Consider the following 115343-nt stretch of genomic DNA (forward strand, 5'->3'; position numbering starts at 1 on the left):
TTTCTCAGATGCTTTGGCATCTATTAAGAAAACAATCGCTGACTCCACTAAGAAAATTCTCAAATATTTCACAGACACTCCGGCAGAAGCTGCTTTGCAGGACATCCAGAACCGCCTCAAAGAAATAAAACACCACGATCAACTAGAAGAATTACAAGTATGCATCCATGATTATTATAACGTAGTAAAACAGAAAGAAATTAACGACAAGCTGACGTTGAATTATTTCAAGAGCGTTATCTTATCTCCGTTCTTTGGACAGCCCTCTTTTCTTAATGTAGCCAAAAATAGCCTCGATTTATCAGGGCATATTGATTTGTTTTATAAAGACTATGTGTTACCTGTACAAAATGATATTCAGCTATTAGAAGTTATTAACAAGACGGAAACAGGGGAGGATGTGCTGGCATTTCTTGATGAACATGCGGATTACTCGCCGTTTCGTACATTGAAAAAGGCATGGAAGAAAAAAGACATTATATTTATACGCAATTATATGAAAGAAGAAGTGCCGGAATGTACATTAGCCGCGGGACAGCCTGCTTTTCAAAATTTTGAAGAGATGATGTTTTCGCCGCTGGGGGTATCTAGTAAGAATGCAGCTAACTTCTTCTGGGATTTAGAGAAGAACCGTGCTTTGCCTATTTCTTCGCTGGCAAAATTGGTGCTTTTTTGTGTGCCGCTAGGGGCAACGATGTATTACCGAAAAGACGGGTTTGATGATCAGGGCGAGGTGCGATTGTATGCGGGATTTGTGCATACAGATGAAAAGTTTAAAGAAATTTTTCAGAAAAATGAACATTTTAAACAGTTGAAAAAACAGTCACAGTCATTTGAAAAGATTGTGAGCCGCCTAGTTCGAGGTATTAGAAAAGAAAGTGAATATATTATGCAACATCTGTTTTTTCTTGAAATGTCGGCTAATTATCAAAGTAAACGAACGTTGCTTGATTACTATCATATTCCACACTATTTGGCGAAATATTTTCAAGAGTACGGGGAGAAATTGGAGCATATTTCGCCATACGAATATCGGGAACATTTTATCCGAAATGCTTTGCAGGGAATGGATACGAAGCATGTTATCTTTAAGTACTTGCGGCATGTTATCAAAAAAGGTGGTTCCGGGCTTGGGGTATATATTGCGGTAAGAGAACGGCATAGAATTGAATGCTATAAGAGAGGAGAGAAGGATATGAAAAAGCAGGATAATCGGGTTGCGGCATTTTTTAATAGTGGACGTGACATTCGCAAAGCATTTGAGCAAGCGGGAAAAGCCCGAGAAAGCGAAGATACATACAGTGCCAGTGCAGGAAAGAAAGTGGCCGGAATTGCGTATCGTCTGTTGAATGCAACGAAAGCGAACAATAAAGATAGTTTTATGGACACGCTGTTGCGTGTGTATATGTCAGTAGATAAGCCGGTGCCGACTGTATTCTTACATGCGATACATGAACGAGAAATGGATTTTACGACAGCGGCTAACGCATTTATTGCCGGAATGTTGTCAAGTGAAAATGAAAAACAAAAAGATAGGGAGGAAGCAAGCGTATGACACAGGCTTTAACGATGACCATTGTGTTTGAGGGGAATTCATTGAATTACGGAGAAGGAATTGCTAACATTTCCGAATTGAAAAAGCTTCATCGTTCCAATGGGGAGGTATATTCGTTCGCTTCGCGCCAGAGTCTTCGCTATGATATAGTACGACTTGGTAACCAGTGGTATGGCTGGAATCTTGATACGGTAGCGAAAGAAAAAGGCGGTGTTGTTCAGTTTCGCAAAGATGTTACAATTAACGATTCAGTTGAAATGGATTTATTTGGTTACTTGAAAACATCACAAAAGTCAGAAAAGCGTCCGGCAGTCGTGCGCTTGAGTCACGCAATCTCGCTTGAACCGTACAGAGGGGATTTAGAGTTCCTGAATAATATGGGACTTGCGAGCCGAATTGATCAAATGCCGAATCTGGCTAATATTGAGCAGCATGCTAGTCTATATACATATACGGTAACAGTCGATTTAAGCCGTGTCGGGGTTGATGGTGAAGTAGAATTACCTAATGAACAAAAAGCAGAGAGGATGCGGCAATTTTTGGAAATATTAAAATTCTTAAATCGTGATATTCGTGGTCGTCAGGAAAGCCTCTCTCCTTTGTTTGTTATTGGCGGCGTATATAAGGCGGCGAATCCATTTTTTCTTGGCAAAGTGCAGTTGAAACAGAGCAGTGAAAAGTGGGAGATTGACACGAGGCCACTGGAATCAACAATGGAGCAAACATTTGCCGGAGAACCAGTTGGCGAGCGGACACGTATTGGTATGGTATCTGGCATATTTGGTAATGAAGAGGAATACCATACAACATTTGGGGATCGAGTCGTGTCCATTGAGGCGTTCTTTCAGCATATTCAAAAAGAAGTTGCAGCGTTTTATGGGGGATAACCAATGAAGGCGTTGCGGTTGAAACTATATCAAGAAACGGCATGTTATAAAAAGCCGCTGGCGTTTAAAGTAGGAGAAACATATCCTTTGCCGCCATATGCAACAGTAAAGGGTATGTTGCATGCAATGTTGGGAGCAAATGAGTTTATCCCGATGCGTCTCAGCATCCAGGGAACATACGAAGCAAAGATGGTCGACTATCAAGCACACTATTTTTTTAAGAAAACAGATGTAGCCGAGTTTCCGCTTGTACTGGATGGATTAGCGTCGAAACCGTATGAATATGAGCACATGACCAAAATGCCACTCTATATGCATCTTCTGTATGGTGTGCAGTTATTAATTCATGTGGAAGCAGTACCGGAAGTATTGGAGGCTATTGTTGCGGCTATCGAAAACGGAAATACTCACTGGAGTCTGGGACGCTGGGAAGACCTAGTACGGATTGATGAGTATGAACTAGTGGAAGTAAAGGAAATAGAGGAACGTATTCGTTTAAAATATAATGCCTATATTTTGCGGGATGTGCTCAACTCATTGGAGACGGAACTAAATGCTGTACCGTATCAACTGAACTGGAAGTATGAGATCAAAAACGGGATTCGCCGCTGGGAGAAAATTGATGTTGGTTATGTATTAGCGGTTTCAGGTCTTGAATTTGATGCCGATGATGATGTGTTACAGGATCAGGATGGCAACCTCGTTTTCTATAATTTGTAAGTAAGGGTGATGGGCATTGTTTTATGCCAAAACCAAGCCTGTCCAGACAATCCGTGAACATACGGATTGTCTGGTAGCTGAATTAGAACGGTTGAAAAGTACGTATGGTTCTCGTTTTGTCCACATGGATGAACGCATGTGGAAATTGTTACGTTTGGCAGTAGAGTATCATGATGTAGGAAAAGCATGGCCCGGTTTTCAAAATCGGTTGCGTAAACAGCTAGGGGAGAAGAAACTTCCAAATACTATTACATATTCTGTGCCGCATAACTATTTGTCGGTTGGTATGATTCCTATTAAGAAATATAAGTTAACCAAAGAAGAAAGTCGCTTGTTAATTCATGCTGTAGGGTACCATCATGAGCGAAGTGAACTACCAGATAAAGAGAAAATTGAAGAAATTCTAGAGAATGAGATGCGCCCATATCTACCACAATTAATTGATCATATGAAATTGGACATTCCAGAAACGTTTTCATATAAGTCTATTGCCCGATTGTCCAAGCGATACAGTCAGTTCGACGATGATTTTTATAAATATGTGCTGCTTAAAGGGCTTGTGCATCGCATAGATCATGCGGCTTCAGCGGGTGTTGATATCGAGTTACATGCGGATAAGCATATCGGAGCACAGGTAACCGCGTATATGGAGCACAAAGGATATGCGAAAAACGAGTTGCAGCAATTTGCAGAAGCAAATACAGATAAAAGTATTATTGTTATTGCACAGACCGGAATGGGGAAAACAGAAGCTGCATTGTTGTGGATTAATGAAGATAAAGGGTTTTTTACCCTTCCGTTGCGCGTTAGCATTAATGCGATTTATGATCGTATCCTCAGCCCCCAAGAAATTAACTATCACCCAGAAGCGCTGGGCCTGCTTCACTCCACTAGCAATGATTACCTTCAAGAGAAAGAAGAGCTGGATGAGAAGTGGGAGGACATTTATCGCCATTCACGTCATTTATCGTCCAAGCTATTGTTGACGACAATAGATCAGATTTTGAAGTTTCCATTTGGTTATCGCGGATTTGAAAAAGAACTGGCCGCCATGGCAAATGCCAAAGTGGTAATTGACGAAATTCAAGCGTATGAGCCTAAAATTGCCGCGATGCTTATTAAAGCATTGGAAATGATTCATAAAATTGGTGGCAAATTTATGGTGATGACCGCAACGTTGCCTACTATTTATCTGGACGAACTTAAAAAACGTAATATTATTACGGAGAGTGATGTAGGAAAGTTCATTAATCAGGATATTACCCGGCATCGAATTTGTCTGCGTCAGGAGGGAATTACAGAGGTAGGGGAAGAAATCATCGAACAGGCAAAAGATACACAAGTGCTGGTCATTGTGAATACGGTGCGCCGAGCGGTAAAGATGTATGAACAACTGAGGAAAGTCGATCCGGAAGCTAACGTATATTTGTTGCATTCACAATTTACACAGGAAGACAGAAAACTTCTGGAGGAAGAAATTAAATCGTTCAACAAGCCCAAACCGGGTGAACCACGGAGAAGTGGGGTTTGGGTTACGACGCAGTTGGTAGAAGCAAGTCTTGATATTGACTTTGATTATTTATACACAGAAATTTCAACATTGGACAGCTTTTTCCAACGGTTAGGGCGGTGCTATCGGAATGGTAAGCGCAGTCCGGTTCAACCAAATGTATATGTGTTTACAGAAGATGTGGCAGGGCTTGGATACATATATGATGCCGATCTTGTAAAAAAGGGCCTCGCCTTACTTCAGCCATATCAGGGCCGCATCCTTGATGAACAGGCGAAAGTTGAGATGGTACAGCGTTTGTACAGTCGAGAGAGTCTGGCGAATACAGCGTTTTTGCGAGAGTTTGAAGAGGCGCTTCATGAATTTGATTTTTTAGATTTTTATGAGGTAACAGGACAGGAAGCACAGAAGAAGTTACGGGATATTCAAACGGTTCAGGTAATTCCAGAGTGTTTTTTTGATGAGATATTTGATTTAGTGAAAGAGTATGAGAAATGTCAAGTTGATTGGAAGCGGCGTCAGGAGATTCGTAGAAAAATTGAAGCAAAGTCAATAGGAGTTTATCGTTTTCAGGCGGAAGATAAGCTTTCTACTTTGTCGGGATTAGACAATATTTTTATTTTGCATTGTGGATATGAATTTGACAGAGAAAGTAGGCAGGGGCGAGGTATTGTCAGTGACATAGAAATAACCATGTTCTCTTGATGGAGGGAGACCGATGGTGGAAGCAGATATCAAAGGACTTCAGGTGCACTATTATAGCGTATGTCAGCGAAAGCTATGGCTCTTTTCTAAAGGGATCACAATGGAACAGACTAACGATCGTGTTATGGAAGGGAAAATGCTGCATGAGCGTGCCTATCCACAACTCGAACAGAAAGAAATTCTTATTGATGATACGTTTAAAATTGATGCGTTTGATGGGGAATATGTTCGTGAAGTAAAAATCTCCAGCAAAATGGGCGAAGCAGATCGAATGCAGATGCTGTATTACCTGTATCAGTTAAAGCAGCGTGGTGTCGAAAAGAAAGGTCTTATTAGCTATACGAAAGAGCGAGATACGGAAGTTGTTGAACTTACAGAAGCCGAGGAAGCAAAAGTGATTGAAGCATTGGCTGGTATCAAGCGTATTTTGCAGCGGCCCAGGCCGCCCGGTTTGAAAAAGCTGCGATATTGTTCGAAATGTGCATACTATGAATTTTGTTTTGCAATGGAGCGGGATGAAGAATGTTAAAAGATCATTATATTTTTTCAACCGGGAGATTGCAGCGTAAGGATAATACATTATATTTCGTTGACGCAGAAGGAAAGAAAAAATCATTGCCCATTGAACAAATTGAAAACTTGCATATTTTTGGGCAGGTAGACGTAAATTCAGCGCTGCTCAACTTGCTGGCACAGTATGGAGTTTGTTTGCACTTTTATAATTATCATGATTACTATGTTGGGACATTTTATCCACGCGAGAAAAATGTGTCGGGTTATACAGTGGTTCAGCAGAGTGTTCATTATTTAAATAGGGAGAAGCGGCTGTATCTTGCTAGAAGTTTTTTGTATGGAGGAATTCATCATATGCTGCGCAATTTGCGGCGGCATAAGGAAAAAACAGAAGAAATTATACGAGCAATTGAAAAAGAAGCTGCCAAACTGGAGGATACAGCGAAAATTCCGGAATTAATGGGGATTGAGGGGCGTATTCGGCAAGAGTATTATCAGGCATTTAATGTGATGTTGAAGCCGGAGTTTGCATTTGAAAAGCGGACGAAGCGTCCACCGACTGATCCGTTGAATGCGTTAATTTCGTTCGGGAATAGTCGAATGTATACTGAGATTTTGTCGGAAATGTATAAGACGATGTTGGATCCTACCATTAGTTTTCTTCATGAGCCCTCCAGCAAGCGTTTCTCGTTAAGTCTAGATTTAGCTGAAATTTTTAAGCCGTTATTGGTAGACACATTGATTGCTTCGTTGGTTAATAATAGAGTAATTACGCTTAAGCACTTTGATGAGATGGAAGGCATCGTGTTCCTGAATGAAGAAGGACGGAAGAAGTTTTTGGCTGAATGGGAAAAGAAGTTAGAAACAACTGTGCAGCATCGAACATTGAAAAGGAAAGTGTCATATCGCTATTTCATCCGACTGGAGTGTTATAAACTGATTAAGCATTTTATCGGAGATACTTTGTATAAACCGCTAAAGGCATGGTGGTAGAAGATGTTTGTAATTGTGACATACGATGTGGGTGAGAAGCGGGTACATAAAGTATGCAAGAAGTTGAAACAATATTTGATGTGGACGCAGAATTCGGTGTTTGAAGGCGAAATTACAAAGGGAAAGTTAGTGAAGTGTCTGACGGAATTGGAGAAGATAATGGATAAGCGGGAAGATTCGATTTATGTATATGAGGTGCAAAATCCGAGAAATATCGTGAAGCGGGTGTATGGACAGGAGAAAAGTTTTGAGGAGATGTTTTTATAGTATGTAAGGGAAGTTTTAGAAGGGTTTGCAGTAAACCGGGTTTTTAGATAGAGTGAGTATGAAAACGTATATCGCAATGGTTTTGGCCTTTTTTTCTGTGAGGTTAAAAATAGAATTGCTGGCTTACTGCAAAAAAGCTGATTTTTGATTGTTTTTTAGGTGATAAAGACCCCGGCAAATTAATGATTTTCGCTGTTTTATTTTTAGGGTTTTATATGAACGTAGTGGGATATAAACGAAAAATACCGGCAGTGCGGTGCTCAACGGATTCACGCTCGTTTTATATGAACGTAGTGGGATATAAACTTTTAAGTGGACTATATGGGAGGACAGGTTCTCTTGTTTTATATGAACGTAGTGGGATATAAACCCACAAATTTCTTCCGGGCATCTTCCTCTGCACGTGTTTTATATGAACGTAGTGGGATATAAACGGGGCGTTTCTAGGATTTTCAAGATGATGTGAAAGGAGTTTTATATGAACGTAGTGGGATATAAACGGGGATACTTCTCAGGGAGAACGGAAGGCGTAGGAGTTTTATATGAACGTAGTGGGATATAAACTCTTCTTCTATTCAGATTCGTATGTACGAAAAAGATGTTTTATATGAACGTAGTGGGATATAAACTCCGTAGAAACGTACCAGGTAAAAAAAGCGGGAGTAGTTTTATATGAACGTAGTGGGATATAAACTAGGGCTAGAGCAATTGAGCAGGCGGAGATTGCGACGTTTTATATGAACGTAGTGGGATATAAACTGGGACGCATATTTCTTGCTCTCTATTATTGCATCTGAGTTTTATATGAACGTAGTGGGATATAAACTGTGATCATCGACGAAGCTGGGATTTTGTTCAATAGGTGTTTTATATGAACGTAGTGGGATATAAACACGTCACGCAAGAAATGGATTCAGTTCCTTGCACAGTCGGTTTTATATGAACGTAGTGGGATATAAACTGGGATGCGTATTTTCTTCTTTCTATCATTGCTTCTGAGTTTTATATGAACGTAGTGGGATATAAACGAGTTTGTGGTTTGGGTGAAGAGGAACGGGAGGAAGCGTTTTATATGAACGTAGTGGGATATAAACTTCATTTTTTCCTGGGGCATTTCTAGGATTTTCAGGAGTTTTATATGAACGTAGTGGGATATAAACATAATCTCCATTTCACTTCGTTACACATGCGTGTTTCAGTTTTATATGAACGTAGTGGGATATAAACTGGGACGCATATTTCTTGCTCTCTATTATTGCATCTGGTTTTATATGAACGTAGTGGGATATAAACCATAATATGCGTATAGCTGTCTCTAACATGCTTAAAGTTTTATATGAACGTAGTGGGATATAAACCCGTTTGCATCAGTACGGCCAGGATGAGCAGAAGCGTTTTATATGAACGTAGTGGGATATAAACTTTGTCCCGGCTTCCTATTCACGCCATGGCTGGCGTTTTATATGAACGTAGTGGGATATAAACTGTAATGTTGTAACTGACAAATATAAGCAGCAGGTAGTTTTATATGAACGTAGTGGGATATAAACTTTTGCTTTTTAGATAACTTTCTTTGTAGTTTTGCGTTTTATATGAACGTAGTGGGATATAAACAGAATCCGGGTCTGCCAGCATAACGAACGTCTTTCGTTTTATATGAACGTAGTGGGATATAAACTCGTTGCGGCTTCCAGCCTCGCCCGAATTTCTTTCAGTTTTATATGAACGTAGTGGGATATAAACAGTAACAGCCATGCTACCCTCCTTCTTCGACTGTTTGTGTTTTATATGAACGTAGTGGGATATAAACAGAAAATACGTTCGAATGAAGAGGCTCCACGGCGCGTTTTATATGAACGTAGTGGGATATAAACTTTCGTTTTTCGTACGATTTTTCTAGTTTGGATTCGTAGTTTTATATGAACGTAGTGGGATATAAACACTCTTCTTTCTTCTAAAGGTTGTGCACTATCTAATAGGTTTTATATGAACGTAGTGGGATATAAACTAGTTGGAAGGGAGACGAAAACCATGAATCAACCAAAGTTTTATATGAACGTAGTGGGATATAAACATGGGAGAACAGTCCGGAGGTGAGAAACTTTCCGATCGGTTTTATATGAACGTAGTGGGATATAAACGGTTAAACAAATTTATCCGGCGCAAATTGATGGTTCGTTTTATATGAACGTAGTGGGATATAAACTTTTCAATAACCGCGATATCTGTAGTCAATCCCCCGGTTTTATATGAACGTAGTGGGATATAAACGGCATCGGAGAGTATGATACTGCTGGCCAGTTTGAGTTTTATATGAACGTAGTGGGATATAAACTTTCGTCCCATCGTTCAAGCGTTCCGTCCGCTTTCTTAGTTTTATATGAACGTAGTGGGATATAAACAAGGCAGGAACGGACTGGGGAACTATTACGCACATAGGGTTTTATATGAACGTAGTGGGATATAAACTCGTGCTTTTGGCTTCGAATACGATAGACCGACCTGCATGTTTTATATGAACGTAGTGGGATATAAACAGCGTATATGGAAGGACAGGCAACGTCTGACACAGGTGTTTTATATGAACGTAGTGGGATATAAACAGCGCTTATCCAGCAGGTCACCCCACTTTCCGATATACGTTTTATATGAACGTAGTGGGATATAAACTATTTATGACATCATACGCTATCCGATCAACGCGCTAGTTTTATATGAACGTAGTGGGATATAAACCTGTCTTGTAGACTCCTTCTGTAAGTGTTGCTATATTGTTTTATATGAACGTAGTGGGATATAAACGTATCGAAGTGAAGGTTCAAGCATTGGAAGAGCAAGTGTTTTATATGAACGTAGTGGGATATAAATTTAGTTTCTCTTAATCTTTTTAAACGTTCACCAATCACGTTTTATATGAACGTAGTGGGATATAAATACCGTTCGCAACAACTATTGCCGGGTCAGGAAAATGGTTTTATATGAACGTAGTGGGATATAAATTATCATAGCACCGTCTCGGTTCCACCAAACAAGGATAGTTTTATATGAACGTAGTGGGATATAAATGAGCTTTTGATTGCGAAATCTTTTGAAAATGATTGGTTTTATATGAACGTAGTGGGATATAAATCGGATAGCATCGCTGATATCGAGCATGCAAACTGTGTTTTATATGAACGTAGTGGGATATAAATCATCCTCCCTAGCTTCATATTTCCGGCAACTATTTTCCGTTTTATATGAACGTAGTGGGATATAAATTTTAAATGTGTCTAAAAAAGATCCAATACTAATTGCTCGTTTTATATGAACGTAGTGGGATATAAATGAATCTAAACCAACAAACAAAAAAGAAAATGATAAAAAGTTTTATATGAACGTAGTGGGATATAAATTGATATGTAACAATTGAACGCAAAGGGTCATATGGGAGTTTTATATGAACGTAGTGGGATATAAATTATGTATCAAGGGTTTGTGGCACTTGGTATATATTAGTTTTATATGAACGTAGTGGGATATAAATTTGCTTCATCCTTAGCTGCATCCAGTTGTTCAAGCAGTTGTTTTATATGAACGTAGTGGGATATAAATGGGACGCATATTTTCTTTTATCTATCGTTGCTTCTGAGTTTTATATGAACGTAGTGGGATATAAATACTTCCCCATTTCAGACAGATGATTTCAAGCAAGCCGTTTTATATGAACGTAGTGGGATATAAATTTTTGCTCTTTTCATTGCCGAGCCATACATAAGCTAATGTTTTATATGAACGTAGTGGGATATAAATTCGCTTTGTTCCCGATTTTATAAACGATTGCCTCCGTTTTATATGAACGTAGTGGGATATAAATTCAAATTCTGGAGCTTCCAAGAATACTTCATCCTCGTTTTATATGAACGTAGTGGGATATAAATCTATCTTTGCTCTCTGATGATTTTTCTTCCCCTCCACCAGTTTTATATGAACGTAGTGGGATATAAATCGGGGGGGTTCCCTACCGCGTGCGCTCCGTTCCAGGGTTTTATATGAACGTAGTGGGATATAAATTATTAAAATACGGGTTTCTCCGGTATCCTTCATAAAAGTTTTATATGAACGTAGTGGGATATAAATTAGCCCGGCGCATAACGCCAAGGTGGGCGGTTCAAAAACGGTTTTATATGAACGTAGTGGGATATAAATTGATTTCTGCATCTGTTATCGTGCGGAATGTTAAGTTAGTTTTATATGAACGTAGTGGGATATAAATTCATACATTCGCACGAAACTACATCTTGAATGGCGGTTTTATATGAACGTAGTGTTAGGTAACGAAGTGCGGATGATGAAAAGAGCATGGATTCGCGGTTTTATATGAACGTAGTGTTAGGTAACGAATATGTTTCGCGCGCTTCATTTAAGTTTTATATGAACGTAGTGGGATATAAATTTGCATAGCGTGGGATTACCGCATCCGGATGCAGACGCGTTTTATATGAACGTAGTGGGATATAAATTGCTCTTCCGGCGTCTGTGCTTTCTTTTCTGACGTGTTTTATATGAACGTAGTGGGATATAAATCTATATAAGGCACGCATACGCGGCCAGTTTTAGGTAAGTTTTATATGAACGTAGTGGGATATAAAGAAGCGATGTGGAGGACTCTGTAGATTTAAAAGCAATCGTATGCTGTGTACCGGCGGAAACTCCGCAGGATGTGGTGTGGGCATTAAAGGAAAAGAAAAAAACAGCCAAAATTTTTCGGCTGAGATTATGCGGTTACTCACTGTAGCAATCCGTACAGAATCAGACCCTTATACTGTGACATTTCCAATGCCGCAAGAAATACCAGATGATGTATTGCAATGGGTAAAAGAAGATGAAAACAAGAAAATGTTAGGCCGATTCATATACGCGGCACTCACCGGGTTACAGGGACAAATGCCGGGAACATTTCAACAAACAAAGCCAGAAAAGAGTAAAGAAAAGATGGAGGCGGACGAAGCGGCCCGGAAAGCAGCGGCCATGTTTTTAAATGACGATGAATAGAAAAAATCTTACCCGGTAGAAATCTAAAAATCTACTATTCTACCGGGTTATTTCTTGTTTTACCCGGTGAATGTATGGCCGTATCTTCTATGGCGTACCAATCTTCTTTACCTTTTTGGTGGTAAGAAAAATTAAAAAGAAACAGCCTGTTTGGTTCGCGGCTGTTTCTTTTTAATTTAAGAGAATTAAATCGGGCTAACAAATATAGCACCCTCAACACTTTCAGTTGGACTTAATACAACAAAGTTCCGATCAGGTGAAAAGATATTATGCTCAGTAAAGTGAAAACGGTTATAAATATCCCATGTTATGATATCAGCTTTGTTTTTGGCTGGAACATCCGGAATCATGAATTCATGTGAATATTCTACCTTTTTATCCAATTTAACACCTGTAGTTGCCTTGAAATAGTCCGCAAATCCTGCCTCTAATGTAATGAATGTTTCCGTTGAGAATGTTCTATCTACTGTCTTTTTTAGGATTGCGGACGGGAATCCTCTGCCTCTTTAGAGAAGAGATGAGAGTCCGCTTTGCCCGAATCCCCCTTGCGGGGATTACAAGGGCAAATTTTTTGTTATTTTCACTGACTATATGTAATTGAAAACGCTCAATATAATACATGTTAAACAGCTTTTTGTGCTATACTATATGTATGAAAAAATCTACCATAAAACATGCTCGAACCTGTGTCTACAATGTTAATTATCACATCGTTTGGTCTGTAAAATACCGAAGAAAAGTACTCACTTCCGAGATAGAAGGCTACTTGAAAGACCTTTTTCAAGAAATCGCACAGGAAAAAGAGTTTGAAGTCGTCATGATGGAAGTCGGCGAACAAGACCACATTCACGTTTTTGCTTCTGCTCATCCAAAGATCCCCCCCTCGTATATTGTGAAAATGCTGAAAGGAATTTCTGCCCGTAAACTGTTTTTGAAATTTCCACAACTGAAAAAAAGATTATGGGGCGGTCATCTTTGGAACAGTAGCTTTTACATCGAAACCATTGGTTCGATCTCAGAAGATGTAATTCGCAATTATATCGAAAATCAGAAAAAAGGAGATTCGTAATGCTACGAACGTATAAGTTTCGTATTGAGCCAACCAAAGAACAGCGAGAAAGAATAAACGAAACGCTCATGTATTGCCGATGGCTCTATAACGCCTTGCTTGAACAGCGAATTACGGCGTATAAAAAGTGTGGTGTATCCCTGACGTTCTATTCCCAAAAGAAAGAGTTACCTGCGCTGAAAAAGGTGTGTGAAGAGTATAAGGATGTTCATTCGCAAGTCTTACAAAACGTAGTCGAACGTCTGGATAAAGCGTATCAAGCCTTTTTCAGACGGTTGAAGCGTGGCGAAAAAGCAGGAGTTCCTCGCTTCAAAGGGATGAATCGCTATCACAGTTTCACGTATCCGCAATCAGGATTTTCACTCGAAGGAAAGTACATCACGCTGTCCAAAGTTGGAACCGTTCGAATCAAACTACATCGTCAAGTGCAAGGTATAATCAAAACGTGCACAGTCATCGCTAAAAATGGACGATATTATGTTTGTTTGTCCTGTGAAATGGAAACAAAAACGCAATCAACAGGGAAAAAGATCGGTGTAGATTTGGGCTTACAGCATCTGGCGATCACATCGGATGGTGATTTTTATCATGTCCCCAAGTATTTGCGTAAAAGCGAGCGACAACTCAAAAAGTTACAGCGTATCGTATCAAGGCGAAAGAAAGGGTCAAACCGCCGTAAAAAGGCTGTGGCACTCCTCGCCAAGAAGCATGAGTACATTGCGAATCAGCGCAGAAATAATGCTCATCAGATTTCGCGTCAATTGGTCAATCGCTATGATTTGATCGCCTTTGAAGACTTGAAAATCACAAACATGGTGAAAAATCATCATCTTGCAAAGAGTATTGCAGACGCAGGGTGGAATCAACTTGTACAGTTCACCACTTACAAGGCTGAAAGTGCTGGTAAGCGTGTTGTTCTGGTTGATCCACGAAACACAAGTCAACAATGCTCAAGCTGTGATGAAATCGTAAAGAAAACATTGGCTGTACGGACACATCATTGCCCTTCTTGTGGATTTGAATGTGACCGTGATGTAAATGCCGCCAAAAACATTCTCAAACGGGCAGTACAACAACTACAAAACGTGTCGTAAGACACGCTAGGCTAGGAACTAGCCTTCGTGGAGAGTGCGACAATAGTCGGCTCGATGAAGCGAGAAGCTCTCCAATTTATTGGAGAGAGGTTCACTGTCACTCTCTTGTCGCTATAATTATATACCGTAGTTGTTGCATGCCCATAATTATATCGGTCTACCCCCCTGTATGTATAGCCGCTTTTTGTGCCATAGGTAGGTGTTACTACTTCTGATGAATTGGGAGCCGAGTTTAGAGCTTGCTGTTGGACCTGATTCATCAATTCTTGCTTATATGACTCAGCGCCCTCTTTACTATTGAAATAAAAAACAGGAATTTCATTTCCGTTTATGATTGCTCTTTCCACTTTGTATGGCTTATTGGTGTTTGAAATATTTTCAGTAGACTGTATTTGTGATGTACTGGAACTCGGTTGAAAGCTTTCATCAGCAAAAACCATGCTGCTTCCTAAAAGACTTATCGCAGCAACCAAAGGTATGATTTTCGATTTTTTTGCCATAAAAACATCCCCTTTTTATTGTAATATTTATATAATTAAATGGCACCATAAAAATACAATATTTAACATTATTTGGTTTAATTTGTAAAATTAAGTTATTTGATGGAATCATAGGAGGTTTATATGAGAATATTAACACTGATGCTTGTTATTTCTCTATTTCTTACGTCTTGCACTGAAGTGAGAGACAAAGAAAAAGAACAGAAGAAAAACCAAATAAAAGAGGAAGTATGGTTGAAAGGGAAGGGGGAAAACTGGAAAATAGAAAATTGTTCAGCGAGAATTTTTGGTAATTCTATAGAGTTTGAAGGAGGCAAGATTCAATATATTGGCTCTGACCTATTTAAGAACGAAAAAAATTTAAAAGATTTTTCGCTAGAGTTTTATCTAAAGGATAATACCCCTTTATACCGACATAAATTAATATATACTGATGTCAATATTCTAATAAAAAATGAAAAAATTGGTTTAATAAAAACTGATCTTCCTGAAAATAAGATATATGATACCAAAAAATACTTTGAAGAGATGTATTGTCTCATTACATGGAATCAAGAAGGAAAGGAAAAAATAGAAAAAATAAAACTAAACATTGTCGAAAGTGAAAAAAATCCTTGAAGAATCAAAAAACAACCCATACTTTTAGTTGAAAAAGACGGAGTAATACAATTTTGTATTTGCTCGGTTAGTTATTTACCCGGTAAAATCAAAATAGACAATCTGCTATGCTTGAACCAATTACAAATTGTACGGAAATACAAAAAAGCCACCGGGACTGATGGGGCTCCTACCTCCCACCAGTTCTGGAACGCCGAACAGGCCTCGGTGACCAGGCGAAACGCTCCGGCGACTTTTTATTACGTTTTATCTGAACGTAGTGGGATATAAAAATCTCCTTAATCTTGCGTCATTCATACACCATGATGTTATTCAACCATCGTTTCATTCGTCTAATATTTTACAAAACTCTTTTTCCAGAATAGAAAAAGAGCATGGGTCAATCCATTTATTTCGCTAAAAAAAGTTCTTCTTTAAAAAATAGCTCCCCTTGTCATACCAATACATTCCATTGATGTTGCTGAACGCGTGTTATTTGAGTTACACATTCCGACTACTTTATGTGCATTCAACTTTTCAAAAGCGAACTTGTAGTAAAAGCTTTGCCGCTTCGCTTCCGTAACCTCGACCCCAATATTCAGGAAGGATTGAAAATCCGATTTCCCGGCTTTTTCTATAATTGACATAGCTCCAAATTTGTGCTAAACCAATCGGCGTTTTACTTCTATCCGCTGCTAAAGTTACAACAAAATTATAATGGTTCGTTTCTTCGTTTTCTTCAATTTTACGTAACAATTCTCTCGAACAACCTTTTCATCTAACGCTACATATTCTTCAAAATACCATAAATCTTTATTATATTCTAAAATCCAAATCATTGACTGATATCTTTGACAGCAATACTTTTTGTCCCGAAATGTCCATTAAACATTCCTACCTTTTTCTATCTTGTTTTATCGTACGGAAGAAGTGTATGTTAAGGTTATTGTAAAATATTTCTTTATCTATTAGATTTTTTGGATATATTAATGTGTAACACTCTCATTTGCTTTAATTTGATTCGGCCGATGAGCTGATGAAGATGCGAACTTCCAGCGTGAAAACAAACGGGGCTGTCTCATAAATAAGTGAGACAGCCTCCCTTTTTTTCTTGGGTCAACTATTTGCGGGTCGTGTTAGCGCAGCGCCGCCAGATCCACTTTCGGCACAAGTCCTTCTTCTGCAGCCCGACTAAGTAGGGCGGTCACGGCTGCGTACCCATCTTCACCCAGATTCGCGGTGAACTTGTTTACGTACAGGTCAATATGAGCCTGTGCTACTTCAGGGGCCAGCTCCTGAGCGTGGCATAGCACGTACTCACGGGATGACTCCGGGTTCGCCCACGCGTATTCGACCGATGCGCGAATCCAGCCTGCGATCGCTTCCAGATCCAATGATCGACGGGCGATGATTGCTCCTAGCGGAATGGGTAGATGGGTGTCGGCTTCCCACCAGCTTCCTAAATCAACCAAGAGATTTAAACCATACGAAGGATATGTAAAGCGCGCCTCGTGGATTACCAGCCCGGCATCGACCAAACCATCGCGCACCGCCGGCATGATTTCATGAAACGGCATAACAATAATTTCACCCACGCCTCCTGGCACGTGCTGGGCTGCCCATAGCCGGAACAGTAGGTAGGCGGTTGATCGCTCACTAGGCACTGCGACCCGTCGGCCAGAGAGCATCGCTGGTTCCTTAGTTTTGGACGTACTGCTTTTCGTTAGCACCAATGGCCCGCAGCCTCGACCCAATGCCCCTCCGCATGGAAGTAATGCGTACTCGGACAGCACCCATGGCAGAGCTGCATACGAAATCTTGAGCACGTCCGGCCCGTTGGGGCTCGCTGCCAGACTGTTGGTGATGTCGATGTCCGCGTATAAAACGTCAAGCCGGGGTGCACCGGGCACAAGTCCGTGTACCCAGGCGTGGAAAACAAACGTGTCGTTGGGGCAGGGAGAAAAAGCGATTCTCATAGTAACACCTCCAGTAATACTGAGCTTGCTGATTCTAGTATGTTTAGAGCTTCTTCGATACGCCATGCAGCTCGGTCACGTGGCCCGACGAGGTTCGATATAGCGCGAATTTCCAGGATTGGAATGCCATGATTATGGGCTGCGGTGGCTACGCCATAACCCTCCATTGCCTCGGCGGTCGCCCCTGGTACCCGCGAGGCTCGTTCGAAGGAGGTTGCAGCGGTACCCGTCACGGTTGATACAGTAAGCACCGGGCCAGTAGTGACCGGTAGTCCAGCGGCATGTAAAGCCTCTGTGACCTGGGTCACCAGGCTAGCATCGACTGGGATGCGGGTGGAGCCAAAGCCCAGCTCGTCCAAGCTACAGAAGCCTTCTGGAGTTTCTGCTCCCAGGTCGGCGGCGACGATCTCGTTTGCCACCACTAGAGAGCCTACTTCAGCCCGATTGGCAAATCCACCGCCAATTCCGGCGTTCACTACCAGGCCGTACTTGGCAGTTGCTAACGCCGTTGCCGTGCTGGCTGCGGCAGCCGCCGGGCCGACGCCTGCCACTAGGACGTTGAACCTGCTGTTGCCGTGAAGCCCACGCAATACCGCGTCTTTCTCGGCTGGGACAGAGGTTATCACGAGTACGCGCATTTCCGTTTCCTGTTGTTTGGGGTGTGAAACAGCAGGCGTTTTTGCGCTCAAATCAAAATTCATAATTATGCTCTCCTTTATTTTCTATCTACAATGACTTTGTTCCAAGCATGATCACGCTTTACTATTTTTAAAAAATCTATATTTTATCTGCTCTGTCCTCTCTATAAAACGCAGCAAGAATTTTTACATCCACTAAAATGATATTCTTATTCAAAGTTATCTTTATCTTAACGCCGTGTAAAGAGGGGAAGTTTATTGAAAAATTTTTATGGGAATGTTTGGAGACGAACATAGATTTTCATATTCGACATAATAATAAAGAAATTCTAGTTTTTTTAAAATTCTGTTCATTTCGAGAAATATGATTCAATACGTCATTGAATCAGGGTAAGGGGCGTTTATTTTTTACTTTTGATTTCTTAATGCTTGAGAAATTTTTTGGGTAAAAAGCTTAAAAACAATGCTTTGCATTTGGTATAATAACTGTTCATACATTTTTTATATTAAGTCTATTTTGAATATATTGTATAATTTTCATTGTCTTAATAGAAAAGGAGGCACATGGAAGGGAAACGACACGATAAGTGAAAAAGGGATGCGAAGCTGTTACGATAGAGCGTTGATTGTTTCGAATTCGAAGATAGGAATATTAATTTAAGGCGGACGACTGTTTGAGTTTACATCTTGCAGTTTTAGGTGTTGGCGGTGTAGGTTAAGTATGTGCTGCGGAAGTTGTGAAAAAAGGGTATGTAAAAAAGTTAATTCTCGCAGATATCTTCACCGAAGGAGCAGAGAAATTCGTGAAAAAGTTACGTGAACAAACATCTGCAGAAATTGTTGTTCGTCAGGCAGATGCAAGCAGTACGGAAAGTGTTGTGGCGATTTTAACGGATGTTGATGTCTTGCTTTATGCGAGAATACCGGAGTATAATTTTAAAGTTATGCAAGCATGCTTAGATACAAAAACACATGATATCGACATGGCTTCCGACGGCCCAGACTCGCTGTTACAGCAGTTAGATTGGGATGGTAAATTTAAACAAGCGGGTATTGTAGGAATTATGGGATTGGGTTGTGATCTTAGATTCTCCAATGTTGCTGCTCGTTATGCCGCTGATTAAATGGACACTGTAAAAACAATTACTATTCTCGATGGGGATAACTCTGAAGTTGATTACGACGGCTTTTGTGCTTACTTTAGCCCGCAGACTGCAATTTTAGAGAGACTACGGGCGCGAGGAATGGAATGGTATGTTATTAAGAAAACAAGTCCGATTATAAAAACGGCTTAATAAATAAAGGGTTTTTGTAAGTAAAATGGAGTAGCTTCCATTACTGGAGGCTATCCTGCTATATTCACTAAAACCAAAAAAATAGAGACTCTTATGTAGAAGAAACGTCGATTGAGACCGTTTTGCCAAAAGAAGGGGGGTATTTTCATTGAAAGAACAGACTAACCTGAAGCGAATACTTACATTAGCACCTGTTGTCATGATCGGACTTGCTTATATGGACCCGCTCGTCGTATTCGACTCATTCGGTGTGGTGGCACAGCTGACGAAAGGGCATACAGCTACTTCCTATATCGTAATCGTTGTAGCTCTGTTGTTTACTGCTTATAGCTATGGAAAAATGGTACAAGCCTATCCGTTTGCCGGTTCTACGTATACATATACGCAGAGAAGCTTCAGTCCTTACGTCGGTTTTCTTGTTGGTTGGGCGGTTATGCTGGATTATTTATTTCTTCCGATGGTCAACTATGCTATTGGTGGGGTTTATCTTTCCTCTGCTTTTCCAGCGATTCCATACCCAATATGGGTCATCATTTTGGCGACCATTCTGACTACTGTCACTTTACTAGGTGTTAAATTAACGGCAAATGTTAATACTTTGTTTGTCTCCTTTCAATTACTTGTAACAATTACATTTGTTGGATTTATGGTGAAAGGGATTACAAATGGGATAGGCGCTGGAGTTTTAATATCCTCAGAACCTTTTTATTCAACAAACATTGATTTGGGGCTTATTATGTCAGGTGCCGCCATTCTTTGTTTTTCCTTTTTAGGATTTGATGCCGTTACAACACTATCGGAAGAAACGCTTGAACCGAAAAAGACAATTCCAAGAGCGATTTTTCTAGTTGCATTGATAGGCGGAGTATTGTTTACGACAACTTCATATTTTCTGCAGCTTGTGCATCCAGATTTTGCGGCGTATCAAGATGCCGATGCAGCTTCAATGGAAATTGCTGAGCTTATCGGAGGTGCATTCTTACAAACTTTCTTCCTGAGTGGCTCCATGGTGGCTGTTTGTTCGTCTTCTCTGGCATCGCAAACAAGCGCTTCACGTCTTCTGTTTGCGATGGGGAGGGAAGATTCCCTGCCAAAACGATTTTTTGGTTATATTCATCCGAAGCTTGGCACTCCGGTATTCAATATTTTATTCATCGGTGTTATTTCTCTTACCGCAATAATGGGTGAACTTGAGGTGATTTTTTCATTCATCAGCTTTGGCGCACTCATTGGATTCACATTCGTGAACTTATCTGTCATTGCTCATTATTTTGTGCGAAATAAGCAGCGTGGTGGAGTGGATACGATTCGCTATCTTGTAATACCGGCTATTGGTGCAGTGGTTAGTATGTGGTTGTTTACAAGCCTTCATATATCTGCTCTCATCCTTGGTGTGAGCTGGATTATAGTCGGGGTTGTCTATTCCTTCTTTATAAGAAAGAAAAAACTAAGATTAGATCTCGCAATTGAAGAAGCTTAGATCTTTGAAGACCATTTCATCAGCTTGATGAGGTGGTTTTTTATTCCCGATATACCCTTAATTTATTTTTATCTAAACCGTAACGTCTACATTCACTCCTGAATATTTATTCTTTTCGATAGCGAAAAAAGTGGAAGCAGGATGCCCGGTTGTTCCATAAATAATAAAGAAAATTAATCCCGATTTGACTTATATGTATTATTGTATTATAAAATAGATAAGACAAAGCAAGAAACAATCCAGAAAGATTATAAATAAGAACAAGGTGGGGTTAAATTGACAACATTTTTGGTGATTGTGAACGTTGCCTTTATGCTTTTATTTATTACAGGCTTATATATAATGCAAAAAAAGCATATCTCTTTTTCAAAGCGTGTCTTTACGGCATTAGGAGTAGGAGTAGTATTTGGGCTTGTAATGCAATTTTTTTATGGTACAAAATCTGAAGTTGTTAAAACATCTATTGATTGGTTCAACATTGTAGGAACAGGTTATGTAAAATTACTTCAAATGATTGTAATGCCACTGGTATTTATTTCAATTTTGTCCGCTTTTACAAAATTAAAATTGTCTAATAATATTGGAAAGATTAGTGGAATTATTATCGGTATATTAGTAGGTACAACTGCGATTGCTGCTGGGATTGGCATTGCAACATCGTTAACTTTTAATTTGGAAGCTGTTCAAATAGAGCAAGGAGATGCTGAAATTACTCGTGCAACACAACTTGAGCAAAAGCTGGGCGATATTCAAAACATAACATTGCCGCAAAAAATGGTAGAGTTACTGCCAGAGAATCCGTTCATGGATTTAACCGGTGCACGTCCAACTTCCACGATTGCAGTGGTTATTTTTGCTGCGATAATCGGTTTGGCTTTTCTCGGAGTCAAGCGAAAAAATCCTGAACAAGCTGATATATTCGCTAAGATTGTTGAGACTTTCTATACCATCATTATAAGGGTTGTAACTCTTGTTTTACGTCTTACACCATACGGTATTCTGGCATTGATGACCAAAGTTACGGCTACTAGCGATTATAATGCAATTTGGAAATTAGGAAAATTTGTAGTTGCTTCATATGTTGCATTAATCATTATGCTTATCATTCATTTGCTTTTGTTAGCTTTTGCGGGATTGAACCCTATGACATATGTAAAAAAGGCGCTTCCAGTTCTGATCTTTGCCTTTACATCACGTACCAGTGCAGGGGCATTACCGCTTAATGTAAAAACCCAAACCAATGAATTGGGTGTTCCTGAAGGAATTGCAAACTTTGCAGGTTCGTTCGGACTTTCCATTGGACAGAACGGATGTGCAGGGATTTATCCGGCGATGCTTGCTGTCATGATTGCGCCCACCGCGGGCATTGATCCATTTACTCCTTCTTTTATTCTAACGTTAATCTTGGTCGTAGCCATCAGTTCTTTTGGTGTAGCTGGAGTAGGTGGAGGGGCAACATTTGCGGCATTGTTAGTATTATCAACGATGAACTTACCTGTTGCTTTAGCAGGGTTGCTTATTTCGGTAGAACCGTTGATTGATATGGGGCGTACCGCTTTAAATGTTAGCGGAAGTATGACGGCAGGATTGCTTACAAGTAAAATAACGAAAGAATTGGATGCAAATGTTTTTGCTGAGACGAAGCAGCAAAAAGCAGAAGCGCTATGAAGCAGAGAATGGGGTACGATACCTTATTGCTTTGAGAAATTTTATAAAGCAAGATTAGAAGAGCAGGGTGTTCCAAAAGCGGTCGCTTTTGGAACACCCTCTAGTTTATTTTATCAGAGATTAAATACATTTCCTCAGAACTTTGGCAACGCCTCCACAGCATCAGCCAAATCACTATAACTGTCTTTTAAGTATATTACTATGACCGGCAAGCCTCCGTACTTTCTCAATATCATTGTTCGTCGCCTTGAACATCCACTTACAAAACGTATGCCGGAACATGTGTGGTGTGAGCTTTTTATTTGGCAGACTGTAGCTTTCAATCATTCGCTGAACGCCCCGTACCGAAAATTTCGATGAGCAAAAGACGTATGGCGATGCGGCCACATGCGGTTTCTTTTTTGCCATTTCTGCGCGAAATTGCAACCAGTCCCCCAGTTTCGCCAGTAACCAGTAAGATATTGGAGATCGGCACCGTCAGGACTTTCATCCTCTTCCCCATCATCCGAATTCGTTTTACATCCAAATCCAGGTCCGTTAATTTAAGATTGGACAGTTCTTCCACACGCAGTTCCGCATAGGTAAGCAGGTAAACAAACGCATAGTCCCTCTTATATTTCTCCTCGGGCTCGACTCCTCGGCTTTGAACCGGTTTTTTCCGCATACGATGCAATAAGTCCGCAAATCAACTTCAAATTTGTGTATAAAATAGAAAAATATTCTTTTTTATATGGAAAATTTTTCTGTTTAATAGTATAATTCTTATTAGAAAGTTTTAAAACAATAAATTAGAAAGGTGGTAGGTAAAATGAAGAGACTGATTTTATCAGCAGGTTTATCCACAGTAATCCTAATGGGTAGTATGGGGTCAGCTTTTGCCGCAGAGCCACCAACTAATTCTCTGGATGGTGGACTTGGTAGTATTCTCGGAGCTGTAAATCAATTAGTTGGTAGTTCTAAAGTAAATGTCCAGAGTGGCGTCAGTTTGAATGTAGATGATGTAACTGTGACAGCAAAAGCGGTGAACTCGACTGAACAATCTGGATTAACTGGATTAATTAGCGGTGGAATTTTAGGTGGAACTAGCGGAACCTCTGCTTCCGCATCCTATGCAGGGTATTCAGCTAGTACCTCGGCAAACGGTAGCTGGGGCCTCGCATCTTCGGTTCAATCTATTGGTGGGTTATTGAACAATCTGGGTCAAGCATTAAAATAACATGCTAGAAAAGGAAGGGAAGTTATAATGAATAAGTGGATCAAAACAGTTGGACTTTCAGCAATGTTAGTGGCTGGTAGTTTAATAGCTGGTAATGCGATTCCAGCCTCTGCAGCAGGTCTTGGCGATATACTGGGATCGGTTAATAGTTTAGTAGGAAGTACAAATGTATCTAGTGGTAGTTTAGTTAATGCTAGCGGCCCTAATTTTAACATTCAAGCTGGTTCCACTTATACAGTTAATCAAGATGGCGTTACGGGTCTGTTAGGAGGAGTTCTTGGTGGCACATACAACACCAGTGCGAACCTAAGTGGTCCGAATGGACTGTCTGCATCAGCTTCCACTAACGGTGGCTATGGTCTGGCTTCTTCAGTTCAGTCTCTGGTTAATGGATTAGGTGGTCTACTTGGTGGACTTTTGAAATAACTTTTTCATAAGGTCAGAGATTGATCTCTGGCCTTTTTTACAATGATCATTCTAGTATTTAGAATATTATGTATATTTATCATGGAGGCATATTGATGAAAGGATCGCTTTTGATATTACCACTTTTATCTCCTTTATTCGGATATACTGGTCATATTGCAACACCAGTAACACAAGGTCAGGTATCTGTATCCATTTCGAGCCCCACTGAATCGTATTACCAAAGCAGTATCATTCAACAACTTACTCCTCAAACTTTTGGAGCATCTGTTGAAAAGTCCGTCACGCTGCCATCAGGATTAAATATTTCTGCTAGCTCTTCTTCTACAGTCATAGTACCAGAGTTTATAAAATAATGAGGAGCAGGGAGTTAGCTAAGGGACTCGGATTGTCAGTAGGCTGGGATGGAAAAACGAGGACAGTTAACCTATCTTAAGTTTGCTAATGTAGATAATTTTCTTTTTTTAGGTTTAAAGATTAGGTTATTATTACTCGAGTTCGACAAATCACTAGGCAAATAAAACACCCATAAACCTAGGCCAGATCAGGGATTATGGGTGTTTTTTTGTGTCGTTTATGTGTGTATCCAGAGTTTAGGAAGGATTTTTAGAAACTTTAGAGGCGGCTCCACCCCTACAGCCGCAAAGATTTGACGCTGTTAAACCGTCAGTTCCGTGCATTGGTGGACACGTCATCATTAATACATTTGGAATCAATGTTGCGGGTGTTCCACTACCATATTGGATGAGTCATTTCTGAGCATCATGAGAGGCTACTGACTGTAATGTTCAACTTCACATCAAATACGCTTCCATTCCTTAAAATAATCGTTCCTCAAAATCACCTGCATATTTTTAATGTCCTTATTTTTACACAATTATACAGGCTCAACTACATACAGTATACAAAGTAGGTTCATTACCTTTCTTTTTCATTATTTTATTATATTTACTTTAAAAACATAAGTTATGTGTTGTATATTACTAATATAAAATTAGTTTTATACTTTTAATAAGTAATAGGAGGTACTCATATTATGATGGATCTTGGTTTGTTACTTATTCGTTTGGTAGTGGGTTTGACATTTGCGGGACATGGGGCACAGAAGCTCTTCGGTTGGTTTGGTGGATATGGCCTCAAAGGAACGGCGGGATGGCTGGAATCCATCGGCGTGCGTCCGGGTATACTGATGGCTCTGCTCGCTGGTCTGGGAGAATTGGTGGGAGGTTTGCTGTTTGCTGCCGGCGTATTTACTTGGCTTGGTGCGGCCTTGATTGTCATTACCATGCTTGTTGCCATCGTTACTGTTCATGGTAAAAACGGATACTGGATTACGCAAAATGGTTTCGAATACAATCTTATGCTAATCGTGGTAGCTATCGGGATTGCTCTCATTGGGCCTGGTGCATACGTACTTCTGTAAGAAATATTGCTTCTTTTTTTCTTTATGCATAGGACTCATTGCTTTTATTCTGTTATAAATTGAAGGAACAAATAAAAAAGCCGTTTCTGTTCTGAGGCTGTTAAATTGAGTAATAGCAGGGTGACGCTGTTGCTCAGTTAAACAGCTTACTGAATCGGAACGGCTTTTTTTATTCGCGTAACAAGCTAAGCACAACTAAATCGGGCTCAAACGAAAACCAGCTTTTCTTGGATAATAAAATGGCGTAGTAAAAATTAGAGACTTTTTTCTTACCTCTTTTTTAGATTATAAGCAAATTTTCTACCTTCAAAGCACCATAGATTTTTGAAATACCAAGGAAAATCATAGTTTTCAAACAATTATTCTCCCATTCAAGCGTCTTCTGTATCTAAAGAACTATTAAGTAGAAAAAAAGAAATATTTAACAAGGAATTTTTTAGCATCAGAAATATGAAGGAGTAAAAAAGAACCAAAAATTGGTTAATTAAATATATTTTCAACATATTTTCAGTAAAAAAAAAAGTTACAACTTCTGGCTTGTTTACACTTTTTTAGGGAAGGAGGTATGATGAGCATGTACAGAGTTACCTGTACACAAAGAACGTGAAGGAGGAATAAAAATTGGAAAAACCAACCATTCAAGCGGCAGGAAACCCGTGCGCAATTTGTGGAGGATGCGCGGCATGCTTAGCAGATGGTCCGATCCCGGACTTTGAAGGATTTGGTGTCAGCATTGTTGCCGGTATCTTCTAAAGAAAAAGCGAGATATAAACATCCCGCTCAAACTGCTTCTCTCTATTGAGAAAAGCGGAAAATATTCTTCACTGTTAATTGTAGCACATGTAGCAAAGAATGGATAGGGGGCTTAAGGCCCCTTATCTATTTATCACTATGGGCTTACTGAAAAAGAAAAATAAAATCCGGAAGATGAAAATCGTAAGCACGATGGAGGAATAAAATGAATTTCAATGAGCATTATTTTTCTTTGCATGACAACGTACAATTACATTTAAATCCGGTACAAAGCTCATTGCTCCGACCTTCCAGCGACCGAACTGAAATTACTGACAATCGTGTGTCCGCCATCAACAAAACCGCCGCAGAGCTGTTAATGCGGTGTGATGGTACGAAAACAGGATTGGAAATTTTAGAGGAAGTATGCAAGCAATACAAGGAAGCTCCTTCTACTCATTATGTGTGGGTACGCGATTTTTTCATTCAACTCAAAGGAATGGACATTTTGCAGGAGATGGAACAGCCATCCCATAAAAAAGTAAAAGTGTCCGGAAATTTTGATTATCCTACCCCCGTTCATGCTACCGTTGAACTGCTTGCCCGATGCAATCTTCGCTGCGCTCACTGTTATCGGGAAAGCAATCCGGAAGTTGAAGACACGATGACTTATGAAGACGTAATGCGCCTGTTTTCTATTCTAAAAGATAACGGAATCTATACGTTGGAACTAACCGGTGGAGAAATTACGATTCATCCTCACTTTTTGCCTGTACTTGAAGAAGCGCTTAACAAATTTGAATTGGTTGGATTGTTAACAAATGGAACAAGAATTACAGATGAAATGATTCATATTTTGCTTCCTTACAAAGAAAAAGTATTTTTCAGCATTTCTTTGGACGGGCCGAACGCTGAAGTACATGAAGACCTTCGCCGTGTCAAAGGAGCGTTCCGGCGGACATGCGAAGGCATAAAAAAATTAGCGGATGCTGGCATTCGCGTCCGCGCCGCGATGAGCGTCTATCCAAAAAATATGTGGCTTATTGAAGAAACTTTGCTGCTTGCGAAAGAACTAGGAGCTATATCGTTCAGCTATTCCAAAGTTGATCCCTTTGGTCGGGGAACGAACATCTTGTTCGAAAAAAAGAAGGGAAAAGAGTTTACGGAGTATTTTGAATACGAATCATCCCTGATTCAAAAACATAAAGACTTTATTGCTCTGCTTACAGACGATCAAATGCGGCTTTCAAAAGCACGGACGAACTGCGGAGCCGGCTGGCGCTCCATTACCATTAACCCGTTTGGAGATGTCCGCCCTTGCGTACTGTTTCCGCAGGGGGTGATGGATCTGGGCAATGTATTTCATCAGCCGTTTGAAGACATCTTCCGTTCGGAGAGAGCGCTACAGCTTTTTCGAATGACGGCTCCTGTAAAAAGTGAAACGTGCAACCCAAATTGTAAAAACAAAAATTATTGTAACGGGTGTGTGCTTCGTGCCATTGAGGCGAACTCGCATTACAAGAAGCCATGCGGATGGATTGAAGAAAATGGGCTCGCTTCCTACACTAAGCACCCAGTGTTTGTATAACGAACACCGGACAGGGATATCCGCCTGAGAAAAGGATATCCCCATTCTTTTCATGATATCCACGGAGAAAGGATTTATGAAATGAAAACCGAGCAACAACATAGCCATAAGGCTTCACAAATCTTATGGCGCTTATTGAAAGAAAACCGGAAATTTGTCAGTTGGTGGTTCGTCTTACTGGTTTTTACTTTGGTTACGACTTTGCTTATTTCTTCTATCCCATTGGTTGTAAAAGAAATTATCGATCAGGCCCTGCTGAAAAACAATACAGCTTTGCTCTTTCAATTACTTTGCCTTCTTTTTTCTATTTATCTTGTCCATATCCTTTTGGAAGGTGTGAAAACATATATTCAAACGCTGGTTGGACAGCGAGCTGTGGCGATTTTTCGGCTGCGACTGTTTCGGAAAATACTGTCTCTTCCGGCCGCTTTCTACGACCGTCATCCTACGGGAGATATTCTCAATCGAATGGAAGGTGACATTAATGTTGTTGATTTCCTTACATCCAGGCTTCTCTTTCTCAGCTTTTCACAAATCATGATGATGATGTATAGTCTCGGCATGATGGCGTATTTAGATTGGAGACTTTTTCTAGTAAGCGCCGTCTTGTTTCCGACTGTTTATGCGGTTCAAATGTATTTTGGAAAAAAGATTAAACAAAAAACCCTACAGTTACGCACCTTTGCCTCAGGCATTTTCACAGCTACGCAAGAGAGCATAATCGGCATTCGATTCATTCAGGAAATGGGAAGGAGATTATTTGTTGGAACCCGTTATATTAAAAGCCTGCGCAGCGTGATTCGTCAACAATTGCACCTTGCACGCTTCTCAGTCTTTGCATCTGCAGCAATGAGCGGAAATGTGATCTTTATGCTACTAATTTCTTATGGTTTAGGGGGATATTTTGTTACTCAAGATTTGCTTACTCTAGGTACGCTTATTGCATTTAATACATACATCGAAAAATTATATTCTTCGCTGACGGTTGCTTCAACCTACTGGATTGAAATGCAGCGGGCAGCAGCAAGTGTGGAGCGTTTATATTGGTTGCTTGACCAGCCTTCCTTATCACGAGATGGACAACGGCTTGAGCGTTTGCAGGGACATATTGTGTTTCGTGATGTGTCTTTTCATTATGAAGGGAAGCAACAGACGTTGGAAGACATTACGTTTGACATTCAACCTGCGACCACCACAGCTATTGTAGGTGCGAGCGGCTCCGGAAAAAGTACGCTCCTTTCCTTGATTATGGGGCATTATCCGGTGGCGAAGGGAAACATTTTCATTGATGGGATTCCGCTTTCATCGCTGTCGCTTACCAGCCTGAGGAAAAAGATCGGGGTTGTATCGCAACAGCCTTTCTTCTTTTTGGCGACTATACGCGAAAATTTACAACTGGTAAAAAGGGAAGCAACTGATGAAGAATTATATGAGGTTTTGGAAGAAGTAGGGTTGGGAGGATGGGTGAAAGAGCTTCCCAATGGTTTGGATACTATGGTAGGAGAGCGCGGTCTTCAGTTATCAGGTGGACAAAGGCAAAAACTTGCACTTTCCCGTGTTATCTTGCAGAATCCTGATATAATTATTTTAGACGAAGCTACTGCTTTCTTGGATAATTTGTCGGAGGAGCAAATCAAGCGTTTGCTTCGCTCCCGATTTTTTGGAAAAACCATTGTAATGGTAGCTCATCGCCTATCTATGGTACGTGAAGCGGATCAGGTCATTATGATTGAAAATGGGCGCATATGTGCGCAAGGAACACACGAATATTTGTTTGCTACTTCTCTTTCCTATCAAGCTTTGTGGAAAGATGAGGTTTCTGCCTTTACATAACCATACAAGGAGGAGATAACATCATGAATCAGCTTATCTTTCGGCTCGTCATTCTGGCTTTATTTATCTTTGTGGCCATCAAAAACGGGAACAAAGGCGGATGGGTCACCTATGCGATTTGGGCTGCGGCTGCCATTTGGGCCATTGATACTATAAGAAGGGTTCGGAAACGATGAAGACGGCTTTCGTACTTACTGTAAAAAATCTAAGCAAAACATACGGGGAATACAAGGCGGTTCACCCTTTGACTTTTTGTATACGACCCGGAGAAATTCACGGTTTATTAGGTCCAAATGGCGCTGGAAAAACCACTACAATTAAAATGATTATTGGTGTCTTAGAGAAAACGTCTGGAGATATTGAAATCAATGGCATTTCTTTGCAGGAGGAGCCAGTCCGAGCGAAGAGGAATGTATTTTATGTACCCGATCATCCTGTGCTTTTTGAAAAAATGACTGGAAAAGATTTTTTATCTTTTATGGCTGATCTGTATGGTGTTGATTACTGTTCGTCTCTTGTTGAAATTGAATCGGTGATAAATCGGTTTCAGCTGACTCCACATCTAGCAAAAAGCATTGGTGAGATGTCGCTTGGAACCCGGCAAAAACTGTTGCTTACCGCCGGTCTTATGGTGCGGGCTCCACTGCTTATTCTGGATGAACCGATCGTAGGTCTCGATCCTGAATCGATCCTGTATTTTAAGGAATGCTTGCGCGAGTATGCCCAGCAGGGAGGAGCCGTCCTGTTTTCCACACACCTGTTATTCATGGCTCAGGAACTATGTACTCATCTGGTCGTTATGAAACAAGGAACGATGATCGCTGCCGGGCCTGCCAGCGAACTCATATCAAAACAAAACCAAAATCTGGAGCAGGTATTTATGGAGATGATAGCACATGGGGAGTAAAGCGACCTGGCTGCTTGCGCGAACGATCTTGCGAGACTATTTTACTTTTACCAAGAAAAAGACGATTTTATTTATCGTGACGATAATATTGTTGTGGAACGTTCTTTATGAAAATGCAGGGCTTTTTTTTCACAGTGTTTCCTTCCTCTTGCCTTCAAATCTTGTGATGCTTTCGCTGATCGGAACGCAAATTATTTTTTTATATGTGACATTTAACTGGTTGATGTCAGCGCTTTATTACGGCAAGAATACAGAAACGCTGCTGGCCCTGCCCTTTACTAAAAGCCGGATCGTATGGACTTATTTTGCGGTGACCTTGTTGCGGTTTTATGCCTTCAAATTGTTATTTTTCTTGCCGCTTGTATACGCGGCGATGAGAGCAGGCGACTCTTCCTGGACGGAGTGGGGCCTTATCATGGCCAGCCTCTTTCTGTTTCCGGTTTTCACGCAAGAGCTTTCTTTGCTGCTTTTGTTAGTTCTCTTTTCATTTTCTGTAAGAAAAGGGGGGCAGCACATCGCAATAATCCTAGCGGCAGTGCTGTTCATTCTCACTGCTGCGCTCTGGCTTCGAAGTCATCCAGCGTATCTTAACGCGATAGCGGAAACGGTACATCATCCAGCATTTTGGTTCGGGCTGAGCGGGAGTATTGGGGCGTTAGCCGTTCTTCTTCAATTTTTCATTGAAAAAAGCTGGCTAAAAGGGCGTGAGCAGGCGAAGCAAACGAGCGTTGCGGCCGATTTTCTTCCCGGGATGAACAATCAATTGCTGAAAAGGGAAATCAAAAACTTTTTTCTTACGCCTACGTTTATTATTAACTATATTGCCATGGCCATGCTGGGAACAGTGTTTGTATTCTTTTTCATTAATAACTTATCGGCGCAGCTGTTTCCTTCCGTTTTTTCCGCAGATGACATATTCATGCGAGGAAGCGCTATTTTTGCGGCGATTTATTTGTTAGCCATGATGATGTCAAGTTCTACCGTAGCATTTTCGCGGGATGGAACGGAATGGACATATCTGCGTTGCCTTCCGCTTTCTTTTTCGGCACTTTTTCATATCAAGCTTTGGTTTTGTTATGCTGTAGATATATTGGCTGTCTTTCCGGCTGCAATCTTTTTATTCTGGTGGCTTCCGCTCGGCTCGGTTGTTATGATACCCGTGCTTGGGGTTGCGATCGCTGGAAGCATTTTGACGCAAACCCTTGTCAAAATGGCTGTGGATGCTATATGCCCCCAGTTTGCGTGGAACAGTCCGGCGCAAGCGCTGCGCCATCCGAAACGCTATATTGCCTATTTGGTGAATCTTATCGTTATGGGTTTATACGGAGGAATTGGCTGGGGTTCCTATCACTACGGAGTGTTTTCCTTTTTTGAAACAATTTTTCTTATTATATTAATGGAAGCTATAGTAGCCGCGTTTCTTTATTTATTTTTACGCATTGAAGGAAAAAAAGCGGATCGTCTTTCCAGCTGTATATTGAAGGTATAACAGGTTTTAGCATCATTCATTCATGCAGAGGCCGTTCTGGATGTTCAGGCGGCTTCTGCATGAAGGGTACCATAGGCTATTTTTGTTGCAAATAAGGAGTCACCTGCTCGATAACTTGTTGTAACGCTTTGGCATTCATTTCGTATTCCTGCTTGACTTTTTGATCTGTCGTTTCAAGTGCGAAACTTTCTAAATCGGCTTGGCATTTTTTCAAGGTCGCCAATACTAACGGAAGTTCCTGGGGAGTTGGCACCGTAATGTTATCGTTATACAAATCGACATATAGCTGGCCATAGCTATCCACCTGGCCCAAATATACATTATCCAAGGATACTCCTATTTTATCCAAGGCGGTGTGCAACCATCTTACAGATAAACCAGCCGCCTTAAGAGGTTCCAGCATAATCTTGCCGTCCAGAATGACGGTTTGCGCTTCTTTTACCGGGGCTGGTTTCATCTGCAAGTCGCTTGGGGTAAGCGGCTGTTTGTCTTTTTTCAACAGCACGCTAACCTCCCCGTTTTGTTCAAGGACAGCAAATTCCACATCAGCCACAGAAAACACATTTTTTAAACGCAGCTGTTCCAATAATTCCTCTCCAGCATATCTTTCCTTTTTTAGATTTTCCTCCATGATCTTTCCATCTTTTATCAGAACAGTCGCATTCCCCTCCACAATGTCATTAAACTTTTTATTTTTGAGCGCTAAATAACCGAAAAGAATAGGAATAAGCGCCCAGATAAATAAACTGGTAAAGCCATGCAGCCAATTCGCTTCAAGGTCGGATGAAATAAAGGCCGCGAGCGAACCTATGGTAATTCCTACCACATAATCAAAAAAAGTTATTTGGGAAAGTTGGCGTTTTCCCATCAATCTTGTTAAAAAGAGCAATACAACAATGGATATAATGGAACGAATAATCACTTCTAAAAAATTAGGCAATAGACTCCCTCCTTTGACAACAAAGATGCAAATTTTTTTCGTTTATAGTTTGCTTTGCAGGCGTAAATGATAAACATGGAATTTTGAAATTTGTTGCTTTAGACCTTACGTTTTCAATACGTAATCAGGTATTTCGTCAGGCCGGACATTTCGTCTAATTTAAAAATAAATCAATCAATTCAAAAATGAATAATTACTTATGTATCAAAAGTTTTTTAAATATATCAGAAATAGTAAAAATGGTTTTTATTCAAAAATGAATCAATCGGAAGTTGAGCCGATGAGAAGTCTACGTGAAGAAACATGGAACGGGTGAAAAGCGAGTTGAATGTTCTCCGGAATAAGTACCAGCTTGCGTATGGTATGATTATCAAGAGCGAGAAAATGATACAGAACGACGACGGAAATAGCAAAAGCCATCGGTATTAGTCAACCTTTCGTTTCTCGTAAAATTAAAAAATACAGAATAAAATAAAAATGGTATAGAATTTGCAAATTCTAAAGAAACGAAATTACGTGCCAGAGGAGAGAATTTGCATGACAGAGAATAGCTGGATGAAATTGTTCAAAAAGATGCCGGATTTGCTTGCGCCGACGATGGCGAAAGATCACCCGAATTTGCCGGTTGTGAAGGAAGAAGGATGTTATTACTACGGATTGGACGGCAAGAAGTATCTAGATTTCACATCAGGCATTGCGGTAGCGAACACCGGACATCGACATCCAAGAGTAGTGCAGGCGATTAAAGACGCTGCCGATCGGCTTATGCACGGACCGTCCGGGGTTATTATGTATGAATCGCTGCTTCGTTTGGCAGATGAATTGACACGCATCATGCCGAAAGGACTGGATTGTTTCTTCTTTGCGAATAGTGGCACGGAAGCGATTGAAGGAGCTATCAAGTTGGCCAAGCATGTTACCAGAAGACCGTATGTAGTTTCATTTACAGGGTGCTTCCATGGGCGTTCTCTGGGAGCATTAAGCGTCACTACTTCAAAGAGCAAGTACCGAAAATATTTGCAACCGAACGGATTGACGTATCAACTGCCGTATGCGAATCCGAAAGATTGTCCGCCAGAGGAAAATCCGGACACGTACTTCGCAAGCAAGCTGGAAAAAGACGCGGCTTCTCTGTTTGCGCATCAGGTCACTCCCGAAGAGGTGGCGTGCATGATTCTGGAGCCGGTGCTCGGAGAAGGAGGATATATCGTGCCGCCGCAAGGCTGGTTGCGCAAAGTACGGGAGATTTGTGATCGGTATGGAATTTTGCTGATCTTCGACGAGGTACAGACTGGATTTGGCCGCACGGGCGAATGGTTTGCCGCGCAAACGTTTGGTGTTACTCCTGATATTATGGCGATAGCCAAAGGGATCGCTTCCGGACTTCCGCTAAGCGCGACGGTCGCCTCCAAGGAGCTAATGAAACAATGGCCGCTGGGCAGCCATGGTACAACATTCGGCGGCAACCCGATTGCGTGTGCGGCGGCGCTCGCAACGCTGGAAGTATTTAAAGAAGAAAGGTTATTGGAAAATTGCCGGGAAGTTGGGACTTATGCCCGTGAAAAGCTGGAAGAGTTGAAAGCCATGCATTCGGTGATCGGTGACGTGCGTTCAGTCGGACTGATGATTGGTATTGAGGTTATTAATCCGCGTACCGGTGAACCGAACGGCGACGGGGTCATGCATATTTTGAACCGTTGCCTGGAGAAAGGGGTTCTTTTCTATCTGTGCGGAAATAAGGGTGAGGTTATTCGTATGATTCCTCCGTTGACCGTAACGAAAGAACAGATTTATGATGGGCTGCGAATACTGGATGAAGCACTTACTGAATATGAAGCGGACATGGGAGTAAGTTCGGTGATGTCCGGCGCTGGATGTTAAATAAGAGAGGGAACGGCCCTTCTTTAGTCCATTTTTGCAGGTAAAAATGAGAGGACGGAGGAAAATAGATGAGCGTACTTGATACAACTGTTGTTCTTCTTTATTTTATTATTTTAATCGTTGTGGGATTTGTCGGGGCGAAAAAGGCGAAGACTGCAGAAGACTACGCATTGGCAGGAAGAAATCTTGGTTTGTTTATATATCTTGGATGTCTTTCCGCCGTTATTCTTGGTGGAGCATCCACAATCGGAACCGCTAAGTTAGGATATCAGTTCGGTCTTTCCGGGATATGGTTTGTTTTCATGATTGGCCTTGGTATTACCGTGCTTGGACTCGTTTTTATTCATCATATTTACGGGGCGAATGTAACGACAATCAGCGAGTTGTTGGGGCGGCGGTACAATAAGGAAACACGCTTGCTTAGCGCGTTGGTAGCTGCTATTTATACGATGATGGTTTCTGTGACCCAGGTTATAGGGATCGGAACCATTATCAACGCAGTGCTTGGCTGGAATATGACTGCTTCCATGTTGATAGGTGGAGGGATCGTGCTGTTTTACACGATTCTAGGGGGCATGTGGAGCGTCACAATGACAGACATTATCCAGTTTATTATTATGACTGTCGGTATCTTCCTGTTTATGCTGCCAATGAGCCTGTCACATGTGGGCGGATGGGAAGCGCTTACTTCCCGTTTGCCGGCTACGTATTTTGATTTTACATCGATGGGTTGGGGCGAAATTTTCCAATACTTCTTGCTCTATACGCTGGGCATGGTAGTATCGCAGGACATTTGGCAGCGCGTGTTCACAGCACGTACGACTAAAATCGCGCGCAGCGGCGCAGTATACGCAGGGCTCTATAGTTTTATATACGCGCTGGCGCTGAGCATCATCGGTATGTGCGCGCTGGTGGCGTTGCCGTCTCTTAAGGATACACAGAATGTATTCGCGAAAATGGCGCTGGAGATTCTGCCTCCTGGTATTCTCGGGCTCATTCTTGCAAGCGTGTGTTCTGCGTTGATGTCTACGGCTTCAGGAACATTACTGGCTTCATCGACGCTTTTATCGCACGATATTCTGAAGCAATACTGGCCAAAGGATATCAGCGATAAGAAGTTTGTTTTTTTGTCGCGTCTAATTACATTAGTGATTGGAGTTATCGCCATTATGTTTGCTATCTGGATTCAGGACGTGCTTGTGGCGTTGGATGTAGCATATGCCATTCTATCAGGAGCGATTTTTGTTCCGGTGGTTCTTGGATTTTTATGGAAAAAAGCAACAGCAAAAGCTGGCCTCTATTCTATTGTTATTAGTTCACTGGTGGTGTTCGGGAGTTTGGCGGTTGAAGGACTCAGTTCCACCAATCCGATCATATATGGAATTGTGACCAGTATTGTATCAATGGTTGTTCTTTCATATGTGAGCCAGCCTTCTTCTCCGTCGCAGGAGGTGAATCGGTTTGTAGAAGAGGAAGAGGGCAGAAAGTTGATAAATGGGTAAGAACTGAATGCTTCCCTTTAAAGTAGATGCTTTTATATTACGCATTTACTTTAAAGGGGTTTTTTGTAAATGTAACGCATAACCATAGTTTCGCTTTAATGTAAGCGTTTGCGATGATTTTGGAATAGAACTTATAATTTGATTAGCCGATTATTTTCTAAGTAGACGCGCAAAAACACATAAGGAAAAAATCGTATTTTTGAAGCGGGAAAAGCTACAACACAGTCCGTCACATATACTACACAGCAGGTGTTGGTTATTTACAAAAGCATTGAAAAGGGAGGATGGTTCCGACGTGCCGCGATCACGCAGCGCTTTTAAAAGAGTGGCGTGAAAAGTGCGATCCTGTGACTTTTCTTCGTTTGTTCCTGGAAAAACAGGTATAATGGTCTTCCTCATTTCTGGATTGTGATAGTATAACACCTGGCACATTTTATATTCGAGCATTGGTTGTAGCATGCATACAGATAAGGCAAGTAGGGTACAAAGAAGTAAAGAAAGGAGGAAAACCATTTTGATAGAAACACTGGCGCTAACCGACGACTTGGAACTTGTAAAGGATTTGTCGCTCGAACATCTGTCATCCCCCCGCATTGTTTGGTATTGGGTGAACTTTTATGCTCCGACTCTGGAGGAGACACGGCTTTTGAATACATATTTTCATTTTCACCCGCTCGCGATTGAAGACTGTCTTCACGCTTTACAGCGTCCGAAGGTCGATTATTATGGTGAGTATAATTTTTTTGTGCTTCATGCGCTTAATCAGGATACGTTAGACCCGGAAGAAGTAGATATGTTTGTCGGAAAAGATTTTATTGTCACGTTTCATACGGCTTCACTGCATGAAATCCGGGAAGTGAAAGAGAAGCTGATTTCTAAGCAGGAGGCTTGGGCGGAGGGGCCAGGGTATGTTGCTTATTTGTTGATTGACAAACTGGTGGACTATTATTTTCCTGCTGTTTATGAAATTGAGGATAATTTAAATGAACTCGACATCACAATGAAAGAAAATTTCAGCCGGAAGTTAATGGATGAAGTGTTCGAGATTCGAGGCGATTTGATTAAATTGAGGCGCATCATTAGCTCTATGCGCGATTTGCTGTACCGGATTTTAAATTCGGAACGCCTTCGCGAATTTAAAGAGTCGCAAGTATATTTTACCGACGTATACGATCACTTGCTTCGCCTGTCAGAAATTGTGGATGCCAGCCGCGACATTACAGCGGATATGCGGGATAGTTATATTTCTTTTACTTCGCACCGTATGAATAATATTATGGTCACTCTTACCATTATTTCGTCTATTTTTATTCCGCTTACGTTTATTGTCGGGGTGTATGGCATGAACTTTGAGTATATGCCTGAACTTAAGTGGAAATACGGGTATTTTTTGGTATGGGGTGTTATGATTGCGGTAGCCGGTTCCCTGATTTGGTGGTTCCACCGCAAAGGTTGGTTTGATATGTGAAGGTTTCATTCCCAATTTTTTGATATAGTTTTTTTATAAAGAATATTATGATATAATTTCATTTCTAAAAACTTGTTTTCGTTATATATGTAGCAGAGAAAAAATAAGGGGAGAGTTGAGAGGGAGAATGAAGCAGTCAGAGCAATGGACATCGAAGTTGGGATTCATTTTGGCGGCTGCCGGTTCGGCGATTGGTCTTGGCGCTATTTGGAAATTTCCTTATGTCACTGGGACGAGCGGAGGTGGCGCGTTTTTTGTTTTGTTTCTTTTATTTACGGTACTCGTCGGTTTGCCACTTTTGCTTGGTGAGTTTGTCATTGGCCGCAGCACGCAGCAGGAAGCGATTACGGCCTATAAAACGATTGCACCCGGGACAGGTTGGCATTGGATTGGCCGGCTTGGCGTTGTGACGTGTTTCATTCTACTATCTTTCTACAGCGTAGTAGGCGGTTGGATTGTATTGTACTTGTTCCGCAGTGTAACAGGTCAGTTAATTGATGTAGAAGGCGGTTATGAAAAGCTGTTCGAAACCGTTATTGCCGATCCGGTCATGACGGTCGGTGCGCAGTTTGTTTTTATGCTGTTCACGATTTTTGTCGTAGCCCGGGGCGTGCAGGACGGGATTGAAAAAGCAAATAAGTATATGATGCCGGCTTTGTTTCTCTTGTTCCTCGTGCTGATTATTCGCTCTTTGACACTGGATGGCGCGATGAAAGGTATAACGTTTTTCCTGCGGCCTGACTTTTCGAAGCTGACTTCGGAAGCGGTGTTGTATGCGCTGGGGCAATCGTTCTTTTCGCTAAGTGTTGGTGTGTCGGTTATGGTTACGTACAGTTCGTATCTCGCCCAAAACGAGAGTTTGCCGCGTTCAGCAGCGTCTATCGTCGGTCTGAATCTGTTGATTTCCCTGCTTGCAGGATTGGCAATTTTTCCGGCAGTGTTCTCGTTAGGTGTAGAGCCGACGGCAGGGCCTGGATTGCTCTTTATGGTGCTTCCGTCGGTATTTTCGAAAATTCCGCTGGGTGGCTTATTTTTAACCATTTTCCTTGTACTGTTTTTGTTTGCAACACTGACATCTGCATTTTCCATGCTGGAAATTATCGTCGCTTCACTGGTAAAAGGCGATATGACAAAGCGTAAAAAGATAGCTTGGCTTACCGGTCTGCTGATTTTTGTGGCAGGTGTTCCTTCAGCGTTGTCTTACGGCGTATTAAGTGAATGGACGATATTTGGCAAGAGTATTTTTGATGCTGCTGATTTTCTTGTAAGCAACATTCTGATGCCGCTTGGCGCGTTGCTGATTGCTATTTTTGTACCGCTGAAGATGAAGAGGGATATGCTGCTCAAAGAAATCAGTATGGGTTCAACGAACGGACGGCGTTTTTTCGCCGTATGGCTTATGCTTTTGCGTTATGTGGCGCCGATTGTCATCATAATTGTCTTTATGGATGTGTTAGACGTTATATAAACGTAGAATGAAATATTCATGTTTGAGTTCGGATATTTCCGGGAAAATAATAAGGGGAACAAGATACTTTAAAATTGAAGGGGGAATATTGCTATGCCATTTCTTCCAGGCGATCGTTTGCGTAATTTTGATATGCTGAAGCGAGAGTTCATGAACATGTTTCCCGATTTATTGTCCGAATTTAATCTTTATTCGCTGCGCATCGACGTGTATGAGACGGAAACACACGTGGTGGCGTCCTGCGAGATTCCTGGTATTGCCAACAAAGAAGATATCGACATTCAGATTGACGATAACGCGTTGACGATTAGCGGTACGGTAAATAAAGGACATGAAGTGCAAGAGGAGCAACTTTACCGCAGGGAGCGCTTTTCGGGCCGGTTCGATCGAACCGTAATGTTGCCAGCGTCTGTTATCGCCGAAGAATCGAAAGCAAGCTATAAAAATGGTATCCTTGAAATTCGGATGCCGAAGGCGAATTCAAGTCGCAAGAAAAAAGTGAACATCGACTTTCTGTAAGCGTGATGATGGGGAAATATACAGAAGGAAAGGGAGTCTCACAGAGGCTCCTTTCTTACTTTTCAAGGAAAAGGAGGATGGTTTGTTGGAAGAGGTAAACGGACAACAGCTCAAGTATCGTTGCGCAGACATTAGGGCATCGTTCGCCGTTTATTTTTATACGCCGCTATGTGGCACGTGCAGGGTCGCTGAAAAAATGTTGCAGGTAGTGGAAGCGACGCTGCCTGGCTTGCCGCTTTACAAAAGCAATATTAACTTTATGTCGGAGCTGGCATTTGAATGGGAGATCAAAAGCGTGCCTTGTTTAATTCTCGTGGAACATGGAAAAGTGGCGCGCAAGCTGTATGCTATGCGTTCAGTGTCTGATTTGTATGAAGCATTAAAACCATTGCTTAATAAGGAAGCAGGAAAAGAACAAAAGGAATAATTTTTGGAAATCATCTGCTTGCATGAAAGCGTTAAACATAGTATGCTAAAACCGTTCGTTTGATAGATAACATATATAATGTTTTAGTTTTTTAGTAAAATACTTATCCGAGATAGGAGAAATATCAAAGTGATGGGTACAGTTTAGAGGAGAAGAGGAGAGAGCAGAATGAGTAAACATACGCAATGGACATCGAGACTCGGGTTTATTCTGGCGGCTGCCGGTTCGGCAATCGGTCTCGGCGCCATCTGGAAGTTTCCTTATATGACCGGAACGGGAGGAGGCGGCGCATTTTTTGTTGTATTCCTCCTGTTTACCGTATTCATTGGAATGCCGCTATTGCTTGCGGAATTTATTATCGGGCGCAGCACGCAGAAAGAAGCGGTTAGTGCGTATAAAGCGCTTGTTCCTGGAACAGCCTGGCCGTGGCTCGGCCGGCTTGGCGTTTTGACGTGCTTTATTGTACTGTCATTTTACAGCGTAGTCGGTGGTTGGATTTTGCTGTATTTATTGCGTGGCGTTAGCGGACAACTGTGGGAAAGCGGTGTAACGTATGAACGGTTATTTGAGCAAATGATCGCTAATCCGTACGAAACTGTTGGGGCTCAGTTCGTGTTTTTGCTGTATGTGATATATGTGGTGGCCCGAGGCGTGCAGGACGGGATTGAGAAAGCGAATAAGTATATGATGCCAGCGCTGTTTTTGCTGTTTATCGCATTGATTATCCGTGCGTTGACGCTGGACGGAGCATGGGAAGGCGTTGTATTTTTTCTGAAGCCTGACTTTTCGGAACTGACGTCGGAAGCTGTGCTGTATGCGATGGGGCAATCGTTTTTCTCACTAACTGTGGGCGCTTCGGTTATGGTTACGTACAGTTCATATTTATCAAAACGGGAGAGCTTGACGAAATCAGCGACATCTATTGTAAGCTTGACGGTGCTTATTTCTTTTTTAGCCGGCTTGGCGATTTTTCCGGCGGTATTCTCGCTCGGACTTGAACCGACGGAAGGTCCCGGCCTTTTATTTATTGTTCTTCCATCTGTATTTAGCAAGATACCATTTGGCGAACTATTTTTTGTAATTTTTCTTTTGTTGTTTTTGTTTGCGGCGCTGACGTCTGCTTTTTCCATGCTGGAGATCATTGTAGCCGCATGGACAGGAGGCCGGCAAGAAAAACGGAAGAAAGTTGCTGTGTTCGCCGGGCTCCTTGTATTTCTTGTAGGTATTCCATCCGCGCTGTCATTTGGTGTTATGAGCGATGTGACATGGTTTGGGAAGACGGTGTTTGACATTGCGGATTACGCAGTGAGCAATGTAATGCTTCCCCTGGGCGCGTTATTGATTGCGATTTTTACGCCGTGGAAAATGTCGAAAGAAACATTGAAGCGCGAATTGAGCATAGGCACGAGCCATGGGGAAACATGGTTCGCTGCGTGGTTCCTTTTTATTCGTTATGTGGCCCCGGTTGCAATTGTCATTGTTTTTCTTGATGTAACTGGAATTATATAAAGACAGGAAGCAAGAAGTGAGAATGTAGAGAGGAAGAGGGGCAGGGGAGTTGCCCCCGCCCTCGCTCCTTATTTTTTCGCTTATGCCCGGCGAAGGCTGCCGAGCTCATTTACGATGGCCTCCATTTCGCTGATGCTGAACGAATCTTTTTTCATTACCATTTCATAAATGTCGCGCAGTTCTTCATATTTTTCCTCATCAAAATGGGAAGAGCGAATGGCTGCTGCGTTAACAACCCGCAGTTTGTTTTTAATCCCTTCAATCATAAACTCTATATTTTCTGTTGACTTTTTCGATAAATCCACTTTTTTCATCCTTTCCATCTTCGGATTTTATTGATTGTAACACGTTTCTTTTGAAATTTGGTGATTGATTGCATATTTCGTGTCATGGGAATATTATACTTGGGTCTATTTTATTCTATTTGAGGGAACTTTCCATTATTAAAACAAGAGATATTTCTAAAAATATAAAATTTTATCTTTGCAATCGTGATGGTTATAATAAAGCTAAGATGAATTTTGAGTGAGGGAGAGGAATCTCATGGCAGACAAACATACGATTGCAGCCGAAGAATTTGCGGCGCAGTATAAAGCGGGAAAATTGGATGAAGCGTACATTATGGATGTCCGTGAGCCGTATGAATGGGAGGCCGGTCATCTTGATAAGGCGCATCATGTCCCGATGAATACGGTTCCAGAACGTCTTGCAGAACTGAATAAAACAGAAACGATGTATATTGTTTGCGCACATGGTGTGCGCAGCTGGCATGTAACGCAGTATTTGCTAGGAAATGGCTTTGAACATGTAATCAACGTCGAAGGTGGAATGGCGGAAATTGAACAGTATTTAAAATAAAAAGAAAGCCGGGCTATGGACATATTCTCCCCTTCTTCTCAGGCGATGCTGCCTTTAAAGAATTTTTCTTTCAAGTAAAAAAGGCAACCAAGCCTCAGGAAGAAGGAGAGATTTGTCAACATTACAGAGATGTTTCGTCTAAACATTTTTTGATTAATTTTATAGCAGGATTGTTATCGCTTTGTTTTTGCTATTTCAGAATGAAGAAATAAAATACGACTGCTAACGCAAAACGATAAATGGCAAATGGTGTAAGACTGACTCTTTCCAGCAGTTTGAGGAAAGAGACAATCGCTAGCATCGCCACTACCATAGCGGTAATAAATCCTGTGGCAAAGAAGCCGAAATCGCTGACGGACAGGTAGTCCCAGCTTTTGATCAAATCCAGACCAGTTGCGCCCATCATGACCGGAATAGCCAGAATGAATGTAAACTCGGCTGCCGCTTTATGGCTTGTTCCAAGCAAAATACCGCCAGCAATGGTTGCTCCGGAGCGGGAAAAGCCGGGCCATAACGCCAAGCACTGGAACAAGCCAATGCCGAAAGCCTGCCGGTAGCTAATGTCATCCACCGTTCTTGCTGTCGCGCGAGGCTGAAGCTTTTCCGCTGCGATCATTAAAATGCCTCCGATAATAAGGCTAAGCAGCACCGTCCAGGCAGAAAACAGCTTTTCTTTAATGAAATCATGCAGCAAAACCCCGGCAATTCCCGCGGGAAGAATACCGATAATGATATGTAGCAGGTTGAGCTGTGGACCTAATGCATGTCTTCTGCTGATCCCTAGCAATCCTAAAATTCTCTTCCAGAATAGAAGCAGAACGGCACAAATCGAACCAAGCTGGATAACAATCGCGAATGTTTTCCATTTTTCCTCGGTCGCTCCCAGTAGGGTTTCAGTCAAAATTAAGTGACCTGTGGAAGATACCGGCAGAAATTCTGTCAGTCCCTCCACAATGCCCAGAATGATAGCTGTTACATATTCTCCCATATGTATCCTCCAAATGTTTCTCCAATTTTTATTGAATGGTTCAACAGAGATTATTATATAATTGAAGCGGGATAGTCACCACCTTTTTTCAAAAAATAAGCGTTTCTGCGGGATGTGAAGATAAGTACATAAGAGGAGTCTTGGAAAAGAAGTGTATTATAAATCCGTCAACAGGCCCAAAGTATAACTTTGCATTTGAGGAATATACACTACAACATTTAGACTTGAATTTGCTATGCTTATTTTGGACAAATGGCTTATTTCACTCTATAGAACTAATCTTTATTTCGGCGCAGCTGAAGGAAGGTGCCGGTAGCTGTTACGATGAGTTCGCCGCGGTCATTATGCACATGGCATGCCATCTGCCAGATGTCCTGCGCTTGGTGAATGACACGTGCAGTTGCCGTTAATTTTTTGCCGGTTCCTGCCTTATGATAACGAACGTTCATTTCGAGTGTCACGAACTTGTCTTTATCGGAAATTCGTTTTTCTAACATCCATCCCATTGCCATATCTGCCAGCGTGGCAGTAATTCCGCCATAGACGATTCGGTACGGATTTAATATTTGCCGGCTAATAGGCATGGAGCAGACGAATTCGTCCGGCTGTTCACTTTTTTCTTCTGTTACACCAAGGAAATTTCCGAGAAATGGATACCTATTTTCTTTCATGATAGAAAGTGCGTTCAACGTTTGGATGATTGCTTTCAGTTCACGTTCTGACAGACCTTCGATTGCTTTGATTACTTCTTGCTTTGTCATCATCTTCCCCTATTTTCTTCAATTGACCTTTTTTATCGCAAATGTTTTCTTCCTGACACATTGTCATATCTTCGATTTGAATGGTTGTATGAGAGATATGAAACCTTTCCCTGAATATCTGATTGGCGGTACGCAGCACATCGCCGCCCTGCGCGAGATTGCGCACGACAATATGACAGCTGAGCGCTGGAAAACCAGATGTCACAGTCCAGACATGCAGATCGTGCACTTCTACTACTCCTTCCAGCGCGAGCACGGCGCACCGCATTTCTTCTACATCCATTCCTGCTGGCACACCTTCCATTAATACATTAACAGAATCGCGGATGATGCGCCAGGTGGACACTAGTATGAGCATGGCCACAATTATACTTGCAATGGGATCGGCAATTGTCCAGCCAAATAGCCAGATAAGAAGTCCAGCTATGATGGCTCCGACCGAACCGAGCATATCGCCGAGTACATGCAGAAACGCGCTGCGTACATTTAAGTTTTTAGAGGTATCGCCGCCCCGCATCAAAATCCAAGCCGCGGCAATATTGATGAGAAGACCGAATGCAGCAATCGTCATCATGCTGATGCTGGCGACTGGTTGTGGCGAGAATAGGCGATCGTACGCTTCGATAAAGATGTATAAGGAGATAATGATAAGTGTGATACCATTTAGCAAAGCGGCCAGAATTTCCGTCCGTTTATAGCCGTATGTTTTTGTCGCGGTGGTTGGCTTGGTGGCGAGACGCATAGCGAATAGACTTAAAAATAGGGAAGCAGCGTCGCTTAGCATATGCCCGGCATCGGAAATAAGTGCAAGGCTGTTGCTGAGGAGGCCGCCGAAAAACTCGACAATCATAAAGCCGGTAATTAGAATGAAAGCAAGAAACAATGACGTATGATTGGCATTTCCGTCGTGGTGGTGATGGCCGTGTCCGTGGTAGGAGTGCCCATGATCATGGTGTCCGCCCATAAAGAATCCTCCTATATTTTTGGTATTTTCAGTATATGCTTCCCAAAATTAAATTCAAGTATTCTTTTGAATATTTGCTTATTTGTGTATTTCGTTTAGTATAGAGAGGATAGTGGAAAGTAAATGGCCCGCCATTCGCAGTCTGCGAACGGCGGGCCGTTGCCCGTTATAGAGTTCCATTTTTCCGGCGCTTGCTTTTTAACATAAAGCCGAAGCCAATAATAAAGATAGCAGCTATAAAGAAAACGCCTGCCATCAGAGCGCTTCGTTCTCCGACTGAAATTCCGACTCCTATAAAGCATATGACGGCCAAAACCGCCAGCAGAAGCGACTGTTTTTGATGTTTGGTCATTCGCTTTTCACCTCAAGGAAGATTATACTACATAAGAAAGAGGAAGTCTTAATTAGATTAAGAGGTTAAGCGTTGATAATTTTTTTCCGAGCTCTTCTCCAGTTTTGGCAAGCGCCGCATAATCAGATTCATCAACCGGCTGGGAAGGGTTAGTTATGACCATAATTTTTCCCAGCACCCTTTTTTCTCCGCGAATGGGAATTTGCATGATGGATTGGTGGGCGAGCGACACAGGAGCCAATTCATTGGAAGCAGCTTTCAACATCATATTTGCTCCCTCCTGAATATAGACGCCAATCCAGCCGAAGTGCGGAACACGCTTGAAGTTGGAAACGAGTTGTTTGTAAATTTCATCGGGGTCGTCGCTCCGATGAATGGTAACAAGTGTCTCCAACGAAGCGATGGCTGTTGAAGTCGCCATATGAATTCCCCCAGATACTATTCTTTGTCCTAACCATTGTATCAGATTTATGCATGAAAAGATTGTAGTAAGTTCAGGAAGAAATCCCTGGATACGTATAACAGACATGGCGTTTTAATTTTGTCTTGGGAGTATGGAGTTTGGATTAAACCTTTTAGGCGGATATAATGTACTATACAATTGCATATATAATTGAAAAAGGATGAGTTTTTGCATGAAAACGAAAAAAAGGAAGCAAACAGACGGTGCAGAACTGGATGTTGGCCGGGAAATACTTTTAACAATAAAGCGGATTGGGATTAACGGAGAAGGTATTGGTTATTATAAGAAAAAAGCGGTATTTGTGCCCGGCGCCTTGCCTGGGGAAGTCGTGGAGGCAAGCATTACGAAAGTACAATCTTCCTACGCGGAAGGAAAAATAAAAAAAATCAAACAAACATCAGAACTTCGCCAGACGCCATTCTGTCCGGTATATGACGAATGTGGTGGTTGCCAGCTGCAGCATATGACGTATGAAGGACAATTAAAAGCAAAAGAAGATATGGTGCGTGGCGCGTTTGAGCGGTATACGGAGATGAAAGAATTGCCGCTTCGTCCGATTCTGGGCATGGACGAGCCATGGAACTACCGAAACAAGGCGCAGTTGCAGGCCGGGATGAGGGATGGAAAAGTCATTATGGGATTGTATGCGGCGGATAGCCATCGACTTGTTGATATTGGTGATTGCCCGATTCAACATCCGGAAACGAATCGTATGATTTCCGCAGCCCGTGAAGCGCTTGAAAAGTTGAATATTCCAGTATATAACGAGCGAAAGCGAACTGGAGTTGTCCGGACGATTGTGGCGCGCGTTGGCTTTGAGACTGGCGAGCAACAGCTTATTCTTGTGACGGCAGAAGATAAGTTGCCCCGCACAAAGGAACTGATTGCGGAGCTCAGGATGCGTTTGCCACGGTTGACAAGCATTAGCCAGAATATTAATAAGCGGAAGACTCCCCTAATTTTTGGCGACAAGACGATTACGCTCTGGGGAAAAGAGGCGATTGACGAGTCGCTGGGGAATGTAAAGTTCTCGCTGTCACCGCGTGCGTTCTTCCAATTGAATCCGTCCCAGACTGTGAAATTGTACAATGCTGTGAAAGAAGCAGCCGGTTTGACTGGCTCGGAGCTTGTAGTAGATGCGTACTGCGGTGTGGGCACGATTGCTCTCTGGTTGGCCCCGGATGCGCGAAAGGTGCGCGGTATTGAGGTGATTCCGGAAGCGGTGGCAGATGCGAAGCGGAACGCGGAAAAGAGCGGGATTACGAACGCGGAATTTTATGTTGGACAAGCGGAGAAATTGCTGCCACAGTGGGTCAAGCGGGGAGAACGTCCGGATGTAATTGTCGTTGATCCGCCGCGCGTTGGCTGTGACAAAGCGCTTTTAGACGCCATACTGAAAGCAAAGCCGAAGCGTTTTGTCTATGTATCGTGCAATCCGTCGACCCTGGCCAAAAACATAGCTGATTTATTAAAAGAGTACAAGCTGGAATGGGTACAGCCAGTGGATATGTTTCCACATACGGCGCATGTGGAGTGTGTCTCGAAGTTAATTCTAAAAAAAGAAGCAGGAAAAAATTAATAATTTCCTGCTTCTATTTAATTTTCGGGGCGGCAAACCGATAATGAATAATCGGCGTACCGTCCTCTTTTACCTCAATCCGATTAATAAGCCGATGCAGAATTTCTGGTGTCAATTCATCGAAGTTGAGAAAGTGAAGTAATTCTTGTTTTAGTTTTTCAATGGTTTCAATCACATCTTCACTTTCCAATAATGAAAGAAGTTGATTTTTCTTTTCCATTAATTCAGTTAGTTCTTTGTTATTTGCTTCAATACTATCTTGATATTCCTCATGGGTAATGATTCCATCAGCTAACAGGTTGATGTATTTTCTTTTTCGATTTTTTAGAACATCAATCTGTTTGTTAATCTTATCGATTTTCTTTTGATAACCAGCTTTTGAATATTTATATACATTCCAATTGACAGTTTAACAGCCAATACGACGTAGTACTTGTTCTGGACAAGATTGTGTAAAGTCTAAAAATCGCTGAACCGCCTGTTCAATCTCCGATTGATTTTTGTGAAACATGTTTGAAATGACACTATCTTTAAGCCAGCGCCAAAGCTTTTCAATTGGATTTAGATTGGGTGAATACGGCGGCAAAAACAATAAGTAGAGTCTCTGATGATGCTCTTTTAGAAAAGGACGAAGGAGTTTGGCATGATGAATACGAGCATTATCGATGATCATAATGACCTTCTTGTTGGCATGGCGCTTCATCACTTTCTTCAAGAATTCCAGAAAAGAAGCGGCATTACAAGAATCTGCCGTTGTACAGAATATGTCGCCGATTTGCGTATCTACGGTTCCGAATAAAGTCACCTGAGCGTGATGACCGTATGTTGGAATCTGCTTCTGTTCTCCTTTCGGAGACCATGTAGCCCGAAGGGCTTGATACGAGCGAACATGGGTCTCGTCTTGTGCAAGCAGTACCGTATTTTCGTCCATTACGTTTTTTTATCATCTCTACCTGGTGTACAAACGCCTGCTGTTTCTCTTTGTTTGCTTTTGCCAATACATACGTTGTACGCTTCCAACGCAATCCTAAGCGATGAAGCATATCCGCGATACCTGAACGTGACATCGTAACAGAAAACCGTTCTTCGATCCATTTTTGAAGCAGGCGGGTATCCCACGATTGAGACGGTTCAATCCCTTCCTGTTCCGGTGTGCTTTCCAATATCACTTTTTTCACCTCCATTTGTTCTTCTGGTGAGAGATACGGTTGTTTTCCCGGAGGGAAATCACGCTGAAGAAGTTCAGCTATCCCACCTCGATTAAACATCTTGACATACGTAGAGACAGACTGGCGACAAATGCCCAGTACTTCTTGCAGCTTTTACCGTAGAAAAACCTTCAAGAATCAGCCGAACAGCCGTCACACGCTGCCGAAAAAAAGCATCAGAAATCTCACGCTCTTCCTTTCGTAACGCTTCACTCGTAAATCCGTGAGTGTTTGTAATCAGTGATTTTTTCATAACATAATCCGCTCCTTATCATTGTGATGATAGGAGCCAGTATTGCCAAATAACCGTTTGTTAAACCCTTAATCGGTAGCTATATAAATTAGGATGTAAGGAAATAGACTTATTTTATGACTGATGGCTTCTGAATCATTAGGTTTTACAATGTTATATTATATAATTAGTTTTTATGTTTAAATTTAATCAAAATTGGAAGAGTAAATTTTTAAAAAAATAATTAACTGTAAATATATTAAAAAATATGGAATATTTTTCTCTTCCGATATATAATTACAATATATGTAATTGGAAATTTTAGGAGGTTATTATTATGAAAAAAATTATAAAACTTGGGCTAGCAACGGCATGTATATTGACCGTACCTTCAGCATCTTTGGCATGCGCTGTAAAAGACAGTGAAAGTTCGACAACTCCTGCCATTTCAACAAATTTGCAAGATGAAGGAAAAGAAGTAGATAACAAGCTTTTGTCAGTGACATTAATAGACGATGCTTATCATAAGGGAAGGGATTCTTTTGAGAGGACATTTACATGTTCGCCAAGTAATGGGACACTTCTAAATATACATGTAAAAAATAAAGGTTCTGGAAAAGTGAGATTAAAAATATACCATAATGGATATGAAAAGAGGAATATACTTATTGACCCAGGTACATCTACAACAGAACCGTTTTCTAATATCAATGGAGTAGGAGGGAATTGGAAAGTGTACGTAACTACTGACGATGGACACGAGATGGATATCTTTGTCCGTGCAAGACAATCTTAAAGAAACAATTAAAGTGCTCTGTATGGTCTTACCCCTGTCAAGTAGACAGTGTTAAAAAAGCCTATATTTTTATGCGTCTATTTTTTCCCGATATTCGATCGGCGACAGATAGCCGAGTTTTTTCTGGAACCGTTCACTGTTGTAAAAAGTAATATATTGCCCAATGGCTTGATGAAGTTCGTCCATTGACGTACACTTATCCATGTACAACTTTTCTGTTTTAAGATGCGAAAAGAACGATTCGATGCAGGCGTTGTCTAGACCGTTTCCTTTGCGAGAGTGGCTGCCCACCATGCCCCACTGTTCCCACTGTTCGATTCGTCTGTTGTACGAACGAGACGTGTATTGGAATCCTTGATCGGAGTGGGTCATGCTTCCAGTCACGTTTCTTTTTCTTTTTGCTTTATCCAATGTATCCAGGACAAGCTTGAGGTCATTTCGTTCGGAAATATGATAGGCAACAACTTCGTTATTATATAAATCCTGTATGGCAGATAAGTAAAGAAACTGGTTTTGGAAAGGAAGATACGTAATGTCGATTACCCATTTTTGATTTGGTGCTTCTGCCTTAAACTGGCGTGCAAGAAGGTTTGGGTACACTACGGATGGTTGTTTGCCAAAGAAACGTCTCTTCTTACGGATCACCGACCAGAAGCAATCTTACATTCAGATCAGGGTGTTCATTACATGAATCCAGCTTATCAGAAGCGGAGCATAGAACTTGGTTTGCCCTCCTCCATGTCTCGAAAGGGAAACTGTTGGGAAATGCCCCAATGGAATCCTTTTTTGGTCATATGAAGGACGAGTTAGACTACTTAGATTGCATAAGTTTTAACGAGCTCGTTGAGCTCGTGTCTGACTATATCTATGACTACAACTGCCACCGCTACCAGTGGACATTAAAAAAGATGACTCCAAATGAATATCGGAGTCACCTTCTCAGTGTATAGGTTCTTTTTTTAGTGTCTACTTTTAGGGTTACAGTTCACAAAGCCCCTTCTAGGACTTTTTGTTTTTTGTATTTTTAATGTTCTTCTTATGTTATAAAATAGAACAAAAATAACCCGGCGTGGCCGGGATGTTTTGTACATATTTTATTTTTAAGTAAAGCGTATTCCTAACCACGTAGACAGAATAATTAAAAACAACAATAAGTTTCCTACTTTTTTTGGTTTTTCAATATAACGTATAAGGAAAATAAGAGAGGCTAATAATGCAATGGTGTTAAAATGTTGATTTGTTCTTATAGCAAAAATAATAAAACCTACAAGCACAACAGTTATTGATAGTTCAAGAAATAAAAATAACGGTAAACGATTTTTATAAGGATTAATAAACATATCTATCCTCCTTCAGTCTAAAAATAAAAAACACATCTGTATATTTCAAAAATATACAGATGTAATTTAAGTTTTTTAATAATTTTACAACAAATAACTTGTCTACTAAAATATATAAATTGAATCTACTTAACTATTAGGTAAATATACCTTAAATTCAATGCTTTTATGAGGCCCGCTATATTTTTTCTTTCTGGCTGAATCTGTATAGAAAGTTGTTTCTGTATATTGATACCAATTGTCAGTCATTGGATTTTTCTCGTATAGATCATACGCATAATAAGCATCCGGAATATTGTCACGAAGCATTTTAGATAAAATATTAGTAATAACTCCAACCCCTAATTTAGTGTATAGACCTATTAAATAACTTGCATACTCTATACTATCTTTATTAACTTTTGTATGCCCTGTTAGGGTTCCAACATATTTGTAACCTGGAAGTGCTGTAAGAGCAAAGTTGCTTTTTGACTGATTGCTTTGCTGACGTTCCACTTTCAAGGGTAATATTTCTCCGTTAAATTTTACCTCTCCACTATTAAAGTTAAGTTCCATCTCACCAGTTTTTCCATCCCATTCAGTGAAAGTACGATAGATTCCTTTTTCTTCTACTGCCTTATCAAGTTTTACATACTTTGATATTGGAGCCGTTTCCTCTGCATTAGCAGCAAATGAAGAAACAGGGGAACCTAAAACCATAGTTGCAACTACCGTTCCTAAAATTGCTTTTTTGTAGTTTCTCATATTTTCTTTTAATACTTTGTAATATTTCATATACAGGATTGAAAAAATGACAATCGCTACAATCGTCGTAGGAAATAACATGTTTGCTACTCCGTTCTATCAAGAATATAAGGTCCAGACACCGCTCAAAACTCATTCCCATATCTATTGCTTCGTCAGCAATCTCGCCAAACGAGATAGTCGCCTATTCCTCGTGCCTTTCCATACAGCACTTCTTCCCTGTATCGACAGGAAAAATATGTTTTTGTTTTTGATTCTATAGTATCGTGAATATAGAATAAAAGGATAAAAAAGGGAGAGTTAGTAGTAGATATAACGGAAGATATGGAGACCTGGGAGGAGTTTTCTTTGAGAAAGTATCTACTTATCGTTCTTTTCCTTTTACTTTCTGTATTTCTCACAAGGTTTGTGTTAAATAGAGAATATTATCCACCATTGCCCATCTCTTCTATAAATAAAAGGGAGGCTGTTTCACGGCTTGAACATTCATCTGAAACCATCGTAAAAATAGCGGAGGAAGACGGTTATGAATGGTACATTACAAGAATGGAGCAAGGGAGAGGATATAAGAATGTGACGCGAATGGTAAGTAAAAATGGTTGGACATTGAAGAATAGAGATGGAAACGGATTCTTCTTTATGAAGAAGGACCGGACTATCATTGTAACGACACAAATGTGGACAGGAAATTATATTCTCTGCAAAATACCGAATGAGTGGAGAAGTAAGTAACTTATGGAGAGAATGTCTTTATGGTTAGCTTTAATGAGTAACAGATTCTTATTTTTCCTTTCATTCTCTCAATATTTCGAGAAAAATAAAGTCCTGACAGAAAAAACGGGATAAAAAAATCGAAAAAAGCGGGATTTGTAGCAAGAGTTTATTTATTCTGGACATAGTTAGGATGAAAAAAAGAGAAAAAAACGAAAACATTTTTTAGAGAAATGGAATGGTTTTCTGTTTCTCTTTTTTTCATAGGGATAAGGGAAATATGATTATTGAATGGATAGTTATTAATAAAGGCTAAAGGCTTTTTTCACAAAGATTGTTGTTTGTAACGTAAAATTTTTTACTGAGCTAACGGGCAGTATTATTCAGATAAAGGTATTTTCAAAACTACCCATTTATGCTATGTTAAGAGACAAAATTTTTATTAAATTTGGAGGTTGGTATGGGAAATTTTTATCTCTTTGTCATCACATCGATCTTACTTATTATTCTTCCTGGTCCCGATACTGGATTAGCCACGCAAAACACTATTGCTTACGGAAAAAAAGGAGGAATCAAGACGGTTTTAGGCATTTCTACAGGGCTTATCATTCATACCTTAGCAGCAGTTTTTGGTCTTTCCGCCATTATCGTTAAATCCGCACTATTGTTTTCTATTTTTAAATATGTTGGTGCAATCTATCTCATTTATCTAGGTATAACATCATTGTGGTCTTTAAAGAAGAAAAGAGAAGTTTCATCGAATGATGATATTCAAGCAAAATATCAGAATAAATCTCCATTTCGCCAAGGGTTTCTAACGAACCTCCTGAATCCGAAAATAGCTATCTTTTTTCTTACTTTTCTTCCACAATTTTTAACTTCTGGGAGTAACCCCTTTTTGCAATTTCTTATTATGGGAATCACTTATACTGTTTTAACCATTATTTGGTTTTTACTGTATGTGAATTTAATTGATTCTATTAGTGTATGGATGAAAAAAACATCTACACAGCGTGTCATTCAAGGAATCTCAGGATTGGTTCTTGTGGCTTTTGGAATCAAGCTTGCTCTAGAAAGAAGACCATAGTTAACATAATTAATCGACAACCTATTTCTAACCAATTTAATTAGTTGTTTTTTATTTACCATTAAAATCATTGGTTAACATCCAAATGATTATTCAACTAACAGGAATCAATTGCGAAATAAAAGTCTGAGAACGGTTCAGCCACTTGTAATATCCGCTTCGGGAAACCTGAAACACCCGGCACATCTTCTTCACCCGAAACGTGTAGCGATGTTGATGAATAAAGGCAAAAATTATCGCTGGTCTTTGGCGAAGATGTTTTTAAGATGGCATTCTCTTCTTCTAGATCACGAATTCGCTTTTGAAGCTCGGAGAACTGGTGATTTTCGCTTCGGAATTTCTGCTTGCGTAGACTCTTATTTCTATCATAAATGTGTGTCCACTTTTTAGTTTAACATCATGAGGGTAAAAGAACTCAGCATGACTGAGGAAAAAGGTTATAAAATTGTACAGTCCAGAAAAGGATTTGGGGGAATTTGGTGTGGGGGAAACGAGCCTTACGCTGTCTTAAACAAAGAAAAACGAATCACTAGGCACTGGGTCGGGGTATTGCATATTATTTCACGGAATAAAACCACATAACATTTTGGCGTAACTAAGAGCAATATGGTATTATGAACTAGAAATCCTGGAAGAAAGAGAGCAAACTTTAGATGAAGCCAATATTAACCATTTCAGATTTAATAGCCAAGGCAGAAGAGTTCTGTAAACTTGAGTCGCAAAAGCAGAATTCTTCATTATTTGGAATTACCGACGGAAAAGCAGTTGGTACATATGTCGAACACTCTTTCCAACAGTTTTTACAAGATTCTTTTACTATAGAAATTGGAAATTCTGCCAAGGGAATCGACCTCCCTTCAGAGTCTATAAATACTGATATAAAGGTTACTTCGATTAAACAACCTCAATCTTCTTGCCCATTTAAGTCTCCAAGAGAAAAAATCTACGGGCTTGGATATAATTTATTACTTTTCGTTTATGATAAAAAAGACAATCCTTCAACTCAAACAACTACATTAGATTTTGTAAGCTGTGCTTTCATCGATAAAACTAGAACGGGTGATTATCAAACTACTAGAGGTATTCGGCAAATTCTCGAAAACGATGGTAACGTGGATGATTTGATAGCATATTTTTATGATAGAGCATTGCCAGGTGATGAAATTATTTATCAAGGGCTTGCCGAAGAAATTCTAAGTAATCCTCCCGTACAAGGATATTTAACTATATCAAATGCTCTTCAATGGCGATTGCAGTATAAACGAATAGTTGACATACCTAAGAATAAAGTAGAAGGAATAGTGAAGATTATATGATTCAAAACAAGCGTATCTTACTGGAGTCTTCTACTCAAACTAACATGACTATTACAGACATTAAGGCTTATAACGATACAATCTATAAAGAAACGGGTATAGTTGATTGCTTTACCTCTGTTGACGATTTTATTGAGCATGATAAGTTTGCAAATGAAGAACTGCTACAGGGTGGGAGGGAGTTTGGTGATTATCAAACTCCTCCACATCTGACTCATCAAATCTGTGAATACTTGGTTAGAAATTACAACTGTAATCCTACTATTGTTATTGAACCTACTTTCGGGAAAGGTAACTTTATAAATTCTGTTTTAGATTTTTTTTCTAACATAAAAAAGATATATGGTGTTGAAATACAAAAAGGATATGTTTGGTATTGTAAGAAAACCTTACTGGAGAAACAAAAATTTTCAAACCAAAAACCAGATATTTATTTATACCACGATGACATTTTTAGTCATGACTTTGATAAGAGTATTTTTAACTCTAATGAAGAGGTTTTAATTATTGGTAACCCTCCATGGGTGACTAACTCTGAACTTGGTACTCTTGATGCAAAAAACTTACCAAATAAAAACAACTTTAAAAAACATAAGGGATTAGATGCATTAACAGGAAAAAGTAACTTCGATATTTGCGAGTATATTATCCTGCGGATGTTAGAGACGTTTTCCAATGTTAATGGCACACTTGCGATGCTTTGTAAAAACTCGGTAGCCAAAAAAATCGTTCATGATCTTCCGAAAAGAAGATTTAACATAACTGATATTAAGCTACTAAATATAGATGCCAAAAAAGATTTTAACGCTGCAACTGAAGCCTCATTGTTTGTTGTTAGACTTGGAAAGCCATTAACAGACCAAGTTTGTAAAACTTATAAGTTAGACGAGCCTGAAAAACTTATCTCTACTTTTGGGTGGTATAATCATAAATTTGTATCCAACATTGATAAGTATAAGCGTTCCTACCTTGTCGATAATCAATGCCAATTTGAATGGCGGTCTGGTATAAAGCACGATTGTTCTAGCGTTATGGAATTAGACACGAAGGGAAATAAGTTGACTAACAAATTAAAAGAGATTGTGGATATCGAACGCGACTTAGTCTATGACTTACTTAAAAGTTCTGACCTTAAAGCAGGGATTTTCTCTGATTCCGTTAGAAAAAAGGTGATTATAACTCAAAAGAATATTGGAGAAAGTACCGATTATATAGAGAAACAATATCCAAAACTATGGTCTTATTTACAATCCCACAAAGATAAACTTGACGCAAGAAAGTCAAGTATCTATAAGGGAAAACCCAGTTTTTCAATTTTTGGTATAGGTGATTACTCGTTTTTACCTTATAAGGTTGCTATCTCTGGGATGTATAAAAACTCTCATTTTACCTTTATACAGCCAATTAATAATAAACCTGTCATGCTAGATGATACATGTTATTTCCTTTCTTTTAACGATTACAATACTGCGGTCTTTACCTTCGCAGTATTGAATAGCGAAGTTGTAAAGGACTTCCTTTCAGGAGTAGTTTTTCTTGATGAAAAACGTCCTTACACCAAAGATTTATTGATGCGAATTGATTTGTATAGGGCGACAGAGCAGATAACATTTGATGATATTTTATTAACACTTAAACCTTTTTCTGACAAAATAAATTTGCATAACATATCATCAGAGGCATATCAAGATTACATTGATTTATTGAAAAATAAAGCCCTCCTTCTCTAAGGAGGGACTTTATTGTTAGAGCAAATGCATTCCTTTAAGAAGGTTTTCTGGTAATCAAAATCCTTGCAGCATGGCGATGGGGAATGCCACTGGAATTACAATCAAAAATCATTTCTTCAGTAAAAAGTGTTTCCCAATCCACATAATAATTTTGTAATTCGTTTCTTTGATAGAGGTATTCATTTTTTCCCCAGTCGGGTGCAATTTCAATGTCAGGATGTTCAATGAAGGCAAATAATACATTCAGTCCATCAGGTAACGTGTTTTCTTTAAAATGGTTAAATTGTTGCATCCTATTCCTTGGATGGATGTATTGTAATGTTCCAATGGAATAAATGATATCAACACTGTGAGGAAGAATAAAATGATTTACATCTCCCTCAACTGTCCGAATCGTTGTATTCATTTCACTCGCTAATTTCTTCGCCTTTGCTAATCCAGCAGGTGCAACATCCATAGCTAAAACATCAAAACCATGCTTAGCTAGGAACACACTATCCCTGCCTTCTCCTGCACCGATATCAATCACCTTTTTGCCATGGATTTGGTCTTTAGGTATGTAACCCAAAATGCGCTGCGCTAATGTATTCGGCTCTTTTCCCCAGTAGTATTCCTCTTGTGAATACATTTCCTGTAATTGTTCTTTGTCCATTGTAAATTCCTCCAACCCTTTATGTTCGTACACTTTGAATCATAAAGGTTTACGTAACGAGAAGGTCAAGAACAATGATTGTTAGATGGGTACCGCATAAACAATATAAAGGAAGTCATTAATTTGATGGTATTTGGTAATGTATCTATTTTTGTCGAACCATTCAAGTAAATCAGTTAGAATGGAGTAGTATTCATCCTGAATGGCTTTAACAGTATTATTCATACCTTTTTCGGACAAATCTTGCAGATACTCGACTTGTTTTTTCCTGTTTTCAAACATCAAATCCGCAATACAAATTCTCCCATGTGGTTTTAATACTCTACGCATTTCAGTTAAAGCTAATTTTTTTTGTTCGTGGGTAAGATGGTGGAAGGCAAAGCTGGTTACTACAAAATCAAAATCTTCATCAAGGTAAGGGATGGCAAGGAAATTTCCAAGTTTCGTTTCCATATTCGGGAATTTCCGCCGACATTGCTTCAACATTTCTTTTGATTGGTCTATTGCTGCCATCTTAATGTTCCTGGTTAAGAATTTACCTGCTAAGTTTCCCGTTCCAGTTCCAATGTCTAACCCCCATTCGTTTTGTTGTGGCGAGACCCATTGAACGATCATATCAAGGGCTTCTTCATAATTTTGATATTCGTCATTATTGTTCCGTACATATTCATCGTGGCTACTTGCTTTATGGTCAAAATTCCATTTATCATACCAATTCTTTCTTGATTCCCTAAGTCTTTTTGACCCTTCTGCAAGCTCGAAAATATTATGTAAGTCAAGAGATTGTTGTTGTTTCATCAATCCAATCATCTGGTCTGTTGTTTCGAGAATTTGCTTTAATTCTAACCATTGTGAAAACATGACTGAACGTTGGAGTTCAAGATAATACAGGAGTTCCTCCTTATCTTCTTTATCTACCTCTGCTAAGGCTTTTTTTATGTCTTCAATGGTCATTCCTGCTTCCCGTAATGATAGGATGGTTTGCAGTCGCCATATCTCTTTCTCGGTAAAAGTACGATATTGATTGTGCTCCTGCTTAACAGGAGAGATTAACCCTTTTTCTTCATAAAAGCGAATAGCTCTTGGGGAAATGTTTAGTTTATTAGCTATCTCTTTGATTTTCATTATGTTCATAAAAACGAATCTTCCTTTTGAGTTTGAATAGGAAAAATTTGTTTTTTTTAATTCTATAGTATCATAAATATAAAATAAAAGAATAAAAGGGCAACATCTGATGAAAAATGGATGAGTCAAATAAGAAAATTGGGTTACCTTAATAGCCCTAATGTTGAAGTAGAAATGCCGTATGGTATTAGACAAGGTTTTATGAAACAGTTAAAAGATAATGGCTATAAAACAAGGGTATACGTAACGTATGGAAAGACCTATTTTTGATTGTTTTTATCAATATACTGTTCAGCTTCAATTAACCGTTTAACAGCACGCCTAACGTTTACGTCGAATAATAAACCCGTTATCGACCTTCTCGAATCCAACCTTTGGGTAATAATCCATTGCATTGGGTGCAGATAGTAGGATAAGAGCCACCTCTTCACCGATGACTTTTCTTATCCTCTTTATCAGTTCCTTACCGATTCCATTCTTTTGATAATCTTTATCGACAGCCAAATCAGAAAGATAACAACAATAACTGAAATCTGTTAAGGCACGAGCAATCCCAACCAACTTATTGTTATCCCAGGCGGTCAAAATAATATTTGCGTGGTCTAACATTTTCTGAATCCGCTCTTTTTGTTCGATTGGACGTGTTATCCCGCTCTTTTTAAAGACCTGTACAACATCTTCGGCTTTAACTGGCTCGTTGTATTTATAAATGATTTCCATAATATAGGATACCTCCTCTTTACAATTATACCAATTATTATAATATATATCACTACTTTTGATAGAAAAGGGTTCAGTCTTACCTGGCGAAAGTTGAAAAAACGGTTCAATTTTATTCAGCGATTATACCAAGGGCAATGACATGTCTCTATTTTCTAGAAATCTTGGTCAGAAATTTTAACGTATAAGGCAACCGATTCGTCCAATAATCATTTTTGTCGGGTTACTTTTTTGAAACGTATATAGCGAGACGAAGACACATGGTATACTTATAAAATAATAATAAAAAGACACTAAATGAAAATAAGGGTTGTAACAAATGGACTTTATTATTTTTATTTTTTATTCCATTCCTGAAATGTTATTATTAATCGCCTTGGTTCTTACCTTGTGCGGACAGAGGCCGCCTACTACCCGTTACATTGTCGCTTCTGTTTTGATCGCATGTACAAATGAGTTGATTCAGTTAGCGGACACGGATATGGTATTACGGGCATTTTTACAGTTGATTTTCGCCCTGGTTATCATGATGATGTTTTTTGGTTTGCCTTTTTTTAGAGTTTTTATTTCGTTATGTTTTTCCTTGCTGGTATTACAAGCCATTGAATTAGTATCGTTCCAATTCGGTATGCTCATTACCGGAATGGACTATCAAACCCTGAGAGAACATACGGCTTTTCTGTTCGTGATCTGGGGTAATCTCGTCTTGTTATTAGCGCTCTTATTCTTTTTAGAGAAAATAAAATTTTCATTATTCGCAAAGGAATCACTCCAAAAGCCGCCCCGCTCTCAAACGATGATTTATTATTTTTTAGCTGTTCTTTTTTATGTAATAGGGATGGTTGGGGCTGAATTAAATAGCACCGGAACCATCACAAAAAGCAAGGATATTTTAATCATGCTAATCTTTCAAGTGATTTTTCTATTCCTAATGCGAGAAATCATGCGGGCGGACCGAAACGAGTTCAAATTAAAAATTCAGCAAGAGTATACAGAGAATGTAACTTCACTGTTTACCTCTATTCGCGCGCAGCGACATGACTTTGCAAATCATATTCAAGTCCTTTCTCTCTTACTGTATCAAAAACAATACGAAAAAGCCGAAGAATACTTACGCGAACTGGCTAAGCAAACTGTAACAATCAGCAAAATTTTAATTAAAGATAATGCTGGGCTTTCCGCTTTACTCCAAGCCAAAACATCTGAATTGGCCCGTGAAGGTATACAACTTGTGTTAGATTTGCAAACAAACTTAATTAATACGACAATGACAAGTATTGAAATGAACCAGCTGATCGGGAATTTGATTGATAATGCCGCCGACGCTATTCGTGAAGATGGGTACAAGAGCCCGGAAATTCATTTACATACAGCTGTCCATGCAAATATGGTGTATATTAGTGTCACAAATTTTCGTCCTATTATTCCAGCTGATTTGCAGAAGAAAATTTTTGAGTATGGATTTTCAACAAAACCTGGGCATTCCGGAATCGGCTTGGCTATTGTGAAACAGCTAGTTAAAAGTCATAAGGGGGAAATATCCTTGGCAAGTACGCCGATAGCGGGTACAACTTTTATCATTCAACTTCCGGTTATAGAAAAAACACAAGAAGCGGAAAAAGTGATATAACTTTGTAAAAACCGGAGACGATAATATAAAAAAGTCCCTCCCGATTATTCGGGAGGGAAATAAGGGATAAAGGAGCTTACATTCTTTTATACGAGAGTGATTGCAAGAAGTTACAAAAAGACATTGTGAATCGTTGCAATTAGAATGAGAAAAAGTTGGCTTCCCTTTCCTTTGTTTATAAACATTTCATACCAATGTTTTTAGTCATAGGACATACCATCCAATTTATCGATACTACATAGGTATTCGGCCTATTATTGTATAGACAACCATACTACATAATTTTTATTATCCTTACTTGTTCAATTTATGAGACATATCGTACCTAATTCCCATAACAACAAAATTCACTTTACGTCATAGAGGTCTTCATACAGGAACCTTACTTTTAGATATTATTGTAAGCATATTGCTGATTGGAATTGTGCGATGCATTTTGCGAGAAGAGGTTTCATAGATGATGAAGAAGCGGATTTAGCATCGATCGTTGCTATCAAATCAGAAAGTAACATTTTGTATGATGCGTAAAGTATTTTTTTATAGTACGTAATCAGCCAAGAGAGATTGTAAGAAAAAAGTTGGCTTCTACCATGCTAAATACCTATACTATATAAATTTTTACTAAAAGTTATATAGTCACTTAGTATTGCTAAAATTGGTTAGATTTCATGAATTTGGTTGTATTTTTATATCTTCAGGGTTTTAGTATGCTAGTATACGTGCTGTTAAGACACCAAGAGTAGTAAAACTATGAAAAAATTCAATTTTAGCAGGAGGGGATTTGAAGATTTTTGCGAAGATTTGGAATTATAAAGTTAATAATAAAAAGACCAGATAATTTAGAAAAATACAGATGGATATAGAAGGAGGAGTAATGAGATGAAAAAAATGAAATGGTTATTATTCATGATGCTAACCGTTACATTTGCTACAACTCCTGTTGCTTGGAAAGCAGAAGCTGCCACAACACAGAAAGTGGGAGTAGTTGTTAATGTAAAAACAGGCCTCAATATAAGGGCTGGCGCAGGGACGAACTATAAGATCATCGGAGTGTTGAAGAATGGAACGGCTGTGTCGGTTCTAAGCAAAGTTAACGGATGGTACCAGATTAAATACAAAGATATAACGGGCTATGTTTTGGGAAGTTATATCAAATTGTTAGATAATCAAGTTGTTAAAAAAGAAGACGTTAGAAATAAAGAGGAAGTTAAAAATGATGATAAGGTATTAAAAATAGACATTACCTTTTATAATGAAGAAGGAAAAGTAATAGGTTCGGCTAGTGGCCTTTCCCTTAATTCTTTTGGACAGAACGTTAGTTTTATTCAGCAAATACCATCTGGAGCAGACAGATATACAATAAATATTAATTAGGGCCTCTGGTTTCTGTCACCAGGTTAGATGTACATAAAACAACAAGAAAGTTATAAATTATGGTGTTATCGATGCTGAAAAAAATACGTAGGAGGATGACGCAATGGCGCATGAGACGTCATTATCAGAGAATGGACAGAATATGTCAACGTACGTATTTTTCTAAAAAGAACACGTATTGAATGGCGTGTGGATTTTTCATTTGACTTAGGTGGATTATCTATAAACAATTGGATCGCTCTTGCGGAAATACAGGACGAGTGCACCATTTGAAATTCTGTTAAGCGAAAGAGGGGAAAGAAGGTTGTATCAACGACACAGCCTTCTTTTTTGTATCTGTAGAAAAAAGCCTGGTAAGTGTGATGGCGTTTGCATAAGCAGTAGAGCGATAATATTATTATGAATATCCCGGTGCTGTGTATACTCAATATAGTTATCATAAATAAAATGGAAAATTGCGCTTGGTATGGATAGAGTGCGTGACAAGGAGGAATATGGGATGACAGACAAATTGCTTATCGGTTTTGGCGACAGTATCATGGCTGGAGCTTTTGTACAACCAGAAGATACATATCTTGTTAAACTGGGAGAAATGTTCGGTTTTAAAACGAAAAATGCCGGTGTACCAGGAAATACATCTACCCAGGGATTGGCGCGTATGGAAGAAGATGTTTTGCGTTTTCGACCGGATATTTGTATTGTAGCGTTTGGTATGAATGATCACTATGCGGTAGCCTCAGACGTTCGAAATGTAGAGAAGCCGGTATATCGAAAAAATCTTAGAATTATGATTACAAAGCTCCAAGAAATTGGATGCAAACCGGTTCTTTGTACCATTAATCCTGTTATTGCCGGAGATAAACACGCTTATTATTATCGTCGCCATCCAGAGGAATGGTACTTGCATCCGAAAGGAGTAATGGCCTGGATTGAGGAATATAATGAGATAATCCGCCAGATAGCGAAAAGCATGAAGATTTCTTTAGCTGATATTGCTATGTATTGGAAAAAATATGTACACAATGGCGGAAGTCTCGCAGAGGTGTTGCGTACTATTGAGAATAGCGGAGATGATGATGGTGTCCATCCTACGCCAGCTGGACATGCGCTTTATGCGGAATGCATAGCCGAAGAAATCAGTCAATGGTTATAAGGGGGATATGTCAGCCGCCAAAGTAGGAACTTACTAGGAACAGCGGACTGTTGTGCCTTGCTCCGGAAAAGCTACCGTTTGAAGAAGAATAAACAAAAAAGACATGTTTTTTACACAGAATTTGTTAGCTGAAAATATAAAATATATAGTATAATTGTATTATAATGAATATTTAAAATATTAGACTGTTTATGTCTGTCCTCTTTCCTACCAGAAATGAGTTCACAGGCAAACCAGCCAGTCGCGCCCCTTACGTGAATGCTTTTTGCCATGGGGATTGCACTGGCTTTTTTTGCTCATCCATGACATAAAAAGGAGGGAAAGCATGATTACATCGTCGTCAAATCGGGAAGATGTGGCCGATTCTTTTGAGCCTTACAGCCGAGGAGCACTAGATGGTATTAAAGTGATTGATTTAACCCGTGTTCTGGCAGGGCCTTATTGCACAATGATTCTTGGCGACTTGGGAGCTGATGTCATTAAAATTGAAGCGCCCGGTGGAAGCGATGAGACGCGCGGGTGGGGTCCACCAAATATCGGGGGAGAAAGCGCTTATTATTTGTGTACTAACCGCAATAAGCGGGCGCTGACGCTAGACCTGAAGAATTTGAAAGCGCGCGACATTCTGCGTGAACTACTTAAAGATGCGGACGTAGTCATCAATAATTTCAAGACAGGCACGATGGAAAAATGGGGACTTGGCTACGAGACGATGGCAGAACTTAATCCGCGCCTGATTTATGTGTCTATCAGCGGGTTTGGACAAACCGGTCCGTACAAACATGTGCCGGGATATGATTACATTGTGCAGGCGATGGGCGGTATGATGAGCATTACTGGGAGCGAAGAAACCGGGCCGATGAAGGTTGGTGTCGCTATCGCGGATGTCGCTACAGGGTTGTATGCGGCTATCGGTATTCTCGCTGCACTGCGTGAACGCGATCATTCTGGTATGGGACAGATGATTGATCTTGCGCTATTTGATTCGCAGATTTCCCTACTTGTTAATGTGGCGAGCAATTACCTTGTATCGGGACAGATTCCAAAAAGATATGGAAACCAGCATCCGAATATTGTACCGTACCAGACTTTTGCAGCATCCGATATGGAGATGGTAGTGGCGGTAGGTAATGATCAGCAATTTCGCAGACTGTGCGTGCTACTTGGCAAAGAAGAATGGAGCCGTGATCCCAAGTTTGCGACCAATTCCGCTCGGCTTGTACACCGAGAGGAAATCTGTGAACTGTTGCAGGAAGAGTTTAAAAAACGTCCTGCTTCGGAATGGCTGGTACGTTTGACAGATGTTGGTGTACCGAATGCCCCAATTTATAATCTGGCGCAGCTGTTTGAAGATCCACAGGTACAGGCAAGGAAGATGAAAGTGGAAATATCGCATCCAACAGCAGGAAAAGTTTCGATGGTGGGAAGTCCGTTGAAATTGTCGCGGACTCCTGTGTCTATTCGGCGCCATCCGCCTCTTGTGGGTGAGCATACAAAGGAAATTTTACTTGCGCACGGATTTACGGAAGAACAAATTGATGAGTGGTTTCAGGACAAAATTATTTAAAATGTAAATAAAGGAGCGAATAAGAAGATGATGAATTTTGCCTTAACAGAAGAACAAGAAGCTGTACGTAAAATGGTACGTAGCTTCGTGGATAAGGAAATTAAGCCCTATATTCAAGAATGGGATGCGAAAGGCCATTTCGAGCGTAGCATTATGACGCGGCTGGCTGATCTCGACCTGATGGGAGTTTGCATTCCGGAAGAATATGGTGGAAGCGGGATGGATTACAATACACTGGCAATCGTATGCGAGGAGCTGGAACGGGGCGATACTGCGTTTCGGACGGCCGTATCCGTTCATACGGGGCTGAATAGCATGACCTTATTGCAGTGGGGAAGCGAGGAACAGAAACAAAAATATTTGGTTCCACAGGCGAAAGGTGAAAAGATCGGGGCCTTTGGATTGACAGAGCCGAATGCAGGCTCCGATGTGGCGGCAATGCAGACAACAGCAGTGCGTGACGGCGATTATTATATTCTGAACGGGCAGAAGACATGGATTTCCCTATGCGATATCGCTGATCATTTTCTCGTATTTGCATACACGGATAAGTCGAAAAAGCATAGAGGCATTAGCTGCTTTATTGTTGAGCGTACGTTTGAGGGTTTTGCATCGAAAGCGATCAAAGGAAAACTTGGCATTCGTGCAGGGAATACGGGCGAGATTTTCTTCGATAATATGCGCGTCCCGGCGGAGAATTTGCTGGGAGAAGAAGGGGAAGGATTCAAGATTGCCATGTCTGCGCTGGACAACGGACGTTTTACAGTGGCTGCGGGTGCGTGCGGCCTGATTCAGGCGTGCCTTGAAGAAAGCTTGAAATATTGCCATGAACGTGGCACGTTTGGCAAAGAAATCGGAAAACACCAACTGGTGCAGCAGATGATTGCAAAAATGGTAGATGGTCTTGAGACGTCGCGTTTGCTTGTGTACCGTGCCGGGTGGCTGAAAAATCAGGGCAAGCGCAATACGCGGGAGACGTCGCTTGCCAAGTGGCATGCATGTGATGCGGCGTTTGAGGCGGCGTGCGACGCAGTGCAAATTCATGGCGCATATGGCTATTCAAACGAATATCCGGTCGAGCGTTTTATGCGTAACGCGAAAGCGCCGGTGATCTATGAGGGGACGCGCGAGATTCATACGATTATGCAAGCGGAATATGCGCTTGGCTACCGTCAGGATAAACCGCTGCGTAAAATGCTGCCAGCGTGGCCGTTTACGGAAGAAGCGGTAGAAGTATAATCGCTAAAAGCGAGAGTAAAAAAGCGGCTTGTCCGTTGTACAGGCAAGCCGCGCATATTTTTATCGTTGATAAGACGGTTTCACGCTTTGTTTATGATTTTCTTCTTCTTTTGCTTGTTTGGTTATTTTCCGCTTGTGCAGACCTTTTGCGAAATAGAAAATAATAAGAATCAAGTACCAGGCAGGTCCCACGATTAGAGCAATGCGAGTATCAGGGAAATAGGCCATCAATCCGACAACACTGATAAGAAACGCTAGCGTTACATAGGAACTGAACGGGAACAGGGGCATTTTGTACTTCAGATTTTGCACTTGTTCCACGCTTAGGCTTTTGCGGTAGCGGATTTGCGCCAGCAGAATGATAGCCCACGTCCAAATTGCCCCGAATGTGCCGATGCTTGTCACCCACTGGAATACTTTTTCTGGTACGATATAGTTTAGTGTGACGCCAATGAGCAACGCTCCCGCGGAAGCGAGAATCGCGATGTTCGGCACACCGCTGCGGCTGATGTTCTTGAATTTCTGTGGCGCTTCACCTTGCTGTGCTAAGTTGAAAAGCATGCGGCCCGTGCTGAAAATCCCGCTGTTGCAGGATGAGAGCGCAGCAGTTAATACAACAAAGTTGATAATGCCCGCTGCGTAAGGGATACCGAGCTTGTCAAATGTCATGACGAACGGGCTACCTTTTGTGCCAATTTCATCCCATGGATAAATGGACAAGATGACAAACAATGCTCCGACATAGAAGAGCAAAATGCGCCAGAACACAGAATCAATAGCACGGGCGAGCGACTTTTCCGGGTTTTTGACCTCTCCCGCAGTTACACCGATCATTTCAATTCCAAGGAATGCGAACAGCACCATTTGCATGGACATGAGCACACCATTGATCCCGTTTGGCAGGAAGCCGCCGTGTGACCAGAGATTGCTAATGCCGGTTGCAACACCGCCATTCCCGATTCCAAAGATAACCATACCGAGGCCGACAATAATCATGAGAATAATGGTGACGATCTTAATAAGCGCAAACCAAAATTCAAGCTCACCGTAAGCTTTTACGGCGATCAGGTTGACTGCGGCCATAATGACAAGCGCAGCAAGCGCCCATACCCATTGATCAGTATTCGGGAACCAAAACTGCATGTATACGCCGACAGCCGTAATCTCAGCCATACAAGTTACGACCCAGAGGAACCAATAGTTCCAACCGGTTAGATACCCTGCTATGGGCCCGAGATAATCGCGCGCGTAGCGGCTGAACGAACCGGCTACCGGGTTTTGGATAGCCATCTCACCAAGCGCCCGCATAATGATAAACATTCCGGCTCCGGCCAAAGCGTACGCGAGCAGAATTGCAGGGCCTGCCAATTTAATGGCAGAAGAAGAACCGAGAAATAGGCCAACCCCGATGGCTGCGCCCAAGGACATTAACGCAATATGACGTTCTTCAAGGCCACGATGGAGTTCATGATGTTGTTTTTGCTTCATAGAACCTCCCAGAAAATTTTATATATAATAAAAATCATATTAAGGAAACGCTTTCATAATTCGATTATATAGTATATTTTCTCAAATTGACAGGTTTTTATACGAAGTAATTATTTTCTGATTATTTTTCGATAAAATTTATTATATAATTTTAATTTATAGAAAAATAAAAAAACCCCGTGAACGGGGGGAGGTTATAGTTTTGGAATACGGATGGGGCTCACCATTAAAACGGCGAGGATAAGCATAAGCAGGGGACTGGAAAAAGAAAAAAGCGCCAATACAGCAAGAATGAGTCCGGCCAATGTAATGGGTACACCCATATAATAGCCGACAGTAGGTTTAATGTTGAAACGACCGAGCCGCCAGGCGCCAGCAATCGGAAATGCGATAAAAGCGATGGTTAGCAGGGGAGAAGGTGTATGCATGGTATGAATCAAAATTGCGGGCGCTACTCCGAAGCTAACAATATCAGCTAGGGAATCCAGTTCGACTCCCATAGGGCTGTCCACTTTCAGCATACGCGCCAGTTTGCCGTCAAATACGTCGCATAGTGCAGCCAATAAAATTAAGAGGGCAGCCATTTTATAATATCCATTCATAGAAAAAGTAAGCGAAAAAATTCCACATACAAGATTACTTAACGTAAAACTGTTTGGGATCGATCGACGAATAGAACTCATTATACACCTCAGTATGTATTGTTTGTTTGCATTTTATCATATGAAGAGATAAAGAAAAATAGCCCATCAGCAAAACGCTGAAGGGCTTTCATCGTTATCAGAATAATCTTCATTTTGTACGGTCATTTCATTTATGATGCAAAGGGAAGGGGGACTGGAACAAAGCTGTGGGTCTTCCTCGATGGTTGAAAGATCAGAGGAGCAGGTTTCACAAATGTTCATGTCTACACGATGTGAGTCGCCATGTTTGACCTGCAGGCACGATAAACAAACATACATCCTCATGCTTTGTCCTCCTTCTTAAATTAGTATGTTTTTTATTATACCCTATTTGTTAGAAAATTTAAACGATAAAAATGGTGGATTTTATGGAAAATTACAGAAAAAGGTTTAGAAGAGGATACGAATCGTTTTCCCCTTAATTATAATTATATATATGAATGACAATTTTTTTGCAAAGGGGATAGAAATTTAAGAAATTTATTCATATTCTATTATGATAAGCAAAGAAGCGTGATACAAGAGGAAATAAAAACAGGCCGAATTTCCTTTTCGGCCTGAGAATATGGCGAAGTGGGCTTAGCTCCATTCCAAAGTATGGATAATCTTGTTTTTGAATAGGGCAAGCAGGAAATCAATGTAGTAGTCTTGTCGGACAATGATCTGGTACTCATGGTTAGGATGCGGGTAGAAAATAACATCCGTGTACACTTTGTCTTGGTCAAAAAATGCGCGCACTTTGCGTAACGAAGGGATAATTCCATCTACGTCCTTTACCTTAAGAATAAATTCGGTGTCAAGTTCATTCTTCTGCTCTTCAATTGTCAGGGCATTTGTATCATACTGGTAACTGATCATAGCGCTTTCTCCTTTTTACATAAGATAGCGTACGTAAATATATACAGTTGAAATAATGATGGATAAAATCATCAGCGGAAAGCCAATCCACAGGAATTTAAGGAAAGAAATGTGGTATCCCTCTTTAGAAGCCATCCCCGCTACAATCAAATTGGCACTGGCACCGATAAGTGAACCGTTCCCACCTAGGCACGCACCGAGGGCGAGACTCCACCAGAGCGGCTCCAGATCGCTAACACCCATTCTTCCCATCTCCTGAATCATCGGAATCATGGTGGCAACGAACGGAATGTTATCCACGAATGCGGAAGCGATCGCGCTCATCCAGAGAATGAGTAAGGACGTTGCTACCAGATCTCCTTTTGTAAGTTCGATCGCTTTATTTGCTAATTGGGCAATAACTCCCGTCTCTACCAGTCCAGAAACGAGCACAAACAGGCCAACAAAGAAGAAGATGGTTGTCCATTCGACCTTTGTTAATGCGTCTTCGAGATAATGTTCGCCTGTCAGCAGTAACAGAATAAATGCACCAAGCAGCGCAATAGTAGCGGATTCGATATGAACAATCTGATGCACGAAAAATCCTGCGATTGTCAAAGTGAGAATAGCCAGACATTTTTTTAAAAGGGCCGGATCTGTGATCTCGTCCTGTTCTCGCATATCCATCAGGCCGGCTTTTAATTCTTCGGTTGTCTGGATTTGTTTGCGGTACAGCAAAGCGAGAATCGCAACAGTTACAATAAGAATGAATGCGGAAATAAGAGCCAAATTATTGATAAATGCGACAAATGTCAATTCTTTTACCGCGCTTCCGATCATAATGTTTGGCGGATCGCCGATCATTGTCGCCGTTCCACCGATATTGGCGGTAAAAATTTCCGCGATTAAGTAAGGAATAGGCGAGATTCTAAGCTGTCGAGTAATACTGAATGTAACAGGTACCATAAGCAATACCGTCGTCACATTATCAAGAAACGCCGCACCAACGGCCGTAATAATACTTAATGCGATAAGAATTTTTATCGGGTCGCCGTTTACTTTTTTCGCCGCCCAGATCGCGATAAATTTAAACAGTCCGGTTTGCGCTGTAATAGCGACGATAATCATCATTCCGGTCAACAGACCAAGCGTATTGAAATCAATGTGGTGAATGGCGGTTTCCTGATTGACAATGCCTAGGGCGACCATGAGAGCACCGCCCAGCATGGCTACGATCGTCCGATGGATTTTTTCAGAAATAATAAGACCATATGTAACAAGGAAAATCCCGATAGCTATGAGTGCTTGTTGCTCCATTGTGCTTCTTTGAACCCCCCTATACTGAAATGTTTTGAACAAGTACTTACATACGGAAAACAGGAAAAAAGGTTTCAAAAACTTTTTAAATAGGAAGCCATCATAGAGGAAAAGAACAAGTGGGACGCGAAGGAATAGACGGAGAAAAAATAGGGAGAGGAAAGTACAATGAAATTTTTGCTGGCACCGGATTCATTTAAAGGAAGTGTTTCAGCAAAAGAAGCGGCTGAAGCGATGAGAAGGGGCGTACTTAAAGCAAGGCCTTCGGCTCGCACTTTTACACTTCCGCTATCGGATGGTGGAGAAGGCACGCTCGAACATTTGGTGAAAGCAACCAAAGGGACAATATACGAGACGATGATCGAAGATCCGTTAGGTAGGCCAATATGCGGATATTATGGTGTAACGGGAGATGGAAAAACGGCGATTGTAGAATTGGCGACCGCATCTGGCCTCACGCTCCTCAAAAAGGAAGAATTAAATCCGAGGCTTGCGTCTACGTTTGGCACCGGACAATTAATCATGCGAGCAATGGAACGAGGGATCGCTTCATTTATTATTTGCCTTGGTGGAAGCGCTACTGTAGATGGAGGGGCTGGAATTCTCCAAGCATTGGGGTTTCGGTTGCTTGACCATTGCGGAGAGGAGTTGCCGCGCGGAGGCGTCTATTTGCGGGAATTAGCGCACATTGACGATTCACGGGTCGATGAGGGCATAAAGCAGGCAAAATTCCGTCTCGCGTGCGATGTGACGAACCCACTGCTTGGACCGCAGGGAGCGGCCTATGTATTTGGCCCGCAAAAAGGAGCGGACAAAGAAGCGATACGTGAACTGGGGGAAGCGCTGACTGTCTGGGCGGATCAGATAAGGCACAAGACGGGTGTCGCTGTACACGATATGCCGGGAGCTGGGGCGGCGGGCGGAACGGCGGCCGGGCTGTGCGGTTTGCTTGGCGCGGAAATTCGTCCGGGATTTGCTATTGTTAGCGAGATGCTTGGACTGGAACGCTTGCTGGACGAGCATTCAATAACTGCCGTTCTGACTGGCGAGGGGCGCCTGGATGCCCAGACAGCGGGCGGAAAAGTAGTGGCGGGCGTATGTGCGGTTTGCGCCGGGCGCGGCATTCCGGTGATTGCTGTTGTTGGCGGCATCGACGGGGATATTTCGCCCCTTTACGGACGCGGGCTTACCGCCGCTTTCAGTTTGGTTGATGGCCCGCTTTCCGTGGAAGAAGCGATGGGGCGGGCCACGGTATTGCTTGAAAAACAAACAGAGCAAATTGTACGTGTATTTGTAAAAGCGAAAGGCATGTAAAAAACGTCTCAGCCTGTAGCTCCTGTTCCTTGCGGAACTTTGTCTACAGGCTGGCTCGTAGGCAATACCCGCGAGTTTTTCTTTTTTACGCATAAAAAAGATGGTGCGCAAGGACGCACCAACAAAGGGAGTCAACTGAAGACTAGCCAGAGGTATGTTGCGAGGTTCTTACTATTAATTTTACCTGTTTAAAATTAGCAATGAAACAAAAATCGTTCGTCAAATTCCACTTTTTATCTTCAAGAAATGACAAAATACTTTATATTTCAGGTATACTCCTGTTGAGAAAGACTGATCTCCTGATTTTTGTGTCAGGGTTGCGGCTGAAAAGCCATGTACGTTCATTTCTTCAACTTATAATGAGGAGTCTTGAGTGAATCTCCAATGTTGCGGATTTTTAAGTCTACATTTACGTCGATAGTCAATTGCTCAAAAAATGTTTTCGGCTGTTTACGTATCTGTTTATACATATCAGGGTGGTTTTTGAGCCTTGTAGTCAACCGAAACACATCGGCTTTGTACTTCTTTTTGAGTGTTTCTATAGTCTTGTGCAATCGTTTTTCCAGAATATCTGAATAAATACGCTCAGCCCGTTCAAGCTGGTTCGGTTTATCGAAGGAGGCGCCAAGACATTGATATTCCATTAGCTCGGTGTCCAACTCAATCTGAAACGTAATGTGGGGTCTATTGTTTTTCATGGTAGGACGGATGTTATTTTTTCCCTTGAGAATTTGCAATCCTACTTTTTTTCCAGCGTAGCAAGGAAAGTTCAATACCCCTCTTTCGATCTCGCCGTGTAGTATGGAAAGGTTTTGGATGTCGTTTTTGGACAATATGCCCATCTTCTTGAAGTTCTGAAAGACAGTCGCTTGATTAATGACAATTTGCTTTCTTTTGTTTATAGAGGCTGTAAGTAAAAAGAAAGGTGTGTTGCTCCGAACGCTCTTGCTCACGGTACCCAAATTGGATTCAGGCATGATCAATGTTTTTTGAACGCTGTCTGTGATCTCTGCAATATGCAGAGAGGGAGTTGGTTCCGACACGCTCGGTATTGTGAAGTACTCAGTAATCGGGCCTGTTGTCATAATTATCTCGGTGTGACGACGCATTTGGGGAAAGCGGGAGAAAAAGTCAAATAGTTCATTGAGCCCTTTCTCGGATACTTTTTCTCCTACAGCAATCATTTGCAGATGAGATAAAATGGGGAAGCGATCGCTTTGCGTGGTGATTTGCTCAATTCCGTTCGCAATGGACGGAGTTTTAAAGATAAAGTTGGTATAGCCTTTTGGTTGTTGTCCTGTCTGCGTCCCCATTCCCATCTGACCACTTGCACTGGCCGCTTCTACTACCTGCACGATAACTTGATACATACGCATTTCCTTTCCTGCAAAGCGTTCCGGGGGGAGTTCCTCAATACCAAGTCCTACGATGATCGCTCGCCTTTCCAATTCCCTATAATCCCAACATCCTGTTAGAAGAATGGCAGCAAAACTTATGAGTGTAATTGCTGATATAAAACTTCTCTTCCATTTTTTCATACGCTATCACCTTTTTGTTCGGGAGAGGGAAGGAGCCCCAGTTTTCGTCGTACAAATACACAGGTGAGGAGAAGTAGTGGATAGCCGATGAGAAGGAACAAACCGATAGCCCCTACCACATTCAGCCAACCCTCCATTTCGATCAAATTTTCCGGAACGAGGGACAAGACGAAGATTAACGGAAGCGATAACACCATCCACCATCGCAACGAAATACGCGGAAACGTGCGGTTCAATGCAAAAGCTGTTGAGAAAAAAGTGACTAGATGGGTGGTATACGCTAAAGGGAGCCATAAGATAATCAGCAATAGTTCGGCTCGTTCTATAAATTGTCTGACAATTTCAATAGTTTTTGCCATCGTAATGACAGGGTATGTTTGAGCTATGGTCACATCCGGTCCAAGCGTAACTAATGCACCCAACACGACGAAGATATAAAAGATGCCGGACACTCCAATGCCGATAGCGGTGTGCAGATACGCTTTCTCTTTCTTGGCAATAAACGGGTAATACAGAAATAAAATTTCATAGCCCAGAAAGGAGTACACCGTATTCGGTAACGATTGAATGACAGAGGTCATTCCGTCCAAAAAAGGTACCCGTAGTTCATACCAATCAGCTTCCAAATAAGCTAACATCAAAAAGAACACCAACATAAAGATAGAACTGGGGATTCCTGATTCATGTATCCGGACGATTGGCATGAGGCCGTCCCATGAGGAATAAAGAAGGATGAGTAGCATGCTGCCAATGATGACTTCAATGGGGGTAAATGGCAGCATTTCTGATCTCACTACTTCCGCCATGACTCGGATTCCGGTAATAGTGAAAAATAAGTAGTACCCTGCAAGCGATAGGTTAAACAACAGTCCGACCGTACGGCCGAAAAGTTTTACATTGTATTCAATTACCGTGTCCCCTGGAAAGACGCGAGCGATCCGTAAAATTAACCATAGCGAGAAAAAGCAGAAGCCTATCGCTAATATGATAGTCAGCCATGCGTCTTCTCGCGCTTTTTCCATCACCCCTCGAGGTAGCGTGATAAAACCGGTACCGATAATGACGCCGAATATGAGGAACACAAGTTGAACAGGGGTTAAGCTTGGACGAACTTCATTTCCACTCATCATAATTAATATCACCCTTCTTTATGGAAATTGCTTCTTTTACTCAGCTTTTGCGTACATTTTCCTTCCTTCTCGAATGAGTGATAATTCCTTGGAAAAGTAAACATGGTTCATTGACAGCGGTGATTCTTCAAGACGCTGCTTGATTATCGTTTGTTCTCCTTTTTGTGTTGTTTTCTAGATATCATTGGCAAAGGCTTACTTTTACTTCTTTGCAACGGGTTAAGAAATGAGGGGCGTTTTGTAAGCTTTTTAAACGGAAAACGTACCAGTGTATCTTTCCAATCCGCTATGCGAAGAGGAGAGAGAGGGGCCAGATAGGGCACTCCAAACGAGACAAGTCGGGCCGTATGAGCGTGAATGAAAAACAACCCCAATATCAAGCCGTAGAGTCCTAGAATGCTGCTACAAAAAAGCACGAAGAAGCGTAAAATTCGATATGTGATGCCCAGTAAGTAGACAGGGGCTGTAAAGGACGAGATCGTGGTGAGCGCGATAATCACGATGGTAACGGGGCTCACCAGATTGGCGTTGACGGCCGCTTCTCCGATGACCAAGCCCCCGATGATACTGACGGCCTGTCCAATTGGTTTGGGCAGTTTTACTCCGGCTTCCCGAAGAATTTCAATCATGATTTCCATTACAAATATTTCCATTAAAATCGGTAGAGCTACCTTTGTTCGAGCAGCGTCCATAGAGATAACCAGTCGTGTGGGAATCAGCTCAGGGTTAAAGGCGGTTAACGAAAGGTACAATCCTGGAATTACGATACTGAACAGGAGGGCAAGCATTCGAACAAAGCGGATTAGGGTCGCGTACTGCCAACTGCTGTAGTAATCATCAACCGTGTCCAGCAGCTGGAAAAATGTGATAGGAAGAATGAGTGCGTGAGACGAGTTCCCCGTCATGACCACCACGTTCCCTTCCAACAAGTAGGAGCAGACGACGTCTGGCCGTTCTGTCGGACGCAGCTCGGGAAATAAAGAAAACGAATTGTCTTCGATTAATTCCTGTAGATGCATTTGTCCTTGTATGATATCTGTGTCGATAGCAAACAGGCGCCTTTTCACTTCTTCTATGATACTCGGATTAGCCACATCTTCTAGATAGAATATACAAACCTTGTGTTTTCCCCGCTTTGTTATATTAATGACTTCGATAGTTAATTTGGGATCACGCAGACGTTGGCGGATTAGCGTAATATTGGTATCCAAATCCTCTATAAAGCTTTCTTTCGGTCCGATCACGCTTTGTTCTGTATCGGGATTTGCAATATTCCGCTTTTCTACCCTTTCTACTCCAACCGCGAGCCCCGTGGCTTCCCCGTCAACAATTAACAGTGCTTTTCCATCCAGCATTTGTTGAATAGCAGCTTGCCAGTCCATGATCCGTTGTGTTTCTGTGGTGGCCACGATTTGTCGCTGGATTATTTGCAGAAGCTCATGTTTCGCTTTTTCTTCGGATAAAAGCAGTCCCTTTTCGCTTGCATCTTTGTCCCAACGCTCCTGTAAGGGAAGGATGACGTATTCACTTAGATGTTGGATATCTACAAGACTTTGAAAGAAAAATAAAGCGACGCGCCTTCCTGCGCAAATCAGGTGGTGCGAAGTGAAATCCGTATTTTGGCCCAATTGTTCCGTAATGTCCTGAACGTTTTTTTCTAGCGAAGTGTGCAAGGGTTGCAAGGGGATAGAGGATATCGCTGCCTTCTCCTGTGAAAGCCATTGCTTTGATTTACGGGCTTTCTTCCGCCAGAGCTGACTCATTTTCATCGTTATGAATCTTCCCCCTTTATCATTTTTTTTAGGATTTTTTTTATTATTAACGAATACATGATGAACAATACAAAGGGTAGCGCTAACGTTTTGACAATGAAACTCATGCTGATCTCATCTATGTGGATGGGGACGCGAAGCTAAGTCAGCGAAAAATTCGTGTGTTTTCTTATTACCTTAAGCTACCAGTATAGTGCATATATAATTATGACCTGTTTATCTGGGCTGCCCTTTGCATTTAGACATTCTACCAGTATAGTGCATATATAATTATGACCTCTATTCGCTACGCTGGCAGAGTAAGATTTTGTTTGCAGTAATGCGATGGCACGTCGTGTGGAAGACTTGATGTTGGCGATGCAAGTGATTTCCACACCAGAGTCATTGAAGAGGGCTCCAATTTAGACGAGAGATTCTCAATGTGTGAAGGGGTTGCGAATTGGAGTTTATACCACTGATGGCATCCTAGCTCCGTCCGCGTTGTTTAGCGGTCACTGATTTTTGTTTCGAAGCAAAAATACTCTATATAAAGCAGGGGATAAGGTATAATAAATAAGGCGAACGTACGCGCCTTAGGCGTTGATATAGTTTTTCGTCATTAGGAGAGGAGTGGTTACTTTTGGCTATGTTCTCTAGCCCCAGTATGATTATGATGTTTATTACAGGTGTCATCATTCTGGTTGTTTTCTTTGGGGCGATTATTACTGCCATTGTCCAAACAGCGCGCGGGAAGTGGAAGGTGGATTACGATGCTCTCGCCGCCAAAAATGCTGTGGAAGACGAAGCGCGGCGCAAAGCGAGAAAGCTTAGACAGAAGCAAGTATAGGGGAGAATGAGGGTTTGATCCGACTATATACGAAAACATAAAAGTAGCGCTTGAGGGCGCGATATACGATTTCGATTTTGCGGGCGAAATTCTGGTTACTTCCCGCAGCGATACCGTGGAGTTGGCCTCCATGTCCCGCACGTACACAATTGGCTTCAGTGAGCGACATAAGAAGGCAGAAAAAGGAACGACAGCGCTTCTGATCTTGTCTGCTGATGCGGCGGATCTGGTGGGGGAGATTCTTGAGCTTCCCGAAAGCGAAGGCCGGAAGTTTGGCTGTACGCTGCGCGTCCAATTCGTTATGGAAATAACAGATATAGCGCGGTGCAGAAGAATTGAGGAAGAACTCAACGCTATATGGTCGCATCGTCCGCTTATCATGCAGGAACTAGCTTTTCGGTACGAGCCTTTAGAGCTCGATGAACCTGCCTTGTACCGCAACACCGTTACGCTTGATTTTGGACGCAAAATTAACGAAGATAACATTGGCGATATATATAATATCGTTGAACATACCGTGCATTCTTTGCGTCGGTTGGATTGATTCGGTGAATTTCTATATCTAAAAACCCCTGTTTTACGCAAAACAGGGGTCCCTCAGCATTATATCGTATTATGAAACTGGATTTCAAGTTTGGTATCATTTGTAACGATATCGTCGACGGTAAGAGCGGTATTGTCCGCATCCCTAATTAACAATGCTTCTGCCAGCGTTGATTTGTCTCTTCCAGGCGGTAGCGCTTGGAAGAACCAGGGATGAATCGTAAGCAAGATTTCAAGGATGGCGCCGACGGTATGCGGGTGATCGAGATGAATATCCATTGTCTCCGAAGTTTGCGTCCCGTATAACGTTACCAGCATGTCACAGTTCCTTTACATATTTGTTGACTTTGCGCATGGCGCTCGATTGGCTGATGCCGAGTTTTTCCGCCAGCTTGTAAGTGCTGCCGCACTCTTCGTACATACGTCGGATAATTTGCCCTTCGTACAATTCCAGCCTTTTTTTGAGCGAGAGGTTTTCATGTTCTTGCTCTGTCATTGTTTCATCTTCATCTCGAAGCGCAGTTGCAATATGTTTGGTTGTAATGGTATCTTCGTCGATCGTGACTACGAGCCGTTCGAGAAAATTGTGCAATTCCCGGATATTACCCGGCCAATTGGCGCGCCGTAACTCTTCTGCGGCTGCATGGCTGAGTTTTTTTTCAATGCCGTACATATCTTTAAATTCTTCGAGAAACTGTATGGCTAGCGGCACGATGTCTTCTTTTCGCTCCCTGAGAGGAGGGATCGTGATGGGAATGACATTAAGCCGATAGTATAAATCGTTGCGAAACGTTTTTTCTTCCACCTTCTTTTTCAAGTCCTGGTTCGTGGCTGCGATAATACGTACGTCCACTTGAATTGGGGTGGTGCCACCGATGCGGAAAAATTGCTTTTCTTGCAGGACATTGAGCAGTTTGGCTTGCATTGGCAGTGGAAGTTCCCCGATTTCATCCAGAAATAGCGTCCCGCCGTTCGCCGCTTCGAACAGCCCTTTTTTCCCTTTTTCATGTGCGCCGGAAAATGCGCCACGCTCATAGCCGAATAGTTCTGATTCAATCAGTGCTTCGGGAAATGCGCTACAGTTCACAGAAAGAAAAGGAGCGTGTTTGCGCGGGCTCATATTGTGCAAATAACGGGCAAGGTGCGTCTTACCGACTCCAGACTCCCCGAGAAAAAGCACGGTGCTGTCCACTTTTGCCACTTTTTCGATTTTGGACAGTACCTTAAGCATCGCCGGGCTGCGCACGGACAATATCATACCTGATGCTTCTTCATGCTGTTTTAGCGTTTCTTCGTATGTTTCCACACGTTCTTGCAGCTGGTCAAGCTGTTCACGCAGGTGCAAAAGTTCGGTAATATCGCGCGAGTTGCTTACTACGCGGATGAGCTTTCCATCTTGCGTAAAAACAGGGGTAGCTGTCACGAGCAGCTTGCGTCCGTTCAGTGTTTGTTGCACGAGATTGATTTGTTTGCGCTGCGCGATCACATCGAGTGTCGCAGAAGGGGAGAAAATGCCTCCCGCGACTAGCTCCGTCACGTGTTTTCCTACCATTTGCTCAGCTTTAAGCCCGTAGTTACGTTCACAGGCACCGTTCACCCGGACGGTATATCCTTCCCCGTCCGTGACGAAAATTTCGTCATATGCTGCGGCGAAGACGCTTTTCAGTTCAGCGTATAGATTCTCGTATTCGGTGGCAATATGGCTTTCCGCGTTTTCCCACGGAAAGACGAGCCAGGTGAAGCCGCCGGTTTCGGCAAGTATTTTTCCTTTCCAAAGAAACCCATCTGTGCGTTGGAAAAATTCACCGTCCGCTGCCCACTTACGCAAACACTCGGACAGGCGGACGGGAGTCCAATCTTTTTGGAAAAACCATTTTTCAATCAGCTTGTTGTATTCGAAATATTCTTCACGTACATAACAGAAGCCGATTGAAAACGTATCAAGAAACGGTGCGATGTGGATATTCGAATCCATAAGGGCGCCTCCTTATTATAGGGCGCCGGAATATACGGCGTTCTTATTTGTTTCGGTTGAAGCAAACGAGCTTCATTTCTGTCATTTCTTCGGTTGCATACTTGATGCCTTCGCGTCCTACGCCGCTTTCCTTTACGCCGCCATACGGCATATGGTCGACGCGGAATGTCGGGAAATCGTTAATCATCACACCGCCTACTTCCAAGCGTTCCGCCGCTTCAAAGGCGTGTTCCATGTTGTTCGTGTATATGCCAGCCTGCAAACCATAGCGGGAGTCATTCACCGCTTCAATCGCTTCATCAAACGTATCGAATGGGCTGATAACGACGACCGGTGCGAACGTCTCCTGACAGCTTACTTTCGCGTGCGGTGGCACATCGACGATAACTGTCGGCTTGACAATATTGCCTTCCGTGCCTCCGGTTAGCACTTTCGCGCCGAGCGTTTCTGCTTCTTCGATCCAGGAAGCGATTCGTTCTACATCCTTTTGTGAAATAAGCGCGGCGATGTCGGTTGTCTCATCCAGCGGATCGCCAATGCGGAGTTTCTTCGTTTCCGCTACAAATTTCTCCACGAAGCTATCATACAGAGAGCGGTGCACATAGATGCGCTGAAGTGAAATGCATACTTGGCCCATGAACGTAAATGCCCCGGTTACGGTACGCTTGATAATGGGCTCAATATCGAACCCTTCGTCGATAATTAGGCCGGAGTTGGAGCCGAGTTCAAGCACAACTCGCTTCAGGCCCGCTTTGGCGCGGATCGTCTTGCCTACTTCTGGACTTCCGGTGAAAGTAATGATTTTTACGCGGTCATCGCATACAAGCTCGTCCCCGACTTCGCTGCCCGGCCCTGGAATGACTTGCAGGGCGCCCGCAGGTAGTCCTGCTTCCGCGAATAAATCGGCAATAAAGTAAGCGGAAAGCGGCGTTTGATCCGCAGGCTTTAAGATAACAGCATTCCCTGCGGCAAATGCCGGGCCGAGTTTATGCGCCACAAGGTTGAACGGGAAGTTGAACGGCGTAATTGCTCCGACGATGCCAAGCGGTTGGCGTACCGTGTAAGCAATGCGGTTTTCACCCATAGCTGACGCGTCCATAGGAATCGTTTCACCGTGGATGCGGCGCGCCTCATCAGCGGAAAATTGGTATGTCTCAATTGTACGTGCGATTTCCCCACGTGCGACCGCAATCGGTTTTGCTGCCTCCAACGCTAAAATACGGGCCGCTTCTTCTTTGCGTTCTTTTAGAAGCAAGGAGACGTTTTGCAGAATAGCGGCACGCTTATGGGCCGGCATTTTGGCCATCACTTTTGCCGCTTCTTCCGCATGGTCAATCGCCGCTTTCATATCTTCCCGCGTTCCGATAGCTACTTCTGCAATTACTTCTCCGGTATGCGGGGATCGAAGCTGTTTATAAGAAGAAGCTTCTTTTGCCCCTCCGGCAATATAAAGCGGTTTCTTCGGTATGGTTTGATTCATTTTCGAAAACCCCTTTCAACGTAAACACTAAAATTAGTGAACTTGCAGAGCGGATGTAGCGGCTGCGATGGATTCCTCGAGAATATCGAGACCTTCCTCAAGCTGTTCGTCTGTAATGACAAGCGGCATCAATACGCGAAGTACGTTGCCGTATAAGCCGGCGCTGAGAGTGATTAAACCACGTTTATTGGCTTCATTTACAATTGTACCTACAACTTCTTTATTTGGTTCTTTCGTTTGTTTGTCTTTGACAAACTCCATAGCGCACATTGCACCTAAGCCCCGTACATCTCCAATTATATCGTATTTTTCCGCAAGCTTGGCAAACCGCTCCATCACTTTTTCGCCGATAACGCGCCCGCGTTCGTTCAGGTTGTATTTCTCGATCACATCAAGCACTGCAAGCGCCGCACGGCATCCGAGCGGGCTTCCCGAATATGTGCCGCCTAATTCTCCCGGATTGGACATTTCCATAATTTCTTTGCGTCCGATTACGCCGCTAATTGGCAGACCTGCACCCATAGATTTAGAAATGGTTATTAAGTCTGGAACGACATCAAAATGTTCAACTGCGAAATATTTACCTGTACGGCTGAAGCCGGTTTGAATTTCATCCGCAACGAATACGATACCGTACTGTTTACAAAGTTCCGCCACACCTTGCACGAATTTTTTGGATGGAACGATGAATCCGCCTTCGCCCTGCACTGGTTCCATGACGACTGCGGCGATCGTTTCCGGAGCTACGTCACCAAGCAGGAAGTTTTTAAATTCGTTTAGCACGTGTTCATCATATTGTTCGACGCTCATGCCTTCTGGACGACGGTATGCGTAATGATACGGCGCCTTGTAGATTTCGGGCGCGAACGGACCGAACTCAAATTTGTACGGTTTTACTTTGCTTGTCATGGACATCGTCAACAGTGTGCGTCCATGAAAACCACGAGAGAAGACGACAACGCCCTGACGTTTTGTGTATTTGCGCGCGATTTTCACCGCGTTTTCCACCGCTTCTGCGCCGCTGTTCAAAAACATCACTTGCTTTTCATGATCTCCTGGCGCTAACTTCGCAAGACGCTCCGCAAGTTCAATATACGGTTCATACATCATGACATTAAAGCCGGTATGGATATACTTATCAACTTGATCGTGGAGCGCTTCTACAACTTCCGGTGTGCAGTGACCGACGTTAATCGTACCGATGGCACCTGCAAAGTCAATGTATGTGTTGCCATCAACATCTGTCAGGATCGCTCCCTGCGCTTTTTCTACAAAAGTAGGGATGCCGTTACTGATACCTTTAGGAACGTATTGTTTCCGGCGTTCCAGAATTTCTTTAGCCTTCGGACCTGGCAGTTCTGTTTTTACATGAGCGAATTTGTATCCCATTTGTGTACCTCCCTGGCAGATAGAATATATGAAAAATGATTCATGTACGTTCTGTATATTTCATTAAAGCAAGAGGCGTGCCAAGCTAAAAAAAGATATAATTATTGGGAAACGAAGGAAGTCGGCAGTAAAGTTGAGTCATTTTTGACTTTTATATAAGTCTTTTTTGACTTAAATCTGAGTTTATCATGTATCGATATGAAAGCGAATGGTTTTATTGCTAAAAAGTTTGTGTTGGTTTTGCAGGGATGGAAATTTTTTGCAAGTATTAGTCGTTATATGGTCGATAGATTATGGAATGTGTCACAAAATTGCGTGCCATGGGTTCTATAAATTGTACGTAGTCTTTGATATTTCGACTTTCATATTTCAATATAAATGTCGAAGCATCGAAGATGATAGCATAGAAAGGGAGAAGGAGAAGTGCGAAAGAAAATATGGATTGGTGTTATTACAGGGGTCATAGCAATAGGGGGATATATCGTCTATTCGGCGTACGTACCACGCAGCGTGGAAGGAACGCCGGTGTCGCTTGCTACCGTTGTGCAAAAAGATATGGAAAGTCGTATCATGACTACCGGTAAAGTAAAGATGGAACAAGAAATGACGGTATACGCAGGGGCGAGCGGAAAAATTGTTGCTTTGCATGCAGCGGAGGGAGCGCCGGTGAAAAAAGGTCAGATATTAGGTGAGATTTATACGGAGGATATAAAAAACCAATTAATTGATATAGACAGTCAATTGATAGATATGGATGAGCAGGCGAGGGATGTCGATAACCAGGTTGCCGATACTTCAGCGCAAATCGCCGAAAAAAAGGCGGAGTTAGCGAAATTGCAAGCTGCGAATGATGCCATTGAAATTGCGAAAGCGGAAAACGGGATTCGTCAAGCCGAGCAAGAGCTTGAACAAGCGAAGCGAGAATACGCCCGCATCAAAACGCTTGTGGAGAGCGGAGCTGAAAAGAAGCAGGAATTGGATAAAGCGAGCGACCAGATAAAACAGGCTGAATTTAAGCTGAAAACGTCGCAATATGAACTGGCAGAGAAGAAAAAAGGGCCGAAGCGGGAAGAGGTCACCGCTTTGCTGGTATCGATTGCACAGCTTGAAGAGAAGAAGAAGCGGACGGCGACGAAAAAAGAGAGCATTGCGAGCAAAAAACAAAAAATCGAAGAGAAAAGGCAGCAGTTGCTTGCCCAGAGAAATGACGCGCTTATCGTGGCTCCTATCGACGGAACCGTATTGACGCAAAAAGCGAAGGCGGGCGAATATACGACAAAAGGCAATGAACTATTGAAAGTGGGAACGACACAAAATATATACGTGGAAGCGGAAATTGCGGAAGCTGATATCGGCAAAGTGCGCGTCGGTCAGAAAGCTAAGCTGGAAGGAGGCGCGTTAGGCAAACAGGTGGCCGAAGCTCATGTGGTAAGCATCTCACCGGTAGCGATAGAAGCCGCCACACAGAAAAGCGGACAGCAGAGCGAACGGGCCAAAGTGGCGGTGAAGCTGGCATTGGACAAACCAAATGAGCTTTTGCGCCCCGGCTTTCGGATAGATGTAACGATTGTGCACCAAAGCGCGAAACAGGCGCTGCAAGTACCGATCGAAGCGGTGCAGAAGAACGGCGGGAAAGCGTTCGTCTGGATAAATGAGAACGGTCTGGCGAAGAAGAAGGCGGTTGTCACCGGAATGGAAAACGAATTGTTTGCCGAAGTTAAACAAGGTTTGAAAGCGGGCACGAAAGTTATCACCAATCCGGGGCCGCAATTAAAGGAAAATGAGCCGGTTATGGAAGCGAATGTTCCCGGAGAAGCGAGATAAAAGGGGCGGTACAGCATGGTAAAAGTAGAGAATATGTCCAAAGTGTACCGCACAGGCGGTGGCGATATTTATGCGATGAAGAATGTTTTCGTAACGGTTGAAAAAGGGGAATTTGTCGCTATTATGGGACCATCCGGTTCGGGAAAATCGACATTTATGAACATGATTGGCTGCCTGGATCGACCGACGAGCGGGCTGTATCATTTAGACGGAATGGAAGTAACGAATTTGTCGGATAAGCAGCTTGCCCATGTACGTAACCAAAAAATCGGTTTTGTTTTTCAAACCTTTCATCTTTTGCCGCGTTCAACCGCACTGCGCAATGTTGAATTGCCGCTGATTTATGCCGGGGTCGGAAGAAAGGAACGGACGGAACGGGCGCGTGCGGCTCTTGCGCGTGTCGGGCTCGACGAACGTATGAATCATATTCCGAATCAGTTATCAGGCGGACAGCGGCAGCGGGTAGCGATTGCGCGCGCGCTCGTAAATGAGCCGGCGATTGTGCTGGCTGATGAGCCAACCGGGGCGCTTGATTCGCGGACAAGCATTGAAATTATGGACATTTTCCAACAGTTAAATGAACAAGGAACGACTATTATTCTTGTTACGCATGAACCGGATATCGCATGCTATGCGAAGCGGTTAATCCGCTTCCGCGACGGCCAGGTAGTCGCCGATGACCCCGTGAGGGATCGATTATTCGCGTCGCAACAACTGGCGTCGGAGCGCCAACAGGAGGTGTAATCTATGCGTTTGCTGGAAAGCTTAAGCATGGCTTTGGACGGTTTGCGCGCCAATAAGCTGCGTTCTTTTCTAACGATGCTGGGGATTATTATTGGTATCGCGTCTGTCATTGCGGTTATGACGCTTGGGAAAGGGGGCGAAAGTGCGGTCGTGCAGCAGGTAAGCAAGTTCGGCCAAAATAAATTTATGGTATATACCCGCTACGATACGGAGGAGCCTGAAGATCCGAACGCGCTTACTTTGGAAGATGCGGAATATTTGCCGCAGGTGAGTCCGTACATTTCCGCTGCCGTAGCCAACTCTTACGTAGGCAATACGGAGCTTTACTGGCTCAATAAGAAGAAAACCGTCGAAGTAAGGGCGACGACGGCCCAGCTTCCGGCTGTACAACCCACGCTCCACATGGTGCAAGGCCGCTTTTTTACCGACGAGGATGATAAAAACCGCCGACCGGTTATCGTATTGGAAGACGGAGCAGCTCAGGAATTGTTCGGGACGGAAAACCCGATCGGTCAGCGCGTGCGTTTTAACGATCGGAGCGTAGTGGTGATCGGCGTATTTAAGCAGGAGAAAGTAAGCTTTGATTTTTCCAAAGCAAAGAGCGCGTTTGTTCCGTTTCGTTTTGCGAATGAGCTGTCTGAAAACCAAACGGTAAGCAACATTGAAATGACCGCCATTTCCAAAGAAGCATTGCGGCCTGCGATGAAGCAGGTCAAGGATTATTTGAACCGCAAGCATAACCATAAAGATTACTATGAAGTTTTAAGTATGGAAGACAATATTAAAGAGTTTTCGCAAATGACTGGAATGATTACCCTGATTTTTAGCATTGTAGCTGGCATTTCCCTCGTGGTGGGCGGCATTGGCGTGATGAATATTATGCTTGTGTCCGTGACGGAACGGACAAGAGAAATCGGAATCCGCAAAGCGCTTGGAGCGCAGCGGAAAGATATTTTGCTTCAGTTCCTACTGGAGTCGATGATTTTGTCGTTAATCGGCGGCTTAATCGGAGCATTGCTTGGTATTGGTATATCAGCTATCGGCTTTTCCTATGCTAATATACCGCTTTTGATTTCATGGGAGACCGTTTTGCTTGCATTTTCCGTGTCCAGTTCCATCGGGATTTTCTTCGGATTGTATCCTGCTAACAAAGCGGCAAAGCTAAATCCGATTGAGGCGTTGCGTTATGAATAAGAAGCGGGCTGCTCTTTAACTCTGAAGCCTCTTTGCATAATGAATGAGAGGATTTTTTTGAAAAGTATTGTCTTTTTAGAAAAAGCCGAGTATAATCAAATTTAATAAATCCGATCAATATAATATGAATTCTCTTTCTTATCCAGAGAGATGGAGGGACTGGCCCAATGAAATCTCGGCAACCTAATTCGGTTAGGTGCCAATTCCAGAAAGCACACGCTTGAAGATGAGGAAGAGGGGATCGTAGAATATAAGCCCTTCTTCTTTAATGAAGCAGGGCTTTTTTAATTAAATTAAACATATAAAACAAATTTTATTAATATTATTTTTGGAAAAAAAGGGGATGGTTATATGGTGGCAGGTAAAGTGTATCTTGTGGGTGCCGGGCCAGGCGATCCAAAGTTGATTACAGTGCGTGGGCTTGAGCTTCTACAACGGGCGGATGTGATTGTATATGACCGTCTGGCCAGTCCAAAGCTGCTTGATTATGCAAAAAAGGAGGCTGAATGCATTTATTGCGGAAAAGAGACAAATCACCATTCGTTATCCCAGACGGAAATTAACGAGATCATTGTGGCGAAGGCTGTGCAAGGGAAAGAGGTTGTTCGTTTAAAAGGGGGTGATCCATTTGTTTTCGGGCGCGGTGGGGAAGAAGCGGAAGCCTGTATCGCGGCCGGCATCGACTATGAAGTTGTGCCGGGCATTACATCGGGTATCGCTGCTCCGGCTTATGCAGGAATACCTATCACGCACCGTGATTATTCATCCTCCGTCGCGTTTGTGACTGGCCACAAAGCTGTAGAGAAGGAGCAAAGTGGTATTCAGTGGGAGAAGTTGGCCACTGCGGTAGATACGCTGGTATTTTACATGGGGGTCGGCAATTTGCCGGAAATTGTGAAAAATCTTCATAAGTACGGCCGGGCCAAAGAGACACCTGTGGCACTTATCCGCTGGGGTACATGCGAAAATCAGGAGACGCTTATAGGTACATTGGAGACGATTGTAGAGCAGGTACAACAGGCACGCTTTCGTTCTCCGGCAGTGATTGTCGTAGGCGAGGTTGTCCGCCTGCGGGAGCAGTTAGCTTGGTATGAACAACAGCTGCGTCAAGTCATTATTGCATAATATTCGCTGAGATGAGAGGAGAGAGTATGAATGAGTTATACACCAATATGGGCACAAAATAAGGAGAAATTGAATAAAACAGAATTAATAAAACTGGAGAAAGATGGACTGGATGTTATTGAGGACATTTATCGTTATGCGAAAACTGGTTTTGAATCCATTACGCCGGATGATATGGATCGTTTTAAGTGGGCAGGTGTATATCAGCAGCGCCCGAAAGACGGGTGCTTTATGATGCGTGTCCGGGTTCCGTCCGGAAATCTTACGTCCGAGCAGGCGCGCACGCTTGCGAGTATCGCGCATGATTATGGCAGGGATTTAATCGATATTACGACACGTCAGGCGATTCAGTTTCACTGGTTGCGGATCGAAAATTTACCGGACATTTTTGAACGGTTGGCTGCCGTCGGATTGTCCTCATTTGAGGCGTGCGGCGATTGCCCGCGTACGATTGTTGGCAATCCGCTTGCGGGGCTCGATCCGTACGAATTAATAGATACGACCCCGCTTGTGAAACAGTTGTCCGATACGTTTTTAATGAACCGGGATTTTTCCAACCTGCCGCGCAAATATAAAATTTCGATTTCTAGCAATATTTATAATGCCGGTCATGCCGAAATTAACGATCTGGCGTTTACCCCGGCCACGAAAGTAATCGCTGGCAAGGAAATCATCGGTTTTCATGTCTGGGTTGGCGGCGGACTATCGTCCCGTCCGTATTTGGCTCAACAGCTCGATGTATTTGTGCGACCGGAAGAAGTCGTGAAGGTAGCGGTCGGCGTTACAACGATTTTCCGTGACTATGGATACCGGGAGAAGCGTCATCACGCACGCTTGAAATTTCTTGTCGCTGATTGGGGAGCGGAGAAGTTTCTTGCCAAGTTAAAAGAGCTTGTCGGCGAGCTGGAGACGCGGGGCGAAGATAAGATTAAGGGATGGAATGCAGGATATTTTACCGGTATTCATAAACAGCGCCAGGAAGGGTTGAGTTATGTTGGTCTGTCCGTTCCGGTAGGACGTATGTCGGCACAGGAATTGGAAGAACTGGCGCATCTCGCCGATGAATATGGTAATGGCTCACTGCGTACATGCAATTCGCAAAATATCATAATTACCGGCATACCGGATGAAAGAGTGGAAGAACTGTTGCAAGAAAAAGTGTTGGAACGTTTGACACCGTATCCGAAGAATTTTACTGCTTTCGCCGTTTCTTGCACCGGCAATGAATTCTGTAATCTTGCGATCGTTGAAACGAAAGAAAGAATGCGCCAATTGGCGGAATATCTAGATGAACATGTGGAGTTGGATGAACCAATTCGCATGCATATGGTCGGTTGTCCGAACTCATGCGGTCAGCGGCAAATTGCTGACATTGGCTTTCAGGGAGCGCTTGTTAAAACGGAAGACGGCATGAAAGATGCGTTCGATATTTTCCTTGGCGGTACGCTGGGCCCGAACGCGAAATTTAACGAAAAGCTGAAAGGACGCGTGCTTGGCGAGCAACTGCACCGGGTCGTGTTGCCGTTGCTTGCCTATTATAAGGAAGAAAAGCGGAACAAGGAAAGCTTCTTTGATTTCGTACAGCGTGTTGGAATTACACCGTTCCAAGAGAGGCTGGATGCGGCTCTGAAACAGTTGGTATAAAGGATGCCTGGGCATAGGAGAGGTGAGGCGATGTTTATCTATAGATTTGAGATATTGTTTAGGGATGGGGGAACAGCTGCCGTTGTAGTCATACATGAAAATGAAGAAAAAGCGTTCCGCAGCGCCCAGAATCAAATTGAACGCTATTTTTTGCCGCCGAGGCCGGTTGCGGAGATAGCCATTGTAGAAAAAAAGCCGGCTGGAACGGGCCGGGGGTATGTGATCGAGCCATGATTCTGACGTGCGCGGCCATTGCCATTGCCCTGTTTTTCGCGATGAATATCGGCGCCAGCGGTACAGCCGCTGCGATGGGCGCGGCGTATGGCGGGGGAGCTATTCAAAATAAGAAGCTCGCAATGCTGATTGTAGGTGCAGCTGCTTTGCTCGGTGCTGTGTTAGGTGGAGGCGAAGTAGTGAAAACAATCGGGGGAGGTATCATCTCTTCCTCTATTCTCACTGTGGAGATTGTAATAATTATTCTGGCCTCAGCGACACTCACGCTGTTTATAGCAAATCTGATGGGGGTTCCCCTGTCAACGAGTGAAGTGACGGTTGGTTCGATTGTCGGCATCGGGCTCGCGTACAAATCCTTATTCGTCAGCAAACTTGCAGTCATTATTTCCTTCTGGATCGCGGTTCCTCTGGTCTCGTTTAGTGTGGCGTATGTGCTGGGGCGACTAATTAAGATAGCGGAAGTGAAGTGGCCGCATCTTAGCAGACAGGGAAAATGGCAGCGCTGGCTGGGAAGATTGCTTGTGATCGGCGGTGCGCTTGAGGCATTTTCGGCCGGTATGAACAATGTGGCGAACGCGGTTGGGCCGCTTGTTGGCGCCGGGTTAATGTCTGTTTCCGCTGGCGTTTGGATGGGTGGAATATTCGTGGCGCTTGGTGCGGTTTTGTTGGGCGGTAAAGTGTTGGAGACAAACGGGAAAAAAATTACCCGTCTTTCGCTTTTGCAGGGCAGCGCGGTTTCTTTCACCAGCGGAGGATTGGTCATTATCGCCTCTTTGTTGGGCATCCCTGTTCCGCTTGTACAGGCGACTACCTGTGCTATTATGGGCGTTGGTACTGCGGACAACGGTTTTAAGCTTTGGCAGAAAAGAGTTATTCACCAAATCGCAAAGGTGTGGATTGTTTCTCCGGTATCTTCACTTGTCGTGGCTTACGCGATGGTTCATCTCTGGTTGCAGCCGAATCCGTATGTGTTAATCGTTATTATAAGCGTATTTATCACTACGCTAGGATTAATGAACCTTTCCCAGACGATCCGTAAAGAAAAAAGCGCCATTCATGATCAGAGAGGAGGAATCTAGGTGCCGGATATGACATTTTCATATGAAACGCTGACATCTGAACGCTGCGAAGAAATAAATAAAACATTGGAAAATAAGGATGCGCTGGATGTATTAAAGTGGGCATATGGCCTATTCGGTGACAATCTAATCTATGCTTGCAGCTTTGGTGCTGAAGGTATGGTTTTAACCGACTTAATTAGCCGGGTGCGTCCGGATGCCCGTATCGTTTTCCTGGATACACATTTACACTTTAAAGAAACGTATGAAGTTATTGAGCGCGTGAAAGTCAAATATCCGAAATTGCGCATTCAGATGAAGGAGCCGGCGCTGTCCGTACAAGAGCAGGCAGAGCAGTATGGTTCAGAATTATGGAAGATAGATCCGGATTTATGCTGTAAATTACGGAAAATTCAGCCTTTAGAAGAAGTGATGGCGGGCACGGTGGCTTGGTTATCTGGTTTAAGACGGGAGCAGTCGCCGACGCGGGCGAACACACAGTTTGTCAATATTGATCGCAGGTTCCGATCCATTAAAATCTGCCCGTTAATTTATTGGAAATGGGAAGAAGTATGGAGTTATATCAAGCTTTATCAACTTCCATATAATGAATTGCATGACAAAGGTTATCCGAGCATTGGCTGTAAACATTGCACGTTACCGGTGGAAGACGGGAGCGACTCACGTGCCGGACGTTGGAGCGGTACGGGCAAGACGGAATGCGGTCTGCATCAATAAGAATGAAAGAGTTGAGGAAAAGGAGTAGAAAGCATGAGTACAAATCAGCCTCATGGCGGTGTATTAATCAACCGCATTAACTTTTCTTATGACATTACAAAAGTAAGCAAAAAAATCGAACTGGACGCGTTCGCCCTTTCCGATTTGGAACTGTTGGCGATCGGCGCCTACAGTCCACTCACCGGTTTCTTGGGTAAAGCTGACTATGAAAGCGTCGTGTATAACATGCGCCTTGCTGACGGAACCGTATGGAGTCTTCCGATTACTTTGCCGGTAACGGAAGCCGTAGCCGCGCAGCTTGCACCAGGGGATATGGCACAGCTTGTGTACGAAGGAACGGTGTATGGTGTTATCGAAGTACAGGAACTGTACACACCGAACAAGGAAATAGAGGCGGAAAACGTATATGGTACGACAGAAATCAAGCACCCGGGCGTTAAAAAGCTATGGGAGCGACCGGGAGTGTATGTTGCAGGCCCGATTACGCTGATAAAGCGTCCGAAAAAGAACAGGTTTAAAGAGTTCTATCTTGACCCGGCTGAGACGAGAGCCGTGTTTGCTGAGCGCGGTTGGTATACGGTTGTGGGATTTCAGACGCGCAATCCGGTTCACCGCGCCCACGAGTACATCCAGAAAACGGCGCTGGAAATTGTGGACGGCCTGTTTTTAAACCCGCTGGTTGGCGAGACGAAAGCGGACGATATTCCGGCTGACATCCGGATGGAAAGTTATCAGGTACTTCTTCAAAACTATTATCCGCTTGATCGTGTGTTCTTGGCCGTGTTCCCGGCGGCCATGCGTTATGCGGGACCGCGCGAAGCCATTTTCCACGCGATCGTGCGAAAAAATTACGGTTGTACGCATTTCATTGTCGGACGCGACCACGCCGGCGTTGGCAATTATTACGGCACGTACGATGCGCAGCGGATTTTCTTGAATTTTTCGCCGGAAGAGCTGGGTATTACACCGCTTTTCTTTGAACATAGTTTTTATTGCAAAAAGTGCGGCAACATGGCTTCAACGAAAACATGTCCGCATAGTGCGGAAGATCACCTTCATTTATCGGGCACGAAAGTGAGGGAGATGTTGAGCCGCGGTGAGGCACCGCCGCCGGAGTTCAGCCGTCCTGAAGTAGTAGAAGTGCTGATTCGTGGCATGAAGGTCGCGATCGGCAATTAGGACCGGGAGGAGGCAGAAGTATGGCAGGACACAACGCCAATATTGTTTGGCACAGGACAACGGTAACGAAGCAGGATCGGCAGAAAACGAAGGGGCATAAAAGCGCGGTTCTTTGGTTTACCGGTCTGTCCGGTGCGGGCAAGTCGACGCTCGCTAACGAAGTGGAACGCAGATTGCATGAGAGAGGGATGCATACGTATTTGCTGGATGGAGATAACATCCGACACGGCATTAATAAAGACCTGGGATTCAGCCCGGAAGACCGTGCGGAAAATATTCGCCGTATCGGCGAGGTAGCGAAGCTGTTCGTGGATGCGGGTGTGCTTGTATTAACCGCGTTTATCTCGCCGTATCGCGCCGATCGTGCTCTCGCTCGCGGATTGGTAGAAGATGGTGAGTTTATTGAGATTTATGTGAATTGCGCGCTGGAAGAGTGTGAGAAGCGTGATCCGAAAGGGCTGTACAAAAAAGCGCGGACGGGAGAGATTCCAGAGTTTACCGGCATTTCCTCGCCGTATGAGGAGCCGGAAGCACCGGAATTAATCGTGAAGACGGATAAAAAAACGCTGGATGAATCCGCAGAGCAAGTGATCGCATTTTTGCGGAAGAAAGGCATTATTTAGTATAAAGGGCACGGCCTTTTTCTGGCCGCGCCTTTTTACTTTTGCATAAACTTGCTCAAATCTGGAGTTTTCTATATTAGATAGCATGACTTACCGTTGTGAAATAAGGACAAATGGGGTAAGATAAGTTTTCCGTTATCATTTTGCATATGTTTCACCTATTTGGCTCGTCTGAAAAGATGAGAAAACAAATATAAGGAAGGGGTGAAGCTTTATGAAAAAACGCACGGTAAGAACATTTATGGCCGGTGTGATTGCCGGGGCAGCGCTGATGTGTGCAGCCGGTTTTTCATATGCCGCCTTGACAAAAATCGATGTAAGAGTGACGCCTGTCAGCTTTGTGATGGAAGGACAGAAAATACAGCCCAGCGATAAAGAACAGCAATACTTTAATGGTAAAAGTTATATTCCTGTTTCTTTTGTATATAAAGATACTACGTATGTGCCGCTTCGCTTTGTTTCGGAAAAGCTTGGACACAAAGTTGGATATGACCCGGCGACCCATACGATTTATCTAGGGAAAGAAAAAGGAGATGGAAAAGAATTGAAATTTAAAACGATTTATCCTTCGGGCGGCGAACAACCACAATTATCTTCCCGGATTCAGCGGTGGTTTGACGACCATAAGAAGCAGGAATTTATGGGTACGATGTGTGATGAGGATGGAATGTACGCGATGGTGGCAAGAGGCGAGCAGCCAAATGGGGGATACGGAATTGAAATTGTAGGCGTGACCGAATACGTCGATGAGATTGTGGTAAAGGTAAGGCATAAGAATCCGGAGCCGGGCAAAATGTATACGCAGGTGATTACGTATCCGACCACCCTAGTGAAAATGCCATGTACCGACAAAAAAATTCGATTTGAGATCGTGAATGACATACATGGCAAATAAGCACTATCTTTTGTGCGCTTACACAGAGCGAGAGCGGGATAGAATTCCTGCTCTTTTTTTATTTTATTACATAATTTTCTATACGCTCATCGCACATTGTCTTCCTTCTTATTTTGAAAACAAATGATATCATGTAGTACAGGGACAAAGAGAAAGAGGGAGAGCTTGTGGCTGCGCGAAGTTTCGATTTTACGAAAGGGAATATTATGCGACAGATGATCGCCTTTTCCCTCCCAATATTTTTCACGAATGTGTTACAGACGTCATATCAGTTTATTGACAGTTTATGGGTCGGCAACCTGCTTGGGTCAGACGCGCTCGCTTCTGTGTCTGTATCAGCGACGGTTGTGTTTACGATGCTGTCATTTATTATCGGGATGAACGGAGCAACATTGACGATTCTTGCCCAGCGTAGGGGCGCAGGTGATGAAGAAGGGTTAAAAGAATCGCTGAATGCGTTTGTCGTTGTATTTACTCTACTATCCATTGGTATTGGAATTATCGGCTATATTTTTTCGCCTCACATTCTAACGCTGATTCAAACACCGTCAGCTATTCATGAGCTGGCCACTCAGTATTTGCAGGTGAATTTTATCGGAATTGTATTTTTGTTCGGCTATAATTTTATCGGCACAGTGCTTAGGGCGCTTGGAGACAGTCGCACGCCCATACGGTTTGTGCTGATGGCCGTAATTTTGAATACGGTGCTTGATCCTCTGTTCATTATGTACTTTGATCTTGGAGTGGTAGGAGCGGCGCTTGCGACCATCGTGGCACAAGGTTTTTCGTTTGTATATGCGCTTATATACACGAGGAAATCGGGAAAAATTCCATTCATAAAGCCTCATATCCCCGATCGTACATATGCATTGGCGATTTTTAAATTAGGCATTCCTGCCGGTTTGCAAATGATGGTGATTTCTGGCGGAATGATGGCGATTATGAGCGTAGTGAATATGTTTGGCGAGAATGTGGTCGCTGGGTTTGGCGCTTCACAGCGTATGGATAATTTGATTATGTTGCCTATTGTTACACTTGGCTCGGCGGTGAACAGTATGTCCGGCCAGAATATCGGAGCTGGAAAGTGGGAACGTGTCAGCGGTATCGCGCGCAGTGGCATATTGTTAATTGTCAGCGTGTCGTTTGCTATTGGGGTATTAGTGTATGCAACGGCAGCAAAACTGCTTGAATGGTTCGTGGACAATCCGGAGTCGATAGCATTTGGCACGCTGTACCTTCGCACGATTTGTTTTTTCTACCCGTTCCTTGGGATTAACTTTGTGCTGAACGGTATTATCCGCGGTGCAGGCGGCATGGTACAGATTCTGGTGCTGAATTTTATCTCTTTCTGGGTATTGCGTTATCCGCTGACTGCAGTATTTTCCAAGTGGCTGGGCGAGCAGGGGATTGCCTATGGCATGGGTACAAGCTTTGTGATTAGCGCGGTTTGTGCAAGTGCGTATTACCGATTCGGGCGCTGGCGCGAAATTCGTTTATTGCAGGGTAAATAAGGATTTCCGGAAATTTACTATTTGAAAAAGCAAGAGGCAGGTAATGATAAAGGTTAAGAATCTTATTTTCTTGATAGAAAAACACTTTACTTATTAAAGATAATAAATTATAATTAGTTTGTAGTTGTAATGCTTAGAAAATGAATAGAATATGAGTAAAAGGAGAGAGTACGATGGCAAAAGTTCTTTATATTACCGCGAATCCGAAGCCGGTTGAGGCGTCTTATGGCCTGAGACTGGGTGAAACGTTCTTGAAAGCATATCAGCAGCACAATCCCACAGATACGATCGAGCGCCTTGACCTTTACAAAGAAGAAATTCCATTCATTGATGCGCTTGTCTTGAACGCATGGGATAAAGTCGCAAAGAATGAAGCGCTGAACGACGAAGAAAAGCGTGTGCTTGGCCGCATGACAGAACTGCTTGACCAGTTTATCGCGGCGGACAAAGTAATTTTCGTAACACCGCTTTGGAATTTAAGTTATCCTCCGCTACTGAAAGCGTATATTGATAACGTTGTAATTGCGGGCAAGACATTTAAATATACGGAACAAGGCCCGCAGGGCTTAATGGCCGGCAAGCGCGTGATGCATATCCAGGCGCGCGGAGGCGTGTATTCTGAAGGGCCAGCCGTAGATTTTGAGTTCACAGATAAATATCTGCGCGGCATTATGGGTTTTATTGGGATTACTGATTATACCCACATTTTCGTGGAGGGAATGGCGGCCACGCCGGATAAAGCGGAAGAGATCTTTGCTAAGGCGGAGCACAAAGCACGCGAAGCGGCGGTCGAGTTTGCGAAGAATTATCAGCGTACATAAGTTGTACTATTTGCGCTGAATGGGGTATAGACAATAGAAAAAACAGGTGCTACCATTTAATTTGAAGAAGCGTTCACTAACCAAAAGAACATAGGTTGGGAACGCTTTTTTATCATGTTTCGCGAGGAGTTGTTGCCATGTGAGAGCAGCGGGCAAATTGATGGTTTCTGTGCTGGCGCTGGCGGCTGCGTTCGCGGCCGGGCTCTGGACGAGCGCAGGTGAAGCGGACGGTTTTAAAGAAAAAATTACCGCCTATTTTTATCCTGTAACTTATTATTTTGATGGTAAAAAAGATACAAGCGATCCGAAAGTATATAAAAATAATGGCAATCAAGTTCCGAAGACGATTACATACCAAGGGACCACCTATGTTCCATTGCGATATGTCGGAGAAAAGCTTGGCAAAGAAGTAGGATATGATGGGAAGACACATTCTGTTTGGATAGGGCAAAAACCTAAGCTAGAAGCTGTGCAGGCAAATTCTGTTCAGCGGACAGCAAGCGTAACATCGAGCTTTAAAGTTGAGATTGGAGACCGCTGGGATACTGTCAAATCCAAACTGGGATCTTATAAAGCTGCCTATACGGGAGCGAACAAGACGAAGTGGTGGGTATATGACAGGTATTGGATCGGTTTCCGCGACGGCCATGTGATTGAAATGTTTTCTAACACCCTGGACACACAGTATAATGGCGTAAAAGTGGGGAGCACGCGCAGCGAAGTCGAGAAGAAATTGAAATATAGCGCTAAGCCGGAATGGGCTTTATACGGGGCTACCTTTACTTTTAAAAATGACAGTTCGGAAAAAGTGCTGTACAAATCCGGTTCCTTAGCGATCATTGCTTACTATGACAATCTGGACAAAAAAAAGTTACTTGGTTTACGTGTTGTCAATCCAACTGAGCTTGTTCATAAGAAATACTTTGGCTATACGTATCAATATATAAAAAAACCGAACATTCCTTCTTATCCGACGGATACGGCTACTGTCAATCGAGATGCTGCTAGGCAAGTATTATGGCTGACCAATATAGAAAGAGCAAAGAAGAAAGTGCCTGCTCTTGCGTGGAGCGATCAGGCGGCCGCCTCCGCCTATAAACATAGTAAAGATATGAGCGTGTACAATTACTTTTCGCATACAACGCGCGCTGGAAAATCACCGTTTGATTTAATGGCTGAGCAAGGAATTAAATACACTTTGGCCGCTGAGAATATTTCTATGGGATATCCAGACGCTATTGAAGCTGTATTTGGGTGGATGAATAGCTCCGGCCACAGAAAAAACTTATTGAATCCCGCTTTTAAAAAGCTTGGTGTAGGCGTGTACGGGACATACTATACCCAGCATTTTTTCACGCCCTAATCAGGCAATTATGTTTTGACAAGTTCATGCTGGAAGAAGTAAAATATCATGTGATTGCCTGAAAATTAAGAGTGGAAGGGACGAGCATTTATGTGGGATTATATTATTCCGATTCTTACGCTGCTTGTCGGAGTGATTGCGGGGTTCGCCCTTGGCGTATGGTACTTGCGAAACCAAATGGCGAATATGCAGATGGATGAGAAACAAATCCAGCAAATCGCCCGCTCGATGGGAATGAACTTGAATCAAAAGCAGTTAAACCAGATGACGCGCAGAATGCAAAACATGAAACCTGGTCTGAAACCGGGTGCGAAAAAGAAAAAATAACCGGGGAAACCTGTCATAAAAGCTGTGAACGAGGCCGATTGGACACAGCTTTTTGCTATTCGCGTAAAAAAGAAAAAACGCGCATCCGGCACGGATTGCGCGTTTTTTATGTTATGGCTTTTCCAACGCCAATTCCGGCGCAAGAACTTTGCTTTCCATTTTGTGTTCGCGGTATTCCCAGCCTGTGTAGGAATCTATGATGTTCAACTGTTCGTCTAGGTGAACTATCGCAACAAATGCATAGTGCGTTTTGGTTCGATAGCGCAAATCGATCCAGCGCACTTCGTGACCAAACGTTCGTTTTTTTGTATATACGTACGGGTACCGCGTGAAGGATAGAAAAGCTTGCACCTTATTATCCTGCTTTGCTTTTTTGATAACTTCATTTTCTTCTTTATGGTAAAAAGTGTCGTGCCAGATGATACGTTTGTTGTGCAATTCGCCGACATACGAAGCATAGGCGGTCTGGACGATCACACCCCAGTGCGTCCAACGAAGCGTCGGAAGCAGAATATAGTGCCCTTCTTCGCCTAACTCGGCTTTTACGAACCGCACTAATCTGCGGTAAGTTATTGTTCTTTGGATAATATAGGAAATCATAATCGTATATACGATGCTGAACACATGTCCTGGGTCGAAACCGGCAGCCCAGAAGAGAAAACCGATAAGGTGAATGGCCATGATGAATGGGTCGAATATGTTGATAACATTGAAAGAAATCCATCGTTTGGAGAAAGGGCGGGCTGCTTGCGTACCGTATGCGTTAAACAAGTCGATAGACACATGAACAACTACGGCGAGCAGCGTCCACAATAACAGATGCAAGTATGAAACGCCTGAAAAGAAGGTATAAATACCGCCACTGATAAGTCCTGCCCAAATGAAAATCGCCGGAATGGAGTGAGAGCGTCCGCGATGATTGCGAATATATGATGCGTTGCCGCGAAGTTTTAATACCGTATCCAAATCGGGCGCCTGAGAGCCAATCAGCGTTCCGAGAAGTACAGCATTGGCAAGTTCAGGTTGGCCGGCTACGACCGGATCCAAATACGCAAGACCTGCGAGACCAAATCCCATTGCAATGTGGGTACCTGTATCCAAGTAAACTCCTCCAATTTCCGTATTAGCCTTAAGCGGCTTCTGTTTTCGCTACACTCTTTCTCGTTTTCCAGTTTTCGTGGATAGCGTAAAGCATTATGCTTTATTATAAAAGAAAACGATATGAATGTTTAGCAATTTAACATAAAATATATATTTTTTATATGCTGTTCAGAGTCTTAATGTACCCATTACAAGAACGAATGATGATGCGGGAGGAGAATGTGGATGAACTGGATTCAAGTGTTTGCGGAATATAAAATCATCCCGGAGAAACGCGGAGAATATTTGCAAAAAATTAAAGACATAGCGATTGCTATGGAGAAAATTGGCGCGCGTAATTTCGTATTGCAAGAAGGTGTAGATCAGCCTGGTTTATTTGTTGAAATGTTTCACGTTCCTACTGTGGAGGCATATCGAAAAATCAAGCGAAAACGTTGTGAAGAGACGGGAACTTCGGGGGGATTCTGGCAGAGTATCAACGATTGTATTGTAGCTGGAACGAACAGATTAAATATGTGGGCGTTTGCGCCGGTTGACATAGATGGGAGTGGAGAATAATACATGGCAAAGCAGCAGGAACGGCAGCAAGATCTGATTGGTTCGTTTGATATCGAAGGATTTCAGGATGATTTATTGTATTGGTTTGAAAGGCAGCAGCGGGATTTGCCTTGGCGGCGAGATCGGGATGCCTATCGTGTCTGGGTATCAGAGATTATGCTTCAGCAGACGAGAGTAGAGACGGTGATTCCGTATTATGAACGGTTTATGGAACGTTTTCCGACCGTGCGTGATCTGGCTGAAGCTGATTTAGAAGAAGTATACAAATACTGGGAAGGGCTCGGCTATTACTCGCGGGCTAGAAATTTGCATGCAGCTGTAAAAGAGGTGCAGGAAAAGTACGGGGGCGTAGTACCCGATACACCGGAAGAAGTGCATGCCCTAAAAGGAGTCGGGCCCTATACGGCAGGCGCTATTCTAAGCATCGCATACGGGCTGCCGGAGCCTGCGGTGGACGGCAATGTCATGCGTGTGCTGTCCCGTATTTTTTTAATTGAGGAAGACATTACGAAGGCGAAAACGAGAAAGCTATTCGAAGCGGTTGTGCACCGAATTATCGCACACCGGAATCCTTCGTTTTTTAATCAGGCGTTAATGGAACTGGGTGCGCTGATTTGTATTCCGCGTTCGCCACGTTGTGGGATATGTCCTGTAGCGAACCACTGTCGTGCCCGGGACAAAGGGATACAAGAGTCATTGCCTGTGAAGAAGAAAGCGAAGCAGGTGCGGATCGAAGAGCGAGCGGTAGCATTGATACAGCGGAATGATGGGAGATGGCTGCTTCATAAGCGTCCTGGAACAGGGCTTTTAGCGAATTTGTGGGAGTTTCCAAACACGGAATATAAGGGAGACGCAGACCCGAGAGAACAGTTGAGCACGTATGTATATCAGACGTTCGGAGTAAAATGCATACCTCAGGAATTAGTAATGGAGCATAGCCACGTATTTTCGCATTTGCAATGGAATTTACGCACTTATATATGCGCGTACAAAGGGCAAGAAGATGTGGAAGGAGACGCTGAGGCAAAAGTGCGGGCAAGCTGGGTACTGATAGAAGAAATGCCGCACTATCCATTTTCTGTATCCCATAAAAAAATCGCGGACGGGTTACACGAAGGATTTCAGCAAAGTTTGCTGTAAGCGCATCAAGTCAGGGCGAGAAACGAAATGCGACAACGGATCTGGCTGCGCCTGCTTTTGAACTCTTAATTTTTAGGCGGCTAGAATAGATACGGTGAATGACAAAAAAGGGGGGGGGAGCATGGAGAATGAAAAAAGGGCAATGAAGCCGGAAGATATAGAAGAAGTCAAAAAAATCGTAAAAATGGGAAGGGTACTGACCGATGAAAGCGACCTTTTCAGCTATTCGTTTGACGCTTCCTTCGGCACATATTTGCCGGATTTGGTTGTTCAAACAAAAAGTGTGACAGAGCTTGCTGCGCTCGTGAAGTTGGCAAACCGCAAACGAATCCCCGTATACCCGCGCGGACAATCGACGTGTCTGAGCGGGGGGCCTTTGCCGGTGAAAGGCGGTATGGTATTTGATTTGTCAGTGATGAATGATGTGCTGGAAATTGATGAAGAAGATTTAATCGCCGTCGTATCGCCCGGTGTGTTGACCGCGGATATTCATCGTGCGGCTGAAAAAAAAGGATTGATGTATCCGCCAGACCCCAGCAGTTCCCACGTCTCGACTATCGGCGGTAATCTGGCGGAAAATTCAGGGGGGCCGCGGGGATTGAAATACGGGGTAACGAAGGATTATGTAATTGGCCTTGAAGTTATTGTTCCAGAAGGGGAAATTATTAGAACCGGAGGCCGGACGGTGAAGAATGTTACAGGCTATGATTTGACCAAGCTGATCGTTGGCTCGGAGGGAACGCTCGGCATTATTACGAAAGCAATATTGCGACTTTTGCCCAAGCCTCCTGCTTCGGAGACGGTGATGGCCGTATTTGATAGCCTTGTGGATGCGGGCGGTGCTATTTCAAAAATTCTCTCTTCCGGTATTTTACCTGCCAAAATGGAATTGATGGATCAGGCGTCCATTATAGCAGTGGAAAATTACGAGCCATCTAATTTGCCTGTCGATGCTGAAGCGATCATTCTGCTCGAACTGGACGGACATCCTGTGGCGGTTAAAGATGAAGTTCAGCAAGTTGCAGAACTGTGTAAAGCGGTTGGTGCTAGAGAAATCCGCATTCCGGGAAATGAAGCGGAAAAGGCGGAAATATGGCGGGCGCGCAAGCTTGTATCTCCGGCCATTGTGCGTATTAAACCGACGAAAATTTCCGAAGATGCTACAGTACCGCGGAGCAAAATTCCCGACATGTGTGCGAGACTGCAAGAGATCCGTAGAAAGTATAACATTCATCTGGTCGTCTTTGGCCACGCGGGCGATGGAAACCTACATCCAAATATTATTGCCGATAAAAATGACAAAGAAGAAATGAAGCGAGTTGAGGAGGCAATTGCGGAGATTTTTGCAGCAGCGGTAGAACTGGGAGGTACGTTATCAGGCGAACATGGCATTGGGACGATGAAAGCGCCGTTTATGGAGATGGAATTAGGAGCGGTCGGGCTTGACATGATGCGACGTATTAAGCAAGTTTGGGATCCGAACAATATTATGAACCCGGGCAAAATTTTTCCAGAGCCGGGTCAAAAGCTGGAGTTGACCTAAAATGAACGAACCTTTAGAACAGTTGCGGAAAGAGTTGCAATATGAAAAAACGAATCGCTGTGTCCAGTGCGGTTACTGTCTTCCTGTGTGTCCGACATACATTACGATGAGAAAAGAAACGCATTCGCCGCGTGGAAGAATTAACCTAGTTAAGATGGTGGGTGAAGGAAGAATTACCGATTTGTCTGTTCTAGAGGAACCGCTGAATTTGTGTCTTGGATGCCGGGCCTGCGAGACGGCCTGTCCAACTGGTGTCGAATATGGTGCGATTCTTGAGGCATCCAGAGCTGCGCTGGCGCGGCGTAAGAAATTTTCTGTTCCGGTTCGTCTGTTGCGCCGGACAATGTTTAAAAAAGTGTTTTCGAGTAAGCGAATAATGAAATTTGCAGGCAGTATGCTTTGGCTGTATCAAAAAAGCGGGCTGCAAAAAGCAGCGCGCGTTTCCGGTGCTCTTGAGAAATTGCCGTATCATCTTGGCGTTTTTACAGAGGCCATTCCTCCTTTGGAACGTGGGCGAATACCTGTAAGAATAAAAGCGAGAAGAGAAAAGAAGTACACGGTTGCATTTTTTACCGGATGCGTCATGGACGCTGTGTTTCAGCGCATTAATCGACTATCGGTATTGCTGCTCGCGGAGGCAGGGTGCGATGTCATTGTTGTACCAGGGCAGACATGCTGTGGAGCGCTGCACGCGCATGCCGGAGAGGTGGAAGAAGCCAGGCGCCTTGCCAAGCAAAATATTGCCGCGTTTGAAAAAGAAGACGTCGATTTTGTTGTCAATAATGCCGGAGGCTGTGGCGCGATACTGCACGAATACGGCCATTTGCTAGGGAAAGAGGAGGAATGGAAAGAAAGAGCCGAGTCTTTCGCCGCAAAGTCAAGGGATATCAGTCAGGTGCTCTTGGCTTGCGGCGGTCTGAAGAATTTGAAACCACGCTCTGGCGAGCGGGTAACGTACCAGCGTTCTTGCCATTTGACCAACGTCCAAAAGGTTGTGAATGAACCGCTGGCGCTTTTGAAAAGCGTACCCGGCATTGAGTTCGTGGAGATGGAAGAAGCACAGATGTGCTGTGGCTCGGCAGGTATTTATAACATTGTCCATTATAATGAAGCGATGGATATTCTTGATGAAAAAATGAAACATACGAAAGCGACAGGAGCTTCCGCCGTCATTACAACAAACCCGGGCTGTCTTCTGCAAATGAAGCTCGGAATTGAGCGGGAAAATTTGTCCGGTTCGATGCGGGCTGTACATCTTGTTGAATATTTGGCGGAAGCGGCAGGCATTTCCTGAAATATGTTAGTAAAAAATATGTTTGTTATCGGTGAAGGGCTATGAATCGGTTCCAGGTTCTTGGGTGGCAACTGGCAAACGGTATAGCGGCAGGATAAAAAGCAGACCGACGATAAATAGAATTCCTGCCATTTCATACATCGCAACAAGGGAAAATAAATTTTTAAGCAGGCCCGCTATGCTCATCGTAATGACCATTGCCCCGGTGAACAACGGACTGAGAATACCGTTAACCCGACCTATATATTGACTTTCCGTATTTTGCAAGATCATCGTGTTGATTCCTATTTGAATGCAAGGGAGCACTAAACCGCTGAAAAACTGTGCAGTTAATGTTAACCACGGAGTCGTTGATATACCGGATATGGCCATGCAGATCGCGTCGACAAACATGCCGAATGCTAGCAGTTTTTGTGGTGCGACCGATTTAGCGAAAACCATAGCCAATCCGCCGCCTAGAACCATGCCGATCCCGCTGACGGTCATTAACCATTGCAAATATTCTTTTTCTAGACCGAGTCGTTCTGTAACTAGAAAAACGCCGAGCGGCTGGATAAGGCCAATCGCCAAACCGGCGGCGAAGAAACAGGCTCCGAGCAGCGTTAGTACTTTTTTCGACAGCACATAACGAATCCCGGCAGCCATCTCTTGAAGGAGCGTTGAATGAGTCTCTTCTTTACCCATATCGCGATCCGGCGGAAGAAAAAACAATGCAACGGCCGACATGAGGAAAGCTATCCCCGTTATCATAATCGCAACTTGAATACCAAAGGTTTGATAAACGAACGTTCCAAGAACTGGGCCAAAAATCATGAATACAGCGAAGATCGTTTGATAAATCGACATCCCAGCTTGCACCTGTTCGGCCGGAACGTGCATTTTAAATAGCTTTAACCCGGCTGGCTGTGAGAATTGAGACAAGATCGCCGAGAACAGTATGGAAAAAAACACAGCCTTCCACGAACCAAAAATCAATGTAAATAGAACGGCGAATACTGATATGGCGCTCAATACATCGCACCAGATCATTGTTCGCTTGGGGGGCCAACGGTCGGCAAAGGTTCCCCCGATAAACGAGAAAATAAAAATCGGCGCAAATTCAGCGACCGAAACCATTGAAACTGCGAATGCATCCCCTCCTGTCATTTCCACTACATACAGCAGCACGGAGAAATTACGTACCCAGATGCCAATTTGGAGAAAAAGTTCAGATAATAGGATCGCTTGCACAAAACGATTGCGAAATAGGTTGGCCATGGATGGTGAAGACAATATGGTTTCCTTCCTTCCGTTTATTTTTATTTCATATTTCATCACTTTAATTTCCAAATATAAGCATAAAAAACCTCCTTATCCATTTTTCTGGATAGGAGGCAGAACAGTAACAAAAAGATACAGTACAGTACTTTTCGACTGATGCTATTAAATGGGTATTTTATATATAAAAATTCATACTAATCCTATCCAAGAAAAGTTTTTGTGCTTAAATGATGAATGTTTTTAAGGATAAGATTAGTTGATCATTGGTTTAAAAGTCACCCTTCCATTAAATATCAATTTGATATTACACTATTACATAAATTAAATCAAGGATTTGTTTTGATTAACAGCATTGACTTCAACCTAATCTTTTATTTTTTATTGCGAATGTTATGTTTTAATCGCGGTTTCCAAAAATGCGGAGAAGATAAAGGAAAAGATTAAGAAAGTCAAGGTATAGTATCAGCGCGCCGATAATTGCCTCTTTTGTTTCCTCTTCCGTATCTTCGTTTCCGATTATGTTCGTTTCTTTAATCTTTTGCATATCATAGGCTGTTAGCCCAGAGAAAATAACGACTCCAGCGTATGTCGTAATCCAGTATAGGCTGCTGCTTTGGAGAAAGAAATTGACCAGCGTGGCGAGAATAAGTCCGATAAGAGCCATGAAAAGAATAGAGCCCATACGGGACAAGTCCCGTTTGGTTACGTATCCGTATAGAGCAAGCGCGCCGAACATGCCTGCTGTTACAAGAAACGTTAGTACGATGGAAGTAGACGTATAAAGCGCGAACAATAGCGAAAACGTGATGCCGTTCAATGCGGCATAAATGAAGAATAAGAGCATAGCGCTGGTGGCGGACAATTTTTGCACACGCGCCGATAAGTAAAAAACAAGAATAAGCTCCGCAATAAGAATAATGAAAAAGGCGTATGGATGTGCGCTGAAATAAGCGAGTACGTTTTCATTTCCGCTTAACAGATAGGCGACAAGCGCAGTCATCAACAAACCGGCAAACATCCAGGAAAATACTCGTTGTATATACCGCCGCTGTTCCGCGGCAACCGTTGCAAGATTCAATGTTTTTGCCTCCTTTTTTTTTATTTTTAGTCTTTCCTTATTTTACGTTAATTTTGTGCTGTCGGTTGCAAAAAAAAACAGACCGAATTCCGGAAAGGAAAGACGGTCTGTTGGTGTATGACGCATCATTATTTCGCGTCGTTGTAGCGTTTGCTTACTTCGTCCCAGTTTACAACGTTCCACCAAGCGGAAATGTAATCCGGACGCTTGTTTTGGTACTTCAGATAGTAAGCGTGTTCCCATACATCCAAGCCAAGGATTGGAGTTTTGCCTTCCATCAGCGGATTGTCTTGGTTTGGTGTGCTCGTGATAGCTAGTTTCCCGTTGTCTACAATTAACCAAGCCCAACCGCTTCCGAAACGGCCAGCCGCCGCTTTTGCGAATTCTTCTTTCATTTTTTCGAAGCTTCCGAAAGCCTCGTTGATAGCGTTAGCCAGTTCACCAGTCGGTTCGCCGCCACCGTTCGGGCTCATGATTGCCCAGAACAGGCTATGGTTATAGTGACCGCCGCCATTGTTGCGAACGGCTGTGCGGATGCTTTCTGGTACGTTGCCAATGTTGCGCATTAAATCTTCAATGCTTTTGTTTGCTAATTCTGTATGTCCTTCGAGTGCTGCATTCAGATTGTTCACGTATGTTGCATGGTGTCTATCGTGGTGAATTTCCATCGTTTGCGCGTCAATATGAGGTTCAAGTGCATCAAATGGGTAAGGTAGAGCTGGTAATTCAAATTTTGCCATAATATAACTCCTCCTTTTATGGTTGTATACGGATATGTTTCCAAAATTCATTATATCGTACTTAGATTATAATTCAATACAAAACAGATAAAAATGTATAATAAATATAAGATTGTGTTTTTCTTGCCCTTGCGTTTAGTCATAAATAATGCGTGAACTATGATCCCACGCGCCATGGTCGCCTGATATATCGCCCCGACGTTCAATTTAGAAATAGACATATCGCTTAGCTCATCCGGCTTGCGTCCTACATACATTTCTTCACCCCCGACTGGCGGCATTTTGTATCGTACAGCCGCAGTTTTTGGTCTCTCTTACTTTTACCGCAATGGCTTTTTTTTAAACACAGCCTGAATATTGAACGAAAATTGTAAGAATTAAGGAATATAAAAGGGTTTTCTTAAAAAAAAATGAATATATTTTTAGTATAAATAAAATGATTGGGGAAGGGGCAATGTGTATGTATCCTTTTGAAGAAGTATTAGCATGGGAAGCAGAAATGAATGACAGTCTCTATCAAGAGAGAAAAATCCTTGCCGCTTATCAATGGATGAAAATGGATTTGAATGATCGCCGGGCCGCTCTTCTTCAGGAAAATACGATCGATGGGATTGCCCTTGACCAGCTAGATCAGGCACTTCTCCATGTCGAAGAATTAATTATGGAACGATATATCATCATTGATGAGAAAGAAAAAGCTGTCGAGCGCATGTATCAGCAATGGCAGCATATACTGCAAAATATGCAATAAAATCTCTGCTTCCCGCTTGTCTACGGCGGGTTTTCTTTTTTGTATGCTTTTTCTATAGTGATAATAGCGACATTTATCAATAGGTGGTGTAAAATAAAAGAAGATGAAAAGCAGGGAGGACGTTGGTGTGCTAATACGGTCGTTTCGTTTAGGAGATTACGCACATATTACTCGCATTTGGGAAGAAACTGGATTGGAGCGAACAGAAACCGAAACGTTAGATGCACTGGCAAAGCAGCTGGCTTGGGATAGTGAATTAGTAATGGTTGCTGAATATGAAGGAGAAGTAGCCGGGGTAATTGTAGGAACCATTGACGGAACGAGAGGATATTTCTACAGATTAGCTGTCAATCCAGCGCTACAAGGACACGGTATTGGGCGCAAGCTGGTCGAGGCGCTGGAAAAAAGATTTAAAGAAAGAGGCGTAACACGAGTATTTATTATGGTAAATCAGGATAATAAGAAAGTCCTTCCTTTTTACAGTTCGCTTGGGTATGAAGTGAAGGAATACATTACTTTATCGAAAAAATTGACGCCCAACAAAGATTCTGAATAAGGGCGTTTGCTTCTTTCGCGCCGAAAATGGGAAAAATGTACGTGAAGGAGCGTTCGTATAGATTACAAGAAAAGGAAGGAGAGCGTGATGACGTCACCCGGAATCCCCATTCGCATCGAAAGCTATAAGCATGACCGGTCGTTTCACCGTTCGTGGGATAAAACGTTACTGCTTCACTTAAGCGATGCGGTTTTAATCGGCGGAAACGATAATGTCCGAGTCACCGAGTCGGACGGGCGGGAATGGCGGACGCGCGAACCGGCGATATGTACGTTTGGTCGCGGACAGTGGTTTAATACAATCGCAATGATTCGGACAGATGGCATTTATTACTACTGTAATATTGGTTCGCCTTTTTCTTTACGCAATGATTTGCTGACGTACATAGACTATGATCTTGATGTGAAAGTTTATCCGGATATGACATATACAATTCTGGATAAAGAGGAGTTCGCGCTTCATAGCCGACGTATGCAGTATCCCCAGGATGTGGTTGACATGGTGTATAAGGGCGTCCAAGAGGTTGTAACATGGATTCAAGAACGCCGAGGCCCTTTTCATCCTGGTTTTGTAGAACGCTGGTATGAACGGTATCTACATTTAAAAAATTAATGAAACTCCTTTTCGCACCGAAAGGGAGTTTTTTATTCGGCAGTTATAGAAAGGGGATGATGAGTTGGGCAGTATAAGAAGATATGTTCGGTTTGTCAAGCCTTACTGGAAGCGCATTGTAATTACGATCGTTGTAGGGATTTTGAAATTCGGCATTCCGTTGATTATGCCGCTGTTGCTAAAGTATGTAGTGGACGATATTTTGCTTTCGCAGGCAGCGCCCGACGATAAAATGAAAAACCTATTCTATGTTATGGTGACTGTCTTTTTTATTTTTACGGTGCTGCGCTGGCCGATCGAATACTGGCGGCAATATTTGGCACAGTCGGTTTCCAATACCGTATTGTACGACATTCGAAACCGGGCATTTGATCATATCCAGAAACTATCTTTGCGCTATTTTCACAATCATCGCGCCGGTGAGGTCATTTCCCGGGTGATTAATGATGTGGAGCAGACTAAAAGCTTTATCGATACCGGCTTGATGAATATTTGGCTTGATCTTGTAACACTGCTTATTGCCTTGGGGATCATGTTTTCCATGGATGGATGGCTTACACTTGTCGCCATTTGTATGTTTCCGCTATACGGCTTTTCGGTCAAATATTTTTATTCTCGTTTGCGCCATCTAACCCGGGTGCGTTCACAGGCGCTGGCGACGTTGCAGGCCCATTTGCACGAACGTGTGCAGGGCATTCCGGTGATTAAAAGTTTTACTCTTGAAGATCATGAACAGAAGCAATTTGATAAACGAAACAGAAATTTTCTGGCGAAAGCTTTAGAGCATACTAGCTGGAATGCGAAAACGTTTGCCGTAGTTAATACGGTGACGGATATTGCACCGCTGCTTGTCATTATGGTAGCGGGTTATCGGGTGATCCAGGGCGAACTGACCGTCGGAGCGCTGGTTGCATTTTATGCGTATCTTGATCGTCTGTACGCGCCATTGCGCCGTCTGGTAAATTCTTCAACAACGCTTACCCAAGCGTTCGCTTCTATGGATCGGGTATTTGAGTTTATGGATGAAAAATATGATGTGACCGATAGCCCGGGCGCACACAAATTGCCGCCTGTGGAGGGAAGGGTTACATTTGAAAATGTGTACTTTCGCTACGCAGAAGACGGGGAGGATGTGCTTAAGGGGATTAATCTTACAGTCGAGCCCGGTGAAACGGTCGCGTTTGTCGGGGCAAGTGGCGGCGGAAAGTCATCATTAATTAGCCTCATTCCGCGTTTTTACGATGTCAGAGAAGGGAGCGTGCGCGTTGACGGTTATGATGTGCGAGATGTGACAATGAGAAGTTTGCGCAGCCAGATAGGAGTCGTGTTACAGGATAATATTTTATTTAGCGATTCGATTCGAGAAAATATTTTGATGGGCAATCCGGAAGCGACAGAAAAAGAAATGGTCGAAGCGGCGAAGGCGGCCAACGCCCATGATTTTATCATAGAATTACCAAATGGATATGATACAGAAATCGGCGAGCGTGGCGTGAAGTTATCGGGCGGACAGAAACAACGGATTGCTATCGCGCGCGTGTTTTTGAAAAATCCGCGGATTCTTATTTTTGACGAGGCGACTTCGGCGCTTGATTTGGAATCTGAGCATTTAATCCAGCAGTCGCTGGAACGGCTCGCGCATAATCGGACAACATTTATTGTCGCGCATCGTTTGTCGACCATTACGCATGCAGACAAAATTGTTCTGATTGAAGATGGACAGATTAAAGAAGAAGGTACACATCAGGAGTTGATGAACAAACAGGGGGCGTATTATAAGCTTTTTACTGTTCAAAACCTGGAAGGAGTGGAAGCGGCAAGCGGAAAATAAGTAGAAATTGCCCCATCTGATATATCGACATCCCGGTGTGGCTGGCAGAAAGAGTGAAGGAGATACTTTTACATGTATCCATTAAAATGATAAATGAACTTATGAAAAGTTATTTTGAATATGATCAAAAGGAAGGAGATTTTTCATGAAAGCATTACTTTTGTTTGCGCATCCAAACAATCAAGATAGCTTTAACTCAGCGATTCGGGATGAAGTTCAGAAAGCCCTGGAATCGAAAGGAGTGGAAACTCGCATCCGGGATTTATACGCGGCGAATTTCCAGCCTGTCTTGACAACTGATGAGATGGCTTTATGGGAGAGAGGGGAAGTGCCTGAAGACATTGTTGAAGAACAGAAGCATATTAAGTGGGCTGACCTCTTGGTTATCATCTATCCGGTTTGGTGGGCAGGGCCTCCGGCTATATTGAAGGGATATTATGACCGCGTGTTAACGAGCGGATTTGCTTACCAGTACACAGAAAATGGGCATGAAAAATTGCTAGGCGCCAAAAAAGCCCTGGTCATCGAAACGGCATCCGCTACAAAAGAATCGCTGCAAAAACGCTCTTTGGATAGTGCATTTAAAGCCGCTGTAGATGTCGGGATTCTTGATTATTGCGGTATTCAAGTAATGGAACATCTGATCTTAGATAATATTCATCATGTATCTGATGATGAACGTAAACAAATGCTGGCCCGTATTAAAGAAACAGTGTCTAAACTCTATATAAATCATAATTGATATATTGACATTCTTCCGTAGTTTGAGGGAAGAAGAAGGGGATGCCCCTTTTTTCCATGCACGTATCTTGGTCATCTCCCTTATCCAATAGATAATGAACCTCCCCCACCTACGCCGGAGGCGTGGAGGAAGGGGACTTCTCGCGTGTTATGTTAAAAAATTTCTTTACAAAAGGTTTAACCACAAACCCATTAAGTTAATGATGGTGTTGTAAAACTAATAATCGCTGAATGGTAAAGGTTAAATTTAATAATGAAGTTTTGCAACACCCTCTACGTGGAAAAAGGACGAGCGGCAACAAACGCTAGCATACGAGTATAAAAGAATTAATTTGCTGGTACTTCGTTTTCTTCATAAATCGCTTCCCATCCGGCCGGAGTCACAAAAATACGGATGCATTTGATTTTCCGGTCCTCGCAAAGCGTAAACCAGTGGCGGGTGTATGCGGGAACGGAAATTAAATCGCCCGGTTCCATAACTATGTCGAAGTAACGTCCGTCTTTGCCTTTCAGCGTGAAAATGCCGTGTCCGTCAACGCAGAAGCGGACTTCGTCATCCGTGTGATGGTGTTCTTCTTTAAATTTGTCGAGCAGCGCATCCAGATTTGGTGTCGCGTCGGACAGAACAACAATGTCTTCCGTTTTATAGCCGCGGCGTGCGCTTAAATCATCAATTTCCGCGCGGAATGCTTCGATAATTTGCTGTTTTTCTTCAGCGGTAAGCGAGTAGTTTTTCTTCAAATTCTCATCCAGACGGTCAACGCTCCACTTTTCGTAAATAACATCCTGTGTACTCAAAAATTCTTTCACTTCGTTGCCTTTTACGATTTGTTGTTTTGTGTCTAAAAATGTGATATAAGCCATTATTTTTCCCTCTCTTCCGAATATTCGTTTTATTGTTTGTAAATTATAGCTGACCGGCGGTTCGGTATGTCAGCGGATTGTGCGGTTGAATAGCATGTTGTTCCGCAAGTTGTACGGCAATATGCTGCACTTGAAGCCATTGCAGATGATAAGCGAACAGAAATTCAAAAGCTTCAAGATGACGTTTGGCTTCAAAATCATTTTTACCCCATGCGTAAATGCCGTGATTGCGGATAAGCACACCTGGTACCTGCGGATTAAGTACGCGTTCCACTTCTTTGGCCAGACGCGGAATATTGGCGTAATTTTCTACGATCGGAATTTGAATTTCTGCGCCTTCTTCCCAGATACCCAATCCTTTAATGAGCTCTTGATTACGCAGCGTCACGTATCCTTGATTACCGTATAGTTCGGATACGATATTGTTGGGAACGGTATGCACATGGAATACGGCACCTATTTCCGGAATATTGCGATAGATTGCTGTGTGAATTTGAGTTTCAGCAGACGGCTTCAGAGTTGTTGCTTCATATGGTTTGCTATTTTCGTCCACCACCAGATAATCGTGCGGGGTGCAGACCGTTTTATCTTTTCCGCTTGCTGTTACCGCAACCAATAACGGGGCGGAACTGATTTTGATAGACAGGTTGCCGCTTGTGCCAGGGAACCAGCCCCTGGCAGCAAACGCGAGCTTTACCTGATCCAACTGTTGAAAGACTTGCTGGCGAATTTCATGAGTGTACGCGCTCATTGTGTAACCTCCGTTCGTCGTATAAGATGATCTAAAGCCTCGATACAGTCGTGGAATGTGGAAAATGTTTTATATTTAATGCCGAGTTCTTGGCATTTTTCAGCGAGATAAGAGCGGGCGATTACGGTGTCTGTGATTTTCGCGCCTTCTAGGTCGGTAATGCTATCTCCGATGACAACCTTGAAATATTTTTCGCTTTTATATTTGCGGATGATCGTTGTCTTGCACATTCCGCAGTCGACGTTGCAGTGTTCGTCACACGGATATGGGTAGATAATCTCTACGTTTTCGCCGGAAAAATTGCTTTTGTTGCAATAAATTGTATCGATTTTTTTTGCATAAGGTGAAAGAAGCGGTTCGATAAAAAAATCAATACCATTGCTTGTTACCAGTAACTTAATATTTTGTTTATGGCAGTAATCGACGAACTCGCCGAAGCCGTCACGGATACGCGCGCGGCTTAGCACAAAGTCCGTAATTTCGCGGCGGAGCGAGCTAGGAACGAGTTGAAATAGGGCGTATACTCCGTTGCGCAAGCTCCGTTTTTTCGCAAAAATGTCGTCTACAATCGGTTTCCACTGCTCTTCAGGGACGAAATGTTGCATAATATTGATGATATTGTCTTTTTCGGTAATCGTACCGTCAAAATCGCAAAAAATAACAATTTGCTTCTCCATATTATGCCCCTCCCCATTTTTCGAGCGCTATGGCAAGCGGCTTGCTTACTTTTGCTCCCTCGGCGAGCGTTTTGCCTTGCACCACCGTGTTGATGGCAGCGCGGAACGCACGTGCTCCATCGGCCGCGCCACCTGGATGGCCATGTATACCCCCGCCCGCGTTTACAATTACATCCATGCCGAAGTCATCATACAGTTTGCCGACCAGTCCTGGATGGATGCCGGCGGATGGCACTGGGAAGGAGGATTTATGAACATCATTGGATATGCGAGCATGTTCCGCGATTGCTAGCGCTTCGCTTTGCTTTAGTGCCACTGAACCGTACGGCGAAGGATACAAAATCATATCCGCTCCGGCGAGCCGCATCAGTTTGCCAAGCAGAAGAGGAGACGCGATTCCGTATTCATCTGATGCGTAGAATGCTCCCGCCATTGCCGGATGTGCCATGAGCGGCACATTAATATCCGGGTCAGCCGCCAAGCGATGTAGAATGTCAAAGCCGTAAGGCAATACGTTTAAGAGTAAACAGTTGGCTCCTTTTTCAATCGCGTATTTTGCTTTGTCCACCAGCTGGTGAACCGGCCCGGTCAGGTTGACCGCGTACAGCACGGTACGCCCGGACGCTTCAATGATGCGGTTGTAAGCGGTCAGACGGTTCGCAAGCGGCGCTTTGTCATCCACGAAGAAAATTTCATCGTCTTTTACTAAATCGACACCGCCCTCAACTTGAGCGGCGAATTGCGTTTCCAGTTCGCCGAGCGGAAGGCCGAGACAAGATTTGAAAATACTCATTAAGAGTGGACGATCATGAACACCTAACAATTCTCGTACACCAGCGATTCCGAATTTCGGTCCGGGGAATTGCTTCAATAGGGAAGGAGGAAAGTCGATATCAAGCAGTTTAATCTTTCCGTCCATAGATAATTTGCCGAAGACAGTTGTTAGCAGTGCCGGAATATCCGGAGTAATATTGCCGACAGGATACCGGATAGAAATGATGCCTTTTTGTAGTCCATTTCGTTCTTCCATAATCGTTACGTTGCCCGTGGTGCCAAGATATGGGGCTAACAATTCCTGGCGGGCAAGCGGCAGGTCGGTCCAACTGCCGACAGTCATGCCAACAGCAATGCTTTCTGCTTTTTTATGTAAATTTTTTGCTTCGATTAAATAACTGACAGTAATATACTCGCTCATCATTTCTTCATCCTTTCTAAGGAAAACAAAAAGCTCTCTTTCTGAAAGAAAGAGAGCGATCCGTTCATACGAATTACAAACTCACGATCTTATCTTTCAGAATGAAACGGTTCATCCTGCAGGAATTAGCACCTTGCTTTTTTCAACGTAAAAGCAGGTTGCCGGGCTTCATTGGGCCAGTCCCTCAGCCTTCTCGTGATAAGATGACTCAATTCAATTGTCTGTGTCTAATAATAATTGTAAATTGTCAGTATGTCAATAGGTTTTATTCTTCTTCCCCCTGGTGGTGACAAAAAGCGTGCACTAGCTTGTTGAGATGTTCAAGTTGGTTGGCGTATTCCAGTATTTCCGCTACCACCGGGAAAAGATGGCGCCACTGTCCGTCGTCTTCTTTTTGCGGTGTGCTTTTTACTTCAGGATATAATGCCATAAATTCATGCAGTAGCAGGTTGTTTTTCTCGATAACTTCTATTGGCAAGTGCCAATCTTCCCGCGGTTTTAAAATCCCGTCGTATGTCATCAGGATATTTTTATGGCATTCTGTCAGCGCCTCCAGCTGGTTTTGAATCAGTGGGAACAAATGGTGACCAGGCTTAAAAGAGGAATAGATATGACGCTCGAATGTACGCAGCATATCCATTTCTTTATATAACACGGTAAT

General features: G+C 42.7%; 110 protein-coding genes, 5 pseudogenes, 1 CRISPR repeat array and 2 riboswitches (2 of these 118 cut by a window edge). Of the genes and pseudogenes, 71 read left to right on the forward strand and 44 right to left on the reverse strand.

Annotated features, from left to right (window positions below):
- The 10 genes from K3F53_RS02895 to K3F53_RS02940 all read left to right on the forward strand — a co-directional run.
- Positions 1-1555 carry the 3' portion of a Cas8a1 family CRISPR/Cas system-associated protein gene (locus K3F53_RS02895; RefSeq protein WP_220559320.1) on the forward strand. Its footprint begins 272 nt before the window's first position, so the window shows 1555 of its 1827 coding nt (coding positions 273-1827); its start codon lies off the left edge, out of view; it ends in the stop codon at positions 1553-1555.
- Entirely contained in the window at positions 1552-2442 is an 891-nt protein-coding gene (gene cas7i, locus K3F53_RS02900; protein WP_220559321.1) for a type I-B CRISPR-associated protein Cas7/Cst2/DevR, read from the forward strand. The genes K3F53_RS02895 and cas7i overlap by 4 nt, the downstream gene beginning before the upstream one ends.
- Positions 2443-2445: 3 nt before the next feature.
- Positions 2446-3162 (forward strand): type I-B CRISPR-associated protein Cas5b, encoded by a 717-nt coding sequence (gene cas5b / locus K3F53_RS02905; protein WP_220559322.1) that lies wholly within the window; start codon positions 2446-2448, stop codon positions 3160-3162.
- 16 nt (positions 3163-3178) lie between these two features.
- Positions 3179-5377 (forward strand): CRISPR-associated helicase/endonuclease Cas3, encoded by a 2199-nt coding sequence (locus K3F53_RS02910; protein ID WP_057899893.1) that lies wholly within the window; start codon positions 3179-3181, stop codon positions 5375-5377.
- 13 nt (positions 5378-5390) lie between these two features.
- Positions 5391-5906: a CRISPR-associated protein Cas4 gene (gene cas4 / locus K3F53_RS02915; protein WP_057899892.1), complete on the forward strand. Its 516-nt coding sequence runs from the start codon at positions 5391-5393 to the stop codon at positions 5904-5906.
- On the forward strand, positions 5900-6883 hold the full coding sequence (gene cas1b, locus K3F53_RS02920; RefSeq protein WP_057899891.1) for a type I-B CRISPR-associated endonuclease Cas1b: 984 nt from the start codon (positions 5900-5902) through the stop codon (positions 6881-6883). The genes cas4 and cas1b overlap by 7 nt, the downstream gene beginning before the upstream one ends.
- 3 nt (positions 6884-6886) lie before the next feature.
- Entirely contained in the window at positions 6887-7150 is a 264-nt protein-coding gene (gene cas2, locus K3F53_RS02925) for a CRISPR-associated endonuclease Cas2 (RefSeq protein WP_057899890.1), read from the forward strand.
- Between the two features lie 208 nt (positions 7151-7358).
- Positions 7359-11406: a CRISPR direct-repeat array (repeat unit 29 nt; unit sequence GTTTTATATGAACGTAGTGGGATATAAAC).
- A gap of 451 nt (positions 11407-11857) precedes the next feature.
- On the forward strand, positions 11858-12184 hold the full coding sequence (locus K3F53_RS02930) for a hypothetical protein (RefSeq protein WP_139185019.1): 327 nt from the start codon (positions 11858-11860) through the stop codon (positions 12182-12184).
- Between the two features lie 652 nt (positions 12185-12836).
- Positions 12837-13253 (forward strand): IS200/IS605 family transposase, encoded by a 417-nt coding sequence (tnpA, locus tag K3F53_RS02935; protein ID WP_082705853.1) that lies wholly within the window; start codon positions 12837-12839, stop codon positions 13251-13253.
- Positions 13253-14347: an RNA-guided endonuclease InsQ/TnpB family protein gene (locus K3F53_RS02940; RefSeq protein ID WP_057897594.1), complete on the forward strand. Its 1095-nt coding sequence runs from the start codon at positions 13253-13255 to the stop codon at positions 14345-14347. The genes tnpA and K3F53_RS02940 overlap by 1 nt, the downstream gene beginning before the upstream one ends.
- Positions 14348-14358: 11 nt before the next feature.
- Here the strand turns inward: K3F53_RS02940 and K3F53_RS02945 are convergent, their stop codons facing one another.
- Positions 14359-14847 carry a hypothetical protein gene (locus K3F53_RS02945; RefSeq protein WP_091261088.1) on the reverse strand — a complete coding sequence of 163 codons (489 nt, stop codon included), beginning with the start codon at positions 14845-14847 and terminating at the stop codon, positions 14359-14361.
- Between the two features lie 123 nt (positions 14848-14970).
- On the opposite strand from K3F53_RS02945, the gene K3F53_RS02950 reads away from it, so the two are divergent.
- Entirely contained in the window at positions 14971-15465 is a 495-nt protein-coding gene (locus K3F53_RS02950) for a hypothetical protein (RefSeq protein ID WP_057899887.1), read from the forward strand.
- A 516-nt stretch (positions 15466-15981) separates the two neighbouring features.
- Here the strand turns inward: K3F53_RS02950 and K3F53_RS19270 are convergent.
- From K3F53_RS19270 to K3F53_RS02965, 3 genes are all read right to left on the reverse strand, one after another.
- Positions 15982-16200, reverse strand: coding sequence for a GNAT family N-acetyltransferase (locus K3F53_RS19270; protein ID WP_236781910.1), 219 nt, complete (start codon positions 16198-16200; stop codon positions 15982-15984).
- Positions 16201-16580: 380 nt separating this feature from the next.
- On the reverse strand, positions 16581-17420 hold the full coding sequence (locus tag K3F53_RS02960; protein ID WP_057899886.1) for a 1,4-dihydroxy-6-naphtoate synthase: 840 nt from the start codon (positions 17418-17420) through the stop codon (positions 16581-16583).
- Positions 17417-18121 (reverse strand): futalosine hydrolase, encoded by a 705-nt coding sequence (locus tag K3F53_RS02965; RefSeq protein WP_057899885.1) that lies wholly within the window; start codon positions 18119-18121, stop codon positions 17417-17419. Before K3F53_RS02965 ends, K3F53_RS02960 begins: the two co-directional genes overlap by 4 nt.
- 674 nt (positions 18122-18795) lie before the next feature.
- Between K3F53_RS02965 and K3F53_RS02970 the strand changes: the two genes are divergently transcribed.
- From K3F53_RS02970 to K3F53_RS02980, 3 genes are all read left to right on the forward strand, one after another.
- On the forward strand, positions 18796-19182 hold the full coding sequence (locus K3F53_RS02970; protein ID WP_220559323.1) for a saccharopine dehydrogenase NADP-binding domain-containing protein: 387 nt from the start codon (positions 18796-18798) through the stop codon (positions 19180-19182).
- Positions 19183-19501: 319 nt separating this feature from the next.
- A complete protein-coding gene (locus K3F53_RS02975) occupies positions 19502-20833 on the forward strand; it encodes an APC family permease (protein ID WP_220559324.1) in 1332 nt (443 codons plus the stop codon).
- A 276-nt stretch (positions 20834-21109) separates the two neighbouring features.
- On the forward strand, positions 21110-22501 hold the full coding sequence (locus K3F53_RS02980) for an L-cystine transporter (protein WP_220559325.1): 1392 nt from the start codon (positions 21110-21112) through the stop codon (positions 22499-22501).
- A gap of 134 nt (positions 22502-22635) precedes the next feature.
- On the opposite strand, the pseudogene K3F53_RS02985 reads toward K3F53_RS02980, so the two are convergent.
- Positions 22636-23186: pseudogene (locus K3F53_RS02985) on the reverse strand (tyrosine-type recombinase/integrase); the annotation flags it as partial.
- A 123-nt stretch (positions 23187-23309) separates the two neighbouring features.
- Between K3F53_RS02985 and K3F53_RS02990 the strand changes: the two are divergent.
- The 10 genes from K3F53_RS02990 to K3F53_RS03035 all read left to right on the forward strand — a co-directional run bounded on the left by K3F53_RS02990 (position 23310) and on the right by K3F53_RS03035 (position 32115).
- A complete protein-coding gene (locus K3F53_RS02990; protein WP_091261093.1) occupies positions 23310-23717 on the forward strand; it encodes a hypothetical protein in 408 nt (135 codons plus the stop codon).
- 27 nt (positions 23718-23744) lie between these two features.
- Positions 23745-24143 carry a hypothetical protein gene (locus K3F53_RS02995; protein WP_057899880.1) on the forward strand — a complete coding sequence of 133 codons (399 nt, stop codon included), beginning with the start codon at positions 23745-23747 and terminating at the stop codon, positions 24141-24143.
- Between the two features lie 95 nt (positions 24144-24238).
- A complete protein-coding gene (locus tag K3F53_RS03000) occupies positions 24239-24499 on the forward strand; it encodes a hypothetical protein (protein ID WP_139184998.1) in 261 nt (86 codons plus the stop codon).
- 680 nt (positions 24500-25179) lie between these two features.
- The gene (locus tag K3F53_RS03005) at positions 25180-25566 is read left to right on the forward strand and encodes a DoxX family protein (protein WP_057899879.1); all 387 of its coding nucleotides are present in this window, start codon (positions 25180-25182) and stop codon (positions 25564-25566) included.
- 621 nt (positions 25567-26187) lie between these two features.
- Positions 26188-26319, forward strand: a complete 132-nt coding sequence (locus K3F53_RS03010) for a subtilosin A family bacteriocin (protein WP_139184999.1) — start codon at positions 26188-26190, stop codon at positions 26317-26319.
- Positions 26320-26524: 205 nt separating this feature from the next.
- On the forward strand, positions 26525-27886 hold the full coding sequence (locus tag K3F53_RS03015; protein ID WP_220559326.1) for a radical SAM/SPASM domain-containing protein: 1362 nt from the start codon (positions 26525-26527) through the stop codon (positions 27884-27886).
- Positions 27887-27967: 81 nt separating this feature from the next.
- Complete coding sequence (locus K3F53_RS03020) at positions 27968-29719, forward strand: ABC transporter ATP-binding protein (protein ID WP_057899877.1); 1752 nt, start codon at positions 27968-27970, stop codon at positions 29717-29719.
- A gap of 23 nt (positions 29720-29742) precedes the next feature.
- On the forward strand, positions 29743-29895 hold the full coding sequence (locus K3F53_RS03025; RefSeq protein WP_156424100.1) for a hypothetical protein: 153 nt from the start codon (positions 29743-29745) through the stop codon (positions 29893-29895).
- Positions 29892-30626 carry an ABC transporter ATP-binding protein gene (locus tag K3F53_RS03030; RefSeq protein WP_057899876.1) on the forward strand — a complete coding sequence of 245 codons (735 nt, stop codon included), beginning with the start codon at positions 29892-29894 and terminating at the stop codon, positions 30624-30626. Before K3F53_RS03025 ends, K3F53_RS03030 begins: the two co-directional genes overlap by 4 nt.
- Complete coding sequence (locus K3F53_RS03035; RefSeq protein WP_057899875.1) at positions 30616-32115, forward strand: hypothetical protein; 1500 nt, start codon at positions 30616-30618, stop codon at positions 32113-32115. Before K3F53_RS03030 ends, K3F53_RS03035 begins: the two co-directional genes overlap by 11 nt.
- A gap of 76 nt (positions 32116-32191) precedes the next feature.
- On the opposite strand, the gene K3F53_RS03040 is transcribed toward K3F53_RS03035, so the two are convergent.
- Positions 32192-33055 (reverse strand): DUF421 domain-containing protein, encoded by an 864-nt coding sequence (locus K3F53_RS03040; protein WP_057899874.1) that lies wholly within the window; start codon positions 33053-33055, stop codon positions 32192-32194.
- 261 nt (positions 33056-33316) lie between these two features.
- The gene (locus K3F53_RS03045; protein ID WP_156424099.1) at positions 33317-33475 is read right to left on the reverse strand and encodes a hypothetical protein; all 159 of its coding nucleotides are present in this window, start codon (positions 33473-33475) and stop codon (positions 33317-33319) included.
- 117 nt (positions 33476-33592) lie between these two features.
- On the opposite strand from K3F53_RS03045, the gene K3F53_RS03050 reads away from it, so the two are divergent.
- The 7 genes from K3F53_RS03050 (at position 33593) to K3F53_RS03080 (ending at position 41829) form a co-directional block, all read left to right on the forward strand.
- A complete protein-coding gene (locus K3F53_RS03050; RefSeq protein WP_220559327.1) occupies positions 33593-34936 on the forward strand; it encodes an aspartate aminotransferase family protein in 1344 nt (447 codons plus the stop codon).
- Between the two features lie 68 nt (positions 34937-35004).
- Complete coding sequence (locus K3F53_RS03055) at positions 35005-36438, forward strand: sodium:solute symporter family protein (protein WP_057899872.1); 1434 nt, start codon at positions 35005-35007, stop codon at positions 36436-36438.
- 514 nt (positions 36439-36952) lie between these two features.
- Complete coding sequence (gene corA, locus K3F53_RS03060; RefSeq protein ID WP_057899871.1) at positions 36953-37906, forward strand: magnesium/cobalt transporter CorA; 954 nt, start codon at positions 36953-36955, stop codon at positions 37904-37906.
- 127 nt (positions 37907-38033) lie between these two features.
- Positions 38034-39374 (forward strand): sodium-dependent transporter, encoded by a 1341-nt coding sequence (locus tag K3F53_RS03065; protein ID WP_057899870.1) that lies wholly within the window; start codon positions 38034-38036, stop codon positions 39372-39374.
- Between the two features lie 93 nt (positions 39375-39467).
- The gene (locus K3F53_RS03070; protein WP_057899869.1) at positions 39468-39893 is read left to right on the forward strand and encodes an Hsp20/alpha crystallin family protein; all 426 of its coding nucleotides are present in this window, start codon (positions 39468-39470) and stop codon (positions 39891-39893) included.
- A gap of 85 nt (positions 39894-39978) precedes the next feature.
- On the forward strand, positions 39979-40320 hold the full coding sequence (locus K3F53_RS03075) for a thioredoxin family protein (RefSeq protein WP_246615677.1): 342 nt from the start codon (positions 39979-39981) through the stop codon (positions 40318-40320).
- A 168-nt stretch (positions 40321-40488) separates the two neighbouring features.
- Positions 40489-41829 (forward strand): sodium-dependent transporter, encoded by a 1341-nt coding sequence (locus K3F53_RS03080; protein WP_057899868.1) that lies wholly within the window; start codon positions 40489-40491, stop codon positions 41827-41829.
- A gap of 80 nt (positions 41830-41909) precedes the next feature.
- Here K3F53_RS03080 and K3F53_RS03085 read toward each other — a convergent pair whose 3' ends face one another.
- Positions 41910-42134, reverse strand: a complete 225-nt coding sequence (locus tag K3F53_RS03085; RefSeq protein ID WP_057900430.1) for a DUF1128 domain-containing protein — start codon at positions 42132-42134, stop codon at positions 41910-41912.
- A gap of 238 nt (positions 42135-42372) precedes the next feature.
- On the opposite strand from K3F53_RS03085, the gene K3F53_RS03090 reads away from it, so the two are divergent.
- Positions 42373-42687, forward strand: coding sequence for a rhodanese-like domain-containing protein (locus tag K3F53_RS03090; protein ID WP_057899867.1), 315 nt, complete (start codon positions 42373-42375; stop codon positions 42685-42687).
- A gap of 190 nt (positions 42688-42877) precedes the next feature.
- Here the strand turns inward: K3F53_RS03090 and bacA are convergent, their stop codons facing one another.
- From bacA to K3F53_RS03115, 5 genes are all read right to left on the reverse strand, one after another.
- Positions 42878-43675 (reverse strand): undecaprenyl-diphosphate phosphatase, encoded by a 798-nt coding sequence (gene bacA, locus K3F53_RS03095; protein ID WP_057899866.1) that lies wholly within the window; start codon positions 43673-43675, stop codon positions 42878-42880.
- A 275-nt stretch (positions 43676-43950) separates the two neighbouring features.
- Positions 43951-44439: a PaaI family thioesterase gene (locus K3F53_RS03100; protein WP_236781909.1), complete on the reverse strand. Its 489-nt coding sequence runs from the start codon at positions 44437-44439 to the stop codon at positions 43951-43953.
- Positions 44387-45400, reverse strand: coding sequence for a cation diffusion facilitator family transporter (locus tag K3F53_RS03105; protein WP_220559328.1), 1014 nt, complete (start codon positions 45398-45400; stop codon positions 44387-44389). The genes K3F53_RS03100 and K3F53_RS03105 overlap by 53 nt, the downstream gene beginning before the upstream one ends.
- A gap of 166 nt (positions 45401-45566) precedes the next feature.
- Positions 45567-45752 (reverse strand): YlaF family protein, encoded by a 186-nt coding sequence (locus K3F53_RS03110; protein WP_057899863.1) that lies wholly within the window; start codon positions 45750-45752, stop codon positions 45567-45569.
- A gap of 52 nt (positions 45753-45804) precedes the next feature.
- Positions 45805-46173 (reverse strand): hypothetical protein, encoded by a 369-nt coding sequence (locus K3F53_RS03115; RefSeq protein WP_057899862.1) that lies wholly within the window; start codon positions 46171-46173, stop codon positions 45805-45807.
- A 214-nt stretch (positions 46174-46387) separates the two neighbouring features.
- Between K3F53_RS03115 and rlmD the strand changes: the two genes are divergently transcribed.
- The gene (rlmD, locus tag K3F53_RS03120) at positions 46388-47794 is read left to right on the forward strand and encodes a 23S rRNA (uracil(1939)-C(5))-methyltransferase RlmD (RefSeq protein WP_220559329.1); all 1407 of its coding nucleotides are present in this window, start codon (positions 46388-46390) and stop codon (positions 47792-47794) included.
- Positions 47795-47807: 13 nt separating this feature from the next.
- Here the strand turns inward: rlmD and K3F53_RS19275 are convergent, their stop codons facing one another.
- The 4 genes and pseudogenes from K3F53_RS19275 to K3F53_RS19290 form a co-directional block, all read right to left on the reverse strand.
- Positions 47808-48014, reverse strand: coding sequence for a DUF4368 domain-containing protein (locus tag K3F53_RS19275; RefSeq protein WP_057899851.1), 207 nt, complete (start codon positions 48012-48014; stop codon positions 47808-47810).
- Between the two features lie 189 nt (positions 48015-48203).
- Positions 48204-48725 carry an IS630 family transposase gene (locus tag K3F53_RS19280; protein ID WP_246615678.1) on the reverse strand — a complete coding sequence of 174 codons (522 nt, stop codon included), beginning with the start codon at positions 48723-48725 and terminating at the stop codon, positions 48204-48206.
- An 85-nt stretch (positions 48726-48810) separates the two neighbouring features.
- Positions 48811-49062: pseudogene (locus K3F53_RS19760) on the reverse strand (winged helix-turn-helix domain-containing protein); the annotation flags it as partial.
- Positions 49055-49255: a hypothetical protein gene (locus K3F53_RS19290; protein ID WP_246615679.1), complete on the reverse strand. Its 201-nt coding sequence runs from the start codon at positions 49253-49255 to the stop codon at positions 49055-49057. The gene K3F53_RS19290 and the pseudogene K3F53_RS19760, both read right to left, overlap by 8 nt.
- A gap of 316 nt (positions 49256-49571) precedes the next feature.
- On the opposite strand from K3F53_RS19290, the gene K3F53_RS03135 reads away from it, so the two are divergent.
- Positions 49572-50030 (forward strand): hypothetical protein, encoded by a 459-nt coding sequence (locus K3F53_RS03135; RefSeq protein WP_220559330.1) that lies wholly within the window; start codon positions 49572-49574, stop codon positions 50028-50030.
- Between the two features lie 69 nt (positions 50031-50099).
- Here the strand turns inward: K3F53_RS03135 and K3F53_RS03140 are convergent.
- Positions 50100-50678 (reverse strand): annotated as a pseudogene (locus tag K3F53_RS03140) (IS3 family transposase); the annotation flags it as partial.
- Between the two features lie 6 nt (positions 50679-50684).
- Between K3F53_RS03140 and K3F53_RS19295 the strand changes: the two are divergent.
- Positions 50685-50980, forward strand: a pseudogene (locus tag K3F53_RS19295) (IS3 family transposase); the annotation flags it as partial.
- A gap of 150 nt (positions 50981-51130) precedes the next feature.
- On the opposite strand, the gene K3F53_RS03150 reads toward K3F53_RS19295, so the two are convergent.
- On the reverse strand, positions 51131-51370 hold the full coding sequence (locus K3F53_RS03150) for a hypothetical protein (protein ID WP_057899847.1): 240 nt from the start codon (positions 51368-51370) through the stop codon (positions 51131-51133).
- A 129-nt stretch (positions 51371-51499) separates the two neighbouring features.
- Positions 51500-52195, reverse strand: a complete 696-nt coding sequence (locus K3F53_RS03155) for a hypothetical protein (RefSeq protein WP_057899846.1) — start codon at positions 52193-52195, stop codon at positions 51500-51502.
- 267 nt (positions 52196-52462) lie between these two features.
- Between K3F53_RS03155 and K3F53_RS03160 the strand changes: the two genes are divergently transcribed.
- The gene (locus K3F53_RS03160) at positions 52463-52846 is read left to right on the forward strand and encodes a hypothetical protein (protein ID WP_057899845.1); all 384 of its coding nucleotides are present in this window, start codon (positions 52463-52465) and stop codon (positions 52844-52846) included.
- Positions 52847-53285: 439 nt separating this feature from the next.
- Complete coding sequence (locus K3F53_RS03165) at positions 53286-53912, forward strand: LysE family translocator (RefSeq protein ID WP_057899844.1); 627 nt, start codon at positions 53286-53288, stop codon at positions 53910-53912.
- A gap of 123 nt (positions 53913-54035) precedes the next feature.
- On the opposite strand, the pseudogene K3F53_RS20010 reads toward K3F53_RS03165, so the two are convergent.
- A pseudogene (locus K3F53_RS20010) lies at positions 54036-54225 on the reverse strand (IS3 family transposase); the annotation flags it as partial.
- 340 nt (positions 54226-54565) lie between these two features.
- Here K3F53_RS20010 and K3F53_RS03170 point away from each other — a divergent pair.
- Together K3F53_RS03170 and K3F53_RS03175 are read left to right on the forward strand one after the other, a co-directional pair.
- Positions 54566-55228, forward strand: coding sequence for a type II restriction-modification system restriction endonuclease (locus tag K3F53_RS03170; RefSeq protein WP_057899843.1), 663 nt, complete (start codon positions 54566-54568; stop codon positions 55226-55228).
- On the forward strand, positions 55225-56958 hold the full coding sequence (locus K3F53_RS03175; protein ID WP_091260463.1) for a hypothetical protein: 1734 nt from the start codon (positions 55225-55227) through the stop codon (positions 56956-56958). The genes K3F53_RS03170 and K3F53_RS03175 overlap by 4 nt, the downstream gene beginning before the upstream one ends.
- A 34-nt stretch (positions 56959-56992) precedes the next feature.
- On the opposite strand, the gene K3F53_RS03180 is transcribed toward K3F53_RS03175, so the two are convergent.
- The 3 genes from K3F53_RS03180 to K3F53_RS03190 all read right to left on the reverse strand — a co-directional run bounded on the left by K3F53_RS03180 (position 56993) and on the right by K3F53_RS03190 (position 59455).
- A complete protein-coding gene (locus K3F53_RS03180) occupies positions 56993-57610 on the reverse strand; it encodes a class I SAM-dependent methyltransferase (protein WP_057899841.1) in 618 nt (205 codons plus the stop codon).
- Positions 57611-57691: 81 nt separating this feature from the next.
- Entirely contained in the window at positions 57692-58735 is a 1044-nt protein-coding gene (locus K3F53_RS03185; RefSeq protein WP_220560751.1) for a MerR family transcriptional regulator, read from the reverse strand.
- A 321-nt stretch (positions 58736-59056) separates the two neighbouring features.
- Positions 59057-59455, reverse strand: a complete 399-nt coding sequence (locus K3F53_RS03190) for a GNAT family N-acetyltransferase (RefSeq protein WP_057899840.1) — start codon at positions 59453-59455, stop codon at positions 59057-59059.
- A 319-nt stretch (positions 59456-59774) separates the two neighbouring features.
- Between K3F53_RS03190 and K3F53_RS03195 the strand changes: the two genes are divergently transcribed.
- The 5 genes from K3F53_RS03195 (at position 59775) to K3F53_RS03215 (ending at position 66418) form a co-directional block, all read left to right on the forward strand.
- On the forward strand, positions 59775-61085 hold the full coding sequence (locus K3F53_RS03195) for a sensor histidine kinase (RefSeq protein WP_057899839.1): 1311 nt from the start codon (positions 59775-59777) through the stop codon (positions 61083-61085).
- Between the two features lie 879 nt (positions 61086-61964).
- Entirely contained in the window at positions 61965-62459 is a 495-nt protein-coding gene (locus K3F53_RS03200; RefSeq protein ID WP_057899838.1) for an SH3 domain-containing protein, read from the forward strand.
- Positions 62460-62958: 499 nt separating this feature from the next.
- Positions 62959-63612 carry an SGNH/GDSL hydrolase family protein gene (locus tag K3F53_RS03205; protein ID WP_057899837.1) on the forward strand — a complete coding sequence of 218 codons (654 nt, stop codon included), beginning with the start codon at positions 62959-62961 and terminating at the stop codon, positions 63610-63612.
- Between the two features lie 325 nt (positions 63613-63937).
- On the forward strand, positions 63938-65179 hold the full coding sequence (locus K3F53_RS03210; RefSeq protein WP_057899836.1) for a CaiB/BaiF CoA transferase family protein: 1242 nt from the start codon (positions 63938-63940) through the stop codon (positions 65177-65179).
- A gap of 30 nt (positions 65180-65209) precedes the next feature.
- Complete coding sequence (locus K3F53_RS03215; RefSeq protein ID WP_057900427.1) at positions 65210-66418, forward strand: acyl-CoA dehydrogenase family protein; 1209 nt, start codon at positions 65210-65212, stop codon at positions 66416-66418.
- Between the two features lie 60 nt (positions 66419-66478).
- Here the strand turns inward: K3F53_RS03215 and K3F53_RS03220 are convergent, their stop codons facing one another.
- From K3F53_RS03220 to K3F53_RS03235, 4 genes are all read right to left on the reverse strand, one after another.
- The gene (locus K3F53_RS03220) at positions 66479-67906 is read right to left on the reverse strand and encodes an amino acid permease (RefSeq protein WP_057899835.1); all 1428 of its coding nucleotides are present in this window, start codon (positions 67904-67906) and stop codon (positions 66479-66481) included.
- A 194-nt stretch (positions 67907-68100) separates the two neighbouring features.
- Positions 68101-68592 carry a CDP-diacylglycerol--serine O-phosphatidyltransferase gene (gene pssA / locus K3F53_RS03225; protein WP_057899834.1) on the reverse strand — a complete coding sequence of 164 codons (492 nt, stop codon included), beginning with the start codon at positions 68590-68592 and terminating at the stop codon, positions 68101-68103.
- A gap of 576 nt (positions 68593-69168) precedes the next feature.
- Positions 69169-69447 (reverse strand): hypothetical protein, encoded by a 279-nt coding sequence (locus K3F53_RS03230; protein ID WP_057899833.1) that lies wholly within the window; start codon positions 69445-69447, stop codon positions 69169-69171.
- Between the two features lie 15 nt (positions 69448-69462).
- Positions 69463-70743, reverse strand: coding sequence for an ArsB/NhaD family transporter (locus K3F53_RS03235; protein WP_220559332.1), 1281 nt, complete (start codon positions 70741-70743; stop codon positions 69463-69465).
- A gap of 168 nt (positions 70744-70911) precedes the next feature.
- Between K3F53_RS03235 and K3F53_RS03240 the strand changes: the two genes are divergently transcribed.
- The gene (locus tag K3F53_RS03240) at positions 70912-72057 is read left to right on the forward strand and encodes a glycerate kinase (protein WP_057899831.1); all 1146 of its coding nucleotides are present in this window, start codon (positions 70912-70914) and stop codon (positions 72055-72057) included.
- Between the two features lie 341 nt (positions 72058-72398).
- On the opposite strand, the gene K3F53_RS03245 is transcribed toward K3F53_RS03240, so the two are convergent.
- The 3 genes from K3F53_RS03245 to K3F53_RS03255 all read right to left on the reverse strand — a co-directional run bounded on the left by K3F53_RS03245 (position 72399) and on the right by K3F53_RS03255 (position 76494).
- The gene (locus K3F53_RS03245; RefSeq protein ID WP_057899830.1) at positions 72399-73595 is read right to left on the reverse strand and encodes a Ger(x)C family spore germination protein; all 1197 of its coding nucleotides are present in this window, start codon (positions 73593-73595) and stop codon (positions 72399-72401) included.
- Positions 73592-74725 carry a GerAB/ArcD/ProY family transporter gene (locus K3F53_RS03250; protein WP_057899829.1) on the reverse strand — a complete coding sequence of 378 codons (1134 nt, stop codon included), beginning with the start codon at positions 74723-74725 and terminating at the stop codon, positions 73592-73594. The genes K3F53_RS03245 and K3F53_RS03250 overlap by 4 nt, the downstream gene beginning before the upstream one ends.
- 143 nt (positions 74726-74868) lie before the next feature.
- A complete protein-coding gene (locus tag K3F53_RS03255; protein WP_057899828.1) occupies positions 74869-76494 on the reverse strand; it encodes a spore germination protein in 1626 nt (541 codons plus the stop codon).
- 622 nt (positions 76495-77116) lie between these two features.
- On the opposite strand from K3F53_RS03255, the gene K3F53_RS03260 reads away from it, so the two are divergent.
- Together K3F53_RS03260 and K3F53_RS03265 are read left to right on the forward strand one after the other, a co-directional pair.
- Positions 77117-77323, forward strand: coding sequence for a hypothetical protein (locus K3F53_RS03260; RefSeq protein ID WP_220559333.1), 207 nt, complete (start codon positions 77117-77119; stop codon positions 77321-77323).
- Positions 77324-77453: 130 nt separating this feature from the next.
- Positions 77454-77867 carry a hypothetical protein gene (locus K3F53_RS03265; protein ID WP_220559334.1) on the forward strand — a complete coding sequence of 138 codons (414 nt, stop codon included), beginning with the start codon at positions 77454-77456 and terminating at the stop codon, positions 77865-77867.
- A 59-nt stretch (positions 77868-77926) separates the two neighbouring features.
- On the opposite strand, the gene K3F53_RS03270 is transcribed toward K3F53_RS03265, so the two are convergent.
- From K3F53_RS03270 to gabT, 4 genes are all read right to left on the reverse strand, one after another.
- Positions 77927-78184, reverse strand: a complete 258-nt coding sequence (locus K3F53_RS03270) for a hypothetical protein (RefSeq protein ID WP_057899825.1) — start codon at positions 78182-78184, stop codon at positions 77927-77929.
- 1 nt (position 78185) lies between these two features.
- Positions 78186-79565, reverse strand: a complete 1380-nt coding sequence (locus tag K3F53_RS03275; protein WP_408863336.1) for a sigma-54 interaction domain-containing protein — start codon at positions 79563-79565, stop codon at positions 78186-78188.
- 319 nt (positions 79566-79884) lie between these two features.
- Positions 79885-81321 carry an aldehyde dehydrogenase family protein gene (locus K3F53_RS03280; RefSeq protein WP_057899824.1) on the reverse strand — a complete coding sequence of 479 codons (1437 nt, stop codon included), beginning with the start codon at positions 81319-81321 and terminating at the stop codon, positions 79885-79887.
- Positions 81322-81354: 33 nt separating this feature from the next.
- Entirely contained in the window at positions 81355-82710 is a 1356-nt protein-coding gene (gene gabT / locus K3F53_RS03285) for a 4-aminobutyrate--2-oxoglutarate transaminase (RefSeq protein ID WP_091260471.1), read from the reverse strand.
- Positions 82711-83133: 423 nt separating this feature from the next.
- Here gabT and K3F53_RS03290 point away from each other — a divergent pair, with 423 nt between their 5' ends.
- The 15 genes from K3F53_RS03290 to K3F53_RS03360 all read left to right on the forward strand — a co-directional run bounded on the left by K3F53_RS03290 (position 83134) and on the right by K3F53_RS03360 (position 97990).
- Positions 83134-84534 carry an efflux RND transporter periplasmic adaptor subunit gene (locus K3F53_RS03290; RefSeq protein ID WP_057899822.1) on the forward strand — a complete coding sequence of 467 codons (1401 nt, stop codon included), beginning with the start codon at positions 83134-83136 and terminating at the stop codon, positions 84532-84534.
- Between the two features lie 15 nt (positions 84535-84549).
- On the forward strand, positions 84550-85278 hold the full coding sequence (locus K3F53_RS03295) for an ABC transporter ATP-binding protein (RefSeq protein ID WP_091260472.1): 729 nt from the start codon (positions 84550-84552) through the stop codon (positions 85276-85278).
- 3 nt (positions 85279-85281) lie between these two features.
- Entirely contained in the window at positions 85282-86472 is a 1191-nt protein-coding gene (locus K3F53_RS03300; protein WP_057899820.1) for an ABC transporter permease, read from the forward strand.
- 135 nt (positions 86473-86607) lie between these two features.
- Positions 86608-86705, forward strand: a riboswitch (SAM riboswitch).
- Between the two features lie 118 nt (positions 86706-86823).
- Positions 86824-87597, forward strand: coding sequence for a uroporphyrinogen-III C-methyltransferase (gene cobA, locus K3F53_RS03305; protein WP_220559336.1), 774 nt, complete (start codon positions 86824-86826; stop codon positions 87595-87597).
- 30 nt (positions 87598-87627) lie between these two features.
- Positions 87628-89241 carry a nitrite/sulfite reductase gene (locus K3F53_RS03310; RefSeq protein ID WP_057899818.1) on the forward strand — a complete coding sequence of 538 codons (1614 nt, stop codon included), beginning with the start codon at positions 87628-87630 and terminating at the stop codon, positions 89239-89241.
- 30 nt (positions 89242-89271) lie between these two features.
- The gene (locus tag K3F53_RS03315; protein WP_057899817.1) at positions 89272-89475 is read left to right on the forward strand and encodes a DUF3906 family protein; all 204 of its coding nucleotides are present in this window, start codon (positions 89272-89274) and stop codon (positions 89473-89475) included.
- A complete protein-coding gene (locus tag K3F53_RS03320; RefSeq protein ID WP_057899816.1) occupies positions 89472-90554 on the forward strand; it encodes a sulfate permease in 1083 nt (360 codons plus the stop codon). Before K3F53_RS03315 ends, K3F53_RS03320 begins: the two co-directional genes overlap by 4 nt.
- 9 nt (positions 90555-90563) lie before the next feature.
- Positions 90564-91271 (forward strand): phosphoadenylyl-sulfate reductase, encoded by a 708-nt coding sequence (locus tag K3F53_RS03325; RefSeq protein ID WP_057900425.1) that lies wholly within the window; start codon positions 90564-90566, stop codon positions 91269-91271.
- A gap of 33 nt (positions 91272-91304) precedes the next feature.
- Positions 91305-92450, forward strand: a complete 1146-nt coding sequence (sat, locus tag K3F53_RS03330) for a sulfate adenylyltransferase (RefSeq protein WP_057899815.1) — start codon at positions 91305-91307, stop codon at positions 92448-92450.
- 20 nt (positions 92451-92470) lie between these two features.
- Positions 92471-93073 carry an adenylyl-sulfate kinase gene (gene cysC, locus K3F53_RS03335; RefSeq protein ID WP_057899814.1) on the forward strand — a complete coding sequence of 201 codons (603 nt, stop codon included), beginning with the start codon at positions 92471-92473 and terminating at the stop codon, positions 93071-93073.
- A gap of 214 nt (positions 93074-93287) precedes the next feature.
- Complete coding sequence (locus K3F53_RS03340) at positions 93288-93968, forward strand: protease complex subunit PrcB family protein (protein WP_220559337.1); 681 nt, start codon at positions 93288-93290, stop codon at positions 93966-93968.
- Positions 93969-94174: 206 nt separating this feature from the next.
- A complete protein-coding gene (locus K3F53_RS03345; protein ID WP_057900424.1) occupies positions 94175-95479 on the forward strand; it encodes an MATE family efflux transporter in 1305 nt (434 codons plus the stop codon).
- Positions 95480-95652: 173 nt separating this feature from the next.
- On the forward strand, positions 95653-96300 hold the full coding sequence (locus tag K3F53_RS03350; protein WP_057899812.1) for an FMN-dependent NADH-azoreductase: 648 nt from the start codon (positions 95653-95655) through the stop codon (positions 96298-96300).
- A 139-nt stretch (positions 96301-96439) separates the two neighbouring features.
- Positions 96440-97663 (forward strand): CAP domain-containing protein, encoded by a 1224-nt coding sequence (locus K3F53_RS03355; protein ID WP_220559338.1) that lies wholly within the window; start codon positions 96440-96442, stop codon positions 97661-97663.
- A gap of 90 nt (positions 97664-97753) precedes the next feature.
- Positions 97754-97990 carry a YneF family protein gene (locus tag K3F53_RS03360; protein ID WP_057899810.1) on the forward strand — a complete coding sequence of 79 codons (237 nt, stop codon included), beginning with the start codon at positions 97754-97756 and terminating at the stop codon, positions 97988-97990.
- A 111-nt stretch (positions 97991-98101) separates the two neighbouring features.
- Here the strand turns inward: K3F53_RS03360 and K3F53_RS03365 are convergent, their stop codons facing one another.
- Complete coding sequence (locus K3F53_RS03365; protein ID WP_057899809.1) at positions 98102-99091, reverse strand: metal-dependent hydrolase; 990 nt, start codon at positions 99089-99091, stop codon at positions 98102-98104.
- 225 nt (positions 99092-99316) lie between these two features.
- Here K3F53_RS03365 and K3F53_RS03370 point away from each other — a divergent pair, with 225 nt between their 5' ends.
- From K3F53_RS03370 to K3F53_RS03385, 4 genes are all read left to right on the forward strand, one after another.
- Positions 99317-99649 carry an MFS transporter gene (locus tag K3F53_RS03370; protein ID WP_057899808.1) on the forward strand — a complete coding sequence of 111 codons (333 nt, stop codon included), beginning with the start codon at positions 99317-99319 and terminating at the stop codon, positions 99647-99649.
- Between the two features lie 3 nt (positions 99650-99652).
- A complete protein-coding gene (mutY, locus tag K3F53_RS03375; RefSeq protein WP_057899807.1) occupies positions 99653-100789 on the forward strand; it encodes an A/G-specific adenine glycosylase in 1137 nt (378 codons plus the stop codon).
- Positions 100790-100931: 142 nt separating this feature from the next.
- Positions 100932-102332, forward strand: a complete 1401-nt coding sequence (locus K3F53_RS03380) for an FAD-binding oxidoreductase (protein WP_156424132.1) — start codon at positions 100932-100934, stop codon at positions 102330-102332.
- Between the two features lies 1 nt (position 102333).
- Positions 102334-103626 (forward strand): (Fe-S)-binding protein, encoded by a 1293-nt coding sequence (locus K3F53_RS03385; RefSeq protein WP_057899806.1) that lies wholly within the window; start codon positions 102334-102336, stop codon positions 103624-103626.
- Between the two features lie 39 nt (positions 103627-103665).
- Here K3F53_RS03385 and K3F53_RS03390 read toward each other — a convergent pair whose 3' ends face one another.
- The 3 genes from K3F53_RS03390 to K3F53_RS03400 form a co-directional block, all read right to left on the reverse strand.
- Complete coding sequence (locus tag K3F53_RS03390) at positions 103666-104883, reverse strand: MFS transporter (protein ID WP_057900422.1); 1218 nt, start codon at positions 104881-104883, stop codon at positions 103666-103668.
- Positions 104884-105283: 400 nt separating this feature from the next.
- A complete protein-coding gene (locus K3F53_RS03395; protein ID WP_257721574.1) occupies positions 105284-105964 on the reverse strand; it encodes a Bax inhibitor-1/YccA family protein in 681 nt (226 codons plus the stop codon).
- A gap of 128 nt (positions 105965-106092) precedes the next feature.
- A complete protein-coding gene (locus K3F53_RS03400) occupies positions 106093-106704 on the reverse strand; it encodes a superoxide dismutase (RefSeq protein ID WP_057899804.1) in 612 nt (203 codons plus the stop codon).
- A gap of 460 nt (positions 106705-107164) precedes the next feature.
- Here K3F53_RS03400 and K3F53_RS03405 point away from each other — a divergent pair, with 460 nt between their 5' ends.
- From K3F53_RS03405 to K3F53_RS03425, 5 genes are all read left to right on the forward strand, one after another.
- On the forward strand, positions 107165-107455 hold the full coding sequence (locus tag K3F53_RS03405) for a hypothetical protein (RefSeq protein WP_057899802.1): 291 nt from the start codon (positions 107165-107167) through the stop codon (positions 107453-107455).
- A 127-nt stretch (positions 107456-107582) separates the two neighbouring features.
- The gene (locus K3F53_RS03410; protein WP_057900421.1) at positions 107583-108011 is read left to right on the forward strand and encodes a GNAT family N-acetyltransferase; all 429 of its coding nucleotides are present in this window, start codon (positions 107583-107585) and stop codon (positions 108009-108011) included.
- Positions 108012-108098: 87 nt separating this feature from the next.
- Positions 108099-108623 (forward strand): DUF402 domain-containing protein, encoded by a 525-nt coding sequence (locus tag K3F53_RS03415; protein WP_057899801.1) that lies wholly within the window; start codon positions 108099-108101, stop codon positions 108621-108623.
- 64 nt (positions 108624-108687) lie between these two features.
- On the forward strand, positions 108688-110454 hold the full coding sequence (locus tag K3F53_RS03420; RefSeq protein WP_057899800.1) for an ABC transporter ATP-binding protein: 1767 nt from the start codon (positions 108688-108690) through the stop codon (positions 110452-110454).
- 145 nt (positions 110455-110599) lie between these two features.
- Complete coding sequence (locus K3F53_RS03425) at positions 110600-111196, forward strand: NAD(P)H-dependent oxidoreductase (protein ID WP_057899799.1); 597 nt, start codon at positions 110600-110602, stop codon at positions 111194-111196.
- 326 nt (positions 111197-111522) lie between these two features.
- Here the strand turns inward: K3F53_RS03425 and K3F53_RS03430 are convergent, their stop codons facing one another.
- The 5 genes from K3F53_RS03430 to K3F53_RS03450 all read right to left on the reverse strand — a co-directional run.
- On the reverse strand, positions 111523-112059 hold the full coding sequence (locus tag K3F53_RS03430; RefSeq protein ID WP_057899798.1) for a 1,2-dihydroxy-3-keto-5-methylthiopentene dioxygenase: 537 nt from the start codon (positions 112057-112059) through the stop codon (positions 111523-111525).
- Between the two features lie 43 nt (positions 112060-112102).
- Positions 112103-112810 (reverse strand): methylthioribulose 1-phosphate dehydratase, encoded by a 708-nt coding sequence (locus K3F53_RS03435; protein WP_057899797.1) that lies wholly within the window; start codon positions 112808-112810, stop codon positions 112103-112105.
- Positions 112807-113487, reverse strand: coding sequence for a 2-hydroxy-3-keto-5-methylthiopentenyl-1-phosphate phosphatase (locus K3F53_RS03440; protein WP_057899796.1), 681 nt, complete (start codon positions 113485-113487; stop codon positions 112807-112809). Before K3F53_RS03440 ends, K3F53_RS03435 begins: the two co-directional genes overlap by 4 nt.
- Before the next feature lies 1 nt (position 113488).
- Positions 113489-114685 (reverse strand): 2,3-diketo-5-methylthiopentyl-1-phosphate enolase, encoded by a 1197-nt coding sequence (locus K3F53_RS03445; RefSeq protein ID WP_057899795.1) that lies wholly within the window; start codon positions 114683-114685, stop codon positions 113489-113491.
- 83 nt (positions 114686-114768) lie between these two features.
- A riboswitch (SAM riboswitch) is annotated at positions 114769-114887 on the reverse strand.
- Between the two features lie 60 nt (positions 114888-114947).
- Positions 114948-115343: the 3' portion of an FUSC family protein gene (locus tag K3F53_RS03450; RefSeq protein WP_057899794.1), read on the reverse strand. 672 nt of this gene lie beyond the right edge of the window; 396 of the gene's 1068 nt are visible here — the last part of the coding sequence; its start codon lies off the right edge, out of view; the stop codon is at positions 114948-114950.

The sequence above is a fragment of the Aneurinibacillus thermoaerophilus genome, assembly GCF_019603355.1.
In the GTDB taxonomy this organism is placed as follows: domain Bacteria; phylum Bacillota; class Bacilli; order Aneurinibacillales; family Aneurinibacillaceae; genus Aneurinibacillus; species Aneurinibacillus thermoaerophilus.

Excerpts from the sequence above, each read along its gene's own strand:
- cas7i (WP_220559321.1), top strand. The coding sequence starts at position 1,552 with ATGACACAGGCTTTAACGATGACCATTGTGTTTGAGGGGAATTCATTG.
- cas5b (WP_220559322.1), top strand. The coding sequence starts at position 2,446 with ATGAAGGCGTTGCGGTTGAAACTATATCAAGAAACGGCATGTTATAAA.
- cas4 (WP_057899892.1), top strand. The coding sequence starts at position 5,391 with ATGGTGGAAGCAGATATCAAAGGACTTCAGGTGCACTATTATAGCGTA.
- cas1b (WP_057899891.1), top strand. The coding sequence starts at position 5,900 with ATGTTAAAAGATCATTATATTTTTTCAACCGGGAGATTGCAGCGTAAG.
- cas2 (WP_057899890.1), top strand. The coding sequence starts at position 6,887 with ATGTTTGTAATTGTGACATACGATGTGGGTGAGAAGCGGGTACATAAA.
- tnpA (WP_082705853.1), top strand. The coding sequence starts at position 12,837 with ATGAAAAAATCTACCATAAAACATGCTCGAACCTGTGTCTACAATGTT.
- K3F53_RS02940 (WP_057897594.1), top strand. The coding sequence starts at position 13,253 with ATGCTACGAACGTATAAGTTTCGTATTGAGCCAACCAAAGAACAGCGA.
- K3F53_RS02945 (WP_091261088.1), bottom strand. The coding sequence starts at position 14,847 with ATGGCAAAAAAATCGAAAATCATACCTTTGGTTGCTGCGATAAGTCTT.
- K3F53_RS02950 (WP_057899887.1), top strand. The coding sequence starts at position 14,971 with ATGAGAATATTAACACTGATGCTTGTTATTTCTCTATTTCTTACGTCT.
- K3F53_RS02960 (WP_057899886.1), bottom strand. The coding sequence starts at position 17,420 with ATGAGAATCGCTTTTTCTCCCTGCCCCAACGACACGTTTGTTTTCCAC.
- K3F53_RS02965 (WP_057899885.1), bottom strand. The coding sequence starts at position 18,121 with ATGAATTTTGATTTGAGCGCAAAAACGCCTGCTGTTTCACACCCCAAA.
- K3F53_RS02990 (WP_091261093.1), top strand. The coding sequence starts at position 23,310 with ATGAAGAGACTGATTTTATCAGCAGGTTTATCCACAGTAATCCTAATG.
- K3F53_RS02995 (WP_057899880.1), top strand. The coding sequence starts at position 23,745 with ATGAATAAGTGGATCAAAACAGTTGGACTTTCAGCAATGTTAGTGGCT.
- K3F53_RS03000 (WP_139184998.1), top strand. The coding sequence starts at position 24,239 with ATGAAAGGATCGCTTTTGATATTACCACTTTTATCTCCTTTATTCGGA.
- K3F53_RS03005 (WP_057899879.1), top strand. The coding sequence starts at position 25,180 with ATGATGGATCTTGGTTTGTTACTTATTCGTTTGGTAGTGGGTTTGACA.
- K3F53_RS03015 (WP_220559326.1), top strand. The coding sequence starts at position 26,525 with ATGAATTTCAATGAGCATTATTTTTCTTTGCATGACAACGTACAATTA.
- K3F53_RS03020 (WP_057899877.1), top strand. The coding sequence starts at position 27,968 with ATGAAAACCGAGCAACAACATAGCCATAAGGCTTCACAAATCTTATGG.
- K3F53_RS03025 (WP_156424100.1), top strand. The coding sequence starts at position 29,743 with ATGAATCAGCTTATCTTTCGGCTCGTCATTCTGGCTTTATTTATCTTT.
- K3F53_RS03030 (WP_057899876.1), top strand. The coding sequence starts at position 29,892 with ATGAAGACGGCTTTCGTACTTACTGTAAAAAATCTAAGCAAAACATAC.
- K3F53_RS03035 (WP_057899875.1), top strand. The coding sequence starts at position 30,616 with ATGGGGAGTAAAGCGACCTGGCTGCTTGCGCGAACGATCTTGCGAGAC.
- K3F53_RS03045 (WP_156424099.1), bottom strand. The coding sequence starts at position 33,475 with ATGGCTTTTGCTATTTCCGTCGTCGTTCTGTATCATTTTCTCGCTCTT.
- K3F53_RS03050 (WP_220559327.1), top strand. The coding sequence starts at position 33,593 with ATGACAGAGAATAGCTGGATGAAATTGTTCAAAAAGATGCCGGATTTG.
- K3F53_RS03055 (WP_057899872.1), top strand. The coding sequence starts at position 35,005 with ATGAGCGTACTTGATACAACTGTTGTTCTTCTTTATTTTATTATTTTA.
- K3F53_RS03065 (WP_057899870.1), top strand. The coding sequence starts at position 38,034 with ATGAAGCAGTCAGAGCAATGGACATCGAAGTTGGGATTCATTTTGGCG.
- K3F53_RS03070 (WP_057899869.1), top strand. The coding sequence starts at position 39,468 with ATGCCATTTCTTCCAGGCGATCGTTTGCGTAATTTTGATATGCTGAAG.
- K3F53_RS03080 (WP_057899868.1), top strand. The coding sequence starts at position 40,489 with ATGAGTAAACATACGCAATGGACATCGAGACTCGGGTTTATTCTGGCG.
- K3F53_RS03090 (WP_057899867.1), top strand. The coding sequence starts at position 42,373 with ATGGCAGACAAACATACGATTGCAGCCGAAGAATTTGCGGCGCAGTAT.
- bacA (WP_057899866.1), bottom strand. The coding sequence starts at position 43,675 with ATGGGAGAATATGTAACAGCTATCATTCTGGGCATTGTGGAGGGACTG.
- K3F53_RS03100 (WP_236781909.1), bottom strand. The coding sequence starts at position 44,439 with ATGATGACAAAGCAAGAAGTAATCAAAGCAATCGAAGGTCTGTCAGAA.
- K3F53_RS03105 (WP_220559328.1), bottom strand. The coding sequence starts at position 45,400 with ATGGGCGGACACCATGATCATGGGCACTCCTACCACGGACACGGCCAT.
- K3F53_RS03110 (WP_057899863.1), bottom strand. The coding sequence starts at position 45,752 with ATGACCAAACATCAAAAACAGTCGCTTCTGCTGGCGGTTTTGGCCGTC.
- K3F53_RS03115 (WP_057899862.1), bottom strand. The coding sequence starts at position 46,173 with ATGGCGACTTCAACAGCCATCGCTTCGTTGGAGACACTTGTTACCATT.
- rlmD (WP_220559329.1), top strand. The coding sequence starts at position 46,388 with ATGAAAACGAAAAAAAGGAAGCAAACAGACGGTGCAGAACTGGATGTT.
- K3F53_RS19275 (WP_057899851.1), bottom strand. The coding sequence starts at position 48,014 with ATGGAAAAGAAAAATCAACTTCTTTCATTATTGGAAAGTGAAGATGTG.
- K3F53_RS19280 (WP_246615678.1), bottom strand. The coding sequence starts at position 48,725 with ATGGACGAAAATACGGTACTGCTTGCACAAGACGAGACCCATGTTCGC.
- K3F53_RS19290 (WP_246615679.1), bottom strand. The coding sequence starts at position 49,255 with ATGAAAAAATCACTGATTACAAACACTCACGGATTTACGAGTGAAGCG.
- K3F53_RS03135 (WP_220559330.1), top strand. The coding sequence starts at position 49,572 with ATGAAAAAAATTATAAAACTTGGGCTAGCAACGGCATGTATATTGACC.
- K3F53_RS03150 (WP_057899847.1), bottom strand. The coding sequence starts at position 51,370 with ATGTTTATTAATCCTTATAAAAATCGTTTACCGTTATTTTTATTTCTT.
- K3F53_RS03155 (WP_057899846.1), bottom strand. The coding sequence starts at position 52,195 with ATGTTATTTCCTACGACGATTGTAGCGATTGTCATTTTTTCAATCCTG.
- K3F53_RS03165 (WP_057899844.1), top strand. The coding sequence starts at position 53,286 with ATGGGAAATTTTTATCTCTTTGTCATCACATCGATCTTACTTATTATT.
- K3F53_RS03170 (WP_057899843.1), top strand. The coding sequence starts at position 54,566 with ATGAAGCCAATATTAACCATTTCAGATTTAATAGCCAAGGCAGAAGAG.
- K3F53_RS03175 (WP_091260463.1), top strand. The coding sequence starts at position 55,225 with ATGATTCAAAACAAGCGTATCTTACTGGAGTCTTCTACTCAAACTAAC.
- K3F53_RS03180 (WP_057899841.1), bottom strand. The coding sequence starts at position 57,610 with ATGGACAAAGAACAATTACAGGAAATGTATTCACAAGAGGAATACTAC.
- K3F53_RS03185 (WP_220560751.1), bottom strand. The coding sequence starts at position 58,735 with ATGAAAATCAAAGAGATAGCTAATAAACTAAACATTTCCCCAAGAGCT.
- K3F53_RS03190 (WP_057899840.1), bottom strand. The coding sequence starts at position 59,455 with ATGGAAATCATTTATAAATACAACGAGCCAGTTAAAGCCGAAGATGTT.
- K3F53_RS03195 (WP_057899839.1), top strand. The coding sequence starts at position 59,775 with ATGGACTTTATTATTTTTATTTTTTATTCCATTCCTGAAATGTTATTA.
- K3F53_RS03200 (WP_057899838.1), top strand. The coding sequence starts at position 61,965 with ATGAAAAAAATGAAATGGTTATTATTCATGATGCTAACCGTTACATTT.
- K3F53_RS03205 (WP_057899837.1), top strand. The coding sequence starts at position 62,959 with ATGACAGACAAATTGCTTATCGGTTTTGGCGACAGTATCATGGCTGGA.
- K3F53_RS03210 (WP_057899836.1), top strand. The coding sequence starts at position 63,938 with ATGATTACATCGTCGTCAAATCGGGAAGATGTGGCCGATTCTTTTGAG.
- K3F53_RS03215 (WP_057900427.1), top strand. The coding sequence starts at position 65,210 with ATGAATTTTGCCTTAACAGAAGAACAAGAAGCTGTACGTAAAATGGTA.
- K3F53_RS03220 (WP_057899835.1), bottom strand. The coding sequence starts at position 67,906 with ATGAAGCAAAAACAACATCATGAACTCCATCGTGGCCTTGAAGAACGT.
- K3F53_RS03230 (WP_057899833.1), bottom strand. The coding sequence starts at position 69,447 with ATGATCAGTTACCAGTATGATACAAATGCCCTGACAATTGAAGAGCAG.
- K3F53_RS03235 (WP_220559332.1), bottom strand. The coding sequence starts at position 70,743 with ATGGAGCAACAAGCACTCATAGCTATCGGGATTTTCCTTGTTACATAT.
- K3F53_RS03240 (WP_057899831.1), top strand. The coding sequence starts at position 70,912 with ATGAAATTTTTGCTGGCACCGGATTCATTTAAAGGAAGTGTTTCAGCA.
- K3F53_RS03245 (WP_057899830.1), bottom strand. The coding sequence starts at position 73,595 with ATGAAAAAATGGAAGAGAAGTTTTATATCAGCAATTACACTCATAAGT.
- K3F53_RS03250 (WP_057899829.1), bottom strand. The coding sequence starts at position 74,725 with ATGATGAGTGGAAATGAAGTTCGTCCAAGCTTAACCCCTGTTCAACTT.
- K3F53_RS03255 (WP_057899828.1), bottom strand. The coding sequence starts at position 76,494 with ATGAAAATGAGTCAGCTCTGGCGGAAGAAAGCCCGTAAATCAAAGCAA.
- K3F53_RS03265 (WP_220559334.1), top strand. The coding sequence starts at position 77,454 with ATGTCCCGCACGTACACAATTGGCTTCAGTGAGCGACATAAGAAGGCA.
- K3F53_RS03270 (WP_057899825.1), bottom strand. The coding sequence starts at position 78,184 with ATGCTGGTAACGTTATACGGGACGCAAACTTCGGAGACAATGGATATT.
- K3F53_RS03280 (WP_057899824.1), bottom strand. The coding sequence starts at position 81,321 with ATGAATCAAACCATACCGAAGAAACCGCTTTATATTGCCGGAGGGGCA.
- gabT (WP_091260471.1), bottom strand. The coding sequence starts at position 82,710 with ATGGGATACAAATTCGCTCATGTAAAAACAGAACTGCCAGGTCCGAAG.
- K3F53_RS03295 (WP_091260472.1), top strand. The coding sequence starts at position 84,550 with ATGGTAAAAGTAGAGAATATGTCCAAAGTGTACCGCACAGGCGGTGGC.
- K3F53_RS03300 (WP_057899820.1), top strand. The coding sequence starts at position 85,282 with ATGCGTTTGCTGGAAAGCTTAAGCATGGCTTTGGACGGTTTGCGCGCC.
- cobA (WP_220559336.1), top strand. The coding sequence starts at position 86,824 with ATGGTGGCAGGTAAAGTGTATCTTGTGGGTGCCGGGCCAGGCGATCCA.
- K3F53_RS03310 (WP_057899818.1), top strand. The coding sequence starts at position 87,628 with ATGAGTTATACACCAATATGGGCACAAAATAAGGAGAAATTGAATAAA.
- K3F53_RS03315 (WP_057899817.1), top strand. The coding sequence starts at position 89,272 with ATGTTTATCTATAGATTTGAGATATTGTTTAGGGATGGGGGAACAGCT.
- K3F53_RS03320 (WP_057899816.1), top strand. The coding sequence starts at position 89,472 with ATGATTCTGACGTGCGCGGCCATTGCCATTGCCCTGTTTTTCGCGATG.
- K3F53_RS03325 (WP_057900425.1), top strand. The coding sequence starts at position 90,564 with ATGACATTTTCATATGAAACGCTGACATCTGAACGCTGCGAAGAAATA.
- sat (WP_057899815.1), top strand. The coding sequence starts at position 91,305 with ATGAGTACAAATCAGCCTCATGGCGGTGTATTAATCAACCGCATTAAC.
- cysC (WP_057899814.1), top strand. The coding sequence starts at position 92,471 with ATGGCAGGACACAACGCCAATATTGTTTGGCACAGGACAACGGTAACG.
- K3F53_RS03340 (WP_220559337.1), top strand. The coding sequence starts at position 93,288 with ATGAAAAAACGCACGGTAAGAACATTTATGGCCGGTGTGATTGCCGGG.
- K3F53_RS03345 (WP_057900424.1), top strand. The coding sequence starts at position 94,175 with ATGCGACAGATGATCGCCTTTTCCCTCCCAATATTTTTCACGAATGTG.
- K3F53_RS03350 (WP_057899812.1), top strand. The coding sequence starts at position 95,653 with ATGGCAAAAGTTCTTTATATTACCGCGAATCCGAAGCCGGTTGAGGCG.
- K3F53_RS03360 (WP_057899810.1), top strand. The coding sequence starts at position 97,754 with ATGTGGGATTATATTATTCCGATTCTTACGCTGCTTGTCGGAGTGATT.
- K3F53_RS03370 (WP_057899808.1), top strand. The coding sequence starts at position 99,317 with ATGAACTGGATTCAAGTGTTTGCGGAATATAAAATCATCCCGGAGAAA.
- mutY (WP_057899807.1), top strand. The coding sequence starts at position 99,653 with ATGGCAAAGCAGCAGGAACGGCAGCAAGATCTGATTGGTTCGTTTGAT.
- K3F53_RS03380 (WP_156424132.1), top strand. The coding sequence starts at position 100,932 with ATGAAGCCGGAAGATATAGAAGAAGTCAAAAAAATCGTAAAAATGGGA.
- K3F53_RS03385 (WP_057899806.1), top strand. The coding sequence starts at position 102,334 with ATGAACGAACCTTTAGAACAGTTGCGGAAAGAGTTGCAATATGAAAAA.
- K3F53_RS03390 (WP_057900422.1), bottom strand. The coding sequence starts at position 104,883 with ATGGCCAACCTATTTCGCAATCGTTTTGTGCAAGCGATCCTATTATCT.
- K3F53_RS03400 (WP_057899804.1), bottom strand. The coding sequence starts at position 106,704 with ATGGCAAAATTTGAATTACCAGCTCTACCTTACCCATTTGATGCACTT.
- K3F53_RS03405 (WP_057899802.1), top strand. The coding sequence starts at position 107,165 with ATGTATCCTTTTGAAGAAGTATTAGCATGGGAAGCAGAAATGAATGAC.
- K3F53_RS03415 (WP_057899801.1), top strand. The coding sequence starts at position 108,099 with ATGACGTCACCCGGAATCCCCATTCGCATCGAAAGCTATAAGCATGAC.
- K3F53_RS03425 (WP_057899799.1), top strand. The coding sequence starts at position 110,600 with ATGAAAGCATTACTTTTGTTTGCGCATCCAAACAATCAAGATAGCTTT.
- K3F53_RS03430 (WP_057899798.1), bottom strand. The coding sequence starts at position 112,059 with ATGGCTTATATCACATTTTTAGACACAAAACAACAAATCGTAAAAGGC.
- K3F53_RS03435 (WP_057899797.1), bottom strand. The coding sequence starts at position 112,810 with ATGAGCGCGTACACTCATGAAATTCGCCAGCAAGTCTTTCAACAGTTG.
- K3F53_RS03440 (WP_057899796.1), bottom strand. The coding sequence starts at position 113,487 with ATGGAGAAGCAAATTGTTATTTTTTGCGATTTTGACGGTACGATTACC.
- K3F53_RS03445 (WP_057899795.1), bottom strand. The coding sequence starts at position 114,685 with ATGATGAGCGAGTATATTACTGTCAGTTATTTAATCGAAGCAAAAAAT.